88 protein-coding genes and 1 pseudogene (1 of these 89 only partly in view) are annotated in these 96,407 nt (G+C 63.4%); 37 read left to right on the plus strand and 52 right to left on the minus strand.

The window, feature by feature from the left end; all coding sequences use genetic code 11:
* The 5 genes from CAG00_RS23355 to CAG00_RS23375 all read right to left on the minus strand — a co-directional run.
* Positions 1 to 452, minus strand: the 5' portion of a protein-coding gene (locus tag CAG00_RS23355; RefSeq protein ID WP_003258023.1) for an amino acid ABC transporter ATP-binding protein. It extends 283 nt beyond the left edge of the window; 452 of the gene's 735 nt are visible here — the first part of the coding sequence; it begins with the start codon at positions 450 to 452; its stop codon lies beyond the left edge, outside the window.
* A complete protein-coding gene (locus tag CAG00_RS23360) occupies positions 449 to 1,120 on the minus strand; it encodes an amino acid ABC transporter permease (RefSeq protein WP_075046155.1) in 672 nt (223 codons plus the stop codon). The genes CAG00_RS23355 and CAG00_RS23360 overlap by 4 nt, the downstream gene beginning before the upstream one ends.
* Entirely contained in the window at positions 1,121 to 1,867 is a 747-nt protein-coding gene (locus CAG00_RS23365; protein WP_025340399.1) for an amino acid ABC transporter permease, read from the minus strand.
* 142 nt (positions 1,868 to 2,009) lie between these two features.
* Complete coding sequence (locus CAG00_RS23370) at positions 2,010 to 2,927, minus strand: glutamate/aspartate ABC transporter substrate-binding protein (protein WP_084785257.1); 918 nt, start codon at positions 2,925 to 2,927, stop codon at positions 2,010 to 2,012.
* Positions 2,928 to 3,245: 318 nt separating this feature from the next.
* On the minus strand, positions 3,246 to 7,400 hold the full coding sequence (locus CAG00_RS23375; protein ID WP_085665441.1) for an NEL-type E3 ubiquitin ligase domain-containing protein: 4,155 nt from the start codon (positions 7,398 to 7,400) through the stop codon (positions 3,246 to 3,248).
* A gap of 210 nt (positions 7,401 to 7,610) precedes the next feature.
* On the opposite strand from CAG00_RS23375, the gene CAG00_RS23380 reads away from it, so the two are divergent.
* Positions 7,611 to 10,244, plus strand: coding sequence for a dermonecrotic toxin domain-containing protein (locus CAG00_RS23380; protein ID WP_085665442.1), 2,634 nt, complete (start codon positions 7,611 to 7,613; stop codon positions 10,242 to 10,244).
* Complete coding sequence (locus CAG00_RS23385; protein WP_085665443.1) at positions 10,198 to 11,580, plus strand: NEL-type E3 ubiquitin ligase domain-containing protein; 1,383 nt, start codon at positions 10,198 to 10,200, stop codon at positions 11,578 to 11,580. Before CAG00_RS23380 ends, CAG00_RS23385 begins: the two co-directional genes overlap by 47 nt.
* Positions 11,581 to 11,654: 74 nt before the next feature.
* Here the strand turns inward: CAG00_RS23385 and glpD are convergent, their stop codons facing one another.
* From glpD to CAG00_RS23405, 4 genes are all read right to left on the minus strand, one after another.
* Positions 11,655 to 13,187 (minus strand): glycerol-3-phosphate dehydrogenase, encoded by a 1,533-nt coding sequence (glpD, locus tag CAG00_RS23390; protein ID WP_085665444.1) that lies wholly within the window; start codon positions 13,185 to 13,187, stop codon positions 11,655 to 11,657.
* A 252-nt stretch (positions 13,188 to 13,439) separates the two neighbouring features.
* Positions 13,440 to 14,195: a DNA-binding transcriptional repressor GlpR gene (glpR, locus tag CAG00_RS23395; RefSeq protein ID WP_046614760.1), complete on the minus strand. Its 756-nt coding sequence runs from the start codon at positions 14,193 to 14,195 to the stop codon at positions 13,440 to 13,442.
* Positions 14,196 to 14,477: 282 nt separating this feature from the next.
* Positions 14,478 to 15,977 (minus strand): glycerol kinase GlpK, encoded by a 1,500-nt coding sequence (gene glpK / locus CAG00_RS23400; RefSeq protein ID WP_015271569.1) that lies wholly within the window; start codon positions 15,975 to 15,977, stop codon positions 14,478 to 14,480.
* Between the two features lie 51 nt (positions 15,978 to 16,028).
* Positions 16,029 to 16,880 carry an MIP/aquaporin family protein gene (locus CAG00_RS23405; RefSeq protein WP_075046148.1) on the minus strand — a complete coding sequence of 284 codons (852 nt, stop codon included), beginning with the start codon at positions 16,878 to 16,880 and terminating at the stop codon, positions 16,029 to 16,031.
* A 303-nt stretch (positions 16,881 to 17,183) separates the two neighbouring features.
* On the opposite strand from CAG00_RS23405, the gene ybaK reads away from it, so the two are divergent.
* Positions 17,184 to 17,654 carry a Cys-tRNA(Pro) deacylase gene (ybaK, locus tag CAG00_RS23410; protein WP_085665445.1) on the plus strand — a complete coding sequence of 157 codons (471 nt, stop codon included), beginning with the start codon at positions 17,184 to 17,186 and terminating at the stop codon, positions 17,652 to 17,654.
* A 121-nt stretch (positions 17,655 to 17,775) separates the two neighbouring features.
* Here ybaK and CAG00_RS23415 read toward each other — a convergent pair whose 3' ends face one another.
* Positions 17,776 to 18,885: an ABC transporter ATP-binding protein gene (locus CAG00_RS23415; protein ID WP_085614210.1), complete on the minus strand. Its 1,110-nt coding sequence runs from the start codon at positions 18,883 to 18,885 to the stop codon at positions 17,776 to 17,778.
* The gene (gene argF, locus CAG00_RS23420; protein WP_013973960.1) at positions 18,882 to 19,802 is read right to left on the minus strand and encodes an ornithine carbamoyltransferase; all 921 of its coding nucleotides are present in this window, start codon (positions 19,800 to 19,802) and stop codon (positions 18,882 to 18,884) included. The genes CAG00_RS23415 and argF overlap by 4 nt, the downstream gene beginning before the upstream one ends.
* 396 nt (positions 19,803 to 20,198) lie before the next feature.
* Between argF and CAG00_RS23425 the strand changes: the two genes are divergently transcribed.
* Entirely contained in the window at positions 20,199 to 22,307 is a 2,109-nt protein-coding gene (locus CAG00_RS23425; RefSeq protein ID WP_085665446.1) for a molybdopterin-dependent oxidoreductase, read from the plus strand.
* 91 nt (positions 22,308 to 22,398) lie between these two features.
* Entirely contained in the window at positions 22,399 to 22,734 is a 336-nt protein-coding gene (gene grxD, locus CAG00_RS23430; RefSeq protein WP_003254949.1) for a Grx4 family monothiol glutaredoxin, read from the plus strand.
* Between the two features lie 57 nt (positions 22,735 to 22,791).
* On the opposite strand, the gene bfr is transcribed toward grxD, so the two are convergent.
* Together bfr and CAG00_RS23440 are read right to left on the minus strand one after the other, a co-directional pair.
* Positions 22,792 to 23,265, minus strand: coding sequence for a bacterioferritin (gene bfr, locus CAG00_RS23435; protein ID WP_003258014.1), 474 nt, complete (start codon positions 23,263 to 23,265; stop codon positions 22,792 to 22,794).
* A gap of 201 nt (positions 23,266 to 23,466) precedes the next feature.
* The gene (locus CAG00_RS23440) at positions 23,467 to 23,685 is read right to left on the minus strand and encodes a bacterioferritin-associated ferredoxin (protein WP_003254947.1); all 219 of its coding nucleotides are present in this window, start codon (positions 23,683 to 23,685) and stop codon (positions 23,467 to 23,469) included.
* Positions 23,686 to 23,909: 224 nt separating this feature from the next.
* Here CAG00_RS23440 and CAG00_RS23450 point away from each other — a divergent pair, with 224 nt between their 5' ends.
* Positions 23,910 to 24,512, plus strand: coding sequence for a peroxiredoxin (locus CAG00_RS23450; protein WP_003254945.1), 603 nt, complete (start codon positions 23,910 to 23,912; stop codon positions 24,510 to 24,512).
* A gap of 159 nt (positions 24,513 to 24,671) precedes the next feature.
* Here the strand turns inward: CAG00_RS23450 and rnt are convergent, their stop codons facing one another.
* Both rnt and pyrC read right to left on the minus strand, forming a co-directional pair.
* Complete coding sequence (gene rnt, locus CAG00_RS23455) at positions 24,672 to 25,283, minus strand: ribonuclease T (protein WP_230388460.1); 612 nt, start codon at positions 25,281 to 25,283, stop codon at positions 24,672 to 24,674.
* Between the two features lie 59 nt (positions 25,284 to 25,342).
* Complete coding sequence (gene pyrC, locus CAG00_RS23460) at positions 25,343 to 26,389, minus strand: dihydroorotase (RefSeq protein ID WP_075046144.1); 1,047 nt, start codon at positions 26,387 to 26,389, stop codon at positions 25,343 to 25,345.
* Positions 26,390 to 26,519: 130 nt separating this feature from the next.
* On the opposite strand from pyrC, the gene CAG00_RS23465 reads away from it, so the two are divergent.
* Together CAG00_RS23465 and CAG00_RS23470 are read left to right on the plus strand one after the other, a co-directional pair.
* Positions 26,520 to 27,437, plus strand: coding sequence for an OmpA family protein (locus CAG00_RS23465; protein WP_085665447.1), 918 nt, complete (start codon positions 26,520 to 26,522; stop codon positions 27,435 to 27,437).
* Between the two features lie 273 nt (positions 27,438 to 27,710).
* Positions 27,711 to 28,928 carry an argininosuccinate synthase gene (locus CAG00_RS23470; protein WP_013973956.1) on the plus strand — a complete coding sequence of 406 codons (1,218 nt, stop codon included), beginning with the start codon at positions 27,711 to 27,713 and terminating at the stop codon, positions 28,926 to 28,928.
* Between the two features lie 58 nt (positions 28,929 to 28,986).
* On the opposite strand, the gene CAG00_RS23475 is transcribed toward CAG00_RS23470, so the two are convergent.
* Positions 28,987 to 29,469: a hypothetical protein gene (locus CAG00_RS23475; RefSeq protein ID WP_085665448.1), complete on the minus strand. Its 483-nt coding sequence runs from the start codon at positions 29,467 to 29,469 to the stop codon at positions 28,987 to 28,989.
* A gap of 365 nt (positions 29,470 to 29,834) precedes the next feature.
* On the opposite strand from CAG00_RS23475, the gene CAG00_RS23480 reads away from it, so the two are divergent.
* The gene (locus CAG00_RS23480) at positions 29,835 to 30,455 is read left to right on the plus strand and encodes a response regulator transcription factor (RefSeq protein WP_023660944.1); all 621 of its coding nucleotides are present in this window, start codon (positions 29,835 to 29,837) and stop codon (positions 30,453 to 30,455) included.
* 43 nt (positions 30,456 to 30,498) lie between these two features.
* Here the strand turns inward: CAG00_RS23480 and CAG00_RS28895 are convergent, their stop codons facing one another.
* From CAG00_RS28895 to metG, 7 genes are all read right to left on the minus strand, one after another.
* Positions 30,499 to 30,675, minus strand: a complete 177-nt coding sequence (locus CAG00_RS28895) for a PA3496 family putative envelope integrity protein (RefSeq protein WP_003258006.1) — start codon at positions 30,673 to 30,675, stop codon at positions 30,499 to 30,501.
* A gap of 104 nt (positions 30,676 to 30,779) precedes the next feature.
* The gene (gene nth / locus CAG00_RS23485; protein ID WP_025340388.1) at positions 30,780 to 31,418 is read right to left on the minus strand and encodes an endonuclease III; all 639 of its coding nucleotides are present in this window, start codon (positions 31,416 to 31,418) and stop codon (positions 30,780 to 30,782) included.
* A gap of 4 nt (positions 31,419 to 31,422) precedes the next feature.
* A complete protein-coding gene (locus CAG00_RS23490) occupies positions 31,423 to 31,947 on the minus strand; it encodes an Rnf-Nqr domain containing protein (RefSeq protein WP_085665449.1) in 525 nt (174 codons plus the stop codon).
* Positions 31,940 to 32,542, minus strand: a complete 603-nt coding sequence (locus tag CAG00_RS23495; protein WP_085665450.1) for an RnfABCDGE type electron transport complex subunit G — start codon at positions 32,540 to 32,542, stop codon at positions 31,940 to 31,942. Before CAG00_RS23495 ends, CAG00_RS23490 begins: the two co-directional genes overlap by 8 nt.
* Positions 32,539 to 33,513, minus strand: a complete 975-nt coding sequence (locus CAG00_RS23500; RefSeq protein WP_085665451.1) for an RnfABCDGE type electron transport complex subunit D — start codon at positions 33,511 to 33,513, stop codon at positions 32,539 to 32,541. The genes CAG00_RS23495 and CAG00_RS23500 overlap by 4 nt, the downstream gene beginning before the upstream one ends.
* The gene (locus CAG00_RS23505; RefSeq protein ID WP_085665452.1) at positions 33,510 to 34,058 is read right to left on the minus strand and encodes an Rnf-Nqr domain containing protein; all 549 of its coding nucleotides are present in this window, start codon (positions 34,056 to 34,058) and stop codon (positions 33,510 to 33,512) included. Before CAG00_RS23505 ends, CAG00_RS23500 begins: the two co-directional genes overlap by 4 nt.
* A gap of 165 nt (positions 34,059 to 34,223) precedes the next feature.
* Positions 34,224 to 36,263: a methionine--tRNA ligase gene (metG, locus tag CAG00_RS23510; protein WP_085665453.1), complete on the minus strand. Its 2,040-nt coding sequence runs from the start codon at positions 36,261 to 36,263 to the stop codon at positions 34,224 to 34,226.
* A gap of 158 nt (positions 36,264 to 36,421) precedes the next feature.
* Here metG and apbC point away from each other — a divergent pair, with 158 nt between their 5' ends.
* Positions 36,422 to 37,516 carry an iron-sulfur cluster carrier protein ApbC gene (gene apbC, locus CAG00_RS23515; protein WP_016713757.1) on the plus strand — a complete coding sequence of 365 codons (1,095 nt, stop codon included), beginning with the start codon at positions 36,422 to 36,424 and terminating at the stop codon, positions 37,514 to 37,516.
* A 185-nt stretch (positions 37,517 to 37,701) separates the two neighbouring features.
* Here apbC and CAG00_RS23520 read toward each other — a convergent pair whose 3' ends face one another.
* Positions 37,702 to 37,911, minus strand: a complete 210-nt coding sequence (locus tag CAG00_RS23520) for a cold-shock protein (protein ID WP_003254922.1) — start codon at positions 37,909 to 37,911, stop codon at positions 37,702 to 37,704.
* Between the two features lie 328 nt (positions 37,912 to 38,239).
* Here CAG00_RS23520 and dcd point away from each other — a divergent pair, with 328 nt between their 5' ends.
* Together dcd and CAG00_RS23530 are read left to right on the plus strand one after the other, a co-directional pair.
* Positions 38,240 to 38,806: a dCTP deaminase gene (gene dcd, locus CAG00_RS23525; protein WP_085665454.1), complete on the plus strand. Its 567-nt coding sequence runs from the start codon at positions 38,240 to 38,242 to the stop codon at positions 38,804 to 38,806.
* 93 nt (positions 38,807 to 38,899) lie between these two features.
* On the plus strand, positions 38,900 to 39,127 hold the full coding sequence (locus CAG00_RS23530) for a hypothetical protein (protein WP_046614742.1): 228 nt from the start codon (positions 38,900 to 38,902) through the stop codon (positions 39,125 to 39,127).
* Positions 39,128 to 39,137: 10 nt separating this feature from the next.
* On the opposite strand, the gene pdeM is transcribed toward CAG00_RS23530, so the two are convergent.
* The 5 genes from pdeM to CAG00_RS23555 form a co-directional block, all read right to left on the minus strand.
* Positions 39,138 to 39,791: a ligase-associated DNA damage response endonuclease PdeM gene (gene pdeM, locus CAG00_RS23535; RefSeq protein WP_025340383.1), complete on the minus strand. Its 654-nt coding sequence runs from the start codon at positions 39,789 to 39,791 to the stop codon at positions 39,138 to 39,140.
* Positions 39,788 to 42,241, minus strand: coding sequence for a ligase-associated DNA damage response DEXH box helicase (locus CAG00_RS23540; protein WP_085665455.1), 2,454 nt, complete (start codon positions 42,239 to 42,241; stop codon positions 39,788 to 39,790). The genes pdeM and CAG00_RS23540 overlap by 4 nt, the downstream gene beginning before the upstream one ends.
* A gap of 67 nt (positions 42,242 to 42,308) precedes the next feature.
* A complete protein-coding gene (locus CAG00_RS23545; protein ID WP_085665456.1) occupies positions 42,309 to 43,424 on the minus strand; it encodes a succinylglutamate desuccinylase/aspartoacylase family protein in 1,116 nt (371 codons plus the stop codon).
* A 223-nt stretch (positions 43,425 to 43,647) separates the two neighbouring features.
* Complete coding sequence (locus tag CAG00_RS23550; RefSeq protein WP_085665457.1) at positions 43,648 to 45,306, minus strand: ATP-dependent DNA ligase; 1,659 nt, start codon at positions 45,304 to 45,306, stop codon at positions 43,648 to 43,650.
* A complete protein-coding gene (locus CAG00_RS23555; RefSeq protein ID WP_025340379.1) occupies positions 45,303 to 46,319 on the minus strand; it encodes a ligase-associated DNA damage response exonuclease in 1,017 nt (338 codons plus the stop codon). The genes CAG00_RS23550 and CAG00_RS23555 overlap by 4 nt, the downstream gene beginning before the upstream one ends.
* 206 nt (positions 46,320 to 46,525) lie before the next feature.
* Between CAG00_RS23555 and CAG00_RS23560 the strand changes: the two genes are divergently transcribed.
* Positions 46,526 to 46,708, plus strand: a complete 183-nt coding sequence (locus CAG00_RS23560) for a type II toxin-antitoxin system HicA family toxin (RefSeq protein ID WP_025340378.1) — start codon at positions 46,526 to 46,528, stop codon at positions 46,706 to 46,708.
* A gap of 20 nt (positions 46,709 to 46,728) precedes the next feature.
* Positions 46,729 to 47,154 (plus strand): type II toxin-antitoxin system HicB family antitoxin, encoded by a 426-nt coding sequence (locus tag CAG00_RS23565; protein ID WP_038408384.1) that lies wholly within the window; start codon positions 46,729 to 46,731, stop codon positions 47,152 to 47,154.
* 43 nt (positions 47,155 to 47,197) lie between these two features.
* On the opposite strand, the gene CAG00_RS23570 is transcribed toward CAG00_RS23565, so the two are convergent.
* Both CAG00_RS23570 and CAG00_RS23575 read right to left on the minus strand, forming a co-directional pair.
* The gene (locus CAG00_RS23570; RefSeq protein ID WP_085665458.1) at positions 47,198 to 49,639 is read right to left on the minus strand and encodes a penicillin acylase family protein; all 2,442 of its coding nucleotides are present in this window, start codon (positions 49,637 to 49,639) and stop codon (positions 47,198 to 47,200) included.
* A gap of 103 nt (positions 49,640 to 49,742) precedes the next feature.
* Complete coding sequence (locus tag CAG00_RS23575; RefSeq protein WP_085614194.1) at positions 49,743 to 51,083, minus strand: PLP-dependent aminotransferase family protein; 1,341 nt, start codon at positions 51,081 to 51,083, stop codon at positions 49,743 to 49,745.
* A gap of 155 nt (positions 51,084 to 51,238) precedes the next feature.
* Here CAG00_RS23575 and CAG00_RS23580 point away from each other — a divergent pair, with 155 nt between their 5' ends.
* Positions 51,239 to 52,435 (plus strand): MFS transporter, encoded by a 1,197-nt coding sequence (locus tag CAG00_RS23580; protein WP_085614193.1) that lies wholly within the window; start codon positions 51,239 to 51,241, stop codon positions 52,433 to 52,435.
* A 54-nt stretch (positions 52,436 to 52,489) separates the two neighbouring features.
* On the opposite strand, the gene CAG00_RS23585 is transcribed toward CAG00_RS23580, so the two are convergent.
* From CAG00_RS23585 to CAG00_RS23600, 4 genes are read right to left on the minus strand one after another with little or no spacing between them, the layout of a single operon-like run.
* Positions 52,490 to 52,687 carry an SEC-C metal-binding domain-containing protein gene (locus CAG00_RS23585; protein WP_003258907.1) on the minus strand — a complete coding sequence of 66 codons (198 nt, stop codon included), beginning with the start codon at positions 52,685 to 52,687 and terminating at the stop codon, positions 52,490 to 52,492.
* Between the two features lie 7 nt (positions 52,688 to 52,694).
* A complete protein-coding gene (locus tag CAG00_RS23590; RefSeq protein WP_013973937.1) occupies positions 52,695 to 53,180 on the minus strand; it encodes an LEA type 2 family protein in 486 nt (161 codons plus the stop codon).
* Between the two features lie 2 nt (positions 53,181 to 53,182).
* Positions 53,183 to 53,659 carry a YchJ family protein gene (locus tag CAG00_RS23595; RefSeq protein ID WP_015271542.1) on the minus strand — a complete coding sequence of 159 codons (477 nt, stop codon included), beginning with the start codon at positions 53,657 to 53,659 and terminating at the stop codon, positions 53,183 to 53,185.
* Positions 53,660 to 53,661: 2 nt separating this feature from the next.
* Positions 53,662 to 54,156: a DUF6231 family protein gene (locus CAG00_RS23600; protein WP_025340372.1), complete on the minus strand. Its 495-nt coding sequence runs from the start codon at positions 54,154 to 54,156 to the stop codon at positions 53,662 to 53,664.
* Between the two features lie 159 nt (positions 54,157 to 54,315).
* Between CAG00_RS23600 and CAG00_RS23605 the strand changes: the two genes are divergently transcribed.
* The 4 genes from CAG00_RS23605 (at position 54,316) to CAG00_RS23620 (ending at position 56,942) form a co-directional block, all read left to right on the plus strand.
* Positions 54,316 to 55,008, plus strand: a complete 693-nt coding sequence (locus CAG00_RS23605) for an OmpA family protein (protein ID WP_025340371.1) — start codon at positions 54,316 to 54,318, stop codon at positions 55,006 to 55,008.
* Positions 55,009 to 55,097: 89 nt separating this feature from the next.
* Complete coding sequence (locus CAG00_RS23610) at positions 55,098 to 55,817, plus strand: OmpA family protein (RefSeq protein ID WP_025340370.1); 720 nt, start codon at positions 55,098 to 55,100, stop codon at positions 55,815 to 55,817.
* Positions 55,818 to 55,915: 98 nt separating this feature from the next.
* Positions 55,916 to 56,191, plus strand: coding sequence for a DUF1145 domain-containing protein (locus CAG00_RS23615; RefSeq protein WP_023663398.1), 276 nt, complete (start codon positions 55,916 to 55,918; stop codon positions 56,189 to 56,191).
* Positions 56,184 to 56,942, plus strand: coding sequence for a collagen-like triple helix repeat-containing protein (locus CAG00_RS23620; protein WP_075046127.1), 759 nt, complete (start codon positions 56,184 to 56,186; stop codon positions 56,940 to 56,942). Before CAG00_RS23615 ends, CAG00_RS23620 begins: the two co-directional genes overlap by 8 nt.
* 150 nt (positions 56,943 to 57,092) lie before the next feature.
* On the opposite strand, the gene CAG00_RS23625 is transcribed toward CAG00_RS23620, so the two are convergent.
* Positions 57,093 to 57,557 (minus strand): CopD family protein, encoded by a 465-nt coding sequence (locus CAG00_RS23625; RefSeq protein WP_003258897.1) that lies wholly within the window; start codon positions 57,555 to 57,557, stop codon positions 57,093 to 57,095.
* A gap of 98 nt (positions 57,558 to 57,655) precedes the next feature.
* On the opposite strand from CAG00_RS23625, the gene dinG reads away from it, so the two are divergent.
* The 5 genes from dinG to pdxH all read left to right on the plus strand — a co-directional run bounded on the left by dinG (position 57,656) and on the right by pdxH (position 65,262).
* Positions 57,656 to 59,800, plus strand: coding sequence for an ATP-dependent DNA helicase DinG (dinG, locus tag CAG00_RS23630; protein WP_013973931.1), 2,145 nt, complete (start codon positions 57,656 to 57,658; stop codon positions 59,798 to 59,800).
* An 81-nt stretch (positions 59,801 to 59,881) separates the two neighbouring features.
* Entirely contained in the window at positions 59,882 to 62,116 is a 2,235-nt protein-coding gene (locus CAG00_RS23635; protein ID WP_085665459.1) for a beta-galactosidase, read from the plus strand.
* A 257-nt stretch (positions 62,117 to 62,373) separates the two neighbouring features.
* On the plus strand, positions 62,374 to 63,519 hold the full coding sequence (locus CAG00_RS23640) for an EstA family serine hydrolase (protein ID WP_025340366.1): 1,146 nt from the start codon (positions 62,374 to 62,376) through the stop codon (positions 63,517 to 63,519).
* Between the two features lie 99 nt (positions 63,520 to 63,618).
* The gene (locus tag CAG00_RS23645) at positions 63,619 to 64,596 is read left to right on the plus strand and encodes an OmpA family protein (RefSeq protein ID WP_085614187.1); all 978 of its coding nucleotides are present in this window, start codon (positions 63,619 to 63,621) and stop codon (positions 64,594 to 64,596) included.
* An 18-nt stretch (positions 64,597 to 64,614) separates the two neighbouring features.
* Positions 64,615 to 65,262, plus strand: coding sequence for a pyridoxamine 5'-phosphate oxidase (gene pdxH / locus CAG00_RS23650; protein WP_085665460.1), 648 nt, complete (start codon positions 64,615 to 64,617; stop codon positions 65,260 to 65,262).
* A gap of 143 nt (positions 65,263 to 65,405) precedes the next feature.
* Here pdxH and CAG00_RS23655 read toward each other — a convergent pair whose 3' ends face one another.
* Positions 65,406 to 65,639 carry a hypothetical protein gene (locus CAG00_RS23655; RefSeq protein ID WP_075046122.1) on the minus strand — a complete coding sequence of 78 codons (234 nt, stop codon included), beginning with the start codon at positions 65,637 to 65,639 and terminating at the stop codon, positions 65,406 to 65,408.
* 146 nt (positions 65,640 to 65,785) lie between these two features.
* On the opposite strand from CAG00_RS23655, the gene CAG00_RS23660 reads away from it, so the two are divergent.
* Positions 65,786 to 66,250, plus strand: a complete 465-nt coding sequence (locus CAG00_RS23660; protein WP_013973925.1) for a glycine zipper 2TM domain-containing protein — start codon at positions 65,786 to 65,788, stop codon at positions 66,248 to 66,250.
* A gap of 69 nt (positions 66,251 to 66,319) precedes the next feature.
* Here the strand turns inward: CAG00_RS23660 and nhaA are convergent, their stop codons facing one another.
* The 8 genes from nhaA to CAG00_RS23700 form a co-directional block, all read right to left on the minus strand.
* A complete protein-coding gene (nhaA, locus tag CAG00_RS23665) occupies positions 66,320 to 67,495 on the minus strand; it encodes a Na+/H+ antiporter NhaA (RefSeq protein ID WP_085614184.1) in 1,176 nt (391 codons plus the stop codon).
* 312 nt (positions 67,496 to 67,807) lie between these two features.
* Positions 67,808 to 69,415, minus strand: a complete 1,608-nt coding sequence (locus CAG00_RS23670; protein ID WP_046614721.1) for an NAD(P)/FAD-dependent oxidoreductase — start codon at positions 69,413 to 69,415, stop codon at positions 67,808 to 67,810.
* Between the two features lie 103 nt (positions 69,416 to 69,518).
* Positions 69,519 to 70,193, minus strand: coding sequence for a COG3650 family protein (locus CAG00_RS23675; protein ID WP_085665461.1), 675 nt, complete (start codon positions 70,191 to 70,193; stop codon positions 69,519 to 69,521).
* A 239-nt stretch (positions 70,194 to 70,432) separates the two neighbouring features.
* Positions 70,433 to 71,134: an ABC transporter ATP-binding protein gene (locus CAG00_RS23680; protein WP_013973921.1), complete on the minus strand. Its 702-nt coding sequence runs from the start codon at positions 71,132 to 71,134 to the stop codon at positions 70,433 to 70,435.
* Positions 71,135 to 71,902: a high-affinity branched-chain amino acid ABC transporter ATP-binding protein LivG gene (gene livG / locus CAG00_RS23685; RefSeq protein WP_025340358.1), complete on the minus strand. Its 768-nt coding sequence runs from the start codon at positions 71,900 to 71,902 to the stop codon at positions 71,135 to 71,137.
* Positions 71,899 to 73,155: a high-affinity branched-chain amino acid ABC transporter permease LivM gene (locus CAG00_RS23690; protein WP_025340357.1), complete on the minus strand. Its 1,257-nt coding sequence runs from the start codon at positions 73,153 to 73,155 to the stop codon at positions 71,899 to 71,901. The genes livG and CAG00_RS23690 overlap by 4 nt, the downstream gene beginning before the upstream one ends.
* Entirely contained in the window at positions 73,152 to 74,075 is a 924-nt protein-coding gene (gene livH / locus CAG00_RS23695; RefSeq protein ID WP_025340356.1) for a high-affinity branched-chain amino acid ABC transporter permease LivH, read from the minus strand. Before livH ends, CAG00_RS23690 begins: the two co-directional genes overlap by 4 nt.
* A 185-nt stretch (positions 74,076 to 74,260) precedes the next feature.
* Positions 74,261 to 75,376, minus strand: a complete 1,116-nt coding sequence (locus CAG00_RS23700) for a branched-chain amino acid ABC transporter substrate-binding protein (RefSeq protein ID WP_085665462.1) — start codon at positions 75,374 to 75,376, stop codon at positions 74,261 to 74,263.
* Between the two features lie 359 nt (positions 75,377 to 75,735).
* Here CAG00_RS23700 and CAG00_RS23710 point away from each other — a divergent pair, with 359 nt between their 5' ends.
* On the plus strand, positions 75,736 to 76,047 hold the full coding sequence (locus CAG00_RS23710; RefSeq protein ID WP_085665463.1) for a DUF2288 domain-containing protein: 312 nt from the start codon (positions 75,736 to 75,738) through the stop codon (positions 76,045 to 76,047).
* 264 nt (positions 76,048 to 76,311) lie between these two features.
* Positions 76,312 to 77,199, plus strand: a complete 888-nt coding sequence (locus tag CAG00_RS23715) for an NAD(P)-dependent oxidoreductase (protein WP_075046117.1) — start codon at positions 76,312 to 76,314, stop codon at positions 77,197 to 77,199.
* On the opposite strand, the gene CAG00_RS23720 is transcribed toward CAG00_RS23715, so the two are convergent.
* Entirely contained in the window at positions 77,099 to 79,363 is a 2,265-nt protein-coding gene (locus CAG00_RS23720; RefSeq protein ID WP_085665464.1) for a bifunctional diguanylate cyclase/phosphodiesterase, read from the minus strand. The two genes, CAG00_RS23715 and CAG00_RS23720, sit on opposite strands and share 101 nt — an antisense overlap.
* Positions 79,364 to 79,683: 320 nt before the next feature.
* On the minus strand, positions 79,684 to 82,530 hold the full coding sequence (gene rapA, locus CAG00_RS23730; RefSeq protein ID WP_085665466.1) for an RNA polymerase-associated protein RapA: 2,847 nt from the start codon (positions 82,528 to 82,530) through the stop codon (positions 79,684 to 79,686).
* A 161-nt stretch (positions 82,531 to 82,691) separates the two neighbouring features.
* Between rapA and CAG00_RS23735 the strand changes: the two genes are divergently transcribed.
* The 7 genes from CAG00_RS23735 to CAG00_RS23755 all read left to right on the plus strand — a co-directional run bounded on the left by CAG00_RS23735 (position 82,692) and on the right by CAG00_RS23755 (position 87,620).
* Positions 82,692 to 83,387 carry a M949_RS01915 family surface polysaccharide biosynthesis protein gene (locus CAG00_RS23735; RefSeq protein ID WP_025340349.1) on the plus strand — a complete coding sequence of 232 codons (696 nt, stop codon included), beginning with the start codon at positions 82,692 to 82,694 and terminating at the stop codon, positions 83,385 to 83,387.
* A 63-nt stretch (positions 83,388 to 83,450) separates the two neighbouring features.
* Positions 83,451 to 83,780 (plus strand): aspartate-semialdehyde dehydrogenase, encoded by a 330-nt coding sequence (locus CAG00_RS23740; RefSeq protein ID WP_085590175.1) that lies wholly within the window; start codon positions 83,451 to 83,453, stop codon positions 83,778 to 83,780.
* A 67-nt stretch (positions 83,781 to 83,847) separates the two neighbouring features.
* Positions 83,848 to 84,009: a hypothetical protein gene (locus tag CAG00_RS28900; RefSeq protein ID WP_075046112.1), complete on the plus strand. Its 162-nt coding sequence runs from the start codon at positions 83,848 to 83,850 to the stop codon at positions 84,007 to 84,009.
* 135 nt (positions 84,010 to 84,144) lie between these two features.
* The gene (gene ccoM, locus CAG00_RS29215; RefSeq protein ID WP_025340347.1) at positions 84,145 to 84,261 is read left to right on the plus strand and encodes a cytochrome c oxidase subunit CcoM; all 117 of its coding nucleotides are present in this window, start codon (positions 84,145 to 84,147) and stop codon (positions 84,259 to 84,261) included.
* 295 nt (positions 84,262 to 84,556) lie between these two features.
* A complete protein-coding gene (locus CAG00_RS23745; RefSeq protein WP_085665467.1) occupies positions 84,557 to 86,545 on the plus strand; it encodes an FUSC family protein in 1,989 nt (662 codons plus the stop codon).
* Positions 86,532 to 86,738 (plus strand): DUF1656 domain-containing protein, encoded by a 207-nt coding sequence (locus CAG00_RS23750; RefSeq protein WP_046614712.1) that lies wholly within the window; start codon positions 86,532 to 86,534, stop codon positions 86,736 to 86,738. The genes CAG00_RS23745 and CAG00_RS23750 overlap by 14 nt, the downstream gene beginning before the upstream one ends.
* Positions 86,739 to 86,750: 12 nt before the next feature.
* A complete protein-coding gene (locus CAG00_RS23755; RefSeq protein WP_085665468.1) occupies positions 86,751 to 87,620 on the plus strand; it encodes an HlyD family secretion protein in 870 nt (289 codons plus the stop codon).
* Between the two features lie 141 nt (positions 87,621 to 87,761).
* Here the strand turns inward: CAG00_RS23755 and CAG00_RS23760 are convergent, their stop codons facing one another.
* On the minus strand, positions 87,762 to 88,520 hold the full coding sequence (locus CAG00_RS23760) for an SDR family NAD(P)-dependent oxidoreductase (protein ID WP_085665469.1): 759 nt from the start codon (positions 88,518 to 88,520) through the stop codon (positions 87,762 to 87,764).
* 111 nt (positions 88,521 to 88,631) lie between these two features.
* Here CAG00_RS23760 and CAG00_RS23765 point away from each other — a divergent pair, with 111 nt between their 5' ends.
* Together CAG00_RS23765 and CAG00_RS23770 are read left to right on the plus strand one after the other, a co-directional pair.
* A complete protein-coding gene (locus CAG00_RS23765) occupies positions 88,632 to 89,540 on the plus strand; it encodes a LysR family transcriptional regulator (RefSeq protein WP_085614173.1) in 909 nt (302 codons plus the stop codon).
* Positions 89,541 to 89,662: 122 nt separating this feature from the next.
* Complete coding sequence (locus CAG00_RS23770) at positions 89,663 to 89,992, plus strand: DUF2025 family protein (protein ID WP_085665470.1); 330 nt, start codon at positions 89,663 to 89,665, stop codon at positions 89,990 to 89,992.
* 134 nt (positions 89,993 to 90,126) lie between these two features.
* Here the strand turns inward: CAG00_RS23770 and CAG00_RS23775 are convergent, their stop codons facing one another.
* Together CAG00_RS23775 and CAG00_RS23780 are read right to left on the minus strand one after the other, a co-directional pair.
* Positions 90,127 to 92,712, minus strand: coding sequence for an EAL domain-containing protein (locus CAG00_RS23775; protein WP_085614171.1), 2,586 nt, complete (start codon positions 92,710 to 92,712; stop codon positions 90,127 to 90,129).
* A 51-nt stretch (positions 92,713 to 92,763) separates the two neighbouring features.
* Positions 92,764 to 93,837 (minus strand): diguanylate cyclase, encoded by a 1,074-nt coding sequence (locus CAG00_RS23780; RefSeq protein ID WP_085665472.1) that lies wholly within the window; start codon positions 93,835 to 93,837, stop codon positions 92,764 to 92,766.
* A gap of 130 nt (positions 93,838 to 93,967) precedes the next feature.
* Here CAG00_RS23780 and CAG00_RS23785 point away from each other — a divergent pair, with 130 nt between their 5' ends.
* Positions 93,968 to 95,059 (plus strand): MBL fold metallo-hydrolase, encoded by a 1,092-nt coding sequence (locus CAG00_RS23785; protein WP_085590165.1) that lies wholly within the window; start codon positions 93,968 to 93,970, stop codon positions 95,057 to 95,059.
* A 3-nt stretch (positions 95,060 to 95,062) separates the two neighbouring features.
* On the opposite strand, the gene CAG00_RS23790 is transcribed toward CAG00_RS23785, so the two are convergent.
* Positions 95,063 to 95,959: a formate/nitrite transporter family protein gene (locus tag CAG00_RS23790; protein WP_085665471.1), complete on the minus strand. Its 897-nt coding sequence runs from the start codon at positions 95,957 to 95,959 to the stop codon at positions 95,063 to 95,065.
* Positions 95,960 to 96,133: 174 nt separating this feature from the next.
* Positions 96,134 to 96,407, minus strand: a pseudogene (locus CAG00_RS28965) (hypothetical protein); the annotation flags it as partial.

Here is a 96,407-nt window from a genome sequence, read left to right on the forward strand (position 1 = left end):
AGGGCACGGGCGATCGCCACGCGCTGCTGCTGGCCGCCGGACAGCTGGCCTGGGTGCTTCTTGGCGTGGGCACCGAGGCCGACACGGTCGAGCAGGGCCAGGCCCTTCTTGGTCGCTTCCGCTTCGCTGCGGCCAAGCACCTTGCGCTGGGCAATGGTCAGGTTCTCGGTGATGGACAGGTGCGGAAACAGCTCGAAGTGCTGGAACACCATGCCGACGCGCGAACGCAGCTTGGGCAGGTTGGTCTTGGGGTCGGCGATCGAGGTGCCGTCGACCACGATGTCACCTTTCTGGAACGGCTCCAGGGCGTTGACGCACTTGATCAGGGTGGACTTGCCCGAGCCCGACGGGCCGCATACCACCACCACTTCACCCTTCTTGACCTCGGTGCTGCAGTCGGTCAGTACCTGGAAGTCCCCGTACCACTTGTTGACGTTCTTGATGGAAATCATACGGTGATCCTTTTTTGCAGGCGCTTGACCAGCCACGAAGCGGAGAAGCTGATGAGGAAGTACACGACACCGGCGAAGATCAGGAACTCATGGGAGCGCCCGATGATGTCGCCGTTGGAGCGTGCCGAGTTGAGGAAGTCCACCAGGCCCACGGTGTATACCAGCGAGGTGTCCTGGAACAGGATGATGCTCTGCTGCAGCAGCAGCGGGGTCATCTTGCGGAAAGCCTGGGGCAGGATGATCAGGCGCATGGTCTGGCCGTAGGTCATGCCCAGTGCCTGGGCGGCGCCCATCTGGCCCTTGGAGATCGACTGCACGCCGGCGCGGACGATTTCGCAGAAGTACGCGGCCTCGAACATCATGAATGCCACCACGCAGGAGGTGAAGGCACCCACCGGGGTGTCCTCGCCGGTGATCCAGCGCAGCACGAACGGTACCGCCAGGTAGAACCAGGTGATGACCAGCAGCAGCGGGATCGAGCGGAAGTAGTTGACGTAGGCGCCGGCCACGTTCGACAGCAGCTTGCTCGACGACAGGCGCATCAGGGCCAGGATGGTCCCCAGCACAATGCCGCCGACCACGCCCATGACCATCAGCTGCAGGGTCATGACCATGCCTTCCCACAGGGCAGGCAGGGCCGGGATGATTTCGCTGAAATCCATGTCCATTTATTTGCCCCCTACGGAAATCAGGCCGGGCACCGAGACTTTCTTCTCGACCATGCGCATCAGCAGCATCAGGCCCATGTTCAGGGTGAAGTAGATCAGCGTGGCCAGGGTGAAGGCCTCGAACAGGTTGGCCGAGAATTCGGCGGTCTGCTTGGTTTGTGCCAGCAGTTCCATCAGGCCGATCAGCGACGCCACCGACGAGTTCTTGAACACGTTCAGGAATTCCGAGGTGAGCGGCGGAATGATGATCCGGTAGGCTTGCGGCAGCAGCACGTTGGTGTAGATCTGCGACAGGCTGAAGCCCATGGCGCGGGCGGCGGCTTCCTGGCCGCGGGGCAGCGCCTGGATGCCGGTACGCACCTGTTCGCACACGCGGGCGGCGGTGAACAGGCCCAGGCAGATGACCACGCTGATCAGCGCCGAGGTGGTCGGGTTGAGGTCCTGCTTGAACCATTCCTGCAGGCCTTCTGGCAGCAGGTCCGGCACCAGGAAGTACCAGATGAACAGCTGCACCAGCAGCGGTACGTTGCGGAACAGCTCCACGTAGGCAGTGGCGATACCTGCTACCACACGGTTCGGCACGGTACGCATGACACCGAGGACCGAGCCCAGCAGCAAGGCGATGATCCAGGCGGAGATGGCGATGGCGATGGTCCAGCCCAGGCCGGTGACGTACCAGTCCAGATAGGTTTCGCTGCCCACGCCGGTGGACTTGAAGAACACGCCCCAGTCCCAGTTGTAATTCATCGGGATTTCCCCTCAGACGATTGTTTCACGGGCACCTTCGAGCATCCGAGAGCGCTTGGCGCCCTCGGATGAAAGGTTAGACACTAATGAGTGGCCTGCAGTATTGATTGGTGCTGTTGAGCACCAGGCCACTATCTGAGAGTCAGGACTTCTTCTCGTCCGCAGCCTTGTCGGTCGGCTCGGCGATCAGTTTCTTCAGCTCGTCGCTCATCGGGAACTGCAGGTTCAGGCCCTTTGGCGGGATTGGCTGCTGGAACCACTTGTCGTAGCTCTTGTTGACTTCGCCCGACTTGAAGTAGCCGACGATGGCGTCATCGACCGCTTTCTTGAAGGCCGCGTCATCCTTGCGCACCATGCAGCCGTAGATTTCGTACGACTGCGGGGTACCGGTGATGACCCAGTCCGTCGGCTTGCGAGCCTTGGCCATTTCGCCGGCGAGCAGGGCGTCGTCCATCATGAAGGCCACGGCGCGGCCGCTTTCGAGCATGTTGAAGGCTTCACCGTGGTCCTTGGCGGAAATCACGTTCATCTTCATCTGCTTGTCGGCGTTCATCGCCTTGAGGATGCGCTCGGAGGTGGTACCGGCGGTGGTCACCACGTTCTTGCCGGCAAGGTCCGGGAAGTCCTTGTATGCCGGCTGACCGTCCTTGACCTTGGTCAGCAGGCGGGTACCGACTTCGAAGATGCCGACCGAGAAGCCGACCTGTTGCTGGCGCTCGACGTTGTTGGTGGTGGAGCCGCACTCGAGGTCCACGGTGCCGTTCTGCACCAGCGGGATGCGGGTCTGGGAGGTGACGAGGTTGTAGCGGACCTTGATGTCCGTGCCCAGCTGCTTCTTCAGGGCGTCGACGACAGCCATCTGGATGTCATGCGAGTAGCCCACGGGCTCGGGCTTGCCGGCCAGGTAGGAAAACGGGATGGAGGAGTCGCGGTGGCCCAGGGTGATGGTGCCCGAATCCTTGATCTTCTTCAGGGTGCCGGTCAGTTCTTCGGCCATGGCCGGCGAAGCGATCACAGCGGCCGCGATGGCGGCGCCCAGCAATTGACGAACGATGCGCATCAAATTTTCCTCGACGTGTTTGTTTTTTTTATGGAGCCGTTGGCGGACTCTTCGTTCAACGAATACAGAAATAAACGATTGCATTCGGCTACCAAGTGTAGAGCATGAGTCGTGCCAAGCCCTGTGTTCGATGATAACGCCGCGAATTTGCTGGGAATCAATCTTTTTTGACCATTGTATGACGGTGAGTTGCGTACGCATTTCCGAACGAATTGTTTTCGGTCATTCGGAAATCCGAACGCATATCTCGTCACACACTGCCGCTACCAACCCGGTCAGGCCACGGTCCAGGCAGCCTGACCGGGCAGCGTTCGAGGATCAGCGCTGAAGCGGGCGGTCCACGTCAGCCAACCTGGCACGTGCCCACGCCTCGGCCGTCAAACGGCGAATCAAGGTTGATTCTTCTGCCGCCAGTTCGTGCATCAGTGATCTGGCGCGTTCTTCGTAGTTGCCTTCCTGGCCCGCCGTGGCCTGCGCTTCGAGCGCTTCCATCCGATCGTGGTAAGGCCCGGCCATCGCCTCGAAACGCTCCGCATAGGTTTCACGCAGGTAGGTCTGCCAATAGGGGCGGGCGGCGAGCGCATCCAGCATGGGTAACGTCTCGTAGGTGCCCAGCACTTCCAGTTGCGCATCGTTCAGGTCCGCGGACGTCACATGCGCGTACGAAGCGAAATGCATTTCATCGGGCGGTACTGGCAGGTCGAGGGCGTCTGCAAGGCGCAAGCGATAGAACAGGCGGACTTCGATTTCATCCGGCCTGCGCCCTGCCTGGCGCAAGCGCTGGACATGGCGATTGGCAATGGCATCCAGCAGGTCGAGACGATGCAACTGCTCCCCCAGGTGCAGCAAGCTTGTTTCTCTCATTGCAGCAGGTACGCCTTCGACGCCCTGATAAGCCATGACGCCGACCTCCATCTGGTTGAGCATCAGCAGCAGGCGGTCATCGCAGCTGCGTGGTCCATCGGCTTCGCGAAACAGCTGTTCACGCAGCGCTTCGTTGTTTTCGCAGGCTTCCAGGATATGCCAGGCGCGCCGACGATAATGGCGAGGATTGTCCTGGAAGTCCTCGCTTTGGGCGAAGTCGGCCAGGAACCGGAACATGCCTGCCGAACCAGGCTCTTCGATCAGGCGGTCCCAGGCTGCCTCGCGTTGAGCGCGAAGCAGCTCGTTCCTGGACGCTACCCAGTTGGCGCGGGTGTCCTCGTCGATCACCCCATGTGTGTAGCTGGCGCTGCCCCTGCCACCGGCATCGGTGACGCCGCGCGCTTCGTCGAGATACTCGATACTGCTTTCGCTCAAGGGGTTGTCGTGCAGGTTGAGACGCTGCAGACGCAGGCGCAGCCCGCGCATTTCCCGCTGTAGCTCGCTGATCCTGTTGTCGCGCAGATCGACATGGGCGCGCATCGTTATCAACTGGTGAATCTGGCTGATGTCTGCCTGCCCAGTGGCACGCAGCTGCAGGTCACGCACATGCGGCAACGCCGACAGGTCAGGCAACCCATTGAGCGGGTTGTAGCTCAGTATCAACGTATCGAGGCGCTGCAGTTGGGCCAGGCGGTTGCTTGCCGTCTGGTCCAGCGTGATCCGGTTGTTGCCAAGGTTCACGCGTCGGAGCTGGGTAAGGCTTTCGATACCCTCGGGCACCTGGGTCAGCCGGTTGCCGCTGAGGTCCAGATCGACGATGTTGGGAAAGCGCCTGAGGAATTGGGCATCGATGTGTTCCAGATGCATGTCACGCAATGTCAGCCGGCGCACATGCCCGTATTCGATGCCTGCTGGCAACGCTGGCAGGGTCGGTACGGACTCCCCGTCTATGAACAACTCGTACTGGTCGTTGCCATCCACCAGCTTGCGCCGCCAGCTGCGGCGAAGGGCATCGACGATACGGCGGCGACGGATGGCGTCGACCGGCGACTGCCAGTCGGCCTGCCAGGCCCGTAGCGTCTCGCGTAGTTCGCCAAGCTGGCGTTGCAGCATCTGATAATGGCTCCACAGGTTTTCGCCTCGCTGACGCACGGCGTTCAGGTAGGCGTCCAGTTGCAGTTCGCTCAGTGTCGGGAAGATCTGATGGATGCCTTGGCGAATGGCCTGCCGGCTGCTTTCGCCGCCACCGCTGAGTGGGTATCCAAGCCTTCCATCGGCAAAGCGCCTGGGCGGCCGCAGATTGGCACCGATCCGGGGGAGCCCGAGGATTTCCGCCGTGCGTTGCCGATCCTGCACCGCGGCCACAAGGAGTTGCTGACGGAGCTGCCTGGCCTGCAAATTGCGGTTTCCAAGCTTGGTTTTCTGCTGCTCGTCAAAGGTGCGCAGTACCGTTTCGAGCAAGGTACCGCTGGCCAGGTGATTCGCGTCATTGGCCAGCCTGTAGCCGTCTGGTTGTCGCACGATGATCGACACCTGGCTGTTCTGCGTATCTTGGCTTGCATACAACAGGCGTCCTTTCTGGTGACCTTCACGCAGTTCCACACGCAATGCGGCCGGCCAGGGTGCTTGGCGCTCGATCAGCCGCATCGCCAGTTTTTCGCTGTCGGCTGTACCCAGCGCCGCCAGGCGCATGCCAAGGCAAGCCCGGTCGATACGGCTGTCCCGCTCATACCAGCGGGCACGTTCCGCCATGCCCAAAGGCACACGCCCGGTTGCCTGGAGTTTTTCCAGCTGGGAGGAGCTGCTGTGCTCGATGATTTCCTGGGCACCCCTCGGTGAGAGGTACCTGAAGGCATTCATCAATGTATTCTGCTCATCGGAAACGGCCTGGCGACGGGCGAGCAATTGCTCTTCGAAGGCCACGCCGCGTAGCCCCGGGTGGTCGGTATGCAATGCGATACGTTCGTGGATGTCGAGCAGCCGCGCCGGCGGTGAGGCGTGTTCCTGGCACAGTTGGCGTAATTGCTCCGTGGAAAAACCGGTGACATCCAGCAGCATGCTGGCGCTCGACTCCTGAAGTTCACCCAGGTGGTTGCCTTGCAACCCCTGCAGCAGTACCGACGCGTTTTCCTCGGCTGGGAAGTAGTGAGGAGAGCGAGCCAGTTTGACTTTGCCTTCAGGAAGCGGCCTTGGCGCCAACCCATCGACAAAAGGTACCCGCCGTATTGCCTTTATCGCGCCTGCGCTGGCGCCGGCGAACACCAGGCCCTGGGTCACGGTGAACAGGTGATCCAGAGCCCCTTGGCGATCACCCAGTTGCCAGTCCTGATAGCCTTCGTAGACCTCGTCCAACAGTTGCGCAGCGCTCAGCACCAGCATCAGGTCGCCTACGACGGGTACGACGAATGCAACCAGCCCCAGCAGGTCCAGCCCTGCGCTGAGCATGGCCTGCAAGCGCCTGTGCCTGCTTAGACGGTCTTCCTGATCGGTCGCTACGGCCAGGTAGGCGGCATCGTCGAAGATCCTGGTGATCAGCAGCGCCTGCACGTGGGCGAACACATCACCGCTCACGGCGAGGTTGCGCCCGTCAATTTCCGGGGTGTGCTCCTTCTTCGATGCAGCCAAAGCCCGCGAGAGAGCCTGGTCGAACTCGCTCCTGTCCTGCGCCTTGACGAAACGCCGCAGAAAGGTCTGGAACGACCGATGTTCGAGGCGCCTGGCAAGGTCGTCGTAGAGCTCGCCCCACGAGTCGTAGAAACGCACGCTTCGGTCAGGGTCATCAGGGATCCAGACGATGATCTCATCGATGGCGGAATCTGGCAGCGGCCGCCATTCGAGCGCGATGATGCCGACCATGCACTTGCCCAGCACATACAGTTGGCGCGGGATCAGACTGCCTTTGCCATGCACCGGCTGGGCAGGGGGCGCAAGCACTGATAGCAACCGCAGCAGATCCTGCTCATCCAGCTGGCCCTTGAGCCTGCCTTCATGAAGCGCGGCTCGCATGCGCGAACGAATACCGCGCTGAAACTGCTGTTCCACCTTGATTCGCGCCTGATCCGCTGGTTGGCCTCGGCCCGCTCTGGGTTTGAGGATGCGGTTCAGAAGGGCTTGGTATCGTCCGCCGATGTCCAGCGTGCGGCACAGGCTGGCAAAGCGCTCGAACGTCATCGCCAGGCGCCTGCCCTTTTCGTCTACCAGATACGCCTTGCGCTGCCACCAAGGCTGGGTTTCGTGTGCTTCGAAGTTGTGTAGCGCGGCGGCTAGCAGGCTCTGTCGTGTGGTGTGAGTGGTGCTGGGTTGGTAAAGCTTTTCCGCAGCAGAGGGCAACTGAAACGCTTCGCTGATGACCACGTATGTAGACCGAGGGTCGACCTCGCCAAGCCCTTCTGCAAGCAAAACGCCTTCGAGCAGAGGGACGGCGAACTGTTCAATGTCCGGTATCGAGGCAAGCAGATGCTTGAGGCCGTCGGCTGCCTGCTGCTGTTCGCTCAAGGCTTCGCGATAGGCTTCACGGTGCTGTGCGTCCGCGCGTATCAACCAGTCAGGAAGCTGCTGCGCGATCAGATTGTCGATGGAGTCGGACGGGATACTTTCGATGGGCGGCACGTGGTGATCTCCGGGGCTGAAAAAGCCACCAGAGCATCACGCTGGGAACCTGGCTTGGCGGTAGATAGTGCTGCGCTGAGCTGCCTGTGTTGCCGCCAGGGACGATGACGGCCAGCCGGGAAATCAAGGTTCGATCCATGAGCATTATCTAGTGCCCATGCCCGGTGCGCAGGTGTTGAGGTGGCCGCCCATTGCCGCTGGAGACATCACATGACATCCGTTGAATTCCCCCCTGACTCGATCGATACGCTGATTGCTCATCAGTTGCCCGATTGGCTCACGCATGCCCCGGCCGATCGACGGAGCACTTTCCTGAAGGCCTTGCGCAAACAGGAACAGACCACCCGCAACCTGGGCGAGGTGCTACACAAGATTCCATCGCTGGACGTGTTTGCCCGGCAACTGCTTACCGCTGGCTTGCAGCAAGCCGGAGTCAGCAACGAGCAGGCGTGGCGTTGGCAGGTGTTCCAGCAGGAATCGAAGTTCCAGCCATCCGTGCAGCCGGGGATACGCAAGGCATACCCTGTCAGTTGGTCTACACGCAATTTGTTGACCGCCGCGCTGCACAACTATCACGTCAACGAGACAAAGGCTGACTCCCTGCGAAACGCCTATTTCCTGGACGGGAATGGCAGGAGGCTGCCATTGAACTTCGAGGCGTTCGCGAAACTGTGCAGGCAATTGGATGTGGGTGGACAATACCAGGCCACGCTCGATACGAGCCTGAAGCCGAGTGACCCCCAGGGTGCCGCGCCGGGGCAGGCCGAGCGCGAGGTACACAAACTGTTCGAAGACAATCAGCGCGCGCATTTTCAGGTCGCTGTGTACATGGCTTTGTTCAAGGGCGCGTTGGACGAACGCAGCTATCTGCAACTGTTGCCCTTGTTGGCTGAAACCCCGGTGGTGCCGGCATTGCCCCAAGTGACCACGGCGCGGCAGCTCTATCTGCTGGGGAAATGCATCTGCGGTGTAGTGACCTTCGAAGTGGCACAGGCAGGCGGCGATGGTGTCGAGGGAGTCATTGCCTGGGTTCCCGGCGATCCGATCACCCCTGTCGCTCGGTTTGCCACCTGGCAAGCGCTATACGTTGCACTGGCCGTTCGTTTGCAGAGCCCGGGCTACCGTGCATTCTTCGCTCGGTTTGTCAGTGAGCGGGACCGAGGCCGTTTCTTTACCCTGTTGACCGAGCGCCTGGCGAAGAGGGCGGGTTCGGCTATCGAACTCGAAGGTCGCCACCTGGCTGTCAGTGAACCGTTGTACGTACACCTGCGACGCTTGCAGATCGGCAAGATCTACGACGATGCCCGAATGCTCGCCGTGCCCACGGGCGATGAAGACCAGCAGGCGCGCAACGAGCGGTTCAATGCCTATGCATCACTGGGGTTGGACCTGCTCAACCTGGCGGGCCTGTTCGTGCCGGTGCTTGGGGAGGCATTGCTGGCGGTGGCTGCGGTGCAAGTGGCTTCTGAAGTCTATGAGGGCTACCAGGACTGGCGTATCGGGGATCGCGAGGGTGCGCTGGACCACCTTTTTGGTGTGGCGGAAAACGTCGCCACCGGTCTGCTCCTTGCCAAGGGCGGCGCGGCAGTGATCCAGGGCTTGAAGCGAGTCGCCTTCGTCGATGGCCTCGTACCGTTATCTGATGGCCTGGGCAAGGTAAGGCTGTGTTCGCCAAGTCTCGAAGGATATGGCGTGGATGCTGCCGAGGCGAAATTGGCCGACGCTGGGGGCGCTTCCGATTACCGCCTGCTGCGCAGTGAAGAGTCGGCCTTTCAGGTCTGGGACGATCCGCAGGACGGGATACCGCGTATTCGTCACCCGGGCCGCGCCGAGGCATTTGCGCCGTGGGTGGAGGACAACGGCGGTGGTTGGCATCATGCGCTCGAGCAGCCTCAGCGTTGGCAGGGCGCTGCTCGCCTGATGCGGCGCCTGGCGGCGAGCCTGGCAGAAGTGCCTGATGACACGGCGCACCAGCTGTTGCAGATCACCGGCCTGAAGCTGGAGCAGCTTCGCCGGCTGCGTGTGGAGAATGCTCCGGCTCCGGGCCGTTTGCTGGACGCCTTCGAGTTCCATCAATTGCATGGGCAGATGCCATTGTTACGGGGGGCAGCGCTTGATCGCGTCTTCACCGAGCGCCAACCCAAGCCCAGTGGCGGGGCAGCTGCCGTGCTTGTGCGTGACTTCCCCACGTTGTCTGCGCACGCGCTGGACGAGTTGCTTGGCCAGGCTTCTGGTGTGCAACTCGATAACCTGGCCCAAGGTCGGCGAGTACCGCTGGCGCTGGCGGAACGTGCGCGCTGGCTACTGCATGACAGTCGTCTCGATCGGGCCTGCGCCGGCGTACGCCTGCTGCGCGCGGCCAATGCAGACAGCGAGGCCTTGGCGTTGGGGCTTGTATCGGAAACTGCCCCGTGGCCGGAATCGGTTCGCGTGGAGCTGCGTGAGGCGCAGCTAAACGGCCGGCTCTTGATGGCTTTCGGCGCGGAGCAAGCTGCTGACGTGCGTTGCATCGTCAGAGGCGAGCAGGGATACCATCTTGCTGACGCTGCCAGCCAGAGTCTGGAGCTTTCACAAGCGCTGCTGCGCCTGCTCGAGGACGATCAGAAAGGGTTGCTCGGCGGTATCGAAGGGGAGCAGGGCCTGCGTGATTCCCTGGCTACCCTGGCCGCTGCCGACCGTGAACGGGCCGCGCGGCTGATCGGCTGTTCTGACAATCGACGGAGAGCGGCTTGGCTCCCTGCCGGTGCTGCCCGCTGGGCTGGATTTCGGACACGTCAGCAGGCTGGTGCTGCGCAACATGAACCTGAGCGAAGTCGGTGCAGACTTCCTGTCACGTTTCGGTAACCTGATCGAGTTGGATCTCGCTGGCAATCGTCTCGAGCAAGTGCCTGTCGGGCTCGAGCGACTGTCGCGTCTGCTGCGTTTGAACCTTTCCGGCAACCGTATCGTGATGAATGTCGCCAGTGAACGGCGCCTGGCCAGCCTGGGGCGGCTGACGATGCTGGACCTGAGCCACAACCCGTTGGGGCGCGCACCTGTGCTGACCGACTTGCACCAACTTACTGATGTTCGGCTGCGCGACGCAGGCCTGGAGACGACGCCCGCGGACGTGATCCTGCGTGGGCATGTGGACTTGAGGGAAAACCGTATTCGCCAGTTGCGCCAGGAACTGAACGGCTTGGGCGAGCGATTGCAGTCGCTCAGCCTGCACGACAACCCACTCGATGCCCAGGGCGAGGCCGCGCTTGATCGGGCTGCCGGTGTTGACCGCGCCGGCAGCAGGGGTGGTGGCTCGTTCCGCCATCGTGCTGTTGACCACGCTGTCCGCGATGCCTGGGTCGGCAAAGACGGCGCATTGAAAGCGCCCAGGGCCGCATTGTGGGAGTCGTTACACCAGGAGCCCGATGCGCAAGGGCTGTTCCAGTTCCTTGCGGACTTTATCGACAGCGACGATTTTCACGAGCATCCCGATTATTTCCGTAAACGCATCTGGCGCATCCTTCAGGCATGCGAGCAACATGAACAGCTGCGGTTGCGGGTGTTTGCCGAGGCCTCGTCCCCCCGCACCTGCGAAGACCAGATGCTGTTGATTCTGGAGCAACTGGAGTTGAGCTTGCTGGCGGAGCGGGTGAGCAGCCGTGTTCCACCGGCGGAGCTGGAAGAGGGGCTGGTTCGTCTGGGGCGGCAACTGGCTCGCCTGGATGCCGTCGACCGGTTCGCTGCCGCGCACATCAGGCAGTTGCGCAGAGGGGATGCGTCGATCGTGGACGATATCGAAACGAGGCTTTTTTTCAGGCTGCGCCTGCGGCAGCCGCTGGACCTGCCCATCCTGCCGGACACGATGCACTTCGAAGATTTCGCCAGCGTCACCGAGCAGGATCTGCGCAGCGTTCAAAGTAGTGTGCTGGAAATGGAAAACCGAGAGGACCTGATCGTCTCGCTCGCCCAGCGCCCGTTCTGGGAGGTGCATGTGCGCCAGCGTTACCCGGGTCGCTTCGACGAGGTGCGGCAGCGCTTCGACCTGCGCCTGGAACAGATCGAGGCGGACCTGGCCACGCAGCGCATCGATGAATGGACCCACGTACAACGCGGCAGAACGGTCATGAGTGATTATCAGGTTGCCGAACGTGACTTGATAAGCACGTTGGCCAGGGAAGCCTATGACCGGTTGAACCTGTGACTGCAGCGGTTACGCACCCGGTGCGCACTCACGGACGGCTTGCTCGCCGTTCCGTGGGTGCGGGCAGGCATGGGTCACGCCGCTTGGGTGCGCGCCTGCTGCTCTCGTTGCAGATAGTCTGCAAGCGCCTGTTGCTCGCCGGTGCTGGTGAACAGGCCCAGCTTGGTGCGGCGCCAGAGAATGTCTTCAGCGCTGCATGCCCATTCGTTGTGTGCAAGGTAGTCCACCTCCCGGGCGAACAACCCACCGCCAATGGCCTGGCCCAGGTCTTCCGGCCCTTGCACGCCATCCAGCAACTGCCATACGCGGCTGCCATAGGTCAGCACCCAGCGCCTGGCGATATCGACCGGCAACCAGCCACAACGCGCCAGCACCGCATCGACCAGAGCCTGCACCGTAGTCATCTGCTCACCACCTGGTAGCGGCGCGCCAGCGGTCCAGCTGCCACGCATCTGTGGGAAGTGCGGCTTGAGCTCGGTCATGGCCGACTCGGCCAGTTTGCGGTAGGTGGTCAGCTTGCCACCGAATACCGACAGCAACGGCGCTTGCCCTTCACTGGCGGACAGCGCAAGGGTGTAGTCACGGGTGACTGCGGACGGATTGTCCGATTCGTCGTTGCACAGTGGGCGCACGCCGGAATAGGTGTGCACGATGTCGCTGCGGCTGAGCTGGTGGTTGAAATGGGCGTTGACCACCTTGAGCAGATAATCGGTTTCCTGCTCGGTGATCGCGACTTTGGCGGGGTCGCCGCTGTATTCGCGATCGGTGGTACCGATCAGCGTGAAGCGCTCCAGGTACGGGATGCAGAAGACGATGCGCTGGTCCTCGTTCTGCAGGATGTAGGCATGTTCGCCTTCGTACATGCGCGGCACGATGATATGGCTGCCCTGGATCAGGCGGATGCCATAGGGGGCATCGAGCTTGAGGTCATCCTTGATGAAGCTGGCCACCCACGGGCCGGCGGCATTGACCAGGGCACGGGCGCGAATGGTCTGCAGGCGGCCGTCAGCGTGCTGCAACTCCACCTGCCACAGGCCATCCACACGCTCCGCACGCAGGCAGCGGGTACGGGTATGGATATGGGCACCTTTTTCCCGTGCGGCCATCGCATTCAGCACTACCAGGCGGGCATCGTCCACCGCGCAGTCGGCATATTCGAAGCCACGGCTGATTGCAGGCTTGAGCGGGTAGCCCGGGCCGAAGCGCAGGCTGCGCGAAGCACCCAGGCGCTTGCGCTTGCCCAGGTGATCGTAGAGGAACAGGCCGGCGCGAATCATCCAGGCCGGGCGCAGGTGCGGGCGGTGCGGCAGCACGAAGCGCATCGGCTTGACGATGTGCGGGGCTTTGGCCAGCAGCACTTCGCGCTCGGCCAGCGCTTCACGTACCAGGCGGAACTCGTAGTGCTCCAGGTAGCGCAGGCCGCCGTGGATCAGTTTGCTGCTGGCCGACGAGGTGTGCTGGGCCAGGTCGTCCTTTTCGCAGAGGAAAACCTTGAGGCCACGCCCGGCGGCGTCGGCAGCGATGCCCACGCCATTGATGCCGCCGCCGATCACGGCGAGGTCATAGCAGTCGGCGACTGGGGGCTGGGACGAAACGGGCTGGGACACGGGCAAGGCCTCCTGGGGCTGTTCACATCGAATATGAACATTGATGTTCGTTTTCGAAAATACTAGCGCAACAGAAAGCCGGTCGCCAGTCAGTCTTTATAGAAAAAACTGATCAGATGACAATGAAATGAACATTTACGAAAATTTTGGATGATCGGTTTGAAAGGTGTGGCGTCTGTGGGATCGAGCGCGGCGCGGGCGACGCTCGATCTCACAGGCGCGACAAACCTTGCGGCATGCGCCTGTCAGCCCTCAAACCACCTCAAGCCGGATCTTGTACTGGTTCAGCAGCTGGGTGAGGGCGGGGGTTGGCGCCTGGTCGGTCACCAGGCAGTCGACCAGGCTGATCGAGCCCATGCGCACCATGGCGTTGCGCCCGAATTTGCTGGAGTCGGCGGCAAGGATCACTTGACGGGCATTGGCGATGATCGCCTGGGACACCCGCACTTCCTGGTAGTCGAAATCGAGCAGGCTGCCGTCTTCGTCGATGCCGCTGATGCCCACCAGGGCGAAGTCGACCTTGAACTGGTTGATGAAGTCGACACTGGCCTGGCCGACAACGCCCCCATCACGGCGCACCGTGCCACCTGCCACCAGCACTTCGAAATCGTCCTTGGCGGCAAGGATCGCGGCCACGTGCAGGTTGTTGGTGATGACTTTCAGATGGTTGTGGTTGAGCAGCGCCCGGGCGATGGATTCGGTGGTGGTGCCGATATTGATGAACAGCGAGGCATGGTCGGGAATCTGCCGGGCCACGGCTTCGGCGATGCGTTGCTTTTCGTCACGCATCTGGTCGGCGCGCATGGCGTAGGCGGTGTTCTCGATGCTCGAATCGTAGGCCGCGCCCCCGTGGTAGCGGCGTAGCAGATTGAGCTCGGCCAGCTGGTTGATATCACGACGGATGGTTTGCGGTGTGACGACGAACAGCTGCGCCATTTCTTCGATACTGACGTAACCGCGTTCGCGCACCAGTTCGAGGATTTGTTGTTGGCGAGGGGGCAGATTCATGGGCGGTCCTTTGGGGCTGCCGGACAAATGCTGCAATGATGCCGTAGGACGCGGACTACGACCAGTAGACTATCGGGGCGGCTGTTTCACGCGGTCCCCTGTGGGAGCGGCCTTGTGTCGCGAAAGGGCTGCAAAGCAGCCCCAGCAATTTCAACTATTGCGCATCAATCCTGGGGCCGCGTTGCGGCCCTTTCGCGACACAAGGCCGCTCCCACAGGTACAGCGACAACCTCGAGATCAACGCTGCACCCACAGAGTTTGGACAAGCTATCGCGCCGGGGATCAGGCCTCATGATCTTCCCAGTCACGAGTACGGTCGACTGCCTTCTTCCAGCCGGCATACAGCTTCTCTTTCTGCGTTTCATCCAGCTGCGGGCTGAACTCGCGTTCGATGATCGCCTTGTCGCGCAGTTCGTCCAGGCCGCTCCAGAAACCACAGGCCAGGCCTGCCAGGTAGGCCGCACCCAGCGCCGTGGTTTCGCGCATCTTCGGCCGCTCCACGCAGGTGCCGAGGATGTCGGCCTGGAACTGCATGAGGAAGTTGTTGGCCACCGCACCGCCGTCCACGCGCAACTCGGACAGGCGCTGGCCGCAGTCCTGCTGCATGGCGTCGAGCACATCGCGGGTCTGGTAGGCGATCGATTCCAGAGCAGCGCGGATGATGTGGTCCACCTTCACGCCACGGGTCAGGCCGAACAGTGCACCACGGGCATATGGGTCCCAGTACGGGGCACCCAGGCCGGTGAAGGCAGGCACCAGGTATACGCCGTTGCTGTCCTTGACCTTGCTGGCAAAGTATTCGGTATCCAGTGCGTCGTTGACGATCTTCAGTTCGTCACGCAGCCACTGCACGGTGGAACCACCATTGAACACCGCGCCCTCCAGCGCGTAGGCCACTTCGCCTCGCGGGCCGCAGGCGATGGTGGTGAGCAGGCCATGGGACGACTTCACCGCCTGGTCGCCGGTGTTCATCAGCAGGAAGCAGCCGGTGCCATAGGTGTTCTTGGCCTGGCCCGGCTCCACGCACATCTGGCCGAACAGTGCCGACTGCTGGTCGCCGGCGATACCGGCAATGGCGATGCCGCTCTTGGTGTGGCCGTAGACCTCGGAAGAAGGGCGAACCTCGGGCAGCATCTGCCGTGGGATGCCGAGGATTTCCAGGAGCTTGTCGTCCCACTGCAGGCTGTGGATGTTGAACATCAGCGTGCGCGAGGCGTTGGTGTAATCGGTGACATGCACCTTGCCACCGGAGAACTTCCAGATCAGCCAGGTATCGATGGTGCCGAACAGCAGTTCGCCGCGCTCGGCGCGTTCGCGGGCGCCCTCGACATTGTCGAGGATCCACTTCAGCTTGGTGCCGGAGAAGTACGGGTCGGTGACCAGGCCGGTGGTTTCGCGAATGTAGTCTTCATGGCCGTCGCGCTTGAGCTGGGCGCAGATCTCGGTGCTGCGGCGGCACTGCCAGACGATGGCGTTGTACACCGGGCGGCCGGTTTCCTTGTCCCATACCACGGTGGTTTCACGCTGGTTGGTGATACCCAGTGCGGCGACCTGAGCGTGGCTGATGCCCGCCTGGGCCAGGGCCTCGACCATGGTCGCGCTCTGCGTGGCGAAGATTTCCATCGGGTCGTGCTCGACCCAGCCCGCTTGCGGGTAGTGCTGGGCGAATTCGCGCTGGGAGGTACCCACCACATTGGCGTCGCGGTCGAAAATGATGGCCCGCGAACTGGTGGTGCCCTGGTCCAGGGCGATGATGTAGTTCTTATCCTGGGTGTCTGTCATGGTCGTAGGCCTTGCGAAAATAGGGGGTCAGGGCTGGGCGTGATGCCGGCGTCAATTGACTTGAGTATCGCCCTGGCGATTGTCATTTGTCTCAGGGTTCACTGCGGCTGCCATTGGCAGGTTGCGGGCGATCAGACCGCGATAGGTCGCGGCGCCCAGGCAGGCGCCAAGGATCGGTGCGAACACCGGAACCAGGAAATAAGGCATGTCCCGACCGCCAGTGAAGGCGATTTCGCCCCAACCGGCCAGGAAGGTCATGAGTTTGGGTCCGAAATCGCGGGCCGGGTTCATGGCAAAGCCGGTCAACGGGCCCATGGCGCTACCGATCACGGCGATCAGCAGGCCGATCAGCAGCGGGGCCATGGCGCCGCGCGGCAGGCCGTTGTTGTCGTCGGTCAGGGCCATGATCACGGCCATCAGGATGGCGGTGATGATCACTTCGACCAGGAACGCCTGGCCGGTGGACAGCGATGGGTGCGGATAGGTGGAGAACACCGAGGCCAGTTCCAGGCTGGCTTCGCTACCGCGCAACATGGCGTGGGTTTGTTCGAAATCGAAGAACAGGTTGCTGTACAAGGTGTAGACCAACGCTGCGCCACAAAATGCGCCGCATACCTGGGCCAGCATGTAGAAGGGCAGCTTGCGCTTGTCGAAACCGGCGAACAGGGTGAGGGCAATGCTCACCGCAGGGTTCAGGTGCGCGCCGGAAACACCGGCGGTGAGGTAGATCGCCATGCTGACGCCCACGCCCCAGATGATACTGATTTCCCAAAGGCCGAAGCTGGCGCCCGCGACCTTGAGCGCGGCGACGCAGCCGGTACCGAAGAAGATGAGCAGGGCAGTGCCGAGGAACTCGGCCAGGCATTGGCTGGACAGCGCGGGTTGGCGTAGAGCAGTCGTCATGTATGACCTCGTTTTTTTTGTTGTGAGGCGCGTGGCGCTCGACAGCAAAGCCCGGAGTCTATCCCCGTTGATCCCAGGCAGATGTAGGAAATGCACCTTAAAAGTGCACCATTTATTCAGAAACGAAAAAATATAGACAAGAAACGCTGATGTCAAAGGTCGAAAGTGAACGGTCGGTCACGATCTGGATGCTGGTTTCAGGTGCGAATCCGCGTACTAGAGGCGCGCAGTTGCGGTTCGCTGGCTGAGGTGTGGGAATTGTCCTAAAGTAGCCGCCGAGCTGTCCCCGACCGGAGCCCCCGCATGACCCCCGCCCTAGACCTGTTGAAGAAACACCGTGCCGAGCATCGTGTGCACAGTTACGAACATGACCCCAAATCGGCGTCATATGGCCTGGAGGCGGCGGAAAAGCTCGGTCTCGACCCACAGCAGGTGTTCAAGACCTTGCTGGCGAGCAGTGAGAAGGGTGAATTGCTGGTGGCGGTGGTGCCTGTGGTGGGTACGCTCGATCTCAAGGCCCTGGCCCATGCTGCCGGGGTGAAAAAGTGCGAGATGGCCGACCCGGCGGTTGCGCAGCGGGCCACGGGCTACCTGGTGGGCGGGATCAGCCCACTGGGGCAGAAGAAGCGCCTGCGCACCTTCATCGATGACTCGGCGCAGAACTTTGCAACCATCCATGTCAGCGCCGGGCGGCGTGGCTTGGAAGTGGAATTGGCGGCCGCAGTGCTGGCTGAGTACACCCAGGGCAAGTTTGCCGGGATTGGTCGGGGCTGAGATTTCTGGGGCTGCTTTGCAGCCCATCGCGACACAAGGCCGCTCCTACAGGGGGAATACGTACCCTTGTAGGAGCGGCCTTGTGTCGCGATGGGCCGCAGAGCGGCCCCAGAATGTCGAATCAGGTCGCCGAACTGTATCGGCGAACGCCGTTCTCCTGCCGCGGCAACTGCGCCGCCACGCTGCCCGGAACCGGGAACAGCACCAGGTGATCGGCCTTGACCGCAATCCCCACATCCTCACCGACCTGATGGTCGTCATGGCTAGGGAAGATCGCCTCCAGCTGGCTGCCGGTCGGCAACTGCAGGCGGTACAGGGTCGATGCCCCAAGGAAGCTCTTGCCGACGATGTTCGCCTGCAGCGCGCTGCCCGGTGCGTGGACGATATCGTCAGGGCGCAACAGCACATCCACAGAGCTGCCCGGCGCCATGATGTAGGCACGGTTGCCGCGCAGTTCACCCAGCTCGGTATTGACCGCTTCGTGGCTGATCATCTGCCCACGGATGAAATACCCCTGGCCAATGAAACTGGCCACGAACGGCGTCTGCGGCTCGTGGTAAAGGTTGTAGGGCGTGTCCCACTGTTCCAGGCGGCCTTCCTTGAATACGCCAACCTGGTCGCTGACGGCAAAGGCCTCTTCCTGGTCATGGGTCACCAGGATGGCGCTGGTGCCACGGCTCTTGAGAATGTCGCGAACCTCATGGCTCAGGCGCCGGCGCAGCTCCACGTCAAGGTTGGAGAATGGCTCGTCGAGCAGCAGCAGTTGCGGCTCCGGTGCCAGCGCACGGGCCAGGGCGACCCGTTGCTGTTGGCCGCCGGACAATTCATGCGGGTAGCGCCCGCCCAGGCCGCCCAGCTTGACCAGCTCGAGCATCTCTTCGATGACCTCGGCCTGGCGCGGGTGCTTGGCGATGCCGAAGGCAATGTTCTGTGCCACGGTCAGGTGCGGGAACAGCGCGTAATCCTGGAACACCATGCCGATGCGGCGTTTTTCCGGGGCCAGGGTGAAGCCAGCCCGGGAAATGACCTCGCCAGCCAGCTGGATCTCGCCGTCGTGCACGGGTTCGAAACCGGCGATGGCGCGCAGGGTGGTGGTCTTGCCGCAACCGGATGAACCCAGCAGGCAACCGATGTCGCCTGCGTTCAGGTGCAGATTGAGGTTCTGGACGATGCGCTGGTCGCCATAGCCGCAGGCGAGGTTGCGCAGGTTGAGCAGTAGGGGTTGACTCATGCGTGGTGGTAAGCCGGTTCTACAAGGAATTCGAGAAGGGCCTTCTGTGCATGCAGGCGGTTTTCAGCCTGGTCCCAGGCGACCGAACGTGGGTCGTCGAGCAGGTCATGGCTGATTTCCTCACCACGGTGGGCTGGCAGGCAGTGCATGAACAGGGCGTCGGGTGCCGCCAGGTCGAGCAGTTCGCGGGTGACCTGGTAAGGCGCGAAATGCGCCAGGCGCCGTGCAGTTTCCTCCTCCTGGCCCATGGAAGTCCAGACATCCGTGGTCACCAGATGGGCGCCGCGCACGGCTTCCTTCGGGTCACGCACGATCTGCACGTGGTCACCACCAATGGCCATGAAGCGTGGGTCCGGCTCGTAGCCTTCCGGGCAGGCGATGCGCAGCTGGAAGTCGAACTGCCTGGCTGCCTCGATGTACGAGTTGCACATGTTGAAGCCATCGCCGATCCAGGCCACGGTCTTGCCCTGGATCGAGCCGCGGTGTTCGAGGAAGGTCTGCATGTCGGCCAGCAGCTGGCACGGGTGCGACTCGTCGGACAGCGCGTTGATCACCGGCACACGCGAGTTGGCGGCGAATTCGGTCAGGGTGCTGTGGGCGTGGGTACGGATCATCACCACGTCGAGCATGCTCGACAGCACGATGGCGCTATCGCCGATCGGCTCGCCACGGCCCAGCTGAGTGTCGCGCGGGGACAGGAAGATGGCCTGGCCGCCGAGCTGGATCATGCCGGCCTCGAACGACACGCGGGTACGGGTCGAGGACTTCTCGAAGATCATGCCCAGCACGCGGTTCTTCAGGGGCTCGAACAGCACGCCTCGCTTGCGCAGGTCCTTCAGCTCGATGCCGCGGCGGATCACCCCGAGCAATTCGTCGGTGGTGAAGTCCAGCAGGGAGAGAAAGTGCCTAGCGCTCATGATTGACTACCTTATCTGCAACGGTATGCAGGTCGACCGTATGGTTTTTTTTGACAACGGGAGTGACCTGCGGCGTAAGCCGCACGGGGCGGACGAAATAGGGAAAGGCGCAATACTATAAGTAAATGTCGCCTGAAGCCAAGAGGGGAAACAGCTGCCCAGTACCAAAGGGTGTTGCAAAGGGTGTCTTTACCCGACGGGCAGTGCTGTTTTTTATTTGCTACAGAGGGTTGTACACGGCTTGCCGGCAATTTGGCAAATGGCTGTCGCAAATCGTGTGCCTGATGTCGGTGGATTCACGCCGCGAAGCGCGCTGGCCGGCGGCGGGGGCTGGGCGCATAGTCGATGTTCGACAACCCTCTACACATCCTCCATGACAACAAGGCAGAGGCGGCCATGACCAAGACCCTGCATCACCGTGCCTGTCACCTGTGCGAAGCGATCTGTGGGCTGAACATCGAAGTCAGCCATGACGACGACGGGCGGGCGCTGATCAGTTCGATCAAGGGCGACCCCCAGGACCCGTTCAGCCGCGGCCATGTCTGCCCAAAGGCCGTGGCCCTGCAGGACATCCAGAACGACCCCGACCGCCTGCGCCAACCGCACAAGCGGGTGGGCGAGCACTGGCAGGCCATCGGCTGGGACGAGGCCTTTGCCCTGGCCGCCGACAGGCTGTGGGCGATCCAGCAGGCCCATGGGCGCAATGCCGTGGCGGTGTACCAAGGCAACCCGAGCGTGCACAACTACGGCCTGATGACCCACAGCAACTACTTCCTGGGCCTGCTGAAAACCCGCAACCGCTTCTCTGCCACCTCGGTGGACCAATTGCCGCAGCACTTGGTCAGCCACCTGATGTACGGCCATGGCCTGCTGCTGCCGATCCCGGACATCGACCAGACCGGTTTCATGCTGATCCTCGGCGGCAACCCGCTGGCATCCAACGGCAGCATCATGACCGTGCCGGACGTGGAAAAGCGCTTGAAAGCGCTGCAGGCCCGGGGTGGGCGCCTGGTGGTGGTGGACCCGCGACGCAGCGAAACAGCGGCGATGGCCGACAGTCACCTGTTCATTCGCCCTGGAGGGGATGCGGCCTTGTTGTGTGGCTTGCTCAACACCCTGTTCACTGAAGGCCTGGCGCGCGGCTCGCACTTGCCGGTCGCGGGTCTGCAGCAGGTGCGCGAAGCGATCGCGCCGTTCAGCGCGGAGGCCATGAGTGCGCACTGTGGCATTGCCGCGACAGACATCCGCCAGCTGGCACGGGACTTCGCCGCGGCCGACAAGGCGGTGTGCTACGGCCGCATGGGGGTTTCGACCCAGGCCTACGGCACCCTTTGCCACTGGCTGGTGCAACTGATCAACCTGGTGACCGGCAACCTTGACCGTGAAGGCGGCGCGTTGTGCACCGAGCCTGCCGTCGACCTGGTGGCGACCACCTCGGGTGGCCATTTCAACGCCTGGCAGAGCCGGGTGTCGGGCTTGCCCGAGTACGGCGGCGAACTGCCCGTGGCGGCCTTGGCCGAGGAAATGCTGACACCCGGCGAAGGGCAGGTGCGCGCGCTGGTGACGGTGGCTGGCAACCCCGTACTGTCCACGCCCAACGGCCGCCAGCTGGATGTGGCGCTGGAGGGGCTGGAGTTCATGCTCAGCATCGACCTGTACATCAACGAAACCACCCGCCATGCCGACCTGATCCTGCCCTCCACCTCGGCGCTGGAAAACGACCATTACGACTCCACGTTCAACTTGCTGGCCGTGCGCAACGTGACCCGCTTCAACCGGGCGATCCTGGCCAAGCCCGAAGGGGCATTGCACGACTGGGAGATTTTCGTCGGGCTGGCACAAGCGTTCGCCAAACGCGCCGAGCTGGAGTTGAAGCCGACCTGGGCGCCGGCGCAGATGATCGACCGGGCCCTGCGCAAGGGGCGCTATGGTGAATCGACACCCTGGCAGTTGTCGCTGGCAGCGCTGGACGAGCACCCGCATGGCCTCGACCTGGGGCCATTGCGCGCCAACCTCGCAGCGCGCCTGACGACTGCCAGCAAGGCTGTCGAAGCGGCGCCCCAGGTGCTGCTGGACGACCTGGGGCGGTTGGCGCAACAAACCCCTCCGACGCCGGGCGAACTGCTGCTGATCGGCCGTCGCCATGTACGCAGCAACAATTCGTGGATGCACAATTTTCATCGGCTGGTGAAAGGCAAACCGCGACATCAGTTGTTGATGCACCCGCAGGACCTGCAGCAGCGGCAGCTGCAGGACGGCCAGCGGGTTCGTATCCGCTCGCGTACCGGGGACCTTGAAGTCGAGGTGCAGGCCTGCGAGGACATGATGCCGGGCGTGGTGAGCCTGCCTCATGGCTTCGGTCACTCTCGTCGAGGCGTGCACATGCAGACCGCCCAGGCGCAACCTGGCGTGAGCGCCAACGACCTCACCGATGAGCGCTTGCGTGATCAGGTTTCCGGCAATGCCGCCCTCAATGGCGTACCCGTGCAGGTAGAGGCCGCGTAAGGAACGGTAAGGCCGAGCATGCTGCTCGGCTTTCCGTTACAATGCGTCACCGTGCCGACGACCGCGTCGGAAAGTTCAGCCGAGGTGCTACATGGATATCATCGAAACGATCAAAGAGCAGATTGCCAACAACACCATTCTGCTTTACATGAAAGGCTCGCCGAATGCCCCGCAGTGTGGCTTCTCTGCGCGTGCATCGCAGGCCGTGATGGGTTGTGGCGAGAAGTTCGCCTACGTCGACATCCTGCAGAACCCGGAAATCCGTGCGAACCTGCCAAAGTACGCCAACTGGCCGACCTTCCCGCAGCTGTGGGTAGCCGGTGAGCTGGTCGGCGGCAGCGACATCATGCTGGAAATGTTCGAGAAGGGTGAGCTGCAGACCCTGATCAAGGAAGCGGCTGCGAAGGCCAAGGCTTCCGAGGCCTGAATTTCCGGCAAGCATGAAAAAACCCGCTGATCGCGGGTTTTTTCATGGGGCGAATATTTATTCTTCGCCCATCTGCGACTGCAGGTAGTTCTCGATACCAATCTTGTCGATCAGCCCCAGTTGGGTTTCCAGCCAGTCGATGTGTTCTTCCTCGGACTCGAGGATGTCTTCGAGCATGTCACGCGAGCCGAAGTCGCCAGCGGTTTCGCAATGGGCGATGGCTGCTTTCAGGTCGACCAGGCCTTTCTGTTCGATCTTCAGGTCGCATTCGAGCATTTCCTTGGTGTGCTCGCCAATCAGCAGCTTGCCCAGGTCCTGGACGTTAGGGATGCCTTCGAGGAAGAGAATACGCTTGATCAGTTTGTCAGCGTGCTTCATCTCGTCGATGGATTCCTTGTACTCGTGCTTGCCGAGTTTGTTCAGGCCCCAATCTTCGTACATGCGTGCGTGCAGGAAGTACTGGTTGATCGCGACCAGCTCGTTTCCGAGGATCTTGTTGAGATGCTGGATGACGCTTACGTCGCCTTTCATTTCGGGTTCCTGCCCTGTAGAAGTGTGCCAATACAGTGAAGTTTGAGCCCGATACTTAGGAGTGTCAAACCTAAGCTCTTGAATAATAAGTGAAAATTAATGGAAATAAGAATGTTTGTGAACCGCGTTGGAGCGCTAACTTATTGAATTGCGGGCATAAAAAAACCGGACGCAAGGTCCGGTTCTTCGAATTCTGGGATTTCAGGCCGCGGTAAATTCCACGGGGTAGGGCAGGGCTGCCTGGCTGACCTGGAGTTCGGTCAGGGTCTCGCGGACCACCTGCTTGGCCACGCAGGCACATTTGCCACACTGGCTGGCGACATTGGTCGCGGCTCGCACTTCCTTGTAGCTGCAGCATCCTTCATAGATCGCATCGCGGATCTGTCCGTCGGTAACGCCGACACAAAGACACACATACATAAAGGCTGACCATCGTTGGTGGGCTCGATGGGGTGGAGCTTAATGTTAATGAGAATGCTTGTCAAAGGAGTTTCTGAAAGGGCCGTGCTTGAGCGACCGGCGGTTGCTTCGTCGTTGGAGTCGGCCTGTCACCAGAAGCCGTGTATGATGGTCGGCCTTTGTTGGATGTCGGGCAAGCCCGTCTGGCCCGGCAAACGGTTTTTCACCCTCATCAGGAGATTACAATGAGCGTACTCGTTGGTAAGAAAGCCCCCGATTTCACCGTTCCGGCCGTGCTGGGCAATGGCGAGATCGTCGACAGCTTCAACCTGGCTTCGGCCATCAAGGGCAAGTACGGCCTGGTGTTCTTCTACCCGCTGGACTTCACCTTCGTCTGCCCGTCCGAGCTGATCGCCCTGGACAACCGCATCCCTGACTTCCAGGCGCGCAACGTGGAAGTGATCGGCGTGTCGATCGACTCGCACTTCACCCACAACGCCTGGCGTAACACCCCGGTCAACAACGGCGGTATCGGCCAGGTCAAATACACCCTGGCTGCCGACATGACCCACGAAATCTGCAAGGCCTACGACGTCGAGTCCGAAGGCGGCGTGGCCTTCCGTGGTGCCTTCCTGATCGACACCAACGGTGTTGTCCGTTCGCAGATCGTCAACGACCTGCCACTGGGCCGCAACATGGACGAGCTGCTGCGTCTGGTCGATGCCCTGCAATTCCACGAAGAGCACGGCGAAGTCTGCCCTGCCAACTGGAAAAAAGGCGACAAAGGCATGAACGCTTCGCCGGAAGGCGTTGCTGCCTACCTGAGCGAGAACGCTGGCAAGCTGTAATTGCCAAGCGCATGAAAAAACCGGCCCTTGTGGCCGGTTTTTTTGTGCCGTCCTGTGCCGGCCTCTTCGCGGGTAAACCCGCTCCTACAGGTACCCCACGGGCCTCAGCCATTGTGCGATCCCTGTGGGAGCGGGCATGCCCGCGAATGCTTTTTCAACTCAATCGTTGAAATCGCGCCAGCCGCCCATCTCTTTCCAGCGGTTGACGATGCCGCAGAACAGCTCGGCCGTCTTCTCGGTGTCATAACGCGCCGAATGCGCCTCACGCCCGTCGAAGTCGATGTCGGCGCTCTGGCAGGCCCGCGCCAGTACGGTCTGGCCGTAAGCCAGGCCCGCCAGGGTAGCGGTGTCGAAGCTGGAGAACGGGTGGAACGGGTTGCGCTTCAGGTCATTGCGCGTTACCGCCGCATTGAGGAAGCCCAGGTCGAAGCTGCTGTTGTGGCCGACCAGGATTGCCCGCTTGCAGCCATTGGCCTTGAGCGCCTTGCGTACGCCGCGGAAGATGTCGGTCAGCGCACTTTCCTCGCTGACCGCCATGCGCAGCGGGTGGTCCAGCTTGATCCCGGTGAACTCCAGCGCGGCCGCCTCGATGTTGGCGCCCTCGAATGGCTCCACCCGGTGGAAGTAGGTGTGCTCGGGGAACAGGAAGCCCTTTTCGTCCATGCCGATGGTGACAGCGGCAATTTCCAGCAGGGCATCGGTAGCGCTGTTGAAGCCGCCGGTTTCAACATCTACCACTACCGGCAGATAGCCGCGAAAGCGCTCGGCCATCGGGTGGCGCGAGCCGCTGCTGCCTTGGGTGTCCAGGTCGTCTTCGTAGAGGTCTTCGCTCACGCGTTTTCCTCCAGCAGGCGCCAGCGCAGTTTTTCGCCGGCGCGCAGCGGGACCACGGTCTGCTCGCCAAACGGCAGGCTGTCCGGGGCGGTCCACTCCTCGCGGACCAGGGTAATGGTGTCGGTGTTCGCCGGCAGGCCGTAGAACGCCGGGCCGTGCAGGCTGGCGAAGCCTTCCAGCTTGTCCAGCGCGTTACGCTGCTCGAATGCTTCGGCGTACATCTCGATTGCCGCGTAGGCGGTGTAGCAACCGGCACAACCGCAGGCGGCTTCCTTGGCATGACGGGCGTGCGGGGCCGAGTCGGTACCCAGGAAGAACTTCGGGTTGCCGCTGGTGGCCGCGTCCAGCAGCGCCACCTGGTGGGTGTTGCGCTTGAGGATCGGCAGGCAGTAGAAGTGCGGGCGAATGCCGCCAACCAGCATGTGGTTGCGGTTGTACAGCAGGTGCTGCGCGGTGATGGTCGCGCCGACGTTGGCCGGGGCCTCGGTGACGAACTGCGCGGCATCGCTGGTGGTGATGTGCTCGAACACCACCTTCAGCGTCGGGAAGCGCTCGACCACACGGCGCATGTGCTCGTCGATGAAGCGCTTCTCGCGGTCGAACACGTCGATCTCGCTGCGGGTCACTTCGCCATGCACCAGTAGCGGCATGCCAACTTCCGCCAGCGCCTCGATGGCCGGGAAGATGTTGTCGATGCTGGTCACGCCCGAGTCGGAGTTGGTGGTGGCGCCGGCAGGGTACAGCTTGGCGGCGTACACGAAACCGCTGGCCTTGGCCGCGCGGATGTCCTCGGGGCTGGTGCGGTCGGTGAGGTACAGCACCATCAGCGGCTCGAAGCGGCTGCCAGCCGGGCGGGCGGCCAGGATGCGCTCACGGTAGGCGGCGGCCTCGACGGCATTGCGTACCGGCGGAACCAGGTTGGGCATGATGATGGCACGGGCGAAAGTACGCGCCACGTCGCCAACGGTGTGGGGCAGGACGGCACCATCGCGCAGATGGATGTGCCAGTCGTCGGGACGCAGGAGGGTCAGGCGATCGGACATTGGGGATTCCAGGCGGGTCGAACTCAAGCCCCAATGCTACCGGAAAACCCTGGGTGGAGCACGGCTATCAAGTTTTCCGGCAGGCGTCCGATAGCCTGCAGGTAAGCCGTCAGAATTTGTGGAGCCGCCCGTGCGCCAGCGTTACCTAGCCCTGTTGACCCTGTTCGCCAGCCTGCCGGCCGGCGCGCTGACCTTCCAGACGCGCATGGAGAACATCGCCTGGAAGGTCGAGGGTGACCAGTTCGAATGCCGGCTGATCCAGCCGATCGACGGTTTCGGCAGTGGCGAGTTCGTGCGCCGCGCGGGCGAGCAGCCGGTGTTCCAGCTGCGTTCGGACAGCAATGTACTGGGTGCGGGCACGGCAACATTGCTGGCAGCCGCTGCGCCGTGGCAACCCGGGCGCAGCGACATCAACCTGGGCAGCGTGCGCATGGCCCGCACCGGGGTGCTGTTCAGTTCGTCCCAGGGCCAGGCCAGCCGCCTGATCAACGGCCTGCTCGATGGGCGCAGCACGGTGGTACGCAATTACGCCGGCGAGGCGGGCAGGCCGATGGAAGTGCGTGTGCTACCGGTCAGCTTCGCCAAGGCCTACAGCGACTATCAGGCCTGTGCCGGCAAGCTGCTGCCGATGAATTACGACCAGGTGCGCCAGACCCAGGTGGGCTTCCCCGGGGGCGGCTTCGAGCTGGATGGGGCGGCCAAGGCGCGGCTGGACGTGATCCTCGACTACATGAAGGCTGACCCGACGGTGAACCATGTCGAGCTCAACGGCCACTCTGACAACAGTGGCAACCGCCTGACCAATCGCGACATGTCGCGCCGCCGGGCACTGGCGGTGGCCGACTACCTCAAGGCCCATGGCGTTCCGGAAGAGCAGATTACCGTGCGTTTCCACGGCGAGCGTTACCCATTGGCGAAGAACACCAATGCTGCCAACCGGGCGCGTAATCGTCGGGTGAATATTGAACTGGATCGGGTGGCGGTAATCGAGAAGCCAGTTGAGAAGCCTGTCGAAAAGGCCCCTGAGCCAGCACCTGCCAAGTCCTGAAGGCTGCGGAGCTTTCTGTAGGAGCGGCCTTGTGTCGCGATGGGCTGCGCAGCAGCCCCGGCAGTTTTCGCTGCATAGCTGAGATCCAGGGGCTGCTGCACAGCCCATCGCGACACAAGGCCGCTCCTACACGGCATTTCATACTTTCCGACGGTAAGTCGCCCTTCCGAAACTTCCTGTCGCTTTGTCGTCAGAAGCTGTCGCCCCACTGTAAATTTATCCGTAACGTCGTTAGAATCGATCCCTTTCCGTACAACCCCGTGGAGTGATGGCATGGCGGACGTAAAAAAGGTCGTACTGGCGTATTCCGGCGGCCTTGATACTTCGGTGATTCTCAAGTGGCTGCAGGATACCTACAACTGCGAAGTGGTGACCTTCACCGCTGACCTGGGTCAGGGCGAAGAGGTCGAGCCGGCTCGTGCCAAGGCCCAGGCAATGGGCGTTAAAGAGATCTACATCGACGACCTGCGCGAAGAATTCGTGCGTGATTTCGTGTTCCCGATGTTCCGCGCCAACACCGTCTACGAGGGCGAGTACCTGCTGGGTACTTCCATCGCCCGTCCGCTGATCGCCAAGCGCCTGATCGAAATCGCCAACGAAACCGGCGCCGACGCCATTTCCCACGGCGCCACCGGCAAAGGCAACGACCAGGTGCGTTTCGAACTGGGCGCCTACGCCTTGAAGCCAGGCGTCAAGGTAATCGCCCCATGGCGTGAGTGGGACCTGCTGTCCCGCGAGAAGCTGATGGACTACGCCGAGAAGCACGGCATCCCGATCGAGCGCCACGGCAAGAAGAAGTCGCCGTACTCGATGGACGCCAACCTGCTGCACATCTCCTACGAAGGCGGTGTCCTGGAAGATACCTGGACCGAGCACGAAGAAGACATGTGGCGCTGGAGCGTCTCGCCCGAGAACGCCCCGGACCAGGCTACCTACATCGAGCTGACCTACCGCAACGGTGACATCGTTGCCATTGACGGTGTCGAGAAGACCCCGGCCACCGTCCTGGCCGACCTGAACCGTATCGGTGGTGCCAATGGCATCGGCCGTCTGGACATCGTCGAGAACCGTTACGTCGGCATGAAGTCGCGTGGCTGCTACGAGACCCCAGGCGGCACCATCATGCTCAAGGCCCACCGTGCCATCGAGTCGATCACCCTGGACCGCGAAGTCGCTCACCTGAAGGATGAGCTGATGCCGAAGTACGCCAGCCTGATCTACACCGGCTACTGGTGGAGCCCGGAGCGTCTGATGCTGCAGCAGATGATCGACGCTTCGCAGGTCAACGTGAACGGCGTGGTACGCCTGAAGCTGTACAAGGGCAACGTCACCGTTGTCGGCCGCAAGTCGGACGACTCGCTGTTCGATGCCAACATCGCTACCTTCGAGGAAGATGGCGGCGCCTACAACCAGGCGGACGCAGCGGGCTTCATCAAGCTCAACGCCCTGCGTATGCGCATTGCTGCCAACAAGGGCCGCTCGCTGCTCTGATCGCTGGCATGTGCAGCAAGAACCCCGGCTCAGGCCGGGGTTTTTTTTATCTGTCATATCAATGGTCGTCGCTCGCCTGCTGTCCATCAAGCGCGCTGATCGATAGTTGTGCGCACTGGCGTCTATCCAGGTTGCAAAACCGCCACGTGCGCGCTTGCTGAGGCGGTTGGGCAAGGGCGGACAGCAATTGCTGCTCCATCATGCGATAGGCATCCGGGCCGGAAAACATGAATGTGACAGGCTCACCCTGCAGCGCTTCGCTGGTATTACCGGGCATTGCATGTTTGGCCACATCGCTCTGTGTCGACGTGTTGTCATTTGCCGTCCTGTTTGATGAAGGGTCGTAGAACGACTTGTAATTGAAGTTGAGCGTGAGGAAGAACAGTGCCGTCAGGAAGAATGGGAAGCCCACCAGGAACCAGGTATAGAGCTTTTGACTGGACTCGCTGAGAAACGGCAATGTGGCAAGGGCGGAGGCTTCGATAATCCCTGCGAAGATGGCAATGATCGTCAGCGGGGCGACAGGCTGTACTTGGTGCATATGGGTCGTCTCCAGCGATTTTGCACATCTTTACCTTACGGCGATGCTCAACTAAAGACTGGATTGTTTCCCGGGTGAGAATAATCGCTTGAAATCCTGATGACGGTGTTTGTTCAGCGCATTTGAGCTGAATATTTCCTGAGGTGTCGGCCGGTTTCCAACTGGTGCACTTTTACCGGCCGGTGATACCGTTCATTCGGTAACAGGGAATTTGATTGTTACAAATGCATCAGTTGAGTGTAGGAAATTTCTGTAAGTGTTGTAGGTTCTATCTGTTCATATATTTCGCCGGTAAATCACCGCGCCAGTAAGCGTTCTGTAGGTTATCTTGGCGGGCCAAAGCAAAAGCAATGAATGGATATCGCATGAATAAAGTGCTTATCGTGGATGATCATCCGGTCATACGCCTGGCCGTACGCATGCTGATGGAGCGGCATGGGTATGACGTCGTGGCGGAAACCGACAACGGGGTGGCTGCGCTGCAACTCACACGGCAACACCTGCCGGATATCGTGGTGCTCGATATCGGTATCCCCAAGCTGGATGGCCTGGAGGTGATCGGTCGCATGACAACTTTCAGCCCGGGCAGCAAGGTGCTGGTGCTCACATCGCAGGCCCCCGGCAACTTCTCGATGCGCTGCATGCAGGCGGGGGCGGCGGGGTATGTGTGCAAGCAGCAGGAGCTCACCGAGCTGCTGAGCGCCATCAAGGCCGTACTGTCGGGCTACAGCTACTTCCCCAACCAGGCCTTGCATGTGTCACGTGGCAGGGGCGGAAGCGAGACGGATATGGTCAACCGCCTGTCGGCGCGCGAGATGACGGTGTTGCAACAGCTGGCGCGAGGGCGTTCCAACAAGGAGATTGCCGACAGCATGTTCCTCAGCAACAAGACGGTCAGTACCTACAAGTCGCGCCTGTTGCTCAAGCTCAATGCGCGCTCGCTGGTCGACCTGATCGAGCTGGCGCAGCGGCAAGGGTTGAACTGACCGCCAAGGCCGTAAAGCCTCCAGCCAGGAGGCTTTGCCAGGGTTACAGATCGTAGTCGAAGTCGGCCAGCTGCTTCTGCAGGCGCCTTTCTTCCAGCATGTTGTCGATGGTGCGGCGCTTGCTCAGGTTGGTCTTTGCGGTTTCTACCTGGGGTTCCGCTTCGTCATCCGCGGCAACAAAATCATCTTCGATCGACAGGTCGTCTTTATCGCTACTCATGAGTCGCTCCAAGCCAAGGGGCCATTGGCCGTCCTTATAACCAGAAAGCAGACGCTGGTAAAAAAGATTTTTTCAATCGCTGCAGGTGGTTTCCAGCTATCGACTCAATCGTCGGAGGTCTTGTGCTTGTACTCGCACAAGTCTTCGATCCGGCAACTGCCGCAGCGCGGCTTGCGTGCCTGGCACACATAGCGCCCGTGCAGGATCAGCCAGTGGTGGGCGTCGAGCAGGTAATCCTTTGGCACGAACTTGATCAGCTTTTTCTCCACTTCCAGCACCGTCTTGCCTGGTGCAATACCCGTGCGGTTGCTGACCCGGAAGATATGGGTATCCACTGCCATGGTTGGCTGGCGGAACGCCGTGTTGAGCACTACGTTGGCGGTCTTGCGGCCCACGCCGGGCAGCGCCTCCAGGGCTTCGCGGGTTTGCGGTACCTGGCTGCCATGGCGTTCGATCAGCAGTCGGCAGGCTTCGATGACGTTCTTGGCCTTGCTGTTGTACAAGCCAATGGTCTTGATGTACTCGCTCAGGCCTTCGACGCCCAGCGCATAGATGGCCTCGGGGGTGTTGGCGACCGGGAACAGGCGTGCGGTGGCCTTGTTGACGCCGACATCGGTGGACTGCGCAGACAGTGTCACGGCGACCAGCAGTTCGAACGGGGTGGTGTAGGCCAGTTCGGTCTTCGGGTCGGGGTTGTCTTCGTGCAGCCTGCGAAAGATCTCCAGGCGTTTGGCGGCATTCATGAAATCAGAGCTTTCCTTGACGACGTGGTTGGGCGGGGCCCGGACGCAGGCGATTGTACAAGGCCAACAGCAGTCCGAGCAGTAGCAAGGCGCCCGGGGCCAGACTGGCCAGGTGCAGGCCGGTACCGTCGGCCAACCATTGGCGGCTGGCGCCGAGCAGCAGGCATGTGGCAAGCAGCGCACAAAGGTGGCCGGCGAGCAGGCGCCAGCGCCCTTGATCGGGCAGCAGGTGGTCAGTGGCCAGGCATTGCAGGCACAGCAGTGCGGGATAGTGGCCGAGGGCAAGTGCCACTGGCAGCAGCCAGGCACGCAGCGCCAGTTGCAGGCAACTGGCCAGGGCCGCCAACAGCAGCAGGCTGGCCAGCACATAGGTCCAGGTGGCAAGCCGATGGCGCAGGGGGGCCAGCAACAGCTGGTGAAGGCTGCTCATCAGCACCGCACACACGCCGATGGTGGCGCCTTCGCTCAGTGTTCGGGTGGCGCCCAACAGGGGCACCAGGCTTGCGCCGAGCAGGTAGAACCTATTCATGAGAGCCGCCCTCCAGCAATACGCTGCGCTGCTCATCGAAGTAGCTCAGCGCCTCTTGCAGCGCGCCGATCACCGCCCGTGAGGTCACGGTTGCGCCAGCCAACTGGTCAAAGTCGCCCTGGTCGCGCTTCAGCGCCCAGCGATCGCCCAACTGGCGGTTGGCAAATTGCCCAAGCCAGTTCAGCTGCGGATCACCCAGGCGTGCACCCAGCCCGGGGCTTTCCTGTTGCTCGACCACCTGGCTGCCGATCAGCCGGCCGTCCGGGGTGATGGCCACGCTCAGCACGATCGGCCCGGCATAGCCCTGGGCCTGGGTGACCAGGATGATGGCGGCCGGCTTGCCTGCCAGTGTCGCCCGGTAAGCTGCCAGGATACGGCTGTTTGGCCGCTGTGCGGCGGGCCTGGGCAGCGGGCTGTCCAGGGGCTGGTTGTCGTAACTGCCTTCTGGCAGCACTGCCAGCCGCTGACGGCTATTCAGTTGTTTCTCGGCGTCGGCGATGGCCGCGCTGGTCCAGTGTCGCCAGGCCAGGGTGGCCGACAGTGCCAGTACCCCGGTCAGTAGCAACAGGCCCACATCACGTACCAGGCGCTTCATCGTGCAACCTGCTGGCGCTGCAAAGCCAGGCGTTCGAGGCTCGGCGCCATGAGGTTCATCAGCAGGATGGCGAACGCCGTACCGTCCGGGTAGCTGCCCCAGGTGCGGATCAGGTAGATCAGCAGGCCCGCCCCCAGGCCGAACCCCAGCTTCGCCCACTCCTGCCGGGGGCCGGACACCGGTTCGGTGGCAATGAAGAACGCCGCCATCATGGTCGAGCCGGAGAACAGGTGCAGCAGGGGGGAGCCGTTGGAGTCCGAACCCGAGCCATTCCAGCCCAGCAGGCTGAACAGGAACAACCCTGCCAGCAGGCCAACCGGCGCATGCCAGCTGATCACCTTGCGTTGCAGCAAAAACAGGCCGCCCAGCAGGAACGCCAGGTTGACCCATTCGCTGCCCTGCCCACCGATGCTGCCGAAGCCCGGGTGGCTGGCGAACAGTTCATCGATGGTCAGGCTGCGGTTGTGGCGCAGGCCGTCGAGCAGTGTCGGCCGGGCCCAGGCATCGATCTGCTCGCCGCCGGCGAACACCAGCTGCAGGCTGTCGAGCAGGCCTGGTGTCGGCCCCGGCCAATGGTTCATCTGCAACGGGAAGCTCAGCAGCACGAAGGCGTAGCCGACCATGGCCGGGTTGAACAGGTTGCGCCCGACCCCGCCAAAGGCCTGCTTGCCGATGCCGATGGCAACGCTGGCTGCGACCACAGGCAACCACCAGGGTGCCAGGGTGGGCAGGGCGGCGGCCAGCAGCACGGCGGTCACCAGCGCGCTGCCGTCGTTCAGCGCCGTGCGCAGCGGTTGTGCTCGCAAGGTAAGCAACAACGCCTCGCACAGCAGCGCGGCGCTGGCGCACAGCAACAGGTTCACTAGCACACTCCAGCCATGCAGCCAGAACAGCGCCAGCAGGCCAGGTACGCAGGCCAGCAACACCAGGCCCATGCTGGTGCGTAGCCGCGGGTCGGGCTTGGCGGTCATTGGGCGAACAGCCCGTTGAAGCCGGAAAACGCCATGGCCATTACCCCGGCCCCAAGCACTTCGATGGGCAGGCCGCGCATTGCCCTGGGGACGTCGGCATGAGCGCTGCGCTGGCGCAGGTCGGCGAACAACACCAACGCCAGCCAGAAGCCGCCGCCGGCCAGCAGGCCTTGCAGCAAGGTAGCGAGCCATGTGCTGTCGTCGCTTGCCTGTTGCAGGGCCAACCCCAGTACTACCGCGTTGCTCAACAGCAGCGCGGGCAGTTGCGTCACCGGCCAGCTCGGGCGCCACCTTGTCAGCAGCCATGGCACGCCCCAGGCGAGCCCGGCCAGCCAGGGCAACAACAGGAACAGGGCAAGGTCCTGGGCCTGCAGCGGGGCAAGCACCCCGCGCACCAGTAGTTGTGCGCCGGTCACGCCCAAGGCAATGCACAGTGCGCAGGCGAGGCCGTGCACGTGGAGGTGCAGCCTGGGGAATGGCTGTTGTTGCAGGCACAGGTGATTGACCAGCGCAGCGCTGATCAGGACCAGGATGTAGTCGCTCATGAGATGACGATAGCCGGGAATCGGGGCGATTGTCCGGGTTTGGCATCAAGGTGCCGGAGTCATTGTGGGAACGGGCGTGCCCGCGAACACCGGCAACGCCGGTGCCATGCACCGCGTAGTCAGTTTCGCGGGCACGCCCGCTCCCACAAGGTCCAGCAGGTTTTGTTACTTGATGCGCTGGCCCGGCTTGGCACCGCTGTCCGGGCTCAGCAGGTAGATCTCTTCACCGCCAGGCCCGGCCGCCATGACCATGCCTTCGGACACGCCAAAGCGCATCTTGCGTGGCTTGAGGTTGGCCACCATCATGGTCAGGCGGCCTTCCAGCTGGGACGGGTCGGGGTAGGCCGACTTGATGCCGGAGAACACGTTGCGGCGCTCGTCACCGATGTCCAGGGTCAGTTGCAGCAGCTTGTCGGCACCCGGCACGGCCTCGGCCTTGACGATCAGTGCCACGCGCAGGTCGACGGCTGCGAAGGTGTCGAACTCGATTTCCGCCGACAGCGGGTCCTTGGCCAGCTCGCCGTTGCCGGCCGGGACCTTGGCTTCGGCGGCCAGCAGGTCTTCCTTGCTGGCTGCGACCATGGCTTCGACCTTGGCCGGTTCGATACGGCTCATCAGCGCCTTGAACGGGTTCAGCAGGTGGTTTTCCAGGCGCGACTGGTGGTCGTTCCAGGTCAGCGGTGCCACGTTGAGGAAGGCCTCGGCGTCGGCGGCCAGTACCGGCAGGACCGGCTTGAGGAAAATCACCAGTTGGCGGAACAGGTTGATGCCCTGGGCGCAGATGGCCTGCACTTCATCCTGCTTGCCTTCCTGTTTGGCCAGCGACCATGGGGCCTTGTCGGCGATCCAGGCGTTGGCACGGTCGGCCAGCGCCATGATTTCGCGCATGGCACGGCCGAAGTCGCGGCCTTCATAGGCGTCGGCGATCGACGGGGCGGCCGCCAGGAAGGCTTCGGTCAGCTCCGGTGCGGCATCGCCAGCCACCATCACGCCTTCGTTGCCCTTGTGGATGAAACCGGCGCAGCGGCTGGCGATGTTGACCACCTTGCCGACCAGGTCGGAGTTGACCTTCTGCACGAAGTCTTCCAGGTTCAGGTCCAGGTCATCGACACCACGGCCCAGCTTGGCCGCGTAGTAGTAACGCAGGTATTCCGGCTGCAGGTGGTCGAGGTAGGTGCGGGCCTTGATGAAGGTACCGCGCGACTTGGACATCTTGGCGCCGTTCACGGTCAGGTAGCCGTGTACGTTGACCGCGCTCGGCTTGCGGAAGCCGGCGCCTTCGAGCATGGCTGGCCAGAACAGGGCGTGGAAGTTGACGATGTCCTTGCCGATGAAGTGGTACAGCTCGGCCTTGGAGCCCTCGTTCCAGAACGCGTCGAAGTCCAGCTCCGGGCGGCGTGCGCAGAGGTTCTTGAAGCTGGCCATGTAGCCGATCGGTGCGTCCAGCCATACGTAGAAGTACTTGCCTGGCTCGCCCGGGATCTCGAAGCCGAAGTACGGCGCGTCGCGGGAGATGTCCCATTCCTGCAGGCCCGAGTCCAGCCATTCGGCCAGCTTGTTGGCTACCGCGTCCTGTAGCGTGCCGCTACGGGTCCACTGCTGCAGCATGGCCTGGAAGTCCGGCAGCTTGAAGAAGAAGTGCTGGGAATCACGCAGTACCGGGGTGGCGCCGGAGATCGCCGACTTGGGGTTCTTCAGCTCGGTGGGCGCGTAGGTGGCGCCGCATTTTTCGCAGTTGTCGCCGTACTGGTCTTCGGCCGCGCACTTGGGGCAGGTGCCCTTGATGAAGCGGTCGGCGAGGAACATGCCCTTTTCCGGGTCGAAGTACTGGGTCACCGAACGGGTGGCGATGTGCCCGGCGTCACGCAGGCGCGCGTAGATCAGGCCCGACAGCTCGCGGTTTTCTTCGCTGTGGGTGGAGTGGAAGTTGTCGAAGTCCACCAGGAAGTCGGCGAAGTCGCTGCTGTGTTCGGCCTGGACGTTGGCGATCAGCTGTTCCGGGGTGATGCCTTCCTTCTCGGCGCGCAGCATGATGGCCGAACCGTGGGCGTCGTCGGCGCAGACGTAGATGCACTGGTTGCCGCGCAGCTTCTGGAAGCGGACCCACATGTCTGTCTGGATGTACTCGAGCATATGGCCAAGGTGGATCGATCCGTTGGCATAGGGCAAGGCGCTGGTGACGAGAATCTGACGTGGCTCGGACATGGTGGCTCGGCTACTTATCTGGCGACGGGGTAAAAATGAGGTTGATCGGCCACTATAAAGGGCTGGCGAAGATATTTCACCCCGCATGCGCATCTGCTGACGATTGACGGGTTAGGATAGGCGTCTGTTTTACATTCAGTTTGCCATTGGGAGTCTCCATGAGTGCCGTCACCCGTGCCGCCGTCGAAGGCGTGCTTCGCCAGTACACCGACCCCTATCTGAACCAGGACCCGGTCAGCGCCGGCTGCGTGCGCGCCATCGATATCCAGGGCGGGCAGGTCAGCGTGCAGTTGCAGCTGGGTTATGCCGCAGGGCTGTTCAAGAACGGCTGGGCCCAGGTGTTGCAGACCGCCATCGGCAACCTCGAGGGCGTCAGCAGTGCCCAGGTGTCGATCGACTGCGTGGTGGCCGCGCACAAGGCCCAGGCCCAGGTGCCGGCAATGGCCAACGTCAAGAACATCATCGCCGTGGCCTCGGGCAAGGGCGGTGTGGGCAAGTCGACCACCGCGGCCAACCTGGCCCTGGCGCTGGCCCGCGAGGGTGCGCGGGTGGGTATTCTCGATGCCGATATCTATGGCCCCAGCCAAGGCGTGATGTTCGGCATCGCCGAAGGCACCCGCCCGCAGATTCGCGAGCAGAAGTGGTTCGTGCCGATCAAGGCCCATGGCGTGGAAGTCATGTCCATGGCGTTCCTGACTGACGACAACACGCCGATGGTATGGCGTGGCCCGATGGTTTCCGGCGCGCTGCTGCAGCTGGTGACCCAGACCGCCTGGGACGACCTGGATTACCTGGTGATCGACATGCCGCCGGGCACCGGTGACATCCAGCTGACCCTGGCGCAGAAGGTACCGGTGGCCGGTTCGGTGATCGTCACCACCCCGCAGGACCTGGCCTTGCTGGATGCCAAGAAGGGCGTGGAGATGTTCCGCAAGGTCAACATCCCGGTGCTGGGCGTGGTGGAGAACATGGCCGTGCATATCTGCTCGAACTGCGGCCATGCCGAGCACCTGTTCGGCGAAGGCGGTGGCGAGAAGCTGGCGAGCCAGTATGGTGTCGACCTGCTGGCATCGTTGCCGCTGTCGATGCTGATCCGCGAGCAGGCCGATAGTGGCAAGCCGACGGCGATCGCCGAGCCGGAAAGCCAGATTGCCATGGTCTATCAGGAACTGGCCCGCCAGGTGGGCGCGCGGATCGTGCTGCAGGAAGCTGCTGCGCCGGCGATGCCTAGCATTACCATCAGCGAAGATTGACTGGCAGACCGAGTCGCCTGCTTCGCGGGTAAACCCGCTCCCACAGGGACAGCGCAGCCTTCAAGTACCGCGCTGTCCCTGTGGGAGCGGGTTTACCCGCGAAGAGGCCGACTCGGTCTTTCGGCCAGGCATAAAAAAACCCGCCGGAAGGCGGGTTTTTTGAAAGCTAGGAAGCTTCGATCGACTTAGGCGATCTGAACTTCTTCAGCCTGCATGCCTTTCTGGCCGCGGGTAGCGACGAAAGTAACAGCCTGGCCTTCTTTCAGGGTTTTGAAGCCGTCAGCTTGGATGGCTTTGAAGTGCACGAACAGGTCGTCGCCCGACTGAGGGGTGATGAAGCCGTAGCCTTTCTCATCGTTGAACCACTTAACAACACCGGATTGACGGTTGGACATTTTTCTGTCTCCTTGGACAATTTGATAACGGTCAGGAAAAACCCTGGCCGGGACTGAGCGCAAAGAGAGCAGAAAATTCAGCGATGGGCCGATCAGGATCGTGCATCAAACTAGAGATTCTCGGTGTCACGTGCAGCACAGTGGCGCCACCTTACCCCACTTTCCGCAACCTGCCAATGGTCAGAAGACGCTTTACGCAAATTCGGATCGACGGCGGCTGCAGCCCCCGCCCGGCGCGGGATGAGGCATGGAACTTTAACCTGGGCGCCGGGACCGGTAAGATGCGCGTCTCGAATTTTCACCTCGCAACTCTTCAGGACACCCCGCCATGAGCATCAAATCGGACAAGTGGATTCGCCGCATGGCGCAGGAATACGGCATGATCGAACCGTTCGTCGAGCGCCAGGTGCGCGGCGAACAGGACAGCCGGGTGATCTCCTTCGGCGTCTCCAGCTACGGCTACGACGTGCGCTGCGCCGACGAATTCAAGGTGTTTACCAACATCAATTCGGCCACCGTCGACCCGAAGAACTTCGATGCCGGCAGTTTCGTCGACATCAAGAGCGACGTATGCATCATCCCGCCGAACTCCTTCGCCCTGGCGCGCACCGTCGAGTATTTCCGCATTCCGCGTGATGTGCTGACCATCTGCCTGGGCAAGAGCACCTACGCCCGTTGCGGCATCATCGTCAACGTCACTCCGCTCGAGCCCGAGTGGGAAGGCCATGTGACACTGGAGTTTTCCAACACCACCACGCTGCCGGCGAAGATCTACGCCAACGAAGGTGTGGCCCAGATGCTGTTCCTGCAGTCCGACGAAGAGTGCGAAGTGTCGTACAAGGACCGTGGCGGCAAGTACCAGGGCCAACGCGGCGTCACCCTGCCGCGTACCTGAACCGACGAGCGCGGGGAATTCCCCGCGCCTTTGGCACTCCAACTGGATAACGCCGGTGCGCATGATGCGCAGCGGCCTTGTCAGGAGCAGCCAATGAAACTCCACCCCGCAATCAGTGCCAAGCTGGCAGTTCTGCAGCCCAATCACGTCGGGTTGCTGCCATGGTCACTGCTGGCACACCCGCTGCCCATGCAGGCGGGCGGCGTGCCCCACCAGCCTGACCCGGATACCCCGCAACCGCCGGAGCCCGGTGAAACACCACCCATGGAACCGGGCGAGCCAACCTTGCCTGATGAGCCTCCTCCGGCGCCTGTAGCCTGAGTTAACTCCGCTAGAGCGCCCAGACACGGTCTGCCCCTGCCAGGTACACCCGGCTGGCGCTCGTGGGCGCGATTTCCCAACCCCCGGTGAATTCACCGAACGCCGGCAACAGGCTGACCTGGCCATCGATCAGGAAGCAGGGCAGTCGCAGGCGTTGCCGAGCCTTGCCACGCAGTACAAATACCGGATGTACATGGCCTGCCAGTACCGGGTGGCTGGGGTGCGGTTCGGGTTCGTGCTGGAGCGCGAAGGGTTCAAGCAGCCAGGGTTCGTTCATGACTTCTATTTCGAGCGACACGGGTGGATCACCGGCGTTGCGATCATGATTGCCGCGTATCAGCACGATTTTGAGGGCCTTGTGCCGTTCCCTCCATGTCTGCAGCCTGGTGAGCGTTGCCGGCGCCCGCGCTGTTCGGGCATGCAGGAAATCGCCAAGAACGATCAGTTGCTCGCAATCATGCGCGGCCAGCAATGCATCCAGGCGCTCGAGTGTCGCTTCGGTGGTGCCGCGTGGTACCGGTTGGTGCAGGGCGCGATAGCTTGCTGCCTTGCCGATGTGCACGTCGGCCACCAGCAGGGCACGGCGGGCTGGCCAGTAGATGGCCTTGTCCGAAAGCAGCCAGAGCACCTGGCCATGGTGTTCGATGGATAGGAAGTTGGTCATTCCGTAGCGTCCGCCGCACTGTTCAGTTCCGCGACCATCCTGGCAATCCGGTCCGCCAGTTTCTCGGTGCTCAACGTTTCGCGCATGCCTTCCACCAGCAAGGCAAATGCCAACGGCCCGGGCCGCTCAAGCTGGCGCAGCTCCAGCCGTAACTGCCCCATTTTCAGCAATTGACGGTGCAGCCGCTCGATCTCCAGTTCCTCATTCAGCACTTCGTCCCGTGCCTGAGCCAGCAGCAAGTTGCCGGCGTCGTGCTTGCGAAATACCTCATAGAACAAACCGCTGGAGGCCTGGATCTGCCTCAGGCTTTTCTGCGCCGCCGGATACCCGCCAAACACCAGCCCGGCAATCTGCGCGATCTCGCGAAAACGGCGCAATGCCATTTCTCCAGCATTGAGGCTGGCCAGCACATCCTCCAGCAGGTGTTCGGTAACCAGCGCCTGTGGCAGATGCGTTGCCCAGTCCACGTTGCCCGGGCTGAGCAGTTCGAACCCGTAGTCATTGACGGCAATCGAAACCGAAAGCGGCTGCACGCGGCTCACTCGCCAGGCAATCAGGTTGGCCAGGCCAAGGTTGGCCATGCGTCCGGCGAACGGGTACAGGAACAGGTGCCAACCTTGGCGCGACTTGAAAGTCTCGGCCAGCAGCGTGCCGGGGGTGGGCAGCGCCGACCATAGCGCCTGCAAGGTCAGCAGAGGGCGCACTGCACGCATCTCCGGGCCTTGGTAGCACCCTTGGGATGCTGCGCCAAGCTGCTCGACCAGTGCGTCGGCCAGTTCGCTGGAAAGCGGCATGCGGCCACCATTCCAGCGAGCGACCGCTGCCTTGCGCGCGGTGCTGCGGCGTACGTAGGCGGTCATGTTTTCCACGCGCACCAGTTCCAGCACTCGCCCGGCGAACACCAAGGTATCGCCAGGGCGCAAACGGGCAATGAACGCCTCTTCGACGCTGCCCAGCGCCTTGCCTCCGCCGCCCTTGCTCCAGTACTTGAGCTGCAGGCTGGCGTCGCTGACGATAGTACCGATACTCATGCGGTGGCGACGTGCCAGGCGTTCGCTGGCAACCCGGTAAGCACCGTCGGCCTGGCGCTCGACGCGCTGGTAGTCCGGGTAGGCGCTGAGTGAACTGCCGCCATGGCAGACGAAGTCCAGCGCCCATAGCCACTGGCTGTCGCGCAACTCGCGAAAGGCCCAGGTGCTGCGCACTTCGGCCAGTAACTGCTCCGGGTGAAAGCCACTGCCCAGGGCCATGCTGACCAGGTGTTGCACCAGCACGTCCATGCACAAGCGCGGCGAATGACGGGCCTCGATGTGCCCGGCTGCCAGGGCCTGCCTGGCGGCGGCTGCTTCCACCAGTTCCAGGCTGTGGGTGGGCACCAGAGTAACCCGGGAGCGCCGCCCCGGCGCGTGGCCGGAGCGCCCGGCCCGTTGCACGAGGCGGGCAATGCCCTTGGCGGAACCGATCTGCAGTACTCGCTCCACGGGCAGGAAGTCCACCCCCAGGTCCAGGCTGGAGGTGCAGACCACTGCCTTCAGGCTGCCTTGCTTGAGGCTGCGCTCGACCCAGTCACGGGTATCGCGGGCCAGCGAGGCATGGTGCAAGGCAATCAGGCCGGCCCAGTCGGGGCGTGCTTCGAGCAGGGCCTGGTACCAGAGTTCGGCCTGTGCCCGCGTGTTGGTGAATACCAGGCAACTGGTGCTGGCATCGATCTCCCGGCTGACCTGGTCGAGCATCTTCAAGCCCATGTGCCCGGCCCAGGGGAAGCGCTCGATGGCCGTTGGCAGCAGGGTATCGACCTGCAGCGGCTTGTCTTGTCGGCCTTGTACCAGCAAGCCGCCTTGTGGCAGCAATACGTCCAGCGCATGTTGAAGATTGCCGAGGGTGGCGGACAGGCCCCAGGTCGGCAGGCTCGGGTGCCAGTGGCGCAGGTGGGCCAGCGCCAGTTGCAGTTGTACCCCGCGCTTGTTGCCCAGCAGTTCGTGCCATTCGTCCACCACTACCAGGCGCAGCGTGGCGAAGTCTTCGCGGGCTTGTGCCCGGGTCAACAGCAGCGTAAGGCTTTCAGGGGTAGTGACCAGTACGCTGGGCAGGCGCCGTGCTTGCCGGGCACGTTCGGCGCTGCCGGTGTCGCCGCTGCGAACGCCCACGCTCCAGGGCAGGCCCAGGTCGTCCAGCGGCAACTGCAGCGCGCGGGCGGTGTCGGCGGCCAAGGCACGCATGGGGGTAACCCACACCACCTGCAAGGGTGCAGCATGACGCCCCTGGGCTTCGGCCTTGAAGGCCCGCAGCGCGGCGAGCCATACGGCGTAGGTCTTGCCGGCACCGGTACTGGCATGCAGCAAGCCGGATTCGCCCCGGTCCACGGCTGCCCATACACGGCGCTGGAAAGCGAAAGGCTTCCAGCCACGCTTGGCGAACCAGGCCTTGGCGAGGTCGGTGGCGGCGGGCATGGGGCATAGGGTCCTTCGGTGGCTGTGTTTCTACAGACAACCAGCCAGGTGCAATGGTTTTACCGGATCAGTTTGCCAGCAGGTAGCCGCTGCGGAACACCTGCTCGCCTGCGACGTGGGCGATGACCATGCCGGCGGTAGCCATGCGCCGTACGTTACGTGCATACAGCAGGCCGGGCTGGCTGTTGTGGATGGCAGTCACCCGGTCGCTGAGCGGGTCGATGACTTCAGCGATCAACTGGCCCGCTTCCAGGTGCTGGCCTGGCCGGGCGTGGTACACCAGCAGCCCGCCCAGTGGCGTTATCACCGGTTCGACGGCGGCCAGCGGCGTGGCCGGGCAGCGCAAGTCGGGCAAGGCCGGGCTTGCGCCTTCGATGACCCCCGCATGGGTCAGGAAATCGAGAATCGCCTGGCAGTCCTTGCTGGCCAGGTCGTGGCTGACATCGGCCTGGCCGCGCAGCTCGACGGTGACCGAGCAGCAGCCCAGCGGAATCGGGAACCGTTTGCCGAAGCGTTGCTGCAACTGCCACCACACCAGGCTGAAGCATTCATCGAACGACTGCCCGCCCGAATCGGTGGCCAGCAGGCTTGCCTGGGCACCCAGGTAGCGGGCCAGCGGTTCGATCTGCGGCCAGGCGTCTGGCGTGGTGTACAGGTGCTCGACCGCCTCGAAGTCGCAGTGCAGGTCCAGCACCATGTCGGCATCGCAGGCCAGGCGCTGCAGTATCAGGCGTTGGGCCTGCAGCGGTGTGCGCGCCGGGTGTGCGTCCAGCCCCCGGCGCAGGTATTCGCGGATCAGTGCGAGGTTGTGTGCCGGGTCGTCGGTCAGGTGTTCTTCGATCTGGTCGCCGATGCCGTCGGAAAGGTCGACGAAGTTACGGTTGAAGTTCTCGCCACTTTGCAGTTCGAAACGCCCCAGCGGCGCGTCCAGCAGCACTTGTTCCAGGCCGACCGGGTTGGCCACCGGCACCAGGATGATCTCGCGCTGCAGGCGGCCTTGCTGTTCCAGTTCACCCAGGCGGCGCTTGAGGTGCCAGGCCACCAGCATGCCGGGCAGCTCGTCGGCATGCAGCGAGGCCTGGATATAGACTTTGCCGCCACCGCGAGGTCCGAAGTGGAAGCTGTGCAACTGGCGGGTAATGCCCGGAACGGGCGAGAGCAGGTCGTGAGTTGAATGGTGCATGGTGGTCCTGGGTGCGTGGCGAAAACGGTCTGCGACACGGGGCGGCACACAGATAGAAGCACAGTTTTTGGCCTTGCGCCTGCATCGGTGCCCTCCTGGCCACCGCCCTGGCCTCTTCGCGGGTAAACCCGCTCCCACAGGGATCGCACAAAACTCAGCTTTTGTGCATGACCTGTGGGAGCGGGTTTAACCGCGAAGAAGCCAGCACGGTCCAGAAATTGTTTCAGGCCAGCAGCGCCTGCAATGTAGCCAGGTCATCCGCTTCTTCCACTGGCTTGTCCAGCCGCCAGCGCAGCATCCGCGGAAAGCGCACGGCAATGCCGCTCTTGTGCCTCCTCGACAGCGCGATGCCCTCGAAGCCAAGCTCGAACACCAGCGTCGGCGTCACGCTGCGTACCGGCCCGAAGGTTTCAACCGTGGTCTTGCGGATGATGGCGTCGACCTTGCGCATCTCTTCGTCACTGAGCCCTGAATAGGCCTTGGCAAAGGGGACCAGTGCCCGCCCCGGCGTACCGGCTGGCGCGTCCCACACGGCGAAGGTGTAGTCGCTGTACAAGCTGGCCCGCCGGCCGTGGCCGCGCTGGGCATAGATCAGCACGGCATCGACGCTGAACGGGTCGATCTTCCACTTCCACCAGGTGCCCATGTCCTTGGTGCGCCCCACGCCATACAAGGCCTCGCGCTGTTTCAGCATCAGCCCTTCCACCCCCAGGCTGCGGGACTGTTCGCGCTGGCAGGCAAGGTCGGCCCAGTCCCGGCCTTCGAGTAGAGGCGAGAGCAACACCGGGGCCAATGGGTGCTGCTCAAGCACGTGTTCCAGCTGTTGGCGGCGTGCATGCTGCGGCCGGCTGCGCCAGTCCTCGCCTTGCCATTCCAGCAGGTCGTAGGCCTGCAGCACGACCGGCGCGTCGCTCAGCAGCTTCTTGCCCAAGGTCTTGCGACCCAGGCGCTGCTGCAACATGGCAAAGGGCTGTACAGCCAGTTCAGCCGCTGAGCCGCCGGGTTTCCACACCAGGATCTCGCCATCGAGCACGACACCGTCGGGTAGCGTCTGCGCCAGGCTGTGCAATTCGGGGAAGCGTTCGGTGACCAGTTCCTCACCGCGCGACCAGACCCACAGCTGGCCTTCGCGCTTGACCACCTGGGCGCGAATGCCGTCCCATTTCCATTCGATCTGCCATTCGCTCGGCGGCCCGAGCAGTGCATCGAGCTGTTCGATTGGTACCTGCAGGGGGTGGGCCAGAAAAAACGGGTAGGGCTGGCCGCCACGCTGGCTATGTTCATCGTCTGATTCCGGGGCTATCAGCCGTTGATAGCTGGCTGCCGTCGGGCGGTGGCTGATGTCGGTGTAGCCAACCATGCGCTGGGCCACGCGTTTGGCATCCAGCCCGGCCAGTTGCGCGAGGGCGCGAGTGACCAACAGCTTCGATACCCCCACGCGAAAGCTGCCAGTGATGAGTTTCAGGCAAAGCATCAGGCTGGGGCGGTCCAACTGGGCCCAAAGAGGCGGCAGGCGTTGCTGGATCTCCTCGACCGGCAGGCCACGCAATGGCAACAGATGGGCTTCGACCCAGCGGGCGAGGCCCTCGTCGCCAGGGTGGTGGCTTTCCGGTACCAGCAGGGAAATGGTTTCGGCCAGGTCGCCAACGGCCTGGTAGCATTCCTCGAACAGCCAGTCAGGCAGCCCCGCCAATCTGCCGGCCAGCTCCCGCAGCACGCGTGTAGGCACCAGTTGGCGGGGGCGGCCACCTGCCAGGAAGTACACCGCCCAGGCGGCATCCACAGCCGGGGCGGTGCTGAAATAGTCGCGTAGCGCCGTGAGCTTTGCAGTGCTGGATGTGGTCGCATCCAGCCTCAGGTACAGCTCGGCGAATGCCTTCATGCGTCTGGCTCCGCGGCTACCACGTCATCTTCCTCGCCGTACTCGGTCACGAAGGCGCGGGCATCGAGGCCTTGTTCGATGAGGTAGCGCACCAGCACATTGACTGAGCCATGGGTGACCATCACGCGTTCTGCGCCAGTCTGGCCGATGGCCCAGAGCAACCCCGGCCAATCGGCATGGTCCGAGAGCACGAAACCTCGGTCTACCCCGCGCCGGCGGCGGGTGCCGCGCAACAGCATCCAGCCACTGGCAAAGGCATCGCTGTAGTCGCCGAAACGGCGCATCCAGCTGCTGCCACCCGCCGAAGGCGGTGCCAGGACCAGTGCCTGGCGCAGCAGCGGGTCGTTGCGTGGGATATCGCCCACATAGCGGGTTTGCGGAAGGTAGACGCCAGCGTCCCGGTACACCCGGTTGAGTGGTTCGACAGCGCCATGCACGAGGACAGGACCAATGTTGGCGTCCAGCCCGTGGAGGATTCGCTGGGCCTTGCCGAAGGCATAGCAGAACAGCACGCTGGCTTTGCCCTGTTCGCTATTGGCGCGCCACCAGTTATTGATGCCGGTGAAGATCTCGCCCTGGCTGGGCCAACGGTAGATGGGCAGGCCGAAGGTCGATTCGGTGATGAACGTGTGGCAGCGCACCGGTTCGAACGGCGTGCAGGTGCCGTCGGGTTCCACTTTGTAGTCGCCGGAGGCGACCCAGACCTCGCCCTGGTACTCCAGGCGCACTTGCGCCGAGCCCAGTACATGCCCGGCCGGGTGCAGGCTCAGGGTTACGCCATGGTGCAGCAGGCGTTCGCCGTACGGCAGGGTTTGCAGGTTGATGTCCTGGCCCAGACGGCTGCGCAGGATGCCGGCGCCTGGGGCGGCGGTGAGGTAATGGCGGTTGCCGACGCGGGCATGGTCGCCGTGGCCGTGGGTGATGACGGCACGCTCCACTGGCCGCCAGGGGTCGATGTAGAAATCACCGGGCGGACAGTACAGGCCTTCGGGGCGGGCGATGACGAGGTCCATGTTATGGGCGCTGGTGGCCGACGTTCTTGTTAGGAGCGCGGGAATGTCATGAGAGTTCGAACGCTTTAACAAGCGAAATGGACTACTTGCCATTCAGAAATGCCGAACCGCCTTTTGCGGTTAACTGTGTCCTCAGGTCGAAGGGGTGCAACAAAAATGTTGCGGTCTGTCGGCGCGTGATGCACATTGGTTCGACAAAGGCTGATATGAAATACAGTGAATTTCGCCGATGGCTGCGCGGCCAAGGCGCTACGTTTGTCGCTGCCAAGGGTAGTCATTTCAAGGTCTATCTAGGTAATCGCCAGACGATTTTCCCAGATCACGGGGCGAAGGAAATAAGCGAAGGCCTGAGACGGAAGATCCTGAAGGACCTAGGGTTGAAATCATGAACGGTTTAGGGGAGCACGTGATGGTATTCGAATATCCGGTAGTCGTTCATCTGGAAGACGGCAGTGTCTGGGTGAGTTGTCCCGATGTACCTGAGATGGCCTGCGCAGGTGACACTTCGGAGGAAGCTCTGTTCGATGCCGTGGATGCCTTGGAGTCCGCACTTTCGTTCTATGTGGATCAAAAAATAGCTATTCCGCTGCCTGCAACACCAACCGAAGGTCAACCCGTCGTACGTCTGCCAGCCCTGACCGCCGCGAAGGCAGCGTTGTGGAATACGATGGTTGCACAAAAAATCAGCAAGACCGAGATGGCGCGCCGACTTGGAGTGAATCGTCCCCAGGTCGATCGTCTGGTCGATCTGCTGCACCGTTCCAAGATCGAGCAGGTCGAGCATGCGCTGCACGTGTTGGGACAGCGGATCGAGCTTTCAGTCGTAGCTGTTTAGTGCATAGCCCAAGCCGCCACAGGTGGCGGCTTGATTGAGAGGTTTACTTGCCGGGCACCAACGTCAAACGCTGGTTGCCATACGCCCGCCCGAAGTTCTGCTGCTGCAGTGGCAGGCTCATGAAGCGCCCTTTGAACCAGGCATCCAGCCCGTCGCTGTAATGCGTGCTGGCCGGGTTGCCGGACTGCCCGCTGCTGGTCAGCACCTGCAACGGCTCGGCCTGGCCGAAGTCGACGATCATCCGCGCCGAGGCCGGCAGGCGGGTGTCGAAGCCGCTACCCCAGGCGTATGGCGTCAGGGCCAGGGTGGTGAAGTCGCCACCGGCAGCCAGCGGCGAGCGGCCAAGGGCGTCGCCCAGGCCATGGTAGGCCGGTGCAGGCCAGCGGTACTGGTGCAGCTTGCCCCACTGCCAGGCGCGGCGGTCGGCGCCCAGTTGCGCGGTGCCGGCATCCACCGCGCCAGCCAGGCTGCGGGCGAGAATGGCCGGCTTGTCTTCTGTCTGCGGCGTGCTGCGGTCATCCCAGAACGGGCTGTCGTCGCGGCCCAGCAGGTGGTCGGCCTGCGCCGAGAACGACAACCTCGCATTGCTGACGAAAGCCTGCCAGGCCGGGCCGGATTCCGGGCCCAGGTCGTCGAGGAAGGTTTGCCGGGCCACTTCCTGGAGGAACAGTTCGTACAGTGCGGCATCGGCCGATACCGGGCTCAGGCGGCCATCGAAGGCCTTGATCCGGGCCAGCGCGTCGCTGGCCTTGTCGCGCTGTGCGGCGGGCAGGGCGTCGATCGCCTGCTTGAGCGGCTGGGCCATGCCCGGGGCGTCGAACATCTGCTTGAGCTTGTCGGCCAGCAGTGTGGTCTGGTCGTTCTGCAGGGCCATCAGGCTGCGGCTGTCGTGGCGGCCATTGCCGGCCAGCTGGGCCAGGCGCTCGGCGCGCTCGGGGTAGTACCAGGTGCTGGACAGCTGCATGCCATAGCCACGCGGCAGGCTGCGCTGGTTGGCGTGGCCGATCCAGCCGGCGGGCGGGTCCTGGTCGTAAGGGTGCAGCATCGGGTCGGCATAGCCGTCCCAGTCGTAGCGCCCGTCCCAGCCCGGCGAGGGCAGCAGGCCCTGGCCTTCGCGGCGGTTGGGGTAGCGGCCACTGACTTGCCAGCCGATGTGCTCGGGTTCGGCGAAGACGAAGTTGAGGGCGGCGGCGGTCACTTCACGGGTGCTGTCGAAGGCACGCTCCACGCTCTTGGCACGGGTCAGGTCGAACAGCGCATCCAGGCTGCGGTCGCTCTTGAACTGTGGCAGGTTCAGCGCCAGGCCCAGGCTGGCATTGCCTGGCTGGGCCAGCAGGGTGCCGTGGCGGGTGTCGTACATCACCTCGCGCAGCGGGCGCTGGCCACGGACGAAGAAGGTTTCGCTACGGGCGCGGGCCGGCAGCCATTTGCCGTCGGCCAGGTAGCTCAGCTGGCTGCCCTGGTGGCGCAGTTGCTCCAGGTACAGGTCCTGGTTGTCGGCCATGACCGCGCTGCTGCTCCAGGCCAGCTTGCCGTTGTAGCCGGCCAGCACGATCGGCAGGCCGGGCAACGACAGGCCGGCGACCTGGTACTTGCCGGTGTGGATCTGTACCGGGCTCAGGGCCCAGGCGGCTCGGCTGTCGCTGGCCAGCAGGCTCTTGCCGCTGCGGCTGCGCTGCGGCGCCAGGGCCAGGTTGGCCGAGCCCGGGCTACCCAGAAGGTCGAGGTCGGCCAGTTTCTGGCTGGCAGCTGCCAGGGCCGGCAGCCCCGGCAACTGGCTGGCCAGGTTCAGGCCCTTGAGCTTGTCCACTTCGGCTTCGGCCAACGGCTCGTCCGGGGCACCGGGCAGCAGCCAGGCCAGCTTGTCGCTGCCGGCTTTCTGCGCCAGGGTCAGGGCGCTCAGTTCTTCCTGCAGGTTCACCGACTGGCTGAATGCATACAGGCTGAAGATCAGTGCCGAGTCTTCGGGCTTCCAGTATTCGGGGCGGTAGCCACTGCTGGCCAGGCCGGCGGGCAGCTTGTCGCGGTAGCGGAACAGGTAAGCGTTGACCCCTCGTGCATACACTTCGAAGAAGCGCTTGAGCCTTGGCGAGGCGTCGGCGTACTGCTGGGCGGCGCTCTGCTTGAGGTTGGCCGCGCGCATCAGGCGGTCGATGTCCAGCGCGTCGCTGCCGGCCAGTTCTGCCAGGCGGCCCTGGGCCAGCAGGCGCATGGCGACCATCTGCTCGATGCGGTCGCCGGCATGCACATAGCCCAGGCTGAACAGGGCGTCATGGAAGCTGCTGCTTTCGATCAGTGGTGCGCCCATTGCGTTGCGCCGTACCGAGACGTTCTGCGCCAGGCCCTTGAGCGGCTGCACGCCGCTGGTCGGTGGCACGCTGCCCTGGTAGCCGCCCGTCTGGCAGCCGGCCAGCCCGAGCATGCCGAGCAGCGTGGCAGCGGTTGCGAACCGCGGGCGGAATGGAGGAAAGGCGGAGGCGGCCATGACAAGGGCTCCTGCAAGGCGTGGCGGGTTTCGAAAGGCGCTAAGGTAGTGAGCGCGCAGGCGCCGTGCAAGGTCCCTGGGCGCTTTATTTGCCAGTGTCGACTCAAACCTTGAAATGTTCGGCCACGGCGTCGGAAAAGTGCGTGCAATTGATGCGAGCAAGGCGTTGATAGTCACGGCTGACGGCGAAGGCCGAGCCTGGCATCAATAGCACCTTGTGCTGTTCCAGGCGACGCATGAAAGGCTGCAGGTCGGCCAGTTCGGGGTGGTAGACCCACAGGAACATGCCGCCTTGGGGCGTTATGTCGAACTGCCAGCCACGCGCCCGCAACAACTGCTGGGTCTGCGCCTGCTGCCGGATCAGGCGCTGCTGCAGGTCTTGCATGTGCCGGGCATAGGTGCCGTCGGACAAGATGGTGTTGACGAAGCGTTCGCAAAACGCCGGCACCGCCACGCAGGTCAGCAGCTTCAGGCGCGTCAGCGGCTCTATCAGCTCTGCCGAGCAGGCGATGTAGCCCACGCGCAATGAAGCGGACAGGCATTTCGAGAAGCTGCCGATGTAGATGACCCGCTCAAGGTTGTCCAGTTCGGCAAAGGTCTGGCGCACACCCGGGCTGAAGTCGCCGTAGACATCGTCCTCGACCACGAAGAAGTCGTGTTCCACCGCCAGGCGCAGGACGCTGAAGGCATTGTGCGGACTGATGTTGCCGCCGGTCGGGTTGTGGAAGGTGCTGTTGCAGAAGAACGCCTTGACCTTGTGCCTGGCCAGGTGCTCCTGCATGTCTTCCACGCTTGGTCCGTCCTGGGTTCGGCGCACCCCGACCACGTGGCCGCCGGCCAACTGGATCAGTTTGATCAGGTTGCCGTTGCCGGGCTCGTCGACGAACACGTGATCGCCTGGCTTGATCAACAACCGCGCCACCAGGTCCAGCGCTTGTGTGGCGCCCAGCGTAGTCAGCAACTGGCTTGGCCGGGCATCGACACGGGTCAGGCGTTTCAGGTGCACGCACAGCTGTTTGCGCATGGGCAGGTAGCCCTGGATGTCGCCATATTCCGCCAGCGAACTCTGCTCCAGCCGCGCCGTGCGCCGAATCGCCTTGGCCAGCAGCTCGGTGTCACGCCAGGCGGGTGGCAGCCAGCCGCTGCCCAGTTTGATGTAGTGCTGGCCCCCCTGCAGCAGCTTGAACAGCGGGTCGCCGGCCATGCCTGCGGGCGCATCCACCGCACTGGTTTGCCGTGTGTGGCTGGCGACGAAGTAGCCGCGGCCGGGAATGGCGGTCAACACACCTTCGCTGACCAGCCGGGCATAGCTGGAGACGACATCGTGGTAGCTGCAGCCAGCCGCCGCCGTCAGCTTGCGGATGGACGGCATGCGCTGGCCGGGCAGCCATTCGCCGGCTTCGAGGCGCTGTTTCAACTGGTCATGAAGGCTGTGCGGGCGCATGGCGGGTCCAGCAGCTGTTAGAAAAAGCAGCCTAACAGTTAACCGGAAAGCGCGTCGACTGTTCGAATTTCAGGGCGTGGCAGATGCGACCATGCACCTGTCGGCATCTTTCCCAATACCGAAATCGACCCGTCCACCAACCGTGAGCACACGCTATGTCGAGCACACTTCCGCGGCGCACGTACCTGTATTTCACTGCGCAATCGATCAACCTGACGACTGCGGTCATGTCCGTGACCATGGCGGCCATTGTCGGGGCGGCGCTGGCGCCTGCCGCCACGTGGTCCACCGTGCCCTATGGTTTCCAGTTCCTCTGCCTGATGCTGGCCACCTATCCGGTCTCCAGGCTGATGAGCCGTATTGGGCGCAAGCGCGCCTTCATGCTGGGCTCGATCCCTTTGGCGGTGTCTGGCATCAGTGGTTACCTGGCTGTGCAGTACCAGCACTTCCCGACGCTGGTGATCAGCCATTCGGCGTTGGGCATCTACATTGCGTTTGCCAACTTCAATCGCTTCGCGGCCACCGACAATCTGGCTCAGAACCTGAAGCCCAAGGCGCTTTCCCTGGTGGTGGCCGGTGGGGTGATCGCTGCCGTGGTCGGGCCGGCGCTCACCGAGTGGCTGAGGGACGTTGGTGGGTATCCGCTGTTTTCGCTGTGCTACGCCGCTTTTGTCGGCCTGGCGGTGATGTCGTTGCTGACAGCGGCCTGCCTGCCCGGCGATACCGGCACCGCCAGTAACGACCGTGCAGCGAAACCGGCTGGCACGACCGCCGAGCCGCTGAGCCCGGTGGTTGCCGTGGCCATGGCAGTGGCCGCGCTGGGCTATGGGATCATGAATTTGCTGATGATCCAGGCGTCCATGCACATGAAACACATGCATGAGGACTTTTCCGACGTTCGCCTGGCGATTCAATGGCATGTGATTGCCATGTTTGCGCCGTCGTTCTTCACCGGCGCCATCATCCACAAACTCGGCATCAGGGCCACCATCTGTCTCGGCCTGGGCCTGCTGATCGGTTGCACGGCCATGAACATGTGGTCGCACAGCTACGCGATGATGACCTTGTCACTGATAGCCCTGGGCCTGGGTTGGAACCTGACCTACGTGGGCGGTGGGGCGCTGTTGGCGCAGACGCTGCAAAACAGCCCGGCAGCGATGCAGATGCAGGGGAAGAACGATCTGGCCATTGCGGTGTTCGCGACCATTGGCGCATTCAGCCCGTCGCTGTTGCTGGGCACGGTCGGTTGGGATGGCACCAATGCCATCTGCATGGCCCTGTGCATCGTGCTGCTCATGGCCACCGCAGGGGTGCTGCAGCGCAAGGTTTCAGGGCCTGCCAGGGCCAGCTAGGCCCCGGCTACCCACTGCGCGGCCCGCGGCAGGGACGCGCAAGTGCTGTTCAGGTCAGGCGCCGTGGCACTTCTTGAACTTTTTCTGGCTACCGCACGGGCACGGGTCGTTACGGCCAACGTCCTTCAGGGCGTTGCGTACCGGCTCCTGGTGGCCGTGGTTGCAGTGCGGGCCGTGTACATGGCCATGATCGTGGTGGTGATCATGATCGTGGTTGCAGTCAGGGCCATGAACGTGGGGTTGCTGGGACATTGCAGGGTTACTCCGGTTTGTAATCACCGGGGATTATCTCACCACTGCGCGACAAGTGCAGGTCCCGATGGATGAGCAACCCGGTCGCCAGCTCGCCCTGCAGGCTGTAGTGCAGCGGTTGTTCGCTTTTCAGCAGCTTGGCCAGTGGTTTCAGGTGCTGCCACAGGTTGGTCCGCGCGGTGATCTTGAAAGTACGCTGGGCATGCCCGCCGACACTACGCCACACGCTGGTTTCATCCTGCACCAGCAACAGGTCGTTGAGGCGTATGGCATACGACAGGTTGCGGATGAACAGGCGGCTGTCATTGGGGTTGTCGATTCGCAGATGCAGCACGAACTCCTGCTCCAGCAACCTGGCCTTGACCGTCTCCACCTCGACCAGGTGCACCTCGGGTTCGCGCCAGTCGTCACTGCCCCAGCTGGCGCAGCCCGCCAGCAGTGCCAGCCATGCCATCAAGGTGGCGAGCAGCAGCGGGCGGGTGCGAGCGATCATGTTCAGCTACCCACGTAACTGGCGCAGCATTTCTTGAACTTCTGGCCGCTGGCGCAGGGGCAGGGGTCGTTGCGCCCGGCCTTGAGCCCGACCGTGGGGTCGATGAAGTACCAGCGCCCGGCATGCTGGACGAATGCCGAGCGCTCGCGGTGCTGATGGTCACCCTCCTGGTCGTGCCAGCGTGCAGTGAAGGTGACAAAACCGTGCTCCGGCTGGCCGCCCAGCACCTCTGCGCTTTCCACCTCCAGGCCCAGCCAGGTGCTCTGGGCGCTCCAGGCGGCCATGGCGGCACGGTCCAGGCCGGCTTGCTGGGCGGGCAGGGTGGTGGCCACCAGATAGTCGACCAGGCCCAGCACATAAGCGCTGTAGCGTGAGCGCATCAGCGCCTGGGCATCCGGTGCCGGGGTGCCGGCATGGTAATGCCCGCAGCAGGCGTCGAGCAGGTTGCCACTGCCACAAGGGCAGACCGAGACACTCATCATCACCACCAGTACTTGCCGAAGTTTTCAGGGTTGGCCCAGAACTTGGCATTCAGCCAGTCCGGTACCTGCTTGTAGTCATGTAGATCATAGGTGAACAGGCTCAATACCTGCTGGTCACGGCGGAATTTCTCGCTGGCCGACAGGGCCAGGGCAAAGAAATCGGTGTCTTGCCAGCCACAGGCGGCCAGGTCGGCCAGCACCGCGACCCGGCTGGCATTGAGGTTGCGAATGCCGCCGAGCAATTCCAGGCCGGTGCGTTTGGGCAGGTGCTCCAGGCAGTCCACCAGTACCGCCAGGTCAAAGCGCTGGGCTGCCAGTTCGGCCGGCAGCGGGCCTGGGGCGGCCGTGGCGATGGTTACCTGTGGGTGCGCCTGGGCGAAGGCGTCCAGCGCCGGGAAGCGCGTGCCCACCAGCAGCAGGCGTTGCGGGGTGAAGCGCTCGAGCAGGGCCGCCAGGGCCTGCTGCGGGGTGCGCTGGGAAAAACCGTCGGTCATTGGCAATCCTCGTTGAAGTCGTCCAAGACTAGCGGGCCGCAGCGTGCGGGCAAAGAGGCATGTGACTGTGTCGTGGCTTATTGGTGGCAGGGATCAGATGCTCGGTCTTTACTCCCTGAAATCGGCCTTATGCCGATTCCCCCTAGGAGAAGCAATGAAATGAGCATAGTACGCACAGCGATACCCCTGGTTCTGCTCACCAGTGTGTTGACTGGTTGTGCAGGTTTGCAAAAGACCGACTGGCCGAAATGTGCCGCCGTCGGGGGTGTAAGCGGCGCTGCCCTGGGCGCCATCGAGAGCTCCAGCTGGGCTGGTTGGGGCGCGTTGCTGGGCGGTGGCCTGGCGGCGGGCTATTGCTGGGCCCATGGCGATGGCGACGAGGATGGCGACGGCGTGCCGGACAGCCGTGACAAGTGCCCAGGCACCCCGCGCGGTGTGCAGGTCGATGCCAACGGCTGCCCGCCAGAGCCGGCCGCGGTGGTCGAGGAAGTGGTGGTGCAGAAGGAAGAAGTCATCGTCATCCGCGATGTGCACTTCGAGTTCGACTCTGCGCGCCTGACCGCCAGCGACAAGGAGCGCCTCAACACCATTGCCACGCGCCTGAAACAGGAAGCGCCGTCCGCCCGCCTGAGCGTCAGCGGCCATACCGACAGCGTCGGCTCCGACAGCTACAACCAGAAACTGTCCGAGCGCCGTGCCCACTCGGTGACCGATTACCTGGTCGAGAGCGGTGTGCCGCGCAGCAGCTTCGTTTCGGTGGTCGGTGCCGGTGAAACCCAGCCGGTGGCAGACAACGCCACGGCCGATGGGCGCGCCATGAACCGCCGTACCGAGATCAAGATCCAGCGGTAGAGCGGCGTGCGCCCGTGCCTTGAGCAGTGGCACGGGCGCGCCTTCACGGCGGTCAACCGTCCGTGGCCAATGACACAGGAGCATTCAGCATGAGTGTGACGTCGAAGGCGGCGCTGCCGCTGTTGGTGGCTGCCAGCCTGCTCGCGGGCTGCGCCACCCACAGCGATGGCAGCGCGCCGCTCAACCAGAGGACCTGGCCCATCTGCAGCCTGCTCGGCGGCCTGGTCGGTGGTGGCCTGGGCGCCATCGAAAGTTCGAGCTGGGCGGCTGGCGGCGGTGCCCTTGGCGCCATTGCCGGGGGCCTGATCTGTTACGCCCAGGATGGCGACGAAGATGGCGACGGTATTTTCGACCGCCGCGATCGTTGCCCCGATACCCCCGCCAACACTGCGGTCGACCACATGGGTTGCCCGTTGAAGGTGTACCCCGCATCGCCGCCTGCCACTGAACCTGAACCCTCGCCAGAGGTGATCATCCTGGATGACAACGGCGCGGTGATGTTCGCCTTCGATTCCGCCGAGCTGACCCCGGCGGCCCAGCAGCGCCTGCAAGGCCTGGTGGCGAAGCTCGATTCACCGACAGTGGCGAAAGTAAGCGTGATCGGGCATACCGACAACGTAGGCTCCGACAGCTACAACCAGGCACTTTCCGAACGCCGCGCCAGCAGCGTGGCCGTTTACCTGATCAGCCAGGGGCTGGAGGCGGGCAAGGTCACCAGCCAGGGGCGTGGTGAGAGTGAGCCGCTCACCGACAACGAAAGCGAGGAGGGCCGCGCCCGCAACCGACGGGTGGAACTGCACCTCAACTGAGTGGTGCTGGCGCCTGTCCTGGCATTGCAGTTAATGTTGGTCGCACGGCCCGCTCGAACGGGCCGTCTCGACATAACAACAATTCATGGGGGCGGGATATGAGGTTCATCCTGGGCTTGGGCAAGGTCCTGACAGTCGCTTTCTGGGGTGTGGTGTTGTTCAATCAGTTGATGCCACAACCCTTGCCCTTCAATCTGCTGATCAACGCCGCCGGCATCACCTTGCTGGGCCTGCACCTGCTCGAAGTGCTGTTCTTCAATGGCAGCCTGCGCGGGCGCAGCCACCGCTGGTTCGATCGTTTGCAGATCCTGTTGACGGGTATCTTCCATGTCATGTCCATCCCCCGTGTGCAGGAGGCGCCGCGAAATGCGTAATCTGATGTTGCTGGCCATGTTGGCCGTTCCCCTGGCCCAGGCCGAAAGCCTGGAGGTCGCTGCCAATTCCATGCTGCGCCTGCCCGACAAGTCGGCAAGCGTGCACCTGGCACAGTTGCGTGTCGCCGATGCCGCAACCCTGCTGCTGCCTGCCACGCTCGCTGAGTTGAAGGTCGACCAGCTGGAGTTGGGGCGCGATGCACGTATCGCCATTGCACCTTCCGATAGCCCGTTGCTGATCGAGGCGCGCAGTGCGCGGCTGGGGGAGGGTAGCGAATTCAGTGCGCCGGGAGCGGCGGGTACTTACCAGCGGGGAGCCCGGTCGGGCCGCAGCCTGGACCTGAAACTGGCTGAAGTGGATGCCGAGCGCCTGGCCATCGATGCCCGTGGCGGTGCCGGTGCGCCGGGGTACGTGGGGCTCGATGGCGCCAACGGCCAGGCCGGTGGCTGCACCTGGGGCCAGGCTAGCCGCGGTGCCAATGGCGATGACGGCGGCAACGGGCACGATGGTGCGCCGGGTGGGCGCATCCGCTTGAGCGTGCCGCAGGGCTTCCCGCAAGAACGCATCGTGGTGCGCCTGGACGGCGGCGCACCGGGCAAGGCCGGGGCTGCTGGCAAGGCCGGCAAGGGCGGGGCTAGCAAGGGTTGCCTGGTGTACCGCACAGACGCCGGCGCCAATGGCCGGCCGGGGCAGCCGGGCCAGCCTGGGTTGGCCGGCGCTGCAGGTGAGCTGATTCTGCAGCGCCTCTGAAGCCTTGCCGCGCCCCCTGTAGGAGCGGCCTTGTGTCGCGATGGGCTGCGCAGCAGCCCCAGGATTTCAGCGCCTTCGCACAAATTGCCGGGGCTGCTGCGCAGCCCATCGCGACACAAGGCCGCTTCTACAGGGGCCGCGCAGATCCTGTCAGAGCATCAGCCGCGAACTGGCCACGGCTACCACCGCCAGGCCCAGCAGCAGGTTGATCCCCACCATCCGCCGAATCCGCCCCAGCACTGCCGCACCTGCCGGCCAGTCTTCGGCCTGCACCGCCGCCCTCAACTCCGGCAGCAGCAACGCCTGGATGCGCATGAACAGGGCAAACATGGCGATGCCTCCACCGATCATCACCTGCACATACTTCGGTGCAGTCTCGAAGCCGCTGAAGCGCATGTGCAACATGCCGATACCACTTATCGCCAAAATCGCCACGGCCAGCCAGACCCAACCGAAGAAGCGTCGGAAAACTTCCACCCACAAGCGCAGCCGGGCAGGCCCCTCAAGGGCTGCAACCGTTGCCGGGCGCAGCACAAGCCAGGCGAAGAACATGCCGCCGACCCACACCAGGGCGGCCAGGACATGCAGTGTGTAGGGCAGGGCAAAGGCAAGCATCCGGATCTCCATGCGGCATAAAGGGCAATAGCGGGGTATGATAGCCGCCCCATGCGAAACACTGAAAATATATCCAGCCCTCCGGGCGCCTGCAGACCATGATCAGCAACGAACTCAAAGCCACCATCCAGGGCGCCTATACGCGTTTTCTCGAAGCCAAGAGCCTCAAGCCGCGCTATGGCCAGCGCCTGATGATCGCCGAAGTGGCCAAGGTGCTCGGCGACATCGCCTGCGACGAAGAAGGCCGCCGTGCCGGCGAGCCTGCCGTGGTGGCAGTGGAGGCGGGCACCGGTACCGGCAAGACGGTGGCCTACAGCCTGGCTGCCATTCCGGCCGCCAAGGCCGCCGGCAAGCGCCTGGTGATCGCCACCGCCACCGTGGCGCTGCAGGAGCAGATCGTCTTCAAGGACCTGCCCGACCTCATGCGCAGCAGCGGGCTGAACTTCAGCTTCGCCCTGGCCAAGGGCCGTGGCCGCTACCTGTGCCTGTCCAAGCTCGACATCCTGCTGCAGGAGGGCCACGCCCAATCGGCCACCGCCCAGCTGTTCGAGGAAGAAGGCTTCCACATCGAAGTCGACGAGCGCAGCCAGAAGCTGTTCAACAGCATGATCGAGAAGCTTGCCGGCAACCGCTGGGACGGTGACCGCGACAGCTGGCCCGAAGCCCTGGAAGACCAGGACTGGGCGCGCCTGACCACCGACCACAGCCAGTGCACCGGCCGTCATTGCCCGAACTTCCAGCAGTGCGTGTTCTACAAGGCCCGCGAAGGCATGGGCAAGGTCGATGTGATCGTCACCAACCACGACATGGTGCTGGCCGACCTGGCCCTGGGCGGCGGCGCGGTATTGCCCGACCCGCGCGACACCATGTACGTGTTCGACGAAGGCCACCACCTGCCGGACAAGGCCATTGGCCATTTCGCCCACTATTCGCGCCTGCGTTCCACTGCCGACTGGCTGGAGCAGACCGCCAAGAACCTGACCAAGCTGCTGGCCCAGCACCCGCTGCCCGGTGACCTGGGCAAGTACATCGAACAGGTGCCGGAGCTTGCGCGGGAAGTGCGCACCCAGCAGCAGTTCATGTTCACCCTGTGCGAGCAGGTTGCCGACTTCCGCCCCAGCGAGGACAACGAAGGCCGTGAGCGCCCGCGCTACCGCTTCGAAGGCGGCGTGGTGCCGGAGCAGATTCGCGAAGTGGGCATCGAGCTGAAAAAGGGCTTTGCCCGCCTCAACGACCTGTTCACCCGCCTGGCCGACCTGCTCAAGGAGGGCATGGACGGTGAGGTCAACATCGGCATCGCCAGCCATCAGGCCGAGGAGTGGTACCCGCTGTTCGGTAGCCTGGTCACCCGTGCCCAGGGCAACTGGGAGCTGTGGACGGCCTTTACCGCCGAAGACCCGGAAGACAGCCCGCCCATGGCCCGCTGGCTGACCCTGGCCGAGAGCGGTGCGCTGTTCGATATCGAAGTCAACGCCAGCCCCATCCTGGCCGCCGAAATGCTTCGCCGCAGCCTGTGGAGCGTGGCCCATGGCGCGCTGGTGACCTCGGCGACGCTGACCGCGCTGGGCAAGTTCGACCGCTTCCGCATGCGCTCGGGGTTGCCGCGTGACGCGGTCACCTGCGTGGTGCCCAGCCCGTTCGTGCATGGCGATGCCGGCCTGCTGCGGGTCCCCGACCTCAAGGCCGACCCGAGGGATGCGGCCGCGCATACCGCAGCGATCATCCGCGAACTGCCGAACATCGTCGAAGATGCCCGCGGCGCGCTGGTGCTGTTCTCCTCGCGCAAGCAGATGCAGGACGTGTTCGATGGCCTGGACCGTGACTGGCGCAAGCTGGTGCTGATCCAGGGCAACCTGTCCAAGCAGGAAACCCTGAACAAGCACAAGGCGCGGGTCGACGATGGCCAGCACAGCGTGCTGTTCGGCCTGGCCAGCTTTGCCGAGGGTGTCGACCTGCCGGGTGCCTACTGCGAGCACGTGGTGATCGCCAAGATTCCCTTTGCCGTGCCCGACGACCCGGTCGAAGCGGCGTTGGCCGAGTGGATCGAAGCTCGCGGCGGCAACCCGTTCATGGAAATTGCCGTGCCCGACGCCTCGCTGCGGCTGATCCAGGCTTGCGGCCGCCTGCTGCGAACCGAACAGGATCGCGGTGTCATCACCTTGCTTGACCGGCGCCTGGTCACTCAGCGCTACGGCAAGGCTATTCTCAATGCGCTGCCGCCGTTCCGGCGGGAGATTTCCTGACCGCCGGAGCACACTTGCTCCGGCGCGATGTCCATTACTCAGTCGTGGGCCATGAGGGCCCTGAAGGAGAGCCCCAGCCTTATGGTCCGCCGTACCCTGCCCGCCATTTTCGCCCTGTTGTTCAGCTCGCCCTTGCTGGCTGGGCAGCAGACGCTGTTCAGCTTCGTGCGCCCGGCCTCGGTGGTCAACGTGGCGACCGAGGATGCCGGCATGCCGCAGTACAACGCGGAGCAGACGGCCGAAGGCGAAGTGTTGCGGCGCGTGGTGTTCAACCCGGCCCAGCGGCCGACCCTGCGCCTCAGCCCGCAAAGCGGTGTGTGGGATTGGTCCGGCGGTCAGTTCCTGACCTTGCGCCTGCAAAGCGCGATGGATTGGGCGCTGACCGTGGACGTCATGGTGCAGGGCAGTGATGGCCGCACGTTGACCAGCCGCATTGACCTTCCGGCCGGTCCTGCGCAAACCGTGATGGTACCGCTGACGGCCAGCTCGCCGCTGAGCCAGGGCATGCGCGCCGGCCCGCCCATGCCCTGGAACCATGGCGGCCAGCGCCTGCTGCTGACCAGCAGCGCCGGCGCGGTCGACCTCAAGCAGGTGGCGTCGGTCAGCCTGAGTATCCCCAACCCCAAGGTGGCGCAGAACCTGCTGATCGAGCGGGTTGGCATCCAGGATGACGACCAGGCCTACAAGGCGGCCTACCATGAGCTGATCGATGCCTATGGCCAGTACACCCGCGGCCATTGGCCTGAAAAGGTTGCCAATGACGAGCAGCTCAAGGCGGCCGATGCACGCGAGCAGCAACAGCTCAAAGGCTGGCTGGCAGAGCGTGGCAAGCAGCAGCTGGATGCATACGGTGGCCTGCTGGCCGGGCCGGCGTTCGAGGCCAAAGGCTTCTTCCGCACCGAAAAGCGTGACGGCCGCTGGTACCTGGTAACGCCCGAGGGGCATCCGTTCTATTCCCTGGGGGTGAATGCCGTGGCCGCGGATGGCGGGCGTACCTACGTCGCCGGGCGTGAGGGGATGTTCAAGGCGTTGCCGGGCGAGGGTGATGCACTGGCCGCATTCTATGGCGATGGCAACAACGACGACGGCAACCCCTCGTCGCAAGGGCGCAACTTCAAACAGGGGCGCTGGTTCGATTTCTATGCCGCCAACCTGCAGCGCACCTATGGCAAACCCTGCCCGCCCGCCGTAGAAGGGCAGCCGGCCAACTGCCCACCATTGGCGCTGGATAGCGCACGCTGGCAGGCGCATGCGCTCGACCGCCTGCAGGCCTGGGGTTTCAACACGGTCGGAAACTGGAGCGAGCCGGCCCTGGGCCAGGCCAGGCGTATACCGTACACCTTGCCGCTATCGATCGTGGGGGATTACGCCAGCATCAGCACCGGCATGGACTGGTGGGGCCGCATGCCCGACCCGTTCGACCCGCGTTTTGCCATGGCTACCGAGCGCGCCGTGGCCATTGCCGCCCGCGATCACCGTGACGACCCCTGGCTGATCGGTTATTTCGCCGACAACGAACTGGCCTGGGCCGCCCCCGGTAGCGACCCGAAGGCGCGTTACGGCCTGGCCTACGGTACCTTGCGCCTGACCACCGATGTACCGGCCAAGCGCGCCTTCCTCAAGCAGTTGCGTGACAAGTACCGCAACCAGGAAGGGCTGTCCAAGGCCTGGGGCATCGAGCTGACCGCTTGGGAACTGATGGAGGACCCGGGCTTCGAGGCACCGTTGCCCGACCCGGAGCACCCGGAAATCGAGCGTGACTACCAGCACTTCCAGCAGGTGTTCGCCGAAACCTACTTCAGGACCATTGCCGACTCGTTGAAGTGGCATGCGCCCAATCACCTGCTGCTGGGGGGCCGCTATGCCGTCAGCACGCCGGAGGCGGTCAAGGCCTGCGCGGAGTTCTGCGATGTGCTCAGCTTCAACTTCTATACCCTCAAGCCGCAGGATGGCTACGACTTCGCCCGCCTGGCCGAGCTGGACAAGCCGGTGTTGGTGTCCGAGTTCCAGTTCGGCTCGCGCGATCGCGGGCCGTTCTGGCCGGGGCCGCTGGAAGTGGCGCGGGAAGAAGACCGTGGCCCGGCCTACGGCAACTTCCTCAAGGCGGCCCTGGCGCAGCCGATGATCGTTGGCGCGCACTGGTTCCAGTACCTCGACCAGCCGGCCAGCGGCCGCCTGCTCGATGGCGAGAACGGCCACCTCGGGTTGGTGGCGATCACCGATATGCCATACCCGGGGTTTGTCGATGCCGTGCGCAAGAGCAACTTGCAGGCAATGAGCCAGCTGCGCGCCCAACTGGAAAAACCGGCGCCCTAGCAACCGGCTGACGCGGTCTGGTGTAGGAGCGGCCTTGTGTCGCGATGGGCTGCGCAGCAGCCCCAGGATCTCCGCCGCAATGCACAATTTGCCGGGGCTGCTGCGCAGCCCATCGCGACACAAGGCCGCTCCTACAGGAGCACCGTTCGTCCTGGCTGCCATTCGTCGCGACCACTTGGCCCAAGCCAGTTTGCAAAACACGCAACTACTGAAACAATGCACACCATTTTCGGAATTGGTCGTACGGAGAACAGCGGGTGCAGATCCAGGGTCACTATGAGCTGAAGTTCGAAGCAGTGCGCGAAGCCTTTGCCGCGCTGTTCGATGATCCCCAGGAGCGTGGCGCCGCGCTGTGCATCCAGGTTGGTGGCGAAACCGTGGTCGACCTGTGGGCCGGCAGTGCCGACAAGGACGGCCAGCAGGCCTGGCACAGCGATACCATCGCCAACCTGTTCTCCTGCACCAAGACCTTCACCGCTGTCACCGCCCTGCAACTGGTCGGCGAGGGCAAGCTGGCCCTCGATGCGCCGGTGGCCAACTACTGGCCCGAGTTCGCCCAGGCAGGCAAACAGGCGATCACCCTGCGCCAGCTGCTCAGCCACCGTGCCGGCTTGCCGGCCATCCGTGAGCTGCTGCCGGCCGAAGCGCTGTATGACTGGCAGGCCATGGTCGATGCGCTGGCTGCCGAAACGCCCTGGTGGACACCCGGCACCGAGCACGGCTATGCCGCCATTACCTACGGCTGGCTGATCGGCGAGCTGATCCGCCGTGCCGACGGCCGTGGCCCCGGCGACTCGATCGTGGCCCGTACCGCTCGGCCGTTGGGGCTGGATTTTCATGTCGGCCTGGCGGACGATGAGTTTTATCGCGTGGCGCACATCGCCCGTGGCAAGGGCAACGCCGGGGACGCTGCGGCGCAGCGCCTGCTGCAGGTGACCATGCGCGAGCCCGAGGCCCTGTCGACCCGTGCCTTCACCAACCCGCCGGCGATCCTGACCAGTACCAACAAGCCGGAGTGGCGGCGCATGCAGCAGCCAGCGGCCAATGGCCATGGCAATGCGCGCAGCCTGGCGGGCTTCTATGCCGGGTTGCTTGACGGCAGCCTGCTCGAATCCGAACTGCTCGACGAACTGACCCGTGAGCACAGCCTCGGGCAGGATCGCACCCTGCTCACCCAGACCCGTTTTGGCCTGGGCTGCATGCTCGACCAGCCCGACGTGGCCAATGCCACGTTCGGCCTCGGGGCCCGCGCCTTCGGCCACCCAGGTGCTGGTGGCTCGGTCGGTTTCGCTGACCCGGAACACGATGTGGCCTTCGGTTTCGTGGTCAATACCCTTGGCCCTTATGTGCTCATGGACCCGCGAGCCCAGAAACTGGTACGCGTCCTTGCCAGTTGCCTTTGATCGGGTAATGCGGGTGTTGCCCCACCCCTTTGACTATCCTCAATGCCAACGCCTGAAAGGCGTAGGCAAAATTTCTTTCTATTTCATGGTGTATCGCTGATGTCTTCACACAAAACCTTAGCACTCGCCCTGTGCCTGACCGCCGTTACCGGCTGCGCCAGTCACCCCCAGGACGGCTCGAAGGACAGCGCCTCGAGCTGGTGGCCCTTCGGTTCGGACAAGGTTGCCGAGCAGGAAGTGAAGCAAGCCGTCACGGAAAACGTGGCCAAGGCCGACGCCAAGTCCGACAACGCCAGCCGTTGGTGGTGGCCGTTCGGCGGTGAAGAGAAGCAGGCAAAGGGGCCGGTGGTACCGAAGATCGACCAGAAGGCCACCCAGGCCTGGCTGGACGAGTACGAGCCCAAGCTGCGTGAGGCGATCAAGGGCAGCAAGCTGGAACTGGAGCGCCGTGACAACGTGCTGGCCGTAACCATCCCGGTGGACAGCTCGTACAACCCTGATCGTCCGAACATGCTGTTGCCGATGACTCTGGGCCCGATCACTCGTGTGGCCAAGACTGTCGAGGGCGATGCCAAGACCGCCGTGCTGGTGCTCGGCCATGCCGACAGCAGCGGTGTCGCTGCCGCCAACCAGAAGCTCAGCCTGGAGCGCGCCGCTTCGGTGTCGGCCATTTTCCGCCTCAGCGGCCTGCAGCGTGATCGCCTGAACCTCAAGGGCATGGGCTCGGAAATGCCGCGCGCCGCCAACGACAGCGCCGAGGGCCGTGCCCTGAACCGCCGTGTGGAAATGCTGCTGACCCCGCAAAACACCATGGTCGCCCTGCTGGCCAAGTACCAGCAAGCCGCCCCGGCGCGGGCCCCGATGGTGGCGGTGCAGGACGTCAAGGCGCCTGCCGCCAAGCCTGCCGACAGCAAGCCGGCCACCAAGGCTGCGGCGAAGAAGCCTGTAACCAAAGCCAAGGCCAAGGCGCCAGCCAAGACCACGGCCAAGAAAAAAGCCGCGCCGGCCAAGCCCGTCGCCAAGAAAGCTACCACTGACAAGAAAGTAGCTGCCAACAGCCCTGCGAAGACCAACTGATCGTCAAGGAACGCAGCAATGACCCAATCCCTGGCCGATATGCGCCGCGACTACACCCGTGATGGCCTGGCCGAAGCCCAGGCCCCGGGAGAGCCGTTCGCCCTGTTCCACCAGTGGTTCGCCGATGCGGTGAAAACCGAGCAGGTACCGGTGGAGGCCAACGCCATGACCTTGGCCACTGTCGATGGTGACGGCCGCCCTCACTGCCGTATCTTGCTGCTGAAGGGGCTCGATGAGCGTGGTTTCACCTTCTTCACCAACTACGATAGTGCCAAGGGCCAGCAACTGCTGGTCAACCCTTTCGCCGCCATGACCTTCTTCTGGCCGGCACTGGAGCGCCAGGTGCGCATTGAAGGGCGGGTGGAAAAGGTCACGCCCCAGGAGTCTGACGCCTACTACCAGGTGCGCCCGCTGGGCAGCCGCCTGGGGGCCTGGGCTTCGCCGCAGAGCCAGGTGATTGCCGGCCGTGAGGAGCTGGAGGGGCTGGTCAAGGCCACCGAGGCGCGCTTTTCCGACACCCAGCCGCATTGCCCGGAACATTGGGGTGGGTATCGTTTGCTGCCTGAACGCATCGAGTTCTGGCAGGGGCGGGCCAGCCGCCTGCATGACCGACTGAACTACCGGCTGGTGGATGGGCAGTGGCTGCGGGAGCGGTTGGCGCCCTGAGATTGTTGGGGCCGCTTTGCGGCCCTTTCGCGACACGAGGCCGCTCCTACAGGGAGCCGCGTCAGTTGCCGGGATCGCGATCCCCTGTAGGAGCGGCCTTGTGTCGCGAAAGGGCTGCGCAGCAGCCCCGGCACTCCATCAGGCTACCCCGGATACCCCGCAGCCGCCCGCTCCAACCACCCCGCCAACTGCTTGCGCCCCACCTTCTCCACCCGCGCCTGCTCCAGCCTTTGCAGCATATACGTGCGTTTTGCAGGGTCCGCCCCAGCCAGCGACAACGCCAGGTCACGGTCCATCCAGCGGCGCATGCGCACATACAGCCACCAGTGGAAGTACAACCCCGCAACGGTGGTGACCACGACGATGAAGTAATCCATGGCTATCCTTGGTCTCACTTGAAAGGCCTCGACACAGCCACGCAGGCTGTCCCTTGGCTGAATGAAAACAATTTTATTACGTTTGTACCGTGACAGCCGTCAACGTGCAGCGTCTAATGAGCACCTGACTTATGGAGACTTTACCCATGCGTAAATCCGCTTTGCTGGTGGCGACCTTTACCACCATGTCGTTGTTGCTGGGTGGCTGTGCCTCGAGCCTGACCGGTGACAGCTACTCCCGTGATGAGGCCCGCCGCGTGCAAACCGTGCGCATGGGCACCATCGAGTCCCTGCGCCCGGTCAAGATCGAAGGCACCAAGACCCCGATCGGCGGTGGTGCTGGCGCCATCGTCGGTGGCGTGGCCGGCAGCGCCGTGGGTGGGGGCCGTGGCAGCATCGTCGCTGCCGTGATCGGTGCCGTTGCCGGTGGCCTGGCCGGTTCCGCCGCCGAAGAAGGCCTGACTCGTACCCAGGGTGTCGAAATCACCGTGCGTGAGGATGATGGCAGCATGCGTGCCTATGTGCAGGCCGTGCAGCAGAACGAGATCTTCCGCGTTGGCGACCGCGTGCGCATCATGACTGTCGATGGCACCAGCCGCGTCACGCACTGACCGTAGCCCAACAAGACAAAACCCCGACATGGCGGTCGCCAGTCGGGGTTTTTTCATGCTGCGGCCAGGTCAGCCGACGTTGGGCTTGCGGCTGGCCATGGCGGTTACCGCATAGCCGATCACGGCGGCGAAGAACGAGCCGGTGAGAATACCCATGCGGTCCATTCCGGCGTAATCACTGCTGCCAGGCACAAAGGCGAGCGAGCCAACGAACAGGCTCATGGTGAAGCCGATACCGCAAAGTATCGCCACACCCAGCAATTGCCCCCAGCTGGCGCCTGCAGGCAGCGCGGCCAGGCGCAGCTTGACTGCGACCCAGGTCAGGCCGAAGACACCCACGGTCTTGCCCAGCAGCAGCCCGACGGCGATGCCTAGTGGCACCGGGTGGGTGAAGCTTTCTACGGTCATGCCTGCCAGCGATACACCGGCATTGGCGAAAGCGAACAGCGGCAGGATGGCGTAGGCGACCCAAGGATGCAGGGCGTGCTCCAGGGCGAGCAGTGGCGAGCGTTCGGCATGGCGCGTGCGCAGCGGGATGCACAGGGCCAGGGCAACCCCGGCCAAGGTGGCATGCACACCGCTCTTGAGCACGCAGACCCACAGGATCAGGCCAACGACCATGTACGGCCCAAGCTTGACCACGCCAAGCCGGTTCATGGCCACCAGCACTACCAGGCAGGCGGCGGCCAGCAGCAGCGACACGCTCGACAGGGTGCCCGAGTAGAACAGGGCAATGACGATGATCGCACCCAGGTCGTCGATGATCGCCAGGGTCATCAGGAACAGTTTCAGCGACACCGGCACGCGCTTGCCCAGCAAGGCCAGTACGCCGAGGGCGAAGGCGATGTCGGTGGCGGTGGGGATCGCCCAGCCGGCCACGGCCGCCGGGTTGTCACGGTTGATGAACCAGTAGATCAGTGCCGGTATCACCATGCCGCCCACGGCGGCGGTGGCTGGCAGGATCACCTGGGAGGGCTTGGACAGGTGGCCGTCGACCACCTCGCGCTTGACCTCCAGGCCGATGAGCAGGAAGAACAGGGCCATCAGGCCGTCGTTTATCCACAGCAGCAGCGGTTTGGCGATGTGCAGCGCGCCGACCTGGACGGCGACGGGGACGTCGAGCAGGCCGCTGTACAGGTAGGACAGTGGCGAGTTGTTGATGACCAGGGCCAGGATGGCCGCAGCGATCAGCAACAGGCCGCTGGCGGCTTCGAGCTGGAAGAAGCGGGTGAACAGGCTACGCACGGGCTATAGGCTCTCCATGAGCAGTTGACGATGGAACGGGCGTACACCCTAGCCTGTGACGATATGCTTTCAAACAAAAACTATATTCGTTTTTGTTATATGTTGTTACTGGCTGGGCTGAGGGAAGCCTAGATGCAGATGGGGAAAGAGTGGGGAGGGGAAGTCTGATGTTTGTTGTGGATTTTTCTGATGTCTGCAGTGGCCCTTTCGCGGGTAAACCCGCTCCCACAGGTACTTCACAGTCTTCAATACCTGTGCAGTACCTGTGGGAGCGGGTTTACCCGCGAAGAGGCCCTGGCATGTAATAAAGGCTCAGAGGCCGAGCATATCCCGCGCCACCGCCTCGGCGATACGAATGCCATCGACACCTGCCGACAGGATCCCGCCCGCATACCCAGCCCCTTCACCCGCCGGGAACAGCCCCTTCAGGTTCAGGCTCTGGAAGTCCTCACCGCGGGTAATGCGCAGCGGCGACGAGGTGCGGGTCTCGATCCCGGTCAACACTGCATCATGCAGGTTGTAGCCCTTGATCTGCCGGTCGAACGCCGGCAGTGCCTCGCGAATGGCCTCGATGGCGAAGTCCGGCAGGCTCGGCGCCAGGTCGCCCAGGGTCACGCCCGGTTTGTAGGACGGCTCGACACTGCCCAGTGCAGTCGACGGCCGGCCGGCGACGAAGTCACCCACCAGCTGCGCCGGGGCCTGGTAGTTGCTGCCGCCCATCACGTAGGCGTGGGCTTCCAGGCGCTCCTGCAGCTCGATGCCGGCCAGCGGGCCGCCCGGGTAATCGCGTTCGGGGTCGATGCCGACGACGATGCCGGAGTTGGCGTTGCGCTCGTTACGCGAGTACTGGCTCATGCCGTTGGTAACCACCCGGCCTGGCTCGCTGGTGGCGGCGACCACGGTGCCGCCCGGGCACATGCAGAAGCTGTACACCGAACGGCCGTTCTTGGCGTGGTACACCAGCTTGTAGTCGGCGGCACCAAGTTTCGGGTGACCGGCGTACTTGCCCAGGCGCGCCTTGTCGATCAGCGTTTGCGGGTGTTCGATGCGGAAGCCCACCGAGAACGGCTTGGCTTCCATGTACACACCCTTGGCGTGCAGCATGCGGAAGGTGTCGCGGGCACTGTGGCCCAGGGCCAGCACCACATGGCGCGAGTGCAGCTGTTCGCCGCTCTCCAGCACCACGCCGGTCAGCTGCCCATCCTCGATCAGCAGGTCGGTGACCTTCTGCTGGAAGCGCACTTCGGCGCCGAGGGCGATCATGTCCTGACGCATCTGCTCGACCATGCCGGTGAGGCGGAAGGTACCGATGTGCGGCTTGTTGATGTACAGGATCTCGTCCGGCGCACCGGCCTTGACGAACTCTTCCAGCACTTTGCGGCCGTGGTGCTGCGGGTCCTTGATCTGGCTGTACAGCTTGCCGTCGGAGAAGGTACCGGCGCCGCCTTCGCCGAACTGCACGTTGGACTCGGGGTTGAGCACGCTCTTGCGCCACAGGCCCCAGGTGTCCTTGGTGCGCTGGCGCACTTCCTTGCCGCGCTCGAGGATGATCGGCTTGAAGCCCATCTGTGCCAGCAACAGGCCGGCGAAGATGCCGCACGGGCCGAAGCCGACCACGATCGGGCGCTCCTGCAGATCGGCAGGGGCCTGGCCGACGAACTTGTAGGTCACGTCTGGCGCCGGGCCGATGTTGCGATCGTCGGCGAACTTGCTGAGCAGTTCGGCTTCGTTGCTGGCTTCCAGGTCGATGGTGTAGATGAACAGCAGTTCGCTGTTCTTCTTGCGCGCATCGTAGCTGCGCTTGAACAGGTTGAAGCTGAGCAGTTGCTCGTCGCGGATGCCCAGGCGCTGGACGATGGCTTCACGCAGGGCTTCGTCGGGATGGTCCAGGGGCAGCTTCAGTTCGGTGATTCGTAGCATGGCAGGGTCCAGTATCCCGGCCATGGGCGGCCGGCGGCTTTACACAAACCGCCAAGTATAAGCTGTTCGCCGCCCCGACTGGCAGGATAAAAGCGCCCGGCGATCAGTTGTCGCGCGCACCGCCATAGTAACCGCAGCCTTGCAGGGTCTTGCCGTCGATGCGCAGTTCGGCGCGCAGGTGGTGGATGGCACCGGTGGCGGTGTCTACGCAGCGTTGTGGCGCGACCCACAGCTCCACGTGCTGGCCGTTGGCTTCGCTGGTCAGGGTCAGGCCGCCGCCGGGCACTTCTTCTTCCAGAAAGGGCAGGGGCAGGGGTTCCTGGCCGACGCGGTTGAGCACCATGCCTTTGCCACTGGCCTTGATGTCCCATTCCGGCTCATGGCCGTTGGCGCGCAGGGTCAGCTGTTTGAAGTTGGGGTCTTCACAAGCTCGGGTGGAAGGTTCCAGGCGGTACAGGCGGCGAACTTCCAGCTGGCCGTCGTTGTTGGCCTGCCTGCTGCCGGTGAGGCGGCCACGGACGTCGGCGAACAGCTTGTCGTTGGCGTCCTTGGCGAGGTTGGCGGCTTCCTGCAGGATGCCGGTGGCGGCGACGTCGTTGATCACGAAAGTACGAGTTTCGCTGCACGGCTTGAACAGCAGCTGGCCACCGGCAGCCCGCAACTCGCCCTGCATGCGCGTGGTGCCGATGTTCGGGTCGCTGGGGGCGTCAGCCATGAGCTGGCAGCCGGCGAACAGGGGCAGCAGGGCGGTGAGCAGCAGGGTGGGGGTGAGGCGCATGGGGCGGGCTCCGGGGGGATCTTTTGCCAAGGAGCTGGCCACGTTACTCAGGCTTTGCCGGGATCACAAGTTTTCGGTCAACTGTGCTGGCTTCTTCGCGGGTAAACCCGCTCCCACAGAGATAGTGCAAGGCTTGAGTGTGGCGCCGTACCTGTGGGAGCGGGTTTACCCGCGAAGAGGGCTGCACAGGCGACACAAAACCGGCGGGCAGAAAAAAGGGCCCGAAGGCCCTTTTCCCATCAACCCCCCAGGTACGCGTCGCGCACCTTCGGGTCGGTCAACAGTGCTTCCCCAGTACCCTGCATCACCACCCGGCCGTTCTCCAGCACATAGGCCCGGTCAGCGATCTTCAGCGCCTGGTTGGCGTTCTGCTCCACCAGGAACACCGTCACGCCATCACGGCGCAGCTGTTCGATGATGTCGAAGATCTGCTGGATGATGATCGGCGCCAGGCCCAGCGAGGGCTCGTCGAGCAGCAGCAGCTTGGGTTTGCTCATCAGCGCCCGGCCAATGGCGAGCATCTGCTGCTCGCCACCGGACATGGTGCCGCCACGCTGGATATAACGCTCCTTCAGGCGCGGGAACAGCTGCAGCACCTTGTCCAGCTGCTCCTGGTAATCGCCCTTGTCGGTGAAGAAACCGCCCATCGCCAGGTTTTCCTCGACGGTCAGGCGGGAGAACACGCGGCGGCCTTCCGGCACTACCGCGATGCTCTTGCGCATGATGTGCGAGGACGGCTGGCCGACCAGTTCTTCACCCAGGTACTTGATGCTGCCGCTGTGCGCCTGCGGCGAGCCGCACAGGGTCATCAGCAAGGTCGACTTGCCGGCACCGTTGGCGCCGATCAGGGTAACGATCTCGCCCTGGTTGATCTCCACGTTGACGCTGTGCAGCGCCTGGATCTTGCCGTAGAAGGTGGAAACGTTCTCGAACTTCAGCATTTACGCTTCCCCCAGGTAGGCTTTGATCACGTCAGGGTTGTCGCGGATCTCTTCCGGCGTGCCGTGGGCCAGGGGGGTGCCCTGGTTGATCACCACGATATGGTCGGAAATGCTCATCACCAGCTTCATGTCGTGCTCAATCAGCAGCACGGTGACGTTGTGCGACTCACGCAGGTAGGCGATCAGCGCCTTGAGGTCTTCGGTCTCCTTCGGGTTCAGGCCCGCTGCCGGTTCGTCGAGCATGATGATGCGCGGCTGGGTCATCATGCAGCGGGCGATTTCCAGGCGGCGCTGCTGGCCGTAGGCGAGGGTGCCGGCGGTACGGTTGGCGAACTCGGTCAGGTTGACCTTCTCCAGCCAGTACTGCGCGCGCTCCATGGCCTCCTTCTCGCTGCGGCGGAAGTTCGGGGTCTTGAACAGGCCGGCGAAGAAGTTGGTGTTCAGGTGGCGGTGCTGGGCGATCAGCAGGTTTTCCAGCGCGGTCATTTCCTTGAACAGGCGCACGTTCTGGAAAGTCCGCACCACGCCCTTGCGGGCGATCTGGTGCCCGGCCAGGCCCTGGATCGGCTGGCCATCGAGCAGGATGGTGCCGCCGCTGGGCTTGTAGAAGCCGGTCAGGCAGTTGAACACCGTGGTCTTGCCGGCACCGTTCGGGCCGATCAGTGCCACCACCTGTTTTTCCTTGACGGTCAGGCCCACGCCGTTGACCGCCAACAAGCCGCCGAAGCGCATGCTCAGGCCGCTGACTTGCAGAATTTCGCGGCTCATCGACGCAGCTCCATGTGTGGACGTTGCATAGGCAGCAGGCCTTGCGGACGCCAGATCATCATCAACACCATCAGCGCACCGAACATCAGCATCCGGTATTCGCTGAACTCACGCATCAGCTCGGGCAGCAGGATCATCACGATGGCCGCGAGGATCACGCCCAGTTGTGAGCCCATGCCGCCGAGCACGACGATGGCGAGGATGATCGCCGACTCGATGAAGGTGAACGACTCCGGCGTCACCAGGCCCTGGCGCGCAGCGAAGAAGCTGCCGGCGAAACCGGCGAAGCAGGCGCCCAGGGTGAATGCCGACAGCTTGATCACGGTCGGGTTCAGGCCCAGTGCACGGCAGGCGATCTCGTCTTCGCGCAGGGCTTCCCAGGCGCGGCCGATCGGCATGCGCAGCAGGCGGTTGATCACGAACAGCGCCAGCAGAGCCAGCAGCAGGGCCACCAGGTAGAGGAAGATGACCTTGTTGATCGAGTTGTATTCCAGCCCGAAGAACTCATGGAAGGTCTGCATGCCCTCGGCGGCACGGCGTTCGAAAGTCAGGCCGAAGAGCTCTGGCTTGGGGATGTTGCTGATGCCGTTGGGGCCGCCGGTCCAGTCGGTGAGGTTACGCAGGAACAGGCGGATGATCTCGCCGAAGCCGAGGGTCACGATCGCCAGGTAGTCACCGCGCAGGCGAAGCACCGGGAAGCCGAGCAGGAAGCCGAAGGTAGCGGCCATCAGGCCGGCGATCGGCAGGCATACCCAGAAGCTCCAGCCCAGGTAGTGCGAGAGCATGGCGTAGCTGTAGGCGCCGACGGCATAGAAACCGACGTAACCGAGGTCGAGCAGGCCTGCCAGACCGACCACGATGTTCAGGCCCAGGCCCAGCAACACGTAGATCAGGATCAGCGTGGCAATGTCGACCGCACCGCGCGAGCCGAAGAACGGCCACACCAGTGCCGCGACGATCAGGCCCATGATCACGTAGCGCTGGGTTTTCGGCAGGGTCAGGTAGTTGCTGACCGCCGGCGGGATCAGCTTGCGATCCGAACGGCGGCCCATTACCGAGTTCCACTGCTTGTCGAACAGCACGCGCAGGAACATCAGCACCGAGCACAGGGCAATGATGCTGAGGTTGAACGAGCCCTGGCTGTGCACGGACAGGCTGATGCCGTCGATGCTCAGTTTCAGGCCCAGTACCGGGAAGGCCACGGCCCATACCAGCAAGGCGCTGAAGAACGCCTGTTTGAGATTTCTGTTCATACTTTTTCAACCTCCGGGCGGCCCAGGATGCCGGTCGGCCGGAATAGCAGGACAAGAACCAACAAGCCGAATGCCACCACGTCCTTGTACTGGTCGCCGAAGATATCGGCACCGAACGCTTCGGCCACGCCCAGCACCAGCCCGCCGAGCATGGCGCCCGGGATGCTGCCGATGCCACCCAGCACTGCCGCGGTGAAGGCTTTCAGGCCCACCAGGAAACCGGCGTTGGGGTTGATCACCCCGTACTGCATGCTCAGCAGCACGGCCGCCACCGCCGCCAGGGCGGCACCGATGACGAAGGTGAGGGCGATGATGTTGTTGGTGTTGATGCCCAGCAGGTTGGCCATCTTGATGTCCTCGGCACAGGCGCGGCAGGCGCGGCCCAGGCGGGAACGGGAGATGAACAGGGTGAGGCAGGTCATGGCCACCAGGGTGACCACGAACACCAGGATCTGCATGTAGCTGATCAGTACTTCCTCCGCGCCGCCCGGCCCGAACGAGAAGCTTCCGGGGATCAGGTTGGGGATGGACTTGTCCTTGGAGTCTTGCGAAAGCAAGACGGTGTTCTGCAGGAAGATCGACATGCCGATGGCGGAAATCAGCGGGATCAGTCGGTTGCTGTTGCGCAGGGGGCGGTAGGCAACCCGTTCGATGCTGTAGCCATAGGCACTGGTGACGAAGATCGTCGCGACGAAGGCGACGGTCATCAGGATCGGCAGCGAATGGATACCCATCATGGCCAGGCCCGCCAGGGCGATGAAGGCCACGTAGGAACCGATCATGTACACCTCGCCGTGGGCGAAGTTGATCATGCCAATGATGCCGTACACCATCGTGTAGCCGATGGCGATCAAGGCATAGGTGCTGCCGATGGTCAATCCATTAACCAGTTGTTGGAAGAAATGGTAGATCTCAGGCATTACAGCGCTCCTAAAAACCTGATTTGCATTTCGCTGGCGGGGGTAGGCCAGGAAACCGCGGGTGACGGTTTTAAGATTTTCAGGTGAGCCCGCCCCCGGATCGCGGGGATCAGGCCCATGAACCTCGTAAAACAAAGCCCACTGCTCGCACAGTGGGCTTCTACGGTCAGCTATTAGTCACGCAGTTACTGAGGGGAGACTTCGGTCTTCGGCTTGCCGAAGTGCCATTCGTAGACCACGAACTTGAAGTCTTTCAGGTCACCTTTGGCGTCGTAGGACAGGTCACCGGTCGGGGTCTTGAAGGTGCCGGCGTGGATGGCGGCTGCCACCTTGTCGGTATCTTCGGACTTGGCGGCCTTGATGCCCTGGGCGATCAGCTCGACAGCTGAGTAGGCCGGGAACACGAACGGGCCGCTTGGGTCCTTGCCGTCAGCCTTGATGGCGTCGACGATCTTCTTGTTCGCAGGGTCCGCGTCGAACGACTTCGGCAAGGTCACCAGCAGGCCTTCGGAGGCGTTCTGGGCGATCTGCGAGATGGAGTCGTTACCCACGCCTTCCGGGCCCATGAACTTGGCTTTCAGGCCCTTTTCCTGAGCCTGGCGCAGGATCAGGCCCAGCTCTGGGTGGTAGCCGCCGTAGTAGACGAAGTCGACGTTGTTCTGCTTGAGCTTCTGGATGATCGAGGAGAAGTCCTTGTCACCGGCGTTCAGGCCTTCGAACACGGCAACCTTGGTGCCTTTGCCTTCCAGGGTCTGCTTGACCGCGGTAGCGATGCCTTCACCGTACTGCTGCTTGTCGTGCAGGACGGCTACCACCTTCGGCTTGACGTGGTCGGCGATGTAGTTGCCGGCAGCCGGGCCCTGGGCGCTGTCCAGGCCGATGGTACGGAAGATCAGCTTGTAGCCACGGGCGGTGATTTCCGGGGAGGTGGCGGCCGGGGTGATCATGATCACGCCTTCGTCTTCGTAGATGTCGGACGCAGGCTGGGTGGAGCTGGAGCACAGGTGGCCGATGACGAACTTGACGCCGTCGTTGACCACTTTGTTGGCGACTGCAACGGCCTGTTTAGGGTCGCAGGCGTCGTCGTATTCCTTGGCTTCGAGCATCTTGCCATCCACGCCGCCCGCGGCGTTGATATCCTTGATGGCTTGCTTTGCGCCGATGAACTGCATGTCGCCGTACTGGGTCACAGGGCCGGTCTTGGGACCTGCAATCCCGATCTTGATGGTATCGGCGGCAAACGAATGGCTGGCTACCCCTGCCAGAACCATTGCGGCGAACAGCTTGGAAATCTTGATCATAGTGCTCCACTCATTCTGTTGTAATTCTTATAGTCCTGGCGGCCAGGGCTACAGACCGGGCGGGATTTGCGGCGTGGCCATGCCAACGCGCAAGCCCACCTTCCCCCGGAACATGTCCCGGAACTGTACCGGTACAGTGTAGAGCGCTGTTCGAGCGCTTGAAAAGCGGTCGAAAAGTGCCTGCTTCCTGGGTTGTCGCATGGTCGACACAAAGATACAGAAAGGCGCCATCAAACTGCCTGCATCTGCGATCCCGCCCCACAAGTTCGGGATCAATCGACCAAATTACATATTTGAAACCGGGTTTTTCTGCAAAAATGCCGACCTTTTTTATTGGCCGATTTTTGCGGAAACCACCCATGACTGATCAAACAAGCACCCTCTATGCCAAATTGCTTGGCGAGACGGCAATCATCGAGTGGAAAGCGCTGGAGCGTTTCTGGGCCAAGGGTGACCTGATTTGGGTCGACCCGAGCCTCGACCTGATCACCGTTGCCGAGGCGATGGCCGAGAATCGCAGCGAGATCTTCGCCAAGTGGCGTAGTGATGGCACTGTTGGACCGGTGACCGCCGAGCAGGCCCATGACCTGCAAAGCCGCGATCCAGAGATCTGGGCGGTGGTGGTTTCGCCGTTCATCGTGATCCAGGTGAAGCCCCTGGCAGAGGCGTGATCGCTTTTGGTGCGCGAAAATGCGCAGCAGCCCCGTTTTGGTGCTCGAGGGCGCTCAAGGCGGGTGGAGGGAAGTAACAATTCGGCGTGGCGGTAACAGTTTACGGGATGCGTAATGGGGGCTGCCTTGCAGCCCTTCGCGGGCATGCCCGCTCCCACAGGTCAGATGCTGCTCTTCAGACCAGCGCTGGTCCCGTGGGAGCGGGCGCGCCCGCGAAGGCCGCAAAGCGGCCCGGATCGATATCGAATTTGTCCGGAGTCATTGATGAACTCAAAACTACCTTCGCTTGGATTCGCCGGCATCGGCCTGATGGGCCTGCCCATGTGCCGCCGCCTGCTGGCCGCGGGTTACCCGCTGACGGTATGGAACCGCAGCCCGGACAAGTGCGCTGCACTGGTCGCCGCCGGCGCGCGCCTGGCCAGCAGCCCTGCCGAACTGTGCCGCGACAGCGACATGCTGCTGCTGTGCCTGGCCGACACGGCCGTGGTCCGCGAAGTGGTGTTCGGCGAGCAAGGCATCGCCCAGGGCGGACGCAGCGGCCAGTTGCTGATCGATTTCTCCAGCCTGGAGCCAACCGCCACCCGTGAAATGGCCGCCGAACTGGCAGCGCTGTGCGGCATGGCCTGGCTGGACGCGCCAGTTTCCGGCGGCACGCCGGGGGCCGAAGCCGGCACCCTGGCGATCATGGTCGGTGGCGAGGCGGCCGACCTGGAGCGTGCGCGCCCGGTACTGCAGGTACTCGGCCAGCGGGTGACGCACATGGGGGCGGTGGGCGCAGGCCAGGTGACCAAGGCCTGCAACCAGATGATCGTGGCCTGCAATGCCCTGGTGATCGCCGAAGTGGTGGCCTTGGCTGAACAGTCCGGGGTCGACGCGACGCTGATCGCCGAAGCGCTGGCGGGCGGCTTTGCCGATTCCAAACCGTTGCAGATCCTCGCTCCGCAAATGGCCGAAAGCCGCTTCGAGCCGATCAAGTGGCACGTGCGCACGCTGCTCAAGGACCTCGATGGCGCGGTCAAGTTTTCCCGCGAGCAAGGCTCGGCGACGCCGCTCAGTGGCCTTGCTGCACAATTGATGCGCCTGCACGCAAGCCAGGGTTACCTGCAAAAAGATCCGGCGACCCTGGTTGAGCTGTATCGCAGCAAGGGCTGAACACGCCGCCCTGGTGCTGCAGCCGCTCCAGCAGCGAGCGCAGTTCGGCCAGCGGCTCCGGGCGGCCCAGCAGGTAGCCCTGCAGGTAGTCGCAGCCGTGGGCTTCGAGAAACGCCAGCTGTTCGGCGGTTTCCACGCCCTCGCTGACCACCTGCAGATGCAGGGTATGCGCCATGACGATGATCGCCTGGACGATCTCGCGGTCCTTCTGGCTGCCCGGCACATCCTGCAGGAAGCTGCGGTCGATCTTCAGCACGTCCAGCGGCAGGCGCTTGAGGTAGGCCAGTGACGAGTAGCCGGTGCCGAAGTCATCGATCGAAAGCGCCACGCCCAGGGCGCGCACGCGCTTGAGCAGGTTGACCGTGCGCTGGATATCACCCATCAGGGCGTTCTCGGTCACTTCCAGTTCCAGCTGCCGGGATGCGAGCCCGGCGTGGAACAGCGCCTTTTCCACTTCGTTGGGCAGTTCATCGTGGCTGAGGGTGACGGCCGAGCAATTGACCGTGACCTTGAGGTTGCCATGGCCGTGGCGCTGCAGGTAGGCCAGGTCGGCGCAAGCGTGGCGCAGCACCCACAGGTCGAGGTCGATGATCAGCCCGTTGGCTTCGGCGATGGAGACAAAACGATCGGGCCCGAGCAGGCCGTGTTGCGGGTGTCGCCAGCGCACCAGGGCCTCCAGTTTGGCCACTTGCCTGCTGCGCAGGTCGAAGATCGGCTGGTAGTGCACGCACAGCCCATGCTCCTCGAGCAGGGCCACCCGCAGTTCCTCTTCCAGTTGCAGGGCAATCGAGGCCTGAGTCTTCAGGCTGTCGTTGAAGAAGTTCAGGCTGTTGCGCCCGTTGCCCTTGGACTGGTAAAGGGCGAGGTCTGCATGCTTGAGCAGCTCTTCGGCGGTGGTGCCGTCGTCGGGGAAGATGCTGATACCGATGCTGGTGGTCATGACCATGCGCCGGCCGCCCAGGTTGATGGGCTCTTTCATCCTCTGCATGATGCGCTGGGCCAGGTGGCGGGCTTCGTCGCGGTTGTTGAGGCTGGTGACCACGCAGAACTCGTCGCCGCCAAAGCGTGCGACCAGGTCGTGGTTGCGGGTGGCGGCCTTGATGTGGCTGGCGATCACCTTGAGCAGTTCGTCGCCGGCGTCGTGACCGAGGCTGTCGTTGATGCGCTTGAAATGGTCGATGTCGAGGAACATCACTGCCAGGTGGCTTTCCGTGGCCTGGTGTTCGGCCAGGCGTTCGGCGAACACCTGGTTGAAACCGCGGCGGTTGACCAGGCTGGTCAGGGCATCGTAGTGCGCGGCCTGCTGCAGCGACGCGCGGGCCTGGTCGAGCTGGCTGAGCAGCACGCTGACCCGGCGCAGGTCGTGCTCCTTGCTTTGCAGCTTCTTGTCGGCCAGCGCGGTACTGATGCTGGCAGCACTGATCAGCAGGGTGATGAAGCCGATGCCCAGCGCCAGTTGCAGGCTGTTGTCACCAGAGGGCAGGCGCAGGGCGGTGTCGGCCGGGATGACCAGGGTCATGGCCGACATCGCGGTGAAGTGGGTGGCGACGATACCGCCGGCCATCAGCAGGCTGGCGCCGTACTTCATGGCCTGGTGCAGGGTACCGCTGCCATGCCGGAAGTAGCGGGCCAGGTACAGCGCGGTCAGGCTGGTGAGCAGGGCAATGGTGGCCGACGCCAGCAGCAGGCCGGACTGGTAGTACTGGCGGGCGCCGGTTTCCAGGGCGGCCATGCCTACGAAGTGCATCACGATGATACCCAGGCCGATCAGTACCGCACTTTGCAGGTAATGGTGTGCGCGCATCTGGCTGCGGTCGAGGCTGTGCATGGCCAGCCAGGCGACGGCCAGGGCGATGAGCAGCGAAAGGATGGTCAGGGACGCGTCGTAGTGCACTTCAACTGGCGCCTGGAAGGCCAGCATGCTGATGAAGTGCATGGCCCAGACGCCACCAGCAAGGCAGCAGGCACCGAGCATGTTCCATTGTCGGTGGGCGGTGGGGTCTTCGCTGTGGGATTGGCGCTCGGCCATGTCCAGGGTGGCGAAGCAGGCCGCACAGGCGACGAAGTAGGCGAGCAGAACCAGGAACGGTTCATGCCGGCAATCAATGACGATGCGCCCGGTTGCCGGCAGGTCGGCGAACAGTTGCAGCCCCAGCCATTCCATGGAATGCCTCATGATCGAGTTTTCACTCGTCTGCGCTACAACCCTGTGCAGACTGTCCAGAGGCAGTATAGGAAGAGGTGTTTAACCCTTCCTGACTAATGGCACATTGATTTCTACGATTTGGTTATGAACCTGATCGCAGGCTGGAATATGTACACGGGTTCTAAAAATTGGCCCCCCTGTGGGAGCGGCCTTGTGTCGCGAAAGGGCTGCAAAGCAGCCCCAGCAGTTTCAACTATTGCGCGTCAATCCTGGGGCCGCGTTGCGGCCCTTTCGCGACACGAGGCCGCTCCCACAAAGGCGGCGGTGTCTGACCTGTATTAGCCAGCCACCAGCACGCGAATGGCTTCCAGGCGCAGGGCGGCCTTTTCCAGCATCGCCAGGCCCTCTTCGCGCTGCTTGCGCAGCGCTTCGATCTCGCTGTCGCGCACGCTCGGGTTGACCGCTTGCAGCGCGATCAGACGCGCCAGTTCTTCGTCGGCTTCAGCTGTGAGGCGACGCTGGGCCTCGGCCACGCGCTCGACGTGGGCCGGCATGACCTTGGCCTCGCCACTGCTGATGCGCTGGGCAAGCACGTCGCGCTGTGCCTGGACGAACTTGTTGGCGCTGGCGCGTGGCACGCTTTCCAGCTGGTCGTTGAGGGTTTCGAAGGCCACGCGGGACGCCAGGTCGTTGCCGTTGGCGTCGAGCAGGCAGCGCAATGCCGCCGGTGGCAGGTAACGGCCCAGTTGCAGGCTGCGCGGTGCCACCACCTCGCTGACGAACAGCAGTTCAAGCAGCACGGTGCCGGGTTTGAGCGCCTTGTTCTTGATCAGCGCCACAGCGGTGTTGCCCATCGAGCCGGACAGCACCAGGTCCATGCCGCCTTGCACCATCGGGTGCTCCCAGGTGAGGAACTGCATGTCCTCGCGCGACAGCGCCTGGCCACGGTCGTAGGTGATGGTCACGCCTTCGTCGTCGCCCAGCGGGAAGCTGGCGTCGAGCATCTTCTCGCTCGGCTTGAGGATCAGGGCGTTCTCGGAATGGTCTTCGCTGTCGATGCCGAAGGCGTCGAACAGGGTTTCCATGTAGATCGGCAGGGCGAACTGATCGTCCTGTTCGAGAATATCCTCGACCAGCGCCTGGCCTTCGCCGGCACCGCCGGAGTTGAGCTCCAGCAGGCGGTCACGGCCGGTATGCAGTTCGGCTTCCAGGCGTTCGCGCTCGCTGCGGGCATCGGCCACCAGGGCTTCCCAGGCCTTGCTTTCGCCACCTTCGAGCAGCGGCAGCAGGCGCGGGCCGAACTGATGCTGCAGGGCGTTGCCGGTAGGGCAGGTGTTGAGGAAGGCGTTGAGGCCTTCGTGGTACCACTGGAACAGGCGCTCTTGCGGGCTGTCCTGCAGGTACGGGATATGCAGCTGGATGGTGTGCTTCTGGCCGATACGGTCGAGGCGGCCGATGCGCTGTTCGAGCAGGTCGGGGTGCGCCGGCAGGTCGAACATCACCAGATGGTGGGCAAACTGGAAGTTGCGGCCTTCGCTGCCGATCTCGGAGCAGATCAGCACCTGCGCGCCGAACTCTTCGTCGGCGAAGTAGGCGGCGGCGCGGTCGCGTTCGAGGATGCTCATGCCTTCATGGAACACCGAGGCCGGGATGCCGGAGCGCACGCGCAGGGCGTCTTCCAGGTCCATCGCGGTTTCGGCATGGGCGCAGATCACCAGCACCTTGGTGCGCTTGAGCATCTTCAGGGTGTCGATCAGCCAGTCGACACGCGGGTCGAAACGCCACCAGCGCTCGTCGTCGGCCACCTCGCCCTGGGCCTGGAAGGCGACTTCCGGGTATAGCTCGGCATGTTCGCCGGCTGGCAGGTCACGGTACTGCTCGGGTGTGGCCAGTGGGTAAGGGTGCAGCTGGCGCTCAGGGAAGCCCTGGATCGCCGCACGGGTGTTACGGAACAGCACGCGGCCGGTGCCGTGGCGGTCGAGCAGCTCACGGATCAGGCGCGCGCTGGCCTGGGTATCGCCGTCGCTGACCGCGGCCAGCAGGGCTTCGCCTTCGGCACCCAGGAAGCCCTGGATGGTGGCGTGGGCCTTGGGCGACAGGCGGCCTTCGTCGAGCAGTTCCTGTACGGCTTCAGCCACCGGGCGATAGTGCTCGCTCTCGGCGCGGAAGGCGGCCAGGTCGTGGAAACGGTTGGGGTCGAGCAGGCGCAGGCGGGCGAAGTGGCTGTCCTGGCCGAGCTGCTCGGGGGTGGCCGTGAGCAGCAGCACGCCCGGGATCACCTGGGCCAGCTGTTCGACCAGGCCATATTCGGCGCTGACCTGGTCTTCGTGCCAGACCAGGTGGTGGGCTTCGTCCACCACCATCAGGTCCCAGCCGGCGGCGAACAGCGCGTCCTGGGCCTTTTCGTCGTCGACCAGCCACTCCAGGGCCACCAGCGCCAGCTGGGCATCCTCGAACGGGTTGCTGGCGTCGCTTTCGATGAAACGCTCGGCGTCGAACAGGGCCACCTGCAGGTTGAAGCGGCGGCGCATTTCCACCAGCCACTGGTGCTGGAGGTTTTCCGGTACCAGGATCAGAACGCGGCTGGCGCGGCCCGACAGCAGCTGGCGGTGGATCACCAGGCCGGCTTCGATGGTTTTGCCCAGGCCCACTTCGTCGGCCAGCAAGACGCGCGGCGCGCTGCGGTCGGCGACTTCGCGGGCGATGTGCAACTGGTGGGCGATGGGTTGGGCACGGCAGCCGCCCAGACCCCACAGCGCCGACTGCATCTGCTTGCTGGTGTGCTGCAGGGTGTTGTAGCGCAGGCTGAACCACGACAGCGGGTCGATCTGCCCGGCGAACAGGCGGTCGCTGGCCAGGCGGAACTGGATGAAGTTCGACAACTGGGTTTCCGGCAGGGTGCGCGGCTGGTTCTGCCCGTCCAGGCCGTGGTAGACCATCAGCCCGTCGATGTCCTCGACCTCGCGCACGGTCAGCTTCCAGCCTTCGAAGTGGGTGATCTGGTCACCTGGCGAGAAGCGCACGCGGGTCAGCGGCGCATTGCGCAGGGAATACTGGCGGGTGTCGCCAGTGGCCGGGTAGAGCACGGTCAACAGGCGGCCATCCTGCGCCAGGATGGTACCCAGGCCGAGCTCGGCTTCGCTGTCGCTGATCCAGCGTTGCCCCGGTTGATACTGCTGCGCCATACTGCCTGAACTCCCGCGATGAAAAAGCCGGTTATGTTAACGGATCGGCCGGTCAGACCAAAGTGCCGAGCGCATCGAAAGGTGCCGAAGTGCGATAGGTAGCAACAGTCTAGCCGCTTCATCGCCCCCCACCGTGCTGCCGACGAGGGCCCCGGATCAACATGTCTGCCAAGCACCGCTGGATCAGCACTTCGATGGCCGTGGGCAGCCTGTTGCTGCTGGCCGCCTGCGAGCAGAAAAACTTCGAGACCTTGCCCGCCATCCCGATCGAGCAGCTCGAGGTACTGGGTGTGCAGACACCGATCAAGAGCGTGCACTTTCGTGACCGCGACGGTGAAGGCCTGCTGGTATTGAGCCGCAGCGATGGCCAGGCCAGCGACCCGGAAAGCGAGCAGGAAGTGGACAAGGTGGTACTCAAGGCCACGCTTTACGGGCGCACCGCCGAAAACGACGCGTTCAAGGCGCGCTGGCAGATCGAACAGGAAACCACCTGCCCGGGCCTGGACCTGGACGTGGACTTCTATAACGACGTAAGCGATGTCGGCGACCTGAACAAGGACGGCGTCGCCGAGGTGACGGTCGCCAGCCACGCCTTCTGCGGCGGTGGCATCGACCCGCACGACATCGCCATCGAGATGCGCGAAGGGCAGGCCAGCTACAGCATCACCGGCCAGTCGCTGATCACCCCGGCGGGTGAAGAGCCGATCGGCGGTGAGCGTGAGGACAGCGCTTCGCTCAAGGCCGCGCCGCAGGTGCTGCGCGAGCACATGGACGCGGTCTGGCAGCAGGTGTACAAGCGGCCCTGGAGCGAGGCCAGCCCGCCAAGCGACGACGACCCTGACGACGAAGCCGAATAAGTGTTGTGCCTGCCATCAAGATAATCCCGCGCCTGCCGATACAGGGGGCATAGGAGAACGTCCATGCTGCCACCGATCATTCCGCTCAGTGCCGCGCCGGTGACCTCGCAACAGGACCCGGTCAAGCCGACACCCGACATCAAGCCGGTGGTGCCGACGCAGCCTGCATCCGGTGAAAGTGCCATCGACCTCAAGCACCAGCGTGACCCGCAGGAGCAGGCGCTGCTGCTGCGCGACGAGCAGCGCCGCCAGCAGCAACGCCGGCAGAAGGGCGACGACGAACGCTACAGTGCGATGCCGGGTGACGAGGTCAACGCCGACAACACCGTGCCGGTGGCGCCGTTGATGGGCGAGCATGTACGCCAGGGGCTGCTGGTGGACATCGAAGTCTGACATGGGGCTGGTCAGCGCCAGCGCCTGGCTTCATCATGCAAGTCTCAGTTGATCGTCGAGCCCACCCATGAGCCAAGACAACCTCATCGATTTCGATGCCGAACGCGCCAAGCGCGTCCACGACCTCAAGGAAAAGCGCCTGAACGAGATGCGCAATGCGTTCGAGCAGGCCCTGCCGTTGAACACCGCCAAGAAAAAGAAGCCCAAGGGCAAACCGAAGAAGCGCTGAAACTTGACGCAGGTCAACCCTGCACCCGCCTCGCGTGCCCGGCCCCGGGCACCATTGACACCGATCAATTTTCCCCGCCCCCACATTGGTTAACTTGCACCCATCGGACAACGGCAAACGAATGGGGAGGCCAGCATGTTCTTCGACAACGTGGTTATCGCCGGAGTGGTAACGGTCGGGTTGATGGTCGTCTTCTTTGCCGGTCTGGGCATTTTCATCTGGAAGGACTCGAACAAGCGCAAGCCGCGCTGACCTTCCGGGTACACGAGCACGCAAGGCATTTAGGGCGACTTCGGTCGCCCATTTTTTTGCCTGCAATTTTTGTGTTGCCTGTACCGGCCTCTTCGCGGGTAAACCCGCTCCCACAATGACTTCACAGGATTCGGACTGTGCGCGGTCCCATGTGGGAGCGGCGTGCCCGCGAAGAGGGCAGCGCAGGAGAGCCTGTCCACAACAAAGATGATTAGCTAGCTAATTAATCGTTTCCGCTTTATCCTTTCCCCAATTGTCTATCTTTCTACAAGACTATCCCCGCAAGGTCCGTCTCGTGCCCATCACCCTCCAGGCCCTGTTCGCCCCCAGCAGCCTCGCCCTCAAGTTCGCCATCAAGACCCTGCTCGGTGGCGGCCTGGCGCTGTGGCTGGCGATGCGCTGGGGGCTGGAGCAACCGTCCTGGGCACTGATGACCGCTTTCATCGTCGCCCAGCCGTTGTCGGGCATGGTGGTGCAGAAGGGCCTGGCGCGGTTGGCCGGTACCTTGGTCGGCACGTTTGCGTCGGTGCTGTTCATCGGCCTGTTTGCCCAGACCCCATGGCTGTTCCTGCTCACCTTGGCCCTGTGGCTGGCCCTGTGCACCGCCGCCTCCACCCAACTGCGCAGCGCCTGGGCCTATGCCTTCGTGCTGGCAGGCTACACCGCGGCGATCATTGCCCTGCCGGCCATCGACCACCCGTTGCAGGTGTTCGACCAGGCCGTGGCGCGCTGCACCGAGATCTGCCTGGGTATCTTCTGTGCCACCGCCAGCAGTGCCTTGCTCTGGCCCATGCGGGTAGAGCAGCAACTGGGCGGGCAGGCCCGCCAGGCTTGGCAGAACGGCCTGCAGGCCGCCAGTGCCATGCTGGGCGGCGAAGACGAGGCGCGCAAAGGCCTGCTGGAAAGCCTGGGGCGTATCGTTGCCATCGACAGCCAACGCGAACACGCCTGGTTCGAAGGCAACCGCGGGCGCCAGCGCGCTCGCGCCATTCGTGGCCTGAGCCAGAAACTGATGGTGCTGTTGCGCATTTCCCGTTCGGTGCGCCGGCAGTGGCGGCAACTTGATGAGCGCGAGGCCGAACGCCTGGCACCCTGGCTGGAGGAAGTGCGTGCACTGCTGGGCAAGCCCGACCAGCCGAGCCTGTTGTTGCTGCGCCAGCGCATCTGGGATGCTGCCCACGATGAACAGATCAGCCCGGCGGAGCACTTCTGCCTGGCGCGCATGGCGCTGCTGCTGGACTACGCCATGGCTGCCAGCCAGGCGCTGGACGATGTGGAGGCGGGCAGGGCGCCCAAAGATGTGTCCCAAGGCCTGGCCGCGCACCGCGACTGGTCGCTGGCTTTGCTGTTCGGCTCACGCAGTGCGCTGGCCTTTCTGGTAATGAGTGGCTTCTGGCTGGCCACCGCCTGGCCTTCGGCACCAGGTGGCCTGGTGCTGACCTGCGTGGTCTGCAGCCTGTTCGCCAGCCGCGAGAACGGCGCGCAGATCGGCCTGAGCTTCTTGCGTGGGATTTTCCTGGCGATACCTGCGGCGTTTCTGGTCGGGCAGATTCTGCTGCCGCAATGGAGCAGCTTCGCCATGCTCTGCCTGGGCATGGGCGTGCCGCTGTTTCTTGGCGCGCTGGGCATGGCTCACCCGCGGACCGGGGCCACGGCCACCTCCTATTGCCTGCATTTCATCGTGCTGGTGTCGCCGCTCAACGCCATGCAGTTCGGCGTGGCCACCATGCTCAACAGTGCCTTGGCCATGCTGGTGGGTGTATCGGCGGCGGTGATGGCCTTCCGTTTGTTGGTGTTCCGCCACCCGGCCTGGCTGGGCCGGCGCCTGCGTGCGGCGACCCAGAACGACCTGGTGCGCCTGACCCGGCGCGACCTGCGCGGGGCCGACAGCTGGTTTGGCGGGCGCATGGCCGACCGCCTGATGCAACTGGCGCGGCATGCCGGCGAACTGCCCGAGAGCGAACGCAAGCGCTGGGACGACGGCCTGCACGGCCTGGATATCGGCGACGAACTGGTGCACCTGCGCATGTGCCTGGCGGTTGCCCAAGCCCCGTTGGGGCGGGCCGAGCGCGAATACCTGCAGCAGGTAGAGGCCGTGCTGGCCAAGGGGCCGGCGCCCGGGCGAGGTCAGCGCCTGGATGCCGCCAGCGAACAGTTCATTGGCGCCTTGCGCCGTCTACCCTCAAGCGATCCGCTGCGGTTGGCCGAAGGGGCGGTGCTGCAACTGCAGAAGAGCTGGGGCAAGTGGTGCCACTGGCAGGAGGAAGCCCATGGGGTTGCGTGAGTGGGAAGTGGGCGGCGTGCTGTTCAGCCCCTTCCTTGTTTATGTGTTGCTGGCGCTGGTGCTTACCGGGTTGTTGCGTCTGCTGGTGCAGGCCACGCCGTTGGGGCGCTGGATCTGGCATGAAGCGCTGTTCGACGCGGCGTTGTTCGTTTGTGTGCTGTTCCTGGTGGTGCGACTGCTGGGAGCTTTATAAAGGAGTGTTTCGATGCGTGCGGCCGTACGTACCCTGGTCACCTTGTGTGTAGTGGCCCTTGCCGTGTTCGCCGGCTATCAGCTGTGGCAGTACTACATGCTCACCCCCTGGACCCGCGATGCCCGTGTGCGCGCCGATGTGGTGGTGATCGCCCCTGATGTGTCCGGCTGGGTGCGCGAGCTGAAGGCCCGTGACAACCAGCAGGTCAAGGCCGGCGACCTGCTGATGAGCATCGACCGCGAACGCTTCCAGGCGGCCTTCGACCAGGCCAGCGCGGTGACCGAGACCCGCAGTCAGCAACTGCGCCTGCGCGAGCGTGAAGCGGCCCGGCGTACCGCCCTTGGGCCGGAGGCGATCAGTGCCGAATTGCGGGAAAACGCCCAGATCAATGCGGCCATCGCCCGTGGTGAGCTGCATGAGGCCGAGGCACAGTTGCAGGTTGCCAGAATCAACCTGGCGCGCAGTGAAGTGCGGGCACCGCGCAGCGGGCATATCACCAACCTGCGCCTGGCCGAGGGCAACTATGTGAACACCGGGGAATCGGTGATGGCCCTGGTGGACGATTCAACCTTCTATATCCAGGCCTACTTCGAGGAAACCAAGCTGCCGCGCATTCGTGTGGGGGATGCGGTGAAGGTCTGGCTGATGGGCGCAGGCGAGCCGATGCAAGGGCATGTAGAGAGCATCAGCCGTGGTATCACCGACCGCAACAGCAACCCCGACAGCCAGTTGCTGCCGGAGGTTGAACCGACCTTCAACTGGGTGCGCCTGGCGCAGCGGATACCGGTGAGGATTCGCCTGGACCAGGTGCCGGAGGGGGTGACCCTGAGTGCGGGGATGACGGCCAGTGTGCAGGTGCATGAGGAGCAGAATCAGCCGTGAGGGCCAAGGGGGCTGCTGAGCAGCCCATCGCGACACAAGGCCGCTCCTACAGGCGATCGCGTATTCCCCGTGCGATTGCGTATTCTTGTAGGAGCGGCCTTGCGTCGCGATGGGCCGCAAAGCGGCCCCAGATTCTCGATTTCAGAGGAACATCCCGCCTGAAACCTCCAGCCGTTGCCCGTTGATCCAGCCATTGCCATCTTCGAGCAACAGCGCAATCGCTGCCCCGATATCATCCGGCAAGCCCACCCGCCCCAGCGCCGTGTTGCCGGCAATGTATTCATTCACCTGGCGGTTGTCCCGCACCACGCCGCCGCCAAAGTCCGTCTCGATCGCCCCCGGCGCCAGAATGTTCACGCGAATACCACGCGCGCCCAGTTCCTTGGCCTGGTAGCGGGTCAGCACCTCCATCGCCCCCTTCATCGCGGCATAGGTGGCATACCCCGGCAGCGCAAAGCGCGCCAGGCCAGTGGAAATGTTGACGATGCGGCCATTGTCGACCAGCAGCGGCAGCAGGCGCTGGGTGAGGAAGAACGGTCCTTTCAGCTGGATATTCAGCAACTGGTCGAACTGCGCCTCGCTGGTTTCGGTGTATGGCACGTTCAAGCCGATCCCGGCATTGTTCACCAGAAAGTCGAAACGCTCGCGACCGAAGTGTTGCTGCAAGGTTGCCCCCAGGCGTTGGGCGAAGCCGGCAAAGCTGGCGCTGTCGCTGACGTCCAGTTGCAACATGGCGGCCTTGACCCCGGCCTGCTCCAGCCGCACGGCCACGGCCTGGGCTTCCTCGGCCTTGCTGTGGTAGGTGCCGATGACATTGATGCCGCGTGCGGCCAGGTGTTCGGCAGTGTTGCGGCCCAGGCCGCGGCTGGCGCCAGTGATCAGGGCAATCTTGCGGGTCATGGTGAAAACCTCATGGTGGGCTGATGAGCACAGGTTATTGGTCGGTGTTGTGCTGTTAAATCCAGCAAATATGGAAATACTGTTCGGTAAAACCGGATAGACGAGGTTCAAGTGAACAAGCTGGAGTTGTTGCGCACCTTTGTGCGCGTGAGCGAGGTCAGCAGTTTCACCCTGGCTGCCGAGAGCCTGGGGCTGCCCCGTTCGACCGTGTCGGAGCAGGTCAGGGCGCTGGAGCGTTTGCTGGGTACGCAGCTGTTCAACCGCACCACCCGCCGGGTGCAGGCAACCCAGGATGGCGCCTTGCTGTACGAGCGCAGCAAGGACCTGCTGTCGGGCATGGACGAGATCGAGAGCCTGTTCTGCGCCGACGACGCCGAGCTGGCCGGGCGCCTGCGGGTCGACCTGCCGACCATGATGGCCCGCCGGGTCATCATCCCGGCGCTGCCGCAGTTTCTGCAGCGCTTCCCGCGCCTGGAGGTGGAGCTCAGTTGCACCGACCGCCAGGTCGACCTGCTGCGTGAAGGCTTCGATTGTGTGATGCGCATTGGTGCCCTGCATGACCTGGACGTGGTGGCGCGCCCGGTCGGGCAACTGAGCATGCGCAACTGTGCCAGCCCTGCCTACCTGGCCCGCCGTGGCGTGCCGCGCACGCTGCAGGACCTGGCCGAGCACCACCTGGTGCATTACGTGCGCACCCTTGGGGGGCGCAGTGCCGGTTTCGAATACCTGCAGGGCGGTGAACTGCACTTCCAGGCCATGGCCGGAGTGGTCACGGTCAACAATGCCGAGGCCTACTCGGCGGCCTGCCTGGCCGGGCTGGGGTTGATCCAGGTGCCGGCGGTGGGCGTGGCCGAGCACCTGCAGCGCGGTGAGCTGGTTTCGGTACTGGAAGGCTGGCAGGCCCCGGCCATGCCCGTGTCACTGCTGTATGCCCGGCAACGGCACGTGCCACGCCGGGTGCAGGCCTTCATGCAGTGGCTGGGCGAGGTGCTGCATTCGCAGGTTGACGGTGGCCGCTGATTGATGAAAAGCGTGGCGCCTGTGCGACGGCCTGCGTTAGGCTGCCAGTCACGAGTTGCCCGGCAGAGGCAACCACCCCCGCCTGGCGTGCGTATCTTCCGATTTCATTGCGAGGTTACGTCATGGCCATCACTTCCCAGGACATCTGCAACGCTGCCGACCAGCTCAAGGGCTTCGTCGGTTTTCATGGCAAGCGCGGTGTGCACATCGTGCGTTTTTCCGAAGATTCGTTCGGCATGGACGTGGCCGACGCCAGCATCACGCCCTGCAACGAGTTTGTCTGGCGGCCCGAGCAAGGGCAGCGCATGGCCCTGTGCCGCGAACGGCTGGCGCTGTTGCTGGAGCAGCATGTGGATGACCGTTTGAACATCGGTGAACCGCTGCGCACCTACCTGCGCCGGCGCGACCTGCCGGAAATCGTGGCAGAGCGCAGCTTGCAGCAGCCGTGCTGAAAATCCCTGTGGGAGCGGGCGTGCCCGCGAAGAATGCAACGCGGTGTATGGCACCGGCTTCGCCGGTGTTCGCGGCGGTTCGACGCCTCGACGCGCCCGCTCCCACATGGACTGCGCAAGCTTTCAAACTTACGCTACAGGTAGGGCGCCGAACGCTGGGATGCCTGCTGCAACAACGCCTCGAGCCCCGCACTGTCCAGCGGCCTGCTCAGGTAATAGCCCTGCACTTCATGGCAACGGTCCTTCTGCAATGCCCTGAGCTGCTGCTCGCTTTCCACCCCTTCGGCCGTCACCGTCAGCCCCATCGCTTCGCCCAGGTTGATGATGGCCTGGACCACGGCGCGGTCGCTGCCAGCGGTGTTGTTCAGCCCGCCGATGAAGCGTTTGTCGATCTTGATGCTGTCGAACGGGTAGGTGCGCAGGTAGCCCAACGACGAGTAGCCGGTGCCGAAGTCGTCCATGTTCAGGCGCACCCCCAGCTCCTTGAGCGACAGCATGGTGCCCAGCGCGCCTTCGATGTCATTGAGCATCACGTTCTCGGTGATTTCCAGCTCCAGGCGCTGGGCAGGGAAGGCGGTTTCCAGCAGGATCTCGCGTACATCGGCCACCACATCGCTGCGCAGGAACTGCGCCGGTGACAGGTTCACGGAAACCAGTACATCGGCGGGCCAGTCATGGGCGGTGCGGCAGGCTTCGCGCAGCACCCAGCGGCCCAGCGCAACAATGATGTCACTCTGTTCGGCCAACGGAATGAAGGTGTCCGGCCCCAGCAACCCCTCCTGCGGGTGCTGCCAGCGCAGCAAAGCCTCGACCGCGACGATGCGCAGGTCGCTGAGGCGATAGCGCGGCTGGTAGTGCAGCTCGAATTCCTGGTTGCGCAGGGCCCGCCGCATGTCGTTCTCCAGTTGGCGGCGGTACTGGATCTGCTGGTTCATTTCGGCAGCGAAATAGCGCCAGGTGCACTTGCCGTCGGCCTTGGCCTGGTACAGGGCGATATCGGCGCAGCGGATCAGCTCGCCGGCATCGAAGCCTTGGGTACGGGTCTGGGCGACACCGATACTGGCGCCAACGTGCAGGGGCTGGTTATCGAAGATGATCGGTTGTTGCAGCAGGCTGATCAGGCGCGCACAGAAGCGGTCGATCTCGCTGCGGTTGTCCATGCCGCCAAGCACCAGGAGGAACTCGTCGCCGCCCAGGCGCGCGACCAGGTCGCCATCGCGGGTGCTGTCGCGCAGGCGTGTTGCTACCTCCTGCAGTACGGCGTCACCGGCGGCATGGCCGAGGGAGTCGTTGATCGGCTTGAAGTTGTCCAGGTCCAGCAGCAGCAAGGTCAGTGGCGGCGAATCACTGCCGCGCAACAAGGCCTGCTCGAGGTGCCGGGCGAGCTTGTTGCGGTTGGCCAGCCCGGTCAGCGGGTCGTGCAGCGACAGGTGCTGGATGCGCGCATGAGCGTCGACTTCGTCGGTGATGTCGCTGGCGGTGCCGCGAAAACCGACGGGCTTGCCGTCGTACCAGATGGCGCGGGCCGATATCCGGCAGTAGCGGTTCTGGCCATTCTGGTCGCGGTAGGTGCAGCGCAGGTTGGCCAGTTGTTGCGGGTCGGCCGCGGCCAGGGCATCCAGCCACGGCGAGAGCGGCGTGGTATCGCAGGCCAGCAACTGATTGAGCGGGTGGCCGAGCCAGTCGTCCACCGGGTAGCCGGTGACATTGACGAAGCGTTGCGAAAGGTAGGTCAGGCGTTGTTGCCGATCGGTTTCCCAGATCCAGTCGGAGGCCGACTCGGCCACCGCGCGAAAACGCTGCTCGCTGGCCTCCAGGGCCTGGTTGCTCTGCTGCAGATCGGCGAGCGTGAGGTCGATCGCCCGCGAACTGCGCAAGGCATGGCGGAACAGGTACAGCATGACCAGGCCGAGTATCAGCAAGGCACCCGCCAGCGGCGGCAACACTGCACGCAGCAACTGGTGTCCTGGCAGCGGGCTGCTCCAGGACAGGTGGTAGCCGGTATCGCCGAGGTCGATGCGCAGGTGCCCGTGCTCCCGCACATCATCGTTTTCCACATGCATGCCGGTCAGGCCGGCACCGCTGCTCAGCTGTGCCAGCTTTTCCTCGGTGAGCTGGTCGACGAACAGCATCACCGGCGCCTGGCGCACCTCACTATCGGTGACATCCCGGTCCGGGCGCACCGCCGCGGCACTGAGCACTGCCGGCCAACCGTTGAACAGGACGAAACGGGTGATCTGTTCACGTGGGATGGCCGCCGCCCGAGCCTGGTCGATGATTGGCTGCAGCGCTGCATCAATATAGGTATTGGCCGCTGCCTGGGTAGGCTGGCCTTTGAACAAACCGTAGGTGGTGCGAGCGTCCTCCACCACGAACACCCCTTCATAGCCGCTGGCGCTGTACAGCGACTCGCCCACGTTCTTTTCTTCGTAGGCCCATTTCCAGTCGGCCTGGCCCGCCAGGTGTTCGAAGGCAGCATCCCACACGGCATAGCTGGACAGGAACTGGCGCGAGGCGAGCAGCCGTTGCTCCAGCGCCTTGGTTGCCTGCGAGGCACTGCGCTGGCGTTCCTGATGGTCAAGAGTACCCGCGATATTGAACAGGGCGCCGAGGATGATCAGGCAGGCCAGACCGAAAACTGCGCTGAAGCCGGCAATCAGGCGACGCACCTGGAAGCGTGGTGTGGGGCTGGCGGGTGGAAGGTTGGCGGTCCTGGCCATGCGCGAGCGGCTCCTTCAGGCAGCCTCCCGCCAGTTGGTCAGGAAGGAGGTTCAATCAGGATAGGCCAGCCTGAGCGCCGCAGCGTCTCTGTGGGCAAAATTGACCTGGTCGCGTCCGGCATGCTTGGCGGTGTACAGCGCCTTGTCCGCCTGTTCGAGCCAGTGTTCGGGTGACTCCAGGTCGGCCTCGAATGCCGAAAGGCCGATGCTCAGGCTGATGCGCAGGTGCGGCAACTGCGGGTTACGGTAGCTGGCGACCTGCTCGCGCAGGCGCTCCATGGCCTGGCAGGCTTGGGCCTCGCTGGTGTCCGGCAGGATCACGCAGAATTCGTCACCACCGTAACGCCCGGCCTGGTCGCCTTCGCGCAGATTGCGCCGCAGCTCGGCGCCGAGCTGGCGCAGCACACAGTCGCCGACCACGTGGCCGAAGGTGTCGTTGATGGTCTTGAAGTGGTCGATGTCGATCAGGGCAATCACCGCGTGCCCCTGTTGCTGCTGGCAAGCCTGGAACTTCAGCAGCAGCAGGTCTTTCCAGGCGCCGTGGTTGAGCAGACCGGTCAGGCTGTCGGTAAGGCTCAGGGTGCTCAGCCGGCGCTTGTGGTCGGCCAGCTTGATCGCCAACTGGTAGCAGACCCAGCCCAGCGCCAGCGGGTAGAGGGTCAACATCGGCAGGCAGGCATAGACCTGCAGGGGCGTCGCATTCAGTTGCAGGCCGGGGCCCAGCAGCAGGATCGCGACGAGCATGCCCGCCAGCTGGGCCAGCACCCCGCGAACGACCATGCGCTTGCCGCCGGCGGCGACGTTGTTCATGGTCATCATCGACAGCACGGTCACGCTGGGCAATGGATTGAAATGCATGGCGGCGGTCCAGAACCCACCCATCAGGGAGTCCAGCACCAGGTTGCGCTGTTCTGCCTGGTAGGGCATTGCTGAACGGGCGGCCCACAGGTAGGCCACATGCGGCCATACCAGGCCGTTGAACAGTACCAGCAGCCATGCCCAGGTGGGCGGTGACAGCGGCGCCATGGCGGCCATGACGCTGAACAGGCCGATCCCCAGGCCGATGACCCGCGGCAGGTAGATGCGTTTGGCGAATGAAAGGCCTTTGCCGCTGCGTTTATCCATCTTGGTCATCGTTCTTCTGCTGAAGCACCGTTTATCGCATAACTCGCATGAATATTGTTGAACAGTGTTTCATCGACGAAAAATGACCTTACAAGCCAATTCACGGTTGATCCGATCACTGTGGGGTAACATGAAGGCTTTCCTGTTGCTCGGAGTGTTGCTGATGGTCCCTTTGGCCAACCCTGCCGGCGAGCCGGCGCCTCAGCGGGAAGGGCGCTTTCACAATCAGGCGTCGTTGCCACAGGATGGCGTATTGAAGAAGCTGCGCATCGGGCTCAAGTACCTGTTCCTGCGCAAACCGCCGGAAACCCGGCCGGCCACCCCGGTCAGCCTCCAGCCCATGACCCGCCAGCAGGTGCTCGATGCGCCCGACCGCAGCCTTTGGCGCCTGGGCCATTCCACGGTACTGCTCAAGCTGCGCGGGCGCTTCTTTATTACCGACCCGGTATTCGCCGAGCGCGCCTCGCCGGTGCAGTGGGCCGGCCCACTGCGCTTCCATGCGCCGCCCCTGGCGCTGGACCAGTTGCCGCCGTTGGCTGCGGTGGTACTGTCCCACGATCACTTCGATCATCTTGACGAACAGGCGATTCGCCAACTTGCACCGCGCACCAGTGTGTTCCTGGCGCCGCTTGGCGTAGGCAACCTGCTGATGACCTGGGGCGTAGCACCGGCAAAGGTGCGGCAGCTGGACTGGTGGCAGGAAAGCGAGGTCGAGGGTGTGCGCTTTGTCGCCACCCCGGCTCAGCACTTTTCCGGGCGTGGGCTGCTGGACAGCAACCGGACCTTGTGGGCGTCGTGGGTGATCGTCGACGAGGATGTGCGGGTATTCTTCAGTGGCGATACCGGCTACTTCGATGGGTTCAAGCAGATTGGCGAGCGCTTCGGGCCGTTCGACCTGACCCTGATCGAGACCGGGGCCTACAACGTCGCCTGGCCCGATGTGCACATGCAGCCGGAGCAGAGCCTGCAGGCCCATCTGGATCTACGCGGGCGCTGGCTGTTGCCGATTCACAACGGCACCTTCGACCTGTCCATGCATGGCTGGCAGGAGCCGTTCGAGCGCATCCTGGCGTTGGCCAACCAGGCACAGGTGCGCCTGAGCACGCCGCAGATGGGGGAGCGGGTCAGCCTCGACTCTCCGCACGCCGGGCAGAACTGGTGGCAGCCGCGGCCTGTGCGTCAGCGCGGCCAGGCGAACGAGCGCGTGGTGGCGGCACGCTGAAGTTCATTTGTTGCCGTTGTTGCGGCGCGGGGAGGGTGGCCGGTCCTCTTTCAGTAGCCGTGAGGGCGGTTTGCCGCTGTCGCTGCGCACCTGTGCATGGCTGATCAAGCCGAAGATGAAGCTGCCGCCGATGATGTTGCCCGACAGTGTCGGCAGCGCGAACTCCAGCCAGAAGCTGCTCCAGGTTTCATCGCCGGCCCAGACCAGATAGGACACCTCGACCGAGCCGACCACGATATGGGTGAAGTCGCCCAGGGCCATCAGGTAGGTGATCATCAGGATGATCCAGATCTTGGCGTGTTCCATCGACGGGATCATCCAGACCATCGTGGCGATCATCCACCCCGATACGATGCCTTTGGCGAACATCTGGCTGATATCGTTCTTCATGACCTTGCGGCCCACCTCCAGGAAGGCCACGTCGGTCTTGCTGTCGAAGATCGGCAGTTCCAGCATTACCCAGGCCACCAGCAAGGTGCCGGCGAGGTTGCCAAGCAGTACAACGCTCCAAAGGCGCAGCAGGCGCCCGAAGTTGGCCAGGGTGGGGGCGGTCATTACCGGCAACACGGCGGTCAGGGTGTTTTCGGTGAACAACTGCTGACGCGCCAGTATCACTGCAAGGAAGCCAGCGCTGTAGCCGATGCTGGCGACCACCTGAGCACTGTCCCCCTCCGGCAGACGAGCGTAGAACAGGCCCATGGCCATGAGCGACAGCCCCATGGACAAGCCTGCGGCCAGTGCCGACCACCACAGTGCGGCGAGTGTACGTTCCAGTTCCTGGTCGCCCTGGTACCGAATGATCTCGTGCAGTACTGCCGCGCGGGGCGGCTGGCTAAGGCTGACTTCCTGCTCCTCGTCCGCCGACAGGCCCGGGGTTTTCTCGCTTTGCGCATCGCTCATGGCCGCTACGCTCCGTGGGGGTGTTTCTCTACAGATTCGCGGCGCTTTCATTAGTTGCCGGCGAGGAGACAAACGCCGGCAGAAAGTTTTTTCAGATCAAGGTGTTGACTCTGATTTCAAAGCGCGTATTATTCGCCTCCTCGCAGCGATGAACGCTTCGAGGCAAGCGGTAAGTTATTGAGGTTGAAGGGTTTCGAAAGAAGCCGGTTGTAAAAACTTCAAAATAAACGCTTGACAGCAAATGAGGAAAGCGTAGAATGCGCGCCTCGGTTGAGGCGAAAAGCTCTTAACCAAACGCTCTTTAACAAATCGAATCAAGCAATTCGTGTGGGTGCTTGTGAGTACGGATTGATAGTCACAAAGATTATCAGCATCACAAGTGGCCATGCGAGAAATCACATAGTCATTTGAGATTGCTGAGCCAAGTTTAGGGTTTCTTAAAAACCCA

Source organism: Pseudomonas sp. B5(2017), assembly GCF_002112825.1.
In the GTDB taxonomy this organism is placed as follows: domain Bacteria; phylum Pseudomonadota; class Gammaproteobacteria; order Pseudomonadales; family Pseudomonadaceae; genus Aquipseudomonas; species Aquipseudomonas putida_Z.

Coding starts and splice junctions, on each gene's coding strand:
- CAG00_RS23360 (WP_075046155.1), bottom strand. CDS start 1,120: ATGGACATGGATTTCAGCGAAATCATCCCGGCCCTGCCTGCCCTGTGG.
- CAG00_RS23365 (WP_025340399.1), bottom strand. CDS start 1,867: ATGAATTACAACTGGGACTGGGGCGTGTTCTTCAAGTCCACCGGCGTG.
- CAG00_RS23370 (WP_084785257.1), bottom strand. CDS start 2,927: ATGCGCATCGTTCGTCAATTGCTGGGCGCCGCCATCGCGGCCGCTGTG.
- CAG00_RS23380 (WP_085665442.1), top strand. CDS start 7,611: ATGACATCCGTTGAATTCCCCCCTGACTCGATCGATACGCTGATTGCT.
- CAG00_RS23385 (WP_085665443.1), top strand. CDS start 10,198: ATGAACCTGAGCGAAGTCGGTGCAGACTTCCTGTCACGTTTCGGTAAC.
- glpR (WP_046614760.1), bottom strand. CDS start 14,195: ATGAATCTGCCCCCTCGCCAACAACAAATCCTCGAACTGGTGCGCGAA.
- glpK (WP_015271569.1), bottom strand. CDS start 15,977: ATGACAGACACCCAGGATAAGAACTACATCATCGCCCTGGACCAGGGC.
- CAG00_RS23405 (WP_075046148.1), bottom strand. CDS start 16,880: ATGACGACTGCTCTACGCCAACCCGCGCTGTCCAGCCAATGCCTGGCC.
- ybaK (WP_085665445.1), top strand. CDS start 17,184: ATGACCCCCGCCCTAGACCTGTTGAAGAAACACCGTGCCGAGCATCGT.
- CAG00_RS23415 (WP_085614210.1), bottom strand. CDS start 18,885: ATGAGTCAACCCCTACTGCTCAACCTGCGCAACCTCGCCTGCGGCTAT.
- argF (WP_013973960.1), bottom strand. CDS start 19,802: ATGAGCGCTAGGCACTTTCTCTCCCTGCTGGACTTCACCACCGACGAA.
- CAG00_RS23425 (WP_085665446.1), top strand. CDS start 20,199: ATGACCAAGACCCTGCATCACCGTGCCTGTCACCTGTGCGAAGCGATC.
- grxD (WP_003254949.1), top strand. CDS start 22,399: ATGGATATCATCGAAACGATCAAAGAGCAGATTGCCAACAACACCATT.
- bfr (WP_003258014.1), bottom strand. CDS start 23,265: ATGAAAGGCGACGTAAGCGTCATCCAGCATCTCAACAAGATCCTCGGA.
- CAG00_RS23440 (WP_003254947.1), bottom strand. CDS start 23,685: ATGTATGTGTGTCTTTGTGTCGGCGTTACCGACGGACAGATCCGCGAT.
- CAG00_RS23450 (WP_003254945.1), top strand. CDS start 23,910: ATGAGCGTACTCGTTGGTAAGAAAGCCCCCGATTTCACCGTTCCGGCC.
- rnt (WP_230388460.1), bottom strand. CDS start 25,283: ATGGCCGAGCGCTTTCGCGGCTATCTGCCGGTAGTGGTAGATGTTGAA.
- pyrC (WP_075046144.1), bottom strand. CDS start 26,389: ATGTCCGATCGCCTGACCCTCCTGCGTCCCGACGACTGGCACATCCAT.
- CAG00_RS23470 (WP_013973956.1), top strand. CDS start 27,711: ATGGCGGACGTAAAAAAGGTCGTACTGGCGTATTCCGGCGGCCTTGAT.
- CAG00_RS23475 (WP_085665448.1), bottom strand. CDS start 29,469: ATGCACCAAGTACAGCCTGTCGCCCCGCTGACGATCATTGCCATCTTC.
- CAG00_RS23480 (WP_023660944.1), top strand. CDS start 29,835: ATGAATAAAGTGCTTATCGTGGATGATCATCCGGTCATACGCCTGGCC.
- CAG00_RS28895 (WP_003258006.1), bottom strand. CDS start 30,675: ATGAGTAGCGATAAAGACGACCTGTCGATCGAAGATGATTTTGTTGCC.
- nth (WP_025340388.1), bottom strand. CDS start 31,418: ATGAATGCCGCCAAACGCCTGGAGATCTTTCGCAGGCTGCACGAAGAC.
- CAG00_RS23490 (WP_085665449.1), bottom strand. CDS start 31,947: ATGAATAGGTTCTACCTGCTCGGCGCAAGCCTGGTGCCCCTGTTGGGC.
- CAG00_RS23495 (WP_085665450.1), bottom strand. CDS start 32,542: ATGAAGCGCCTGGTACGTGATGTGGGCCTGTTGCTACTGACCGGGGTA.
- CAG00_RS23500 (WP_085665451.1), bottom strand. CDS start 33,513: ATGACCGCCAAGCCCGACCCGCGGCTACGCACCAGCATGGGCCTGGTG.
- CAG00_RS23505 (WP_085665452.1), bottom strand. CDS start 34,058: ATGAGCGACTACATCCTGGTCCTGATCAGCGCTGCGCTGGTCAATCAC.
- metG (WP_085665453.1), bottom strand. CDS start 36,263: ATGTCCGAGCCACGTCAGATTCTCGTCACCAGCGCCTTGCCCTATGCC.
- apbC (WP_016713757.1), top strand. CDS start 36,422: ATGAGTGCCGTCACCCGTGCCGCCGTCGAAGGCGTGCTTCGCCAGTAC.
- CAG00_RS23520 (WP_003254922.1), bottom strand. CDS start 37,911: ATGTCCAACCGTCAATCCGGTGTTGTTAAGTGGTTCAACGATGAGAAA.
- dcd (WP_085665454.1), top strand. CDS start 38,240: ATGAGCATCAAATCGGACAAGTGGATTCGCCGCATGGCGCAGGAATAC.
- CAG00_RS23530 (WP_046614742.1), top strand. CDS start 38,900: ATGAAACTCCACCCCGCAATCAGTGCCAAGCTGGCAGTTCTGCAGCCC.
- pdeM (WP_025340383.1), bottom strand. CDS start 39,791: ATGACCAACTTCCTATCCATCGAACACCATGGCCAGGTGCTCTGGCTG.
- CAG00_RS23540 (WP_085665455.1), bottom strand. CDS start 42,241: ATGCCCGCCGCCACCGACCTCGCCAAGGCCTGGTTCGCCAAGCGTGGC.
- CAG00_RS23545 (WP_085665456.1), bottom strand. CDS start 43,424: ATGCACCATTCAACTCACGACCTGCTCTCGCCCGTTCCGGGCATTACC.
- CAG00_RS23550 (WP_085665457.1), bottom strand. CDS start 45,306: ATGAAGGCATTCGCCGAGCTGTACCTGAGGCTGGATGCGACCACATCC.
- CAG00_RS23555 (WP_025340379.1), bottom strand. CDS start 46,319: ATGGACCTCGTCATCGCCCGCCCCGAAGGCCTGTACTGTCCGCCCGGT.
- CAG00_RS23560 (WP_025340378.1), top strand. CDS start 46,526: ATGAAATACAGTGAATTTCGCCGATGGCTGCGCGGCCAAGGCGCTACG.
- CAG00_RS23565 (WP_038408384.1), top strand. CDS start 46,729: ATGGTATTCGAATATCCGGTAGTCGTTCATCTGGAAGACGGCAGTGTC.
- CAG00_RS23570 (WP_085665458.1), bottom strand. CDS start 49,639: ATGGCCGCCTCCGCCTTTCCTCCATTCCGCCCGCGGTTCGCAACCGCT.
- CAG00_RS23575 (WP_085614194.1), bottom strand. CDS start 51,083: ATGCGCCCGCACAGCCTTCATGACCAGTTGAAACAGCGCCTCGAAGCC.
- CAG00_RS23580 (WP_085614193.1), top strand. CDS start 51,239: ATGTCGAGCACACTTCCGCGGCGCACGTACCTGTATTTCACTGCGCAA.
- CAG00_RS23585 (WP_003258907.1), bottom strand. CDS start 52,687: ATGTCCCAGCAACCCCACGTTCATGGCCCTGACTGCAACCACGATCAT.
- CAG00_RS23590 (WP_013973937.1), bottom strand. CDS start 53,180: ATGATCGCTCGCACCCGCCCGCTGCTGCTCGCCACCTTGATGGCATGG.
- CAG00_RS23595 (WP_015271542.1), bottom strand. CDS start 53,659: ATGAGTGTCTCGGTCTGCCCTTGTGGCAGTGGCAACCTGCTCGACGCC.
- CAG00_RS23600 (WP_025340372.1), bottom strand. CDS start 54,156: ATGACCGACGGTTTTTCCCAGCGCACCCCGCAGCAGGCCCTGGCGGCC.
- CAG00_RS23605 (WP_025340371.1), top strand. CDS start 54,316: ATGAGCATAGTACGCACAGCGATACCCCTGGTTCTGCTCACCAGTGTG.
- CAG00_RS23610 (WP_025340370.1), top strand. CDS start 55,098: ATGAGTGTGACGTCGAAGGCGGCGCTGCCGCTGTTGGTGGCTGCCAGC.
- CAG00_RS23615 (WP_023663398.1), top strand. CDS start 55,916: ATGAGGTTCATCCTGGGCTTGGGCAAGGTCCTGACAGTCGCTTTCTGG.
- CAG00_RS23620 (WP_075046127.1), top strand. CDS start 56,184: ATGCGTAATCTGATGTTGCTGGCCATGTTGGCCGTTCCCCTGGCCCAG.
- CAG00_RS23625 (WP_003258897.1), bottom strand. CDS start 57,557: ATGCTTGCCTTTGCCCTGCCCTACACACTGCATGTCCTGGCCGCCCTG.
- dinG (WP_013973931.1), top strand. CDS start 57,656: ATGATCAGCAACGAACTCAAAGCCACCATCCAGGGCGCCTATACGCGT.
- CAG00_RS23635 (WP_085665459.1), top strand. CDS start 59,882: ATGGTCCGCCGTACCCTGCCCGCCATTTTCGCCCTGTTGTTCAGCTCG.
- CAG00_RS23645 (WP_085614187.1), top strand. CDS start 63,619: ATGTCTTCACACAAAACCTTAGCACTCGCCCTGTGCCTGACCGCCGTT.
- pdxH (WP_085665460.1), top strand. CDS start 64,615: ATGACCCAATCCCTGGCCGATATGCGCCGCGACTACACCCGTGATGGC.
- CAG00_RS23655 (WP_075046122.1), bottom strand. CDS start 65,639: ATGGATTACTTCATCGTCGTGGTCACCACCGTTGCGGGGTTGTACTTC.
- CAG00_RS23660 (WP_013973925.1), top strand. CDS start 65,786: ATGCGTAAATCCGCTTTGCTGGTGGCGACCTTTACCACCATGTCGTTG.
- CAG00_RS23670 (WP_046614721.1), bottom strand. CDS start 69,415: ATGCTACGAATCACCGAACTGAAGCTGCCCCTGGACCATCCCGACGAA.
- CAG00_RS23675 (WP_085665461.1), bottom strand. CDS start 70,193: ATGCGCCTCACCCCCACCCTGCTGCTCACCGCCCTGCTGCCCCTGTTC.
- CAG00_RS23680 (WP_013973921.1), bottom strand. CDS start 71,134: ATGCTGAAGTTCGAGAACGTTTCCACCTTCTACGGCAAGATCCAGGCG.
- livG (WP_025340358.1), bottom strand. CDS start 71,902: ATGAGCCGCGAAATTCTGCAAGTCAGCGGCCTGAGCATGCGCTTCGGC.
- CAG00_RS23690 (WP_025340357.1), bottom strand. CDS start 73,155: ATGAACAGAAATCTCAAACAGGCGTTCTTCAGCGCCTTGCTGGTATGG.
- livH (WP_025340356.1), bottom strand. CDS start 74,075: ATGCCTGAGATCTACCATTTCTTCCAACAACTGGTTAATGGATTGACC.
- CAG00_RS23700 (WP_085665462.1), bottom strand. CDS start 75,376: ATGATCAAGATTTCCAAGCTGTTCGCCGCAATGGTTCTGGCAGGGGTA.
- CAG00_RS23710 (WP_085665463.1), top strand. CDS start 75,736: ATGACTGATCAAACAAGCACCCTCTATGCCAAATTGCTTGGCGAGACG.
- CAG00_RS23715 (WP_075046117.1), top strand. CDS start 76,312: ATGAACTCAAAACTACCTTCGCTTGGATTCGCCGGCATCGGCCTGATG.
- CAG00_RS23720 (WP_085665464.1), bottom strand. CDS start 79,363: ATGGAATGGCTGGGGCTGCAACTGTTCGCCGACCTGCCGGCAACCGGG.
- rapA (WP_085665466.1), bottom strand. CDS start 82,530: ATGGCGCAGCAGTATCAACCGGGGCAACGCTGGATCAGCGACAGCGAA.
- CAG00_RS23735 (WP_025340349.1), top strand. CDS start 82,692: ATGTCTGCCAAGCACCGCTGGATCAGCACTTCGATGGCCGTGGGCAGC.
- CAG00_RS23740 (WP_085590175.1), top strand. CDS start 83,451: ATGCTGCCACCGATCATTCCGCTCAGTGCCGCGCCGGTGACCTCGCAA.
- CAG00_RS28900 (WP_075046112.1), top strand. CDS start 83,848: ATGAGCCAAGACAACCTCATCGATTTCGATGCCGAACGCGCCAAGCGC.
- ccoM (WP_025340347.1), top strand. CDS start 84,145: ATGTTCTTCGACAACGTGGTTATCGCCGGAGTGGTAACGGTCGGGTTG.
- CAG00_RS23750 (WP_046614712.1), top strand. CDS start 86,532: ATGGGGTTGCGTGAGTGGGAAGTGGGCGGCGTGCTGTTCAGCCCCTTC.
- CAG00_RS23755 (WP_085665468.1), top strand. CDS start 86,751: ATGCGTGCGGCCGTACGTACCCTGGTCACCTTGTGTGTAGTGGCCCTT.
- CAG00_RS23760 (WP_085665469.1), bottom strand. CDS start 88,520: ATGACCCGCAAGATTGCCCTGATCACTGGCGCCAGCCGCGGCCTGGGC.
- CAG00_RS23770 (WP_085665470.1), top strand. CDS start 89,663: ATGGCCATCACTTCCCAGGACATCTGCAACGCTGCCGACCAGCTCAAG.
- CAG00_RS23775 (WP_085614171.1), bottom strand. CDS start 92,712: ATGGCCAGGACCGCCAACCTTCCACCCGCCAGCCCCACACCACGCTTC.
- CAG00_RS23780 (WP_085665472.1), bottom strand. CDS start 93,837: ATGGATAAACGCAGCGGCAAAGGCCTTTCATTCGCCAAACGCATCTAC.
- CAG00_RS23785 (WP_085590165.1), top strand. CDS start 93,968: ATGAAGGCTTTCCTGTTGCTCGGAGTGTTGCTGATGGTCCCTTTGGCC.
- CAG00_RS23790 (WP_085665471.1), bottom strand. CDS start 95,959: ATGAGCGATGCGCAAAGCGAGAAAACCCCGGGCCTGTCGGCGGACGAG.